Raw genomic sequence first — 112,762 nt, 5'->3', positions numbered from 1 at the left:
CCGCACGAGGTCGGGCTGACGACGACGGGCGCCGTCCGCCGTACCCCGGGTCTGCGCCGCGAGGAGGTGGCGGAGCTCGCCCATATGTCGGTCGACTACTACACGCGGCTGGAACAGGCCCGGGGACCGCGGCCATCGGCCCGGATCCTGGACGCGCTGGCCCAGGCGCTGCGCCTCACGCCGGCCGAGCGCAGCCATCTGTTCCGTCTGGCGGGATCGACCCCGCCGCCGGGCAGCAGCGCGGTGCGGCGGGTACGTCCGCACGTGGCCCGGATGGTGGAACGGCTGCCGGAGACCGCCGCCCTCGTCACTGACGCGGGGTACGGCGTCGTCGCCTGGAACCCCCTGGCCCAGGCACTGTTCGGCGGCGACCTCGCAGCCGGGACGACCAACCTGGCCCGGCGCCGCTTCCTGGGCCAGGGGCGGATGTACGAGAGTTCCAACGCCGAGGAGTTCGGGCACATCGTGGTGGCGCGGCTGCGCCGGGCCGCCGACCGTTACCCGCATGACCCGCAGCTGGCCGCCCTGCTGGCCGAACTGCACGCCGGCAGCGAGGAGTTCCGGCAGATCTGGCAGACGCGTCCGGTCCACGCTCCCGGGCACCGGACCAAGACCCTGGACCACCCGGAAGCCGGGAGGCTGCAGTTGAACTGCGACGTCCTGCTCGTACCCGAGGACGACCAGGAAGTCGTCCTGATCACGGCCGACCCCGGCTCACCTGCCGCGCGGGCCCTGCACAACCTGGCCAGGCAGGCGACCTGAATCGCGGGGCATGACGAGCAGCATGACGAGTCGGCCGGCACGCGCCCTTTCTCTCCGATGGCGGCAGGTGAGGTGCAGCTAGCTGTAGTGTGTGGCGGTTTCGCGTGGCGGACAATGATCCACATGCAGGAACGAATAAGACGCGTAGTACTCGGCAGCCGGTACCTGTTGGTCGGCCTGTTCACGGCGATGGTGTCGATGCTCGTACTACCGCTGCTGGTCGTGGGCGCGATCGTCTCCGGCCTGACGGCGTTGCCCGTGCTGATGAGGGCCCTGCGGCACTGGTCGGAGTGGCACCGGCGCCGGGCCGGCGCACTGCTCGGCATCGACATCCGCCCGCGCCCGTCCGAACTGCCCAAGGGGCTGGGCGCACAGTGGCGCCATCTGCTCGACGACACCGAGAATCGCCGTGACCTGCGCTGGGTCGTGCGGCATGTCGCCACCGGCCTCCCCGCCGGCCTGGCTGCGCTGGCCTGTGTCGCAACCGCCGTGTTCAGCGTGGCCGCGGCCTTGCTGTGGCAGCTGTTCCCGGAGGAGGAGCCGCTGCGTCTGCTCGGCGTGGTTCCGGTGGCCGGCTGGGGCACCGCCCTTGTTCTGGGCGTCGTCCAAGGCATCGGCGCCGGCGCGTTGACCTGGTGGGCCATGCCTCGCCTCGCCCGGCTGCACGCGCGCACCACCGTCACCGCGCTGGAGCCCTCGGCAGAGGAGCGGCTCACCGAGCGCGTCGGTGAGCTGGCCGAGAGCCGCGCCGGAGTCCTCGATGCCCACGGTGCCGAACTGCGTCGTATCGAACGCGATCTGCACGACGGCACCCAGGCTCGCCTCGTCGCCATCGCGATGCGTCTCGGCCTGGCCCGAGAAGAGCTTCCCGACGACTCCGGTGCCCTTGCCAAGCTCCTCCAGGAGGCCCATGAGGGCGCCGAGGAGGCAATGACGGAGCTGCGCGACGTGATCCGCACGATGTATCCGCCGATCCTCGCCGACCGGGGCCTGCAGGGCGCGGTGTCCGCCGTCGCGGCCGGCGCGGGCATCCCCTCCGAGGTGGAACTCGGCGAACTGGGCAGACTACCCGCGGCCGTCGAGGCCGCCGCCTACTTCATCGTGGCCGAGACCCTCACCAACGCGGCCAAGCACAGTGGCGCGACCCGGGTCACCGTACGGCTGACACGGCAGGACGCCGCCCTCTTGGTCGAGGTCGCCGACGACGGACTCGGCGGTGTGGACGAGACCCTGGGCTCCGGCGTCATCGGGATCCGCCGCCGCGCAGCCGCACTCGACGGAACCGTGCTCGTCAGCAGCCCGCCCGGTGGGCCCACCACGGTCACAGTGGAGCTGCCGTGCGCGTCGTGATCGCCGAGGACAACGTGCTCCTTGCGGCGGGGCTGGAACTGATCCTCGGCGCCAAGGGGATCGAGGTCGCCGCAGTGGTGACGGACGGGCCGGGCCTGCTGGCGGCGGTCGCGGAGCACGCCCCGGACGCAGTGATCGCGGACATCAGGCTGCCGCCCTCGTTCCGCGATGAGGGCATCAGGGCCGCGCTCCAACTCCGCCAAGAGCGCCCCGGCCTGCCCGTGTTGGTCCTGTCCCAGTACATCGAGAAGGCATACGCACGCGAGCTTTTGACCAATGGGTCCGGAAGCATCGGATATCTGCTCAAGGACCGGGTGAGCAGGGTCGGTGAGTTCGTGGACGCGCTGCGGCGGGTGGCCGCAGGCGGTACGGCGATGGACCCCGAGGTGATCACGCAGTTGCTGGCGGGGCCGGGCGGGCATGCCGTCGACGCACTGACCCCGCGGGAGCGCGAGGTGCTCACCTTGATGGCCGAGGGGCTCAGCAATGCGGAGCTGGGCAAACGCCTGTTCATCACCGACAACGCGGTGCAGAAGCACATCGGCAACATCTTCGCGAAGCTGGAACTGCCGGTCGCCGACGGCGGGCACCGCCGGGTCCTGGCGGTCCTCAGCTACCTGGACAGCGTTGCCGGCTGACCGCAGCGGGCCGACCCTCACGCGACGGCAGACTTACCAAGCCTTGATCCGCCAACCCACGCCACGCCTTGTGGATAGTTCTCGGAACACGAAGAAGTGCCTGGTGGCTTGCGGCGATGGAAGTTATCGAGGATTCCAGAACGCACGATCGGCCAGGCGCTTCTGAACGCGCCACGGTCTGCGCCCCTGCCTTCCGGCCGGTGATCGCCACCGCGCGGATGCGCCGCGGCAAGGCGGCCGACTCCCGGGGCGCCCCGAAGTTCGTCAGCGAGGCGCGGGCCACCGCGGTGGAAGCGGGCTGCACCGGCCTGCGCATCCTGCGCGCGGACTCGCAGTTCCACCATGCCGGTGTCATCGCCGCCTGCCACCGGGCCGACGCCCGCTCCCCCCTCACCACCGCAGTGACCAGATCTCCCGCCCCGAGCGTGGTCGCCGCCACGGAGACCGCGACGTCGAAGTGGTCAACCGCCGCCGCAACGGCCCACGTTCATGACTCGGCGCCGTCCCCCTCGGCGCCCCGTGTCAGGCCCAGAACGGGAAGACGGCCCGGGCGGTGCCCTTGGTGCCCCGGCCCCCGTCGCTCCAGTAGACGGCCACGTACCGCTTGCCCTTCGGCAGGGCCTTGTCGATCAGGGTCGAGCCGTACGCGTCGCAGTGGTCCTTGGCGCAGGCCCAGTCCCAGGTGACGCGCTTGCTGTGGCTGTCCAGGATCTCGATCCAGTCCCAACCGTCGTACGGGTCCCGCCCCGAGGGGGCCCTCCACGTCACGCTGATGCCCCTGATGTGGGACTGGTTCCGCCGGCCACCGAACTGCGCCGGTGCCACGTCGCTGATCAAGTAGTCGGCGTTGATGTCCGCTTCCGTCGCCTTGACGTCCCCGTGCTTGTCCGCCGGCGGTTGCCAGCGTCCATGTGCCGAGTCGACCGCCGCGGCCGTCTGGGCAGTGGCCGTCGCCGGCTCCACCGAACTGTGTGGCTCGGCTGAGGCTGTCCCCAGCAGCACCACGGACGCACTCGCGATGACTCCGGCCACGATGGCGGCCCGACGCTTGGGTGTGTTCACCCTGGCGGCTAAGGCGGACACCTTTCCCCTGCCTCGCGTGCGGAACATGCCTACCCCATCTCGTCGTTGCTCGACTGAGTTGCTCCGCACCGACGTTAGCGAGCAGCGATCAATGTCCCTTTGACGTTTGATCAACGGATCTCTTCCGGATGCGCTGCAGGGGACCGACGAGCCTGTTGCGCAGGATTTCGCTGTTGGTGGGTGTGGTGACCAGGCGCGAGACGGCGGGGAGGAGGCCACCGGCCCGAACGCCGACGAACGCATCCTGGATACATCCCGTCGTCCCAGGTCAGCAGCGGCACTCCGCGCGCATTTGATCACCCCTCGGCCAGCACCGCTCACGACAGCGCGAGGCTGACGTCGGACCGGGTACCGCAGGTGAAGGGCACGACGTCCCTGGACGACGATCGGGTCGTCGAGAAGTTGGCGGCCCCGCTCCAGCTTCGTGAAGTAGGAGATCCCCTCGCCGAACAGCACCGGAACGAGGCTGACACATACCTCGTCCACCAGACCGAGATCGAGTGCCTGCCGGCTGATCGTCGCGCTCGCGATAGTGACGTCCTGATCGCCGGCGATCTCTGGCCCGGGTGATCGCGGCTTCGACTCCCTCGACGAACGTCGTCGTGGGCCACTGTGTGGCGGCGTCCTCAGGCGCGCGATGAGTGACCACGACGACGGGGGCGCCTGCCGGGTGTTTGTCACCCCATCCATGGGCGATGTCTAACAGGCGTCGGCCGGCGACGAGTGCACCGCAGTTGCCGGTCAACTCTCGTAGCGCCTGCGCACTGGCGTCGTCGACCTGGAACGAGACGGTCTCGTTCGGGTTCGGCAGGGTCACCTCCCCCGCCTCGTACCAGTCGAACAGTTCCCCGACCTGGTCATGTGGATCCGCAACGAACCCATCCAGCGACATCGTCATGTGAGTGAACACTTTGCCCATCGCGGGCCCCCTTCTCCTTGCCGGCTGTCACCCCTGTCGACCTCCTGTGACCGTGAAACGCATCGTCGACCGGCGAGAGACCTGCGGCGGCGTCGGCTCACCAGGGAAGGCGGGCCGGTGACGCGGCCCCTGCCACCTCGCCGTACGCCTGCGCTCCGACGGCGTTCCCGGCGTCCGGCCCCTCATCGCCGGGAATGGTGCGGAGCTGTAGCGCGTGGTCGGCCGGACGTACCGACGGCATGCTCCCCGCCGCGCTCCGGCGCCGGGTGAGCGGTGAGTGGTCCGTCGTGCGGGCTCAGCCTGACCTGATCACCCGTACGGTGCCGCTCAGTTGTCCTGGACGCGGATCACGGGGGCGTGGGTGATGGGGAAGTTCACCGAGCGGGCGATGAAGCACAGCGCGTGGACGCCGCCGTGCAGCGAGCGGGCCTTCTCCACCATCGACGCGTCGGCGACCGTCACCTCGGGGCGCAGGACGACCTCGGTGATCTGGCCTCCGCCGCCGCTCTCGTCCATGGTCATGACGCCATGGGCGTGGTCCTCGTAGTCGACGACGGTGACCCCGCCGTCTGCGCACAGGTGGAGGTACCAGAGCATGTGGCACTGGGCAACGGATGCCACGAGCAACTCCTCGGGGTTCCACCGCGCGGGGTCGCCGCGGAACGCGGGATCCGAGGAGGCGGCGATCCCGGCCTTGCCGTCGGCCAACACCTCGTGATCCCGGCTGAAGGACCGGTAACTGTCCGTGCCCGGCCCGAGGTTGCCCGTCCACTCGACGGTGACGTCGTAGGTATGCGTTGTCGTCATGGGGCCAGAGCCTAGCCTCGCGCTGTCGTGAGGTGGGCTGTCGTGTTCGTGCGCTGCGGCTGTCCTGCCCGGCGACCACTTCTACGCGAGCTGAGCTCAGGCGCGCGGCGGCAGGACCTCGATCACGGTGGCCGTTCCGGAAACAGGTCGGGCTTCGTGCATGGTGATCACGTCGCCGCAGTTCAGGTGCCTCCACTGCTTGGGGCTCAGAGGAGCCAGCCGAACGTCGGCGGTCTCTCCCGGGCCGAGCTCCTGCGCGTACTCCACCCACAACCGGGCGATGTTCAGTGCTCGCTCCCCGCCAGCGGTGCGGTTGCCGATGTCCCACATCGGCCGGAGCCGTCCGTCTGCGGCAAAGCAGTCCGGCGTCGGCCTTCCTCCGCTCCCACCAGGCTCAGGGTGGCCCGGACGGTGCCATGTCGAACTTCCCAGCGCCGCCACTCGCACCAACGCCGGCTGCGGTCGAGCATCATCTGGCGAGCGGCCTCGGCGAGGAGTTCCCAGAACTCGACGGACACGGGGTGGACATCCCCGATCTCGATGAGAACGCCGAGCACCATCTCCCACTCCTGGCGCACGATGTTCCCGCGTACATCCCCGACCGTCTGTCCGTTCTCTGCCGCTGCGTCCTCCGGCAGCAGATCGAGGGCCTGCCGAAGGAGTGTGAACGCGTCATCCATGTGCTGCATTCTCCCCCGACTCCGGACGCCCGTTGAAGGGCGACCAGGCCGACCGGAGTTGGCGGCGCGGCACGCCCAATGGTCGCTGGCGCCGAGATTGTTGCCCACTACTTTGAGCAACTCCACTGCGATCCGATCCCGTCAGGCCGTCTGGGCCCGCGGGGCGCCTCGCGGGCCCTCCGCTGATCGTGAGTGCGGCACCACCTGGGAGCCGAACGACAGCGCTGCCGGCACCACGAAGCAGTCCACGGCAGGAACGTTGCTGATCCCGCAGGGGGCGCCGACCTGACGGTCGGCGGCCCCTGCGACATGCGAGATCGCGCGGTCTCACCCACCAAGCACGGGAGCCAACGCCTCGTGGAGATCCTCGGGCCGCCGGTAGTGCACTCCCGTCATCCCCAGCGCAACTGCGGCCTCGACGTTCTCCAACCTGTCGTCCACGAAGAGGCACCGCTCCATGGCCGCCCCCGCTCGCTTGGCCGCGATTTCATAGATCGCGCGGTCTGGTTTGGCCACCCCCACGCGCGCGCTGCTGACCACGTGGTCCGCGAAATCCGACAGTCCCAGCGATTCGAGATCGCTCTCCAGGCCCAAGGTTGCATTGGTCACCAGGACAAGCGGCACGTGTTCCTTGATCCGGCGAAGCATGGTTACGACTGCTTTGTCCGCCCAGAAGGGCGCTTCGGCGAATGCTGATCCCAGCTCGCGGGCCTGCGACTGCGAGACTTCATCCTTAAGCCCGCGCACGATGGAGTCCACCCACTCCGCCTTGCTGATCTGGCCGAGAAGCAGGGGCAGGTCCACCTCCGGCGCATAGGCCACATGCGCGGTTGTCCCCTCGGCCAGTCCAGCCAACCGCTCCAGCCTGGCTACATGGGTCGAGTCATAGAACCGGATCACGTTGTCGAGGTCGCACAGCACCGCGTCAAACGGCCTGCCCGATGTGCTGGGAACGATCATTGCCCCTGAATAGCAGAGCGATCGACAGGCGCCTGTTGTTCTGTGACGTTGCTCTTGCTCCCCAACTTCCCCATACCATCCGGAACCGGACCAAACGAGGAGGAGCGCCTCTGACCGTTTTCAGGAAGCCTCATCACCCCTGTTCACCCTCGCCTCAGAGCTGTCGGCCGCCGTCCTCGCCCGGATGCTCGGCGTCTACATCCAAGTCGCCGTTCAGTGGCAGAAGGCATCCGCCGGGGACTGGGCAGCCTATGCCGCCGCCGTCAGCCAACGCCCACGCGGAACTCCCGTCTGATCATGACTTTCCGCGCAGGCGCTCGCCAAGGCGGCCCGGCGAGACGTCGCCCCAGGACGCGCTGTCCTGACCCTGGCGAGGCGTGCTCTACCTTGACAGCCGCATATCGTTTATCGATAGCATCGAATAGCGATATGGAACTGCCCGAGCAAGGGGGATCCTCATGTCCGAAACATCGCCCTGGTGGGTGCGAGCCAACAGCCATGTGTTGGAGATGGCCCTGGGGTTGGGGTTGCTACTGGTGGGCCTGTTCAAGGTCGTGTTCCCGATCCTCGGGGTCTTCGGACCGCTCCCACCCATGACCGACACACGCACGGTCAGTGTCGCCGCATCCGCGCCCCACGCGACGGCCTCGGGGTCGGTGACGCTGCGTGGGTCCGGCCAGGCCGACCTCGTCTTCCATGCTCCGGGCCTTGGGGATCGGCTGCTGCTGATCCTGCCCGGCCTGACAGGCGCGATCCTGCTGGTCGTGATCTTCTACGTCCTCCTCCTCACGGCCCGCACCTTCCACGCGGGGGACTTCTTCGTCCCGCAGAACACGCGCCGCCTGCTCGTCATCGCCGGGGCCCTTCTCCTGATCGGTACGATCCCCCCGGCCCTGGATGTCCTGACGACGAATCTCCTGGTCGAGGGCACGCCGGTGGAACAGGCCGTCCGCACTCCCTATGCCATGAGCACCGCAGCAGTGTTCGGGTGCCTGCTGACCGCAGCCGCGGCTGCGGCGTTCCGCCAGGGGGCCCGACTACGCGAAGACACGGAGGGCCTGGTCTGATGCCCCCGGAGGATCCGCACGAGATCCACTGCCACCTGGACCAACTGCTGGCCGACCACGGCATGACCCTCGCCGAACTCGCCGGACGCGTCGGAGTCACCGTTGCGAACCTGTCCATTCTCAAGAACGACCGCGCCAAGGCGATCCGCTTCAGCACCCTCAGCGCGATCTGCCGCGAACTCCACTGCCAACCCGGAGACGTCCTCACATTCGGCACCAAGTGACGCGACTCGACCGCCGGTCCGGGCTGATTGGGTCCGCAGCGGCTGACGCATTCAGACGGTTCCAACACGCGACTCCACCATCACGCTTCCACCCCCGCGACGAGCTCCTCAGCTCCGGGCTGCTCGCGGTCGAGGAGGACATGCACGACCACACCAGTCTCCCCGTGCGCATCGAGGCCCTCAACGAGACGGCCGGCTCGGGCCTGAGCCTGCACGTCACCGCCGATGTGAACCGGTGTGGTGCGGACCTGCCCGGCGATCTGCTCGCCAAGCTGCTCGGGGCGGTGCACGCCCTGGTCACGGCGCCCGACGGGCCGGTCGGCGTCCGGTGAGGGAGGGGCTCCTGCCGGCGCGGCACCTGGGCCACCGTGCTGTCCGCCATCAGCGGCGGAATGCGAATCGGTCCACCGGCTCCGTCGGCTGAGGTCACGAAAGACCAAGGTGGGGGCTTGTCTCAAGTGGCGGTCCTGGCCGGCTTCTTGGAGCAGGTCAGGTCCGCTGCGATTCCGAGGGAAGCCAGGAGATGTATGCGCCTGCCGTTCGTATCGGATGGTGAGGTGGCGGTGGCCGAAGAGTCAGGAGATCGACTGTTGGAGCTTCAGCGGTGCCGGCCGAGGTGTTCAGTAGGCATCACAGGGTGCCGGTTGTCCGCTGTAGGACTGCCCCTCTGTGTAGGCGCCGCACGCCGTCACGGCAATCGGGCCCTTTGGGGACGGCTTCAACAGGACGAGGGCTTTGTCCGTAGGTGGCATGCCGGGGTCGTGGTACTCGACATGCCCGGTGGCCCCCTCGAAATTCACCTTTCCACTCCCGAGTGCGGCGCGTACTCCCTGTTTCCTGAGGTCATCGCTCGCTGCGGCCAGGTTGATGGCCTTCGAAAGGGCCTGGAGCGCGTCGTACGCCACTGCCGAATGCCCGTCCTGTGCCCACGGGTCGGCGCCCGACGACTTGGCTTTCATGAACGATGTGTAGTCTTTCGCGAATTTCCTGGTGGCCTCGGAGGCGCGGTGGTCGCTGGCCGGTAGGGCGTGTGCGGAGTAGTACAACCGCAGCCAGTCCTTGTTGTGGAAGGCGCCGGCAAGGGCCAGGTTGGTCAACTCGTTGCCTCCCATGACGGTGAGGCCGCTGCTGCGACTGCTGCACTCATTGCCTTCCGTGGCGTTGAGGAAAGCTGTCAGATCGCGAGCTCGCGTGGCCCAGTACACCACCGCGCGCGGATGGCGCTGGGCTTCCTGGCACACCCTGTCGGCAAGTGTGTTCGCCGAAGACAGTTCGCCGGATGCCACCGGATTGTTGGGGTCCTGGTCGAAGTTGAAGTCTTCTGTGTCGCTCTGGGGTTGTTTCGAGAACTCTCCGCTGAACTTGTCCGCCAGGTTCTTGCTGTACAGATCTGCGTCGTTCTTGACGATGATGGCGTAGTCGGATGCAGTGCATCCGCGTTCCGGGTCGCCGAGTGACACGATTGGCGACGTGCTGGCGAACCGGGCCTCAATGCGAGCCTCCACTGAATTCAGTGGTGCGAACGGCCAGTAGGTGTTGTCCGTGCCGGCTATCGACATCTCGTCCGCAGTCGCTGTCGTGCCCGCCACGGGAATGCCTGCTTGTTCCAGGGTCTTGAGTGCCTTGAGGGTCTCCCCTCGGCTCTGTGCCAGTCCGATCACGCCCACGATGGGGTGCCTGCTGTCATCGCCTTCCGGATTGTTTACCTTGTTGACCACCGCCTGTGCCGCCTGCTCGGCATCCTTGAACGCTGCGCCCGCTTCGAACTCCTCGACCCGCAGCGGCACAATCCTCCCGTTGCTCTGCGCCTCATTGTTCAGTCTGTGCTGCCATAAGGCGATGCCTCGCAGCTCGGGGACCGCCCCGTTGAACTGGGCGTCAGTCTCTCCTTTGGGCTGGCTCGACCCGATGTGCGCCACCGTGCGGACCTTCCACCCGCTCCTCTCGAAAGCTTCGGCGCGAGCGTTCTCGGCGTCGATCGCCTTCTTCGCCACCATCCATTCCTGGGGGCTGGCCGACACCGGGTCGACGGGGTCGGACCCCGCGACGGAAGCGTCACCGCCCAGGCAGGCGTGGGTCTTCCCCCAGCCGAAGAACTCCCTTGCGCCGAAGGCCAGCAGCGTGGTGCTCAGCAGGCCCATCACCGTCATGAGCGCGGTCTGCTGGCGCCATCCGAACCGGTACCGCTTCGGCCCTACCCGCCGAAGGGGAAGCCCCGCTTCGAAGGACTCCTCGGTAAGTCGCGTCAGCACCACGGGCTCAGCGCGCTGGTGCAGCAGGAGCCCCGCCTGGGTGAGGTTGCGCACCTGCGGGTCCCCCAGATCGGCGAGGAGTCCCGCCGAGGTATGGCCCATCGCGATGACCAGCGGCCCCGGTGCCGGCCCCGTATCCCGCGCCTGATGGAAGGCGCGCAGAAACCGCTCCGCCGCCCGGCTTCCTTCCGTGTCCGGAGCCGGCAGCGCCACCAGCAGGACCGGCCGGGCGGTGCGACGCCTCTGCTTGGGCAGCAGACGGCCGACGGCGGGCGTGTTCAGGTCGGCAAGCAAGGACCGTACGAGGAGTTCTTCCAGGACCTGCAGGGCTTCTCGGTGCTGTGCGTGATCCGCCGGCAGGTCGAGGCGGTTTCTTTGCACGCTGGCGACGTTCTCCAGCACCTCGAACAGCCCCTCATGGCTTGCGCGTTGGCGCAGCGCCGCACCCAACCAGCCACGCACCAGTTTGCGGCTCCGGTGCCGAGCCCACAGCCACCGCGGCAACGTTCGGAAGGCGGGCTGGAACAGCGTCTCAAGCAGCCAGCCCTGAATTCCCCCGAGGCCGGGCGGTGCCGACCTGCCGCCGACGGCCCACAGAGCGGCAGGTAGCCCCCCGCGTCCGACGCGCTGCTCATAGGCGTGGTTGCGCAGCGCCTTCGCTCCGCCCCGCTCCTGCGCCCCCTCAGGTGGATTGCAGATCCATTCGACAAAATCCCGCAGCAGTTCGAAGTCGGGAAAGCGATTCGGTGTCATGTTTCGGGGTACCCCGAAAGCCAGTCGGGTTCCCGCGACGGCCGTCAGCAGCGTCGGTCGCTCCTCCTGGGCGAACTCCAACTCCAAGGAGGCGTAGGGAACCAGCTTGCCGTCCTCATGGAGGGCGTCGGCCAGCGAGCTGGCAACCCGCCGAACCTTCGCCGCATACGACGCCACCTCGCTGTCGATCTGCAGAAGAACCAGCGGAGGAGTGCTTCGCAGGTACCCGCGCTCACCCGGAGCCACGGCAGTACGGAATTCACGGACGAAGACTTCGGCTCCCGGAGAGTCAGGAAACCAGTTTGACGCATCCGAAGACATAGCCATGAGCCCCCCACTCGGCAACGTAACGTGAACTCTTCGCGCCTGACGTCGAGTTGGTCAACACGCCTGCGAACTCATCCACCGATACTGCACAACTGGCCATGCCGGCATCGAGATCGGTCCGGCACTCGTTCGAAATGCGTCCAAAGTGCAGAAAACGCGGCACATGGCACGCTCGCGGGTGCAGATATATGTACCTGCTGCCTCATTCCTGCCCAGAGGAGGTCGGCTTACGCGAGAGTGCTGCGTACGGAACTACTCGTGGGGGCTCGCTGGCCGGGCGCAATCCGGTCGACCGGGGTAAGAGGGACAGCAAACTGCACGTCTCTCCCGACGCCGCCCTGTGCCAAGCTCCGCGCGGACAAGGCCCTACCACTCGGCCGAGCGCCCGAGGCGGCCGCGCGCCGCAACATCATCCCGCGCATCGCGCGGACAGGCATCGAACCCAGCGAATGCCTCGGCCGGCACGGCCGGAAGATCCAACGGTTCCTTGGACTCGCGGCGGGCCCCGACCTGCTCCAAGAAGTCGACCAAGATCGCCACATGGGACAAGCGCTTACTGCTCCAGTGCGACTTCGTGCTCTCTCTGCCTCCGCAATGATCGGCGGCACAACGGCATACGTCATTCCCCTCCGGAGCCCGTCTGGAGTGGTGATCAGTGACGGGGAAAACGAGTTGGAGGGACGATGACCAGGCTGATAGCTTGCAATTGACCGTGACGCCGCCCGAGGAGGTGAGACCCATGAACGCTGTATCGACGTGGGTGCTCCCCCTTTCCCGTCACGGCCGGCGATTGACATAGGTGTCGCCGGGAGCGCCTCGACAACAAGGCACTCTCGAAAGGCAACACCTATGCATTCTCTGCAGTTCACCGCCGAGTCGTCGTCGAACGGCATGGTCGAGCGCGACTTCACCGTGGGTGAGATCCCCGGAGTTCTCTGGTCGCCGGTCTCCGGCGCCGATCGCGCACCCCTGGTCCTGATGGGCCACGGCGGTGGCACCCACAAGAAGCATCCGGCGATGGCGGGCCGGGCCCAGCGCCTCGTGACCGGCTGCGGCTTCCATGTCGCCGTCATCGACGCACCCGGTCACGGCGACCGGCCGCGCACCGCGTACGACGAGCAGGAGATCGCCGAGCTGCGCAAGGCGCAGGCGGCGGGCGAGCCGGAAGGGCCGATCGTCGTCCGCTACAACGCCCGCCTGGCGGAGCTCGCCGTGCCCGAGTGGCAGGCGACCCTGGATGCCCTTCAGGGGCTTCCGGAGATCGGCGCCGATGGGCCGGTCGGCTACTTCGGCATCTCCATGGGTACCGCGATCGGGATGCCGCTGGTGGCGGTCGAGCCCAGGATCACGGCCGCGGTCTTCGGCATGATGTGGCCCGATGCGCTGGTCGAGAAGGCGAAGCAGATCACCATCCCGATCGAGTTCGACATGCAGTGGGACAACGAGCGCATCCCGCGCGAGGCCAGCCTCGCGCTGTTCGACGCCTTCGCCTCGAAGGAGAAGACGCTGCACGCCAACGCGGGCAAGCACTTCGACCTGCCCAGGTTCGAGGCCGACAGTGCGGTCCGGTTCTTCGCCAGGCATCTTGGCCAGGCGGCCACCTCAGCGGCCTGAAGGTGAGCGGCAGCGGCGTCCGGTCTCCCCGTCGGGCGCCGCTACCGCGGCCCGGGCCAGTGTCGTGGCGAAGAAGTGGGCGGATGGTTCGGGGAGTTGGGGTGGTTCAGGGGAGGATGGTGTGTTCGGTGTACTGGCCGCAGGAGCGGAATCCCAGGCGGCGGTAGACGGGCTCGCCGTCGGCGGACGCCTGCAAGACCGCGATGGGGTGGTTCCGGTCGCGGGCCGTGTGGAGTGCGGCCAGCGTGATGGCACCTCCGTAGCCACGTCGGCGGTGGGCGGCGAGGGTGGAGATGTTGTAGATCCCGGCAACTCCCGCGTGAGGGAACACTTCGGCCGAACAGACCGGACGTCCCTCCACGTAGCCGACCAAGTAGCGGGCCGGACAGTGCGCGGCCAGTGCCTGCGGGGCGGCCTGGGCGAAGAAGCGGCGGACGGTGTCTGCGGGCGGGGACCAGTTCGCAGCGAGAACCGCGGCGTAGTCGGCGAGCTGTTGGGGCGTGGCCACCGTCTGGATGTCCAGTCCTTGGGCGGCGGGCAGTGGCAGGGTGTCGTCCAGCTCGGCCCACATGGCCGTCTCGCGTTCGGACGCCGACAGGCCGGCTGCCGCCAGGCGGGTGGTGAGGTCCGATGGTGTCGAGGCGGGCCCCACCCACCAGGAGAAGGGGCGGCCGGTGCGGGCCAGCGTCCGAGCGGTCTCGGTGATACGTGCCGGTGCGGTGGCGGCGGTGAAGCGAGCCGCGGCGACGATGTTGAAAGTGTCGTCGTCCAGGCCGCTGTCGGCGACCAGGAGGTCACCGGTCTCTGTGACGGCTGCTCCGGTCATGCTCCGATGCAGGTGGCAGGCATGTTCCGCCAGGTTCCTTTCCATTCTGTCCGTCAGGTCGGCTGCACTGGGAAAATGGGCATTCATGGCGAACGATTCCAGCATGGCCGGGTGAAGGGCGCACGTGATTTTGGGGCGTCCGTCGGCGATGTTGTGCTGGCGACTTCACCTTCGATGCACGCCCTGGGTGCGGGGCAGCCGGCTCGCGTGTCGAGACGATGTGCTTGACGTCGGGGCGGCTTCGCGGAAGTGCGTGCTGATGTCAGGGAGTTGACATGCGTCCGGGCCACTTGCGGCCAGCGCGCACCGGCGTGTGTGTTCAACCGCCGGCGCGGAGGATGCTGCATGGACTCGGGCGGCTTTTCGGCTCGGCCCCGTCCTTCCGCCCCGGCCGGGCTCCCCGCCGTGATCATTGACCGCGACGGGGAGGTCGGCAGGGGCGGTGGAGCTCACTTTTCGTTGATCGTCAGATTGCCCTGGCCCACCTGGTAGTTGCGGCCGTTCCCGGAGGCCGTCGCCTGCATGGTGATCGTGCCGCTGCGGGGGGACGCGTCCCGCGGCAGCAGCGGGGTCAGCTCCTCGTCCAGTACGCGTTGCAGCTCCTGCCCCAGCGCGGGATCGTTCTGCACCAGCCTGCGCAGCTTTCGCTGCCAGTCGGCCGTGATCCCCTCCTCGGCCGTGGTGTCGCCCTCGGCCCGCGCAGCCAGCACCTCGTCCCGGACCTCTGTCAGCTCGGCTTCGATCGTCGGCACACGCTCCGGGTGCACGCGCCGCCACAGGGCCACCGCCGACGCACGCGCCTGCTGCCAGGCATCGGTCGCCATCGCGCTCACCAGAGCCGTCCCTGCTGCCAGAACCAACGGTTCCACCACAACCCCCATTCGCTGAAGCCTGGTTACTACCGTAACCAGGCGCGAGCTACTTCCCGTATCCCGCCCTGGAGAAGTCTCACCATAGGGCCGCACTTGCGGGCGTGGCGTTCAGTGTCCTGCCCGAGCTGCGTTCCGGCAGGTACCCGGACGACGGCGTCGGTGTCGTGGCCGTCACTCCGCCCGTCCGCGTTCGGCGCGGTCCGCGGCGAGCACCGCGTCCACGAGGCCGGGGTAGCGCTCGTCGAGGTCCTCCCGGCGCAGCGACAGGTAGCGCTCGCGGCCGCGCACCCTGGTGTGCGTCCAGCCGGCCTGGCGCAGGATCCGGCAGTGGTAGCTGCCGGTCGCCCGGGTGACGGGCAGGTCCATCTCGGCGGCGGTGAGCTCGCTGCCCTCGGCGAGGAGCGCGAGCATGTGCCGACGGAGCGGGTCGGCGGCGGCGTGCAGCACCGCGTTGAGCTCGATGTCCGCGGTGTCCGGTTGGTCGGAGTCGGCCGCGTCGAGGCGCGGGCGGGGCGTGGCCGTCACTTCGAAGGTCCTCTAACAATGTGATAGTTGTTTGACTGTCGCGTCGAGATTACGTCACCTCCGTGACCCTCACAATCAAGGGAGCGTCATGTCCGCTACCACGTCCCTCCGTGTCCTGTTCCGCCTCTGGGTGACCCGCGAGTTCTACGCCGCCCCGGCCGACGAGCAACAGCGCGTCCTCGAGGCGATCCCGCCCGCCTTCGACCGACTCGGCGAACGTTTCGGCCTCACCGTGCTCGGCACCCTCGACGAGGACGTCCTCCAGGTCGGCACCGGGGCACGCGAACCCGTCTCCTACGTCCTCGCGGACGCCCCCGACCTGGCCGCCGTGCAAGCGGTCTGCGGCATCGTGCGCCACGAACGCGTCGGCGAGGTCCCGCTCTGGAAATACCTGGAGATCGACGCCCGCATCGGACACGAACTGTTCTTCGCCACCTCCTGACCCGAGGACCGACATGACCCAGATCGACCTCTCCGGAAAGACCGCCCTGGTCACCGGCGCCGCAGGCGGACTCGGCGCGGCCATCGCGGCCGGCCTGCACGCCAACGGAGCCACCGTGGCCCTACTCGACCGGGACGCCCGCGCCAACACCGCGACCGCCGCAGCACTGGGCGACCGTGCGACACCCGTCCACGCCGACCTCGCCGACCTCGACCAGCTGCGCACCGCCTTCGCGGAAGCGACCGAACGACTCGACGGCGTCGACATCCTCGTCAACAACGCCGCCGTCGCACCCATGCGGACGCTGTGGGACATCGAACCCGAGGAATGGGACACGGTGTTCGCCATCAACGTGCGCGCCGCGTTCTTCCTCAGCCGGATGGCCGCCGAAGGCATGCGCGCACGAGGATGCGGACGCATCATCAACATCGCCTCGCTGGCCGGGCAGAAGGCGCGCCCGACCGGTGCGCACTACGGCGCCTCGAAAGCCGCGCTCACCGCCATGACCCGCGTATTCGCCGCGGAGTTGGCCGCCGACGGCGTCACCGCGAACGCCGTCGCACCCGGCATGATCGACACGCCGCTCGTGCACAGCATCGGCGAGGAGAAGGAGGCCGAACTGACCGCAGAGATCCCGGTCGGCCGCATCGCCGAACCGAACGAGATCGCCGACCTCGTCTCCTTCCTCGCCGCCGACACCGGCGCCTTCATCAACGGGGCCACCTACGACATCAACGGCGGCGTCCTCATGCGCTGACCCGCCCGCGGACCGGCCCGGGCGACGCGGGTCCGCAGGGACGGCACCGTTGGCTGTGCGGACCCACCACCTGCGGTTGCGGTATCAGCCGCGCTCCCACACGACCGTGTCGAACGTCGCGCCGCCTTCGGCCACGTCGTACCAGAACTTGGTGACCTTCAGACGGCCGAAGCGCTGGTCACTGGTCTTCAGGCAGAAGACCTTCCCGGTCTTGATGGGCAGATCCTGACTGCCTGCCGCGTCCACGGTGCCGGCGCAGTCCTTCGCCGACGGCAGCCCACCGCCCGTCCACTCGGAGATGACGGCACCGTTGTCGGTCACCAGCCTGCCGTCCATGTCATGCCAGAACGAGAGGTCCGCCGCCGCATCGTTCTTGTCGACCGCGGCGGGCGGGTTCGCGTCCAGGTCCTTCTTCTTGTCCACGTCCGAGTTGTCGAGCAGCAGCGTGCCCTGCCAACGGACCGTGCCCGCCTTGGGCTTGGGCTTGGGGGCGGGCTTGGGCTGGGACGTGCTGCCGCTCGGTGAGGACACCGGGGAGACCGAGGTCGTGGCCGGCCCGGCGGTGGGACCACCACTGGTGCCGCCGTCGGTGCCGGCAGGACCGATGCGGGAAAGGAGCGCGGCAAGAAGCGCCACGCCTACGACCGCGCCGCCCCCGATGATCCATACGGTGTGCTGCTTGCCGCCCGCCCCCGGAACACCCGGCGGGCGTTCGGGCTTCGGCGGAACGCCGTAACAGTTGTTGTAGTTGATGGTCTGGTCCCGGCCCGACTGGTGGTTGGTACCGTGGTCGTGTGCCGTCGCGTCCATACGGATCCTCGGCTCACCGGGATCACCGGCCCCGGACGACCGGCCGTTTCCTGCTTGATCGTTGGCCATCCTGTTCAACGCTCCCCGTGCCCCGTCGCCTCTGCCACACAGAGGCTACCGGTGAGCGACAGCGCACCGGATGCGACGGAGGGAAGCGGTCGTACCTGCCGGCACCGCCCTCCTCGAAGTCCCGGCCTCCTGCCCGCCACCGCGACCGAGGTGACAGCATGGTGGCGGGTGCCGGTCGGAGGTCAGGGAGGCAGTAGGTGGCGGGGCGGGGTCCTTCACGGCAGGAGCTGATCAGGCGCCGGCGTCGCAGCGGGTTCGTCGGAAGGCGCAGTGAACAGGCTGCCTTCCAACAGGCGTTGCAGCAGGTGCCCGAGGAGGCGACGCAGTTCCTCTTCCACATCCACGGTCCCGGCGGGGTGGGGAAGTCCACGCTGGCCCGGCAGTTGGAGAGCGCTGCCCGTGAGGCCGGCGCGCTCACCGCCTACGTCGACGAGTCGGTGGCCGACCCGATCGAGGCGATGGAGTCCGTCAGCGCCCAACTCGCCGCGCAGGGGGCGTCGTCGAAGGACCTCGACAAGGCGCTGGCGACCTACCGGCAGCGGCGTCACGAGGCCGACTCCAGCCTGGCCGAGGCCGAGACGGCGGCAGGCTCCCCGGACTCCGCCACGCCGTCCCCGCCGTCGGCGTCGAGCATGGTCGTGACGCAACTCGGCCTGGCAGGACTGGGACTGATCCCGGGCGTGGGCGCGTTCACCGGCGCGGTCAGCGCCGGCCACGTGGCGGCCGGCGCGGACCGCCTCAAGGCGATGCTCAGCGCCCATCTCCGCAACCACGAGGACGTCCGGCTCGTTCTCTCCCCGCTCCAGGTCCTCACCCCGATCTTCCTGAGCCAACTGTCGGACGCGGCACGGAACCGGCCGTGGGTGGTGCTGCTCTTCGACACCTACGAGCGCACCGGCCCGCTGCTGGACACCTGGCTACGAGACGTCCTGGTCAGCGACCGCTACGGCGAGTTGCCCGCGAACGTGCTGGTGCTGCTGGCCGGCCAGTCACGGCTGGACGTGCGGTGCTGGGGTGACTGGCTCGACCTCGTCACCGACCTCCCCCTGGAGGTCTTCACCGACGACGAGGCCCGCCACCTGCTCGCCACCAAGGGCGTCACCGACGAACGCGTCGTCGAGGTGATCCTGAAACTGTCCGAGGGCCTGCCCGTGCTGGTCTCGATGCTCGCCGAGGCCCGCCCGACCGACCCCGCCGACGTCGGCGACCCCAGCGGTACCGCCGTGGAACGCTTCCTGAAGTGGGAGAACGACCCGGCCCGCCGCGCCGCGGCCCTGGCCTGCGCCCTCCCCCTGGAACTGGACCAGGACATCTGCCAGGCCGCCCTCGACGACGAAGGCGACGAGGACGCGGCGCGGGAGATGTTCACCTGGCTGCGCTCCCTGCCCTTCGTACGCGACCACGCCGGCCGCTGCCTCTACCACGACGTGGTACGCAACGCGATGCTGCGCCTGCAACGCCACCAGTCACCCGACCACTGGCGCGAGCAACACACCCGCCTCGCCGGCGCCTTCGGCCGGCAGCGCCGGGAGATCGAGGACCGCGCCGGCTCCACGGAGGCGGACTGGAACGACGAACGCTGGCGCGCCGCCCGCCTCAACGAGACCTACCACCGCCTGTGCGCCGACCCCCGCACCGCTCTCCCCGACGCGCTCGGCGAACTCGTCAGCGCCTACCACCACGACCTCGCCACCCTCCGACGTTGGATCGACGCCCTCGCCCGGGCCGGTGAGGACACCGAAGCCACCGCCGTCACGGAAGCCCGCCGGCGGCTGCGCGCCGCCCTCGACCAACCGGACCCGGCCATCGCCGCGTTGACCTACCTGCTCTCCCACCACGCCCTCGGCCCCCAGAACCGCGCACTCGCCCACGCACTGCGCGGCCGACAGCACCGCAACGCCGAGCGCTACGAGCAGGCGCTGGCCGACTACGACCGCGCCATCGAACTGGGACTGGAAGGAGACCTCGCCCACTACGGGCGCGGGCTCGTCCACCGCAAAGCCCACCGGTACCAGGAGGCCCTGGCCGACTTCACTCGGGTCGTCGAGGCCGACCCCACGGACACGATGAACCTGGGCCAGCGCGCCCTGACGCACTATTTCCTCGGACAGTACGAGGAGGCGATCGGAGACTACGACCGGGCCCTTGCCCTCGACCCGGACGAGACCTGGCTCCTCACCAGCCGCGGTATGGCGCGCCATGCCATGGGCCGTTATGAGGCAGCGCTGGCCGACTTCGACCGGGCGCTCGCCCTCAGCCCGGACTATGACTGGGCCCTCACTCTCCGAGGTCGTACCCATCACGCCGAAGGCCGGTACGACGAGGCCCTCACCGACTTCGACCGGACCCTCGCCCTCAGCCCGGACTATGACTGGGCCCTCACTCTCCGAGGCCGTACCCACCAGGCGGAAGGCCGGTACGAGGCGGCGCTGGCCGACTTCGACCAGGCCCTCGTCATCGACCCGGACGACGCCTGGACGCTCGCTGACCGCGGCCGTACCCACTACGACCTCGGCCGGTACGAGGCGGCGCTGGCCGACTTCGACCGGGCCCTCGCCATCAAACCGGACTACCGCTGGGCACTCGTCTGCCGTGGGCTGGCCCACGAGGCCCGCGGCCACCACGTGGCGGCCCGAGCGGACTACGACGAGGCGCTCGACCAGGACCCCGGCTATGCCTGGGCCCTGAAGAACCGCGCCTGGACCCATCGCCTCCTCGGTGACTGCCAGGCGTCCGTCGCCGACTACACCCGCCTCCTTGAGATGGCTCCCGGCAATGCGTCGGCCCTCGCCCAACGGGCCTATGTCCACTGCCTGGAGAACCGGTATGCGGCAGCCCTGGACGACCTCGCCCGCGCAGTGGAGAGCGAACCGGACAACGACTTCGCGCTCACCCTTCGAGGACTCGTCCACCGCCTCACCGGCCGGTACGACGCGGCCCTGGCCGACCTCACCCGTGCCGTCGAACGCTCCCCCGAGGACGGGTGGGCCCACTACGAACGTGCTGTGGCACTGCACGCCCTGCGCGACCCGGCCCGCGACCAGACCCTTGCGCGCGCCATGGCGATCCTGGAGCGCGAGTCCGTGTCGACGGGGGATGCGTCGGACGTCGTGCCGGTGCTGGGCAACCTCTTCCTCGTCCACTTTCTGATGCCCCACTGGGACGAGGCGGACCGCCGCCTGACCGCATTCCTCGCTGCCCAGCCGCCCGCCGGCCAGCTCTCCGAACTCCTCGGCGTCATGAACTCGCTGGTGGACGTGTTCCCCGCCGCGGACGAGCACCTCACACCGTTCCGCCGCCGGCTGACCGATGCCCTCGCACGCCTTCCGGGAACGCCACCCCCGCCCGGACCGTAGAGCGCCCATGCGGCCGGCCGGACGCACTGCCGCCGACTGGGGTCCTCTCAACGAAGATGACGTGCAGGGCGCGTTGACCGAGACTGGGGACGGCCTCCGAGCCATCCGCAGTCCTGACCATGACGAGGGGACGGAAGAATCATGAGCCGCCTGACTGTGGCGATGCAGATCTCCATCGACGGCTACGTCGACAGCAGCCTGTCCGACGCCGACTGGCAATTGTGGAACTGGGGCCCCGACTGGCCGTGGAGCGCGGACCTCCGCGCGGCGTTCAACGGCCTGTTCGCGAGCGCCTCGGGCATCCTCCTGAGCCGGCCCATGGCGGACGAGGGGTACCTGGGGCACTGGGGCCGGATGGCGGAGCAGCACCCCGGCGACCCCGACTGGGAGTTCAGCCGGGCCATCGGCGCACTCCCCAAGTTCGTGGTGAGCAGGTCGGGCAGGCCCGAACTCGACTGGCCGCGGACCACGGTGCTCAACGGCGAGCTGATCGACACCGTGGAAGAAGCGAAGCAACAGGCCGACGGCGACCTGGTCTGCTTTGGCGGCGCCGGCCTGGTCTCCGCCCTGCTGCGAGAGGACCTGGTCGACGAGCTCCGGCTGTTCACCAACCCCGGTTTCGCGGGCGCGGGAACCAGCGTCTTCGGGGCCCGGCTCGCCACGCGGAACTACCGGGCCGCCCACGCGGCCGCCTACGCCTGTGGCGTCGTGGAGACCCGCTGGGTCAGATAGCCGCACCTGGGCGCATGGCGTTCACGCAGATCCGACCCCGCCCTGGCCGGAATGCGTCGCGTCACCCCTCATAAGTGCGGAACTCCCCGGTCCGGTTTGTTCGACCGGGCATGAGGCGTAATGCTGGTCCCCCTCCTAATGGCCAATCGGAGGGGGTGCGGCGGAGCTTGGGCTCCGCCGCACTCGCGGGCCGCTGTGTGCTGTTCTTCCTCAGCTGCGCCGCTTGCGTCGAGGTGGCACAGGGCGGCCCATCACCCCGCCGAAGCCGCCGAGACAAAGGGGCCTCGGCCGTAAACTGGCTGGGAGAACAGAGGAGTTCACGTGCGAGAGGAGCCTGGCCAGGTGTTCGTCGCCACCGTCGACGTCGTTGCGATCGGTGAAACCGGAGGCGAGCCCTACGCGCTGCGCAGCCTCCTCGCCGAGTACGGCGCTGACGTCCGGCTGTTGCCTGTCGGATCTCCCAGCCATCTCGCCGGCGTGGTGAACGGCACGCTGAGCCGAGCCGATCACCTCGCTCTGTGCTGCCATGGCGACGAGCGAGGCATCCTGCTCGACACGCTTGACCCTGAGATCGCACGACACCAGCCATTCAACGAGGTACTCACTCCGCAGAGGGTGTTCTGCGAGGGTTCGCCGAATTTCAACTTGAGTTGATCTTGTCAGGCTCCGTAGTCGTCTGCGCGGATGCTCGAAGTCCTCTGCACGCCGCTCAGGTATCGCACGCCCGCCGTCACCGGCAGTCAAGCACGGTGGCGACTTGGTTCATGATGCGCTGCCAGTGGATCCGCTGCTGTTCGCGCTCTTCGGCGCTGGTCAGGTGCTCTTGGTGAAAGCGGACCATTGTCCGGGCCCCGTTGGCGGTGGGGGCAAGGGCGACCTGGACTGTGGTGGCGTCGTGAGTGACGCGGATCTTCTCCCCTGAGCGGTAGCCGCGTACCTCGCCCGTCACTCCTGCGGTCGTCCGGTAGGGGGCGCCGCGTTCCGGGATGAGGGCCGCGCCGGGGCCGAGCCAGAGGGCGAGCCCTTCGGGGCTGCTGATGAAGTCCCAGACGACGGGCGCGGGGTGGGGCAGCGTGCGGGACACGCCGATCTGCCAGCCGGCGGCCTTGGTGAGTCCGGTGGGCATCGCGGTCATCCTTCCTCGGAGTTGCGGGCGCGCAGCGCCCTCATCTTGTGGCGGTTGCCGCAATGCTCCATGGAGCACCAACGGCGGCGGCCGGGGCGTGAGGTATCGACGTAGACGAGGTGGCAGTTCTCGGCGGCGCAGGTGCGGATGCGGTGCGCGAAGGGGCCGGTCAGCAGCTCTACGGCGTCCTGGGCGACGGTGGCCACCAGGTGTGTGCCACTGGGGTTCCCGGCCCACTGCCGCTTTCCGGTCGGCGTGATGGCGGGTGCCAGGGCCGGATGGGCGGCTGCCTCGTTGATGGCCTTGATGTCACCGGGTGGGTGCGGCTCGCCGCGCGTGTGGGCGAGGACCACCCGAAACAGCGCGTCGCGCAGCCTTCGCGCGTCCGTCACCTCGGCTGCGGAAATCTCCAGCGCGGGCACTGGTGTGAGCCGCGAGCGGTCCGCCCAGGCGGCCAGGTCGGCTGGCTCGTGCAGGACCTCGTACCGGCGGTAGGGGCCAGGGCCGCCGGTGGTCAGCAGTTCCAGGCACAGCGCGCCGGGGTCGAACCGGTAGGCGACGCCGCTACGGGAGTGCAGCGTCAGTCCCTTGGTTGCGGAAGAGTCCATGTAACCAATATAACTGGTTACATGGCATTGAGTTGGAAATTGGTCATCGACAGCACGAACGCGCCCGCCCTCGCGGACTTCTGGGCCGCGGCCCTGGAGTACGAAGTGGAAGACCCCAGCGCCCTCATCGAGGATCTGCTGACCGCTGGCCACATCGGCGAGGAGGCGGTCACCGAGCATCGCGGCCGCAAGGCCTTCCGTGGCTACGCCGCGATCCGCCACCCCGAGGACCCCTTCGATCGGATCAGCGGCGTCGGCCACGGCCGGCGGCTGCTCTTCCAGGACGTGCCCGAGGGCAAGTCCGGAAAGAATCGCCTGCACATCGACGTCCGCAGTGAGTCGGGCGGCCTCGACAAGCTGGCAGCCCGACTGGAAGGTCTGGGGGCCACCCGCGTCCGCGAGGTCGATAAGGGACCTGCCGGCCACTGGTGGATCATGCAGGACCCGGAAGGCAACGAGTTCTGCGTGGCGTAGGCCAGGTCGCAGCCACTCCCTTTTGAGAATCGGCCGCACTGGTGCCCGAAGCCGCCTGCACTACGGCCCAAGTTGACAGTAATGCAGGCCACTTCGGCCTATCCGGCGAATTCGCACTTCTCTGCACGCGGCGGCCGATTCCCGCTCGACGACGTCTCGTAGTGGGGCAGCGGTGACGGCGGTCGCGTCGCCCGCCGGCCCGAGGCGCACGGCGTCCAGCAGCGCGACCCAGGAGGTCCGGCCGGCCTTCCAGGGCAGCGGCGAAGGAGTACGGCCAGCCTGGCGCGAACTGATCCGTCTTGCGGTCGCCGCACCCGTAGACGTGACAGAACAGCCGGCCGTCGCTGGTCGGGGCATCCGGGCGGAGCCAGTTGCTGACATCCACGGCCGGCACGATCCGCCCGTCGGCCGCCCTCGGCAGCGGCAGGCCGGCCAGCGCGCGGCGCAACCGCGTCGGCTCCAGCCAGCCCCGGTCCAACGCGGCATACAGGGCCCCGTACCCTCGTCGGTGCTCGACCGCCAGGCAGAGCTCGACCAGGGTCTTCACCGGCCCGTCCGCGCACAAGATCCCGTCGGTGAGCTCGAAGAGCGCATCGGCACGGCTGTACAGACAGCCGTAGAACTCGACCCGAAAGCGGGGCAACGCGCGCAATGCCTCGCCTGCGGGCGCGATGTTGGGGAGACCCCGCGACTGCGCCTGTGGTGACGAGGCATCGGGTGCGGATTCCTCAGCGTCGGCTGTGGACTGCACAACAGCGCCGGCTCCGGCCAGAGTCGCGGCCGGAACGAGGGCACAGCCGGCCTGCCGGATGTAGCGGGGTATGTGAGAACGGCAGTGACGCACAGAAATCTCTCGTAGATGTCGATGAAGTCGGTTCGTCAGACGACCTGACGGTGACGGCACGCATGTCCGATTCGGACGTAGGTGAGGAGTGGAAAGGACTGCACGCCCTTCCCCTCCCTCTTGGTTTCTGACGCCCACCGGGAGCTGTCTCGCCCCAAGCGCCGCTGGCGGCGACGCTCAAGGTGGCAGGTTCCGTAGATCAACAAGCCCGTGATCACCGCGCCAGCCGTCTTGAAAGGCAGCTCCTCGGCGAGCGGTTCGCCGGCGATCAGCACGAAGAAGGCGAACATGATCAACGCACCGATGGCACTCACGACGAGCGGATGCCTCGCGGCGAAAGCCTGACTGCGCGTAGGGGGATGGTCATTTCCACCCCACGCCCCGGTCGAGTACTTCCTTCGTCTTCTGCAATCCGGAGCGCGCCTTGGCGCTGTGTGCGTCGTGGTTCATGGCCGTCAGCCCCAGCAGGGGAGCTGACGGGTAGCCATGCCCTGGCTGTCGGTCGTCTTGGTCAGACAGCCAATCACGGTGGAGGAACACCAGAACCGGTCGCGGCCTCAGACCCGCCGGGGATCTGAGGCCGCTGTCCTGTCGGGGTCGGACGATCCGGTCAGGAGGTGGGGCCGAGGTCCTTCCAGGGTTCGTGGTCGGCGTCAGGGCCGGTTCCGGGGGCGTTGTTCTGGGTCCACCACTTCGCGCGCCAGTAGTGGCCGTTGTACTTGACGGTGACGTCTTCGTGCGACTGGGTGGCCGGGTCGTATGCCTTGGCGGCGTCCCAGTCGGGGGCGTTGCAGCCGGTGTCGGTGACCTCGCCGGCATCTTCCGTGCCGCGCCGGTTGTCCGAGGCGAGGCCGTAGGTGCCGCCGGAGGTGGTCAAGGTGGCGTTGGCCGGGCCGGTGATCGGCAGGTAGTACTTGATCGGGATGTCGATGCTCTTCCCTGCGGGGATCACCTGACAGTATTCGATCTTGGTGGTGACGCGGTGGAAGTCGCCCTTCAGTCCGGTTCCGGCATTGGGGCCGGTGTGTCCGGGAGTGAGTCTCCACAGGCCGTCGGGGGTGTCGCTGCCCTGCCAGTTGCCGTCTTTGACCAGCGGTGAGGTCGAGGTTGGGATGTCGAATGAGAGTTCCGCACCGCCGCCGATCGGTTTGCCCGTGTTGTTGGTGAGGCGGACCTTGGGCTCCAACGGGTACAGCTTGGCCGACCCGGCCGGGTAGTCGACCAGGTCGACCTCAAGGTTCGCGGTCCGGGCGGGGAGTTGGGCGGTGCTTCCGGCGGCACGGGAGTTGCCGTAGTCACCGGCGTGGCCGAGTTTTTCGTCCAGGCGGCTGGTCATGGTGTAGCCGATCCCGCACGGGTTCTCGGCGGTGGGGGTGGCAGGGCAGGCATAGTCGCCGGCCAGTTCCCAGATCATGACGCCGCCGGCGCCGCTGCGGGTGACGTAGTCGGCGACCGCATCGACGGCCTGGGTGTCGGTGGTCGACAGGAAGGTCTTCTTCTGTTCGTTCCACAGCCACGACGTCTTGGTGGTGTCGTCCCAGTGCCGGGCGTAGCTGCCGGTCAGCCTGTCGGATGCGTTGTGCTCGGGGTCCAGCCCCACCTGGGAGCCGTAGTTCGGCTCGATGCCGGCCTCCAGGTTCTTGGCGTGCCACATCGGGTTGGTGCCGGCCGGCAACTCGCCGCCGGCGTTGGTGGTGTCGTGCCAGATGTTGTCGATTCCCCGGGCGCCCTCCCCGCACGGTCTGGTGCCGGGCGGCGCGCCGGGTCCGCTGCCGGTCCCGGCCGGGCACTGGGACTGGTCGGGCATCTTCGAGGTGCCCCACATGCCTTGGTTGCCACCGGACACATCGCTCCACCCACGGGTGTAGTAGGGGATGCCGATGTTGATCCGGCCCGCCTGCAGCGCGCCGCGGAAGTGCTTGAACGCCCAGTCGGTGTTGAAGTACCCGATGCCGCCGTACTCCTTGGTGGAGTACACCAAGGCATCGGCCAGCTCGGTGTCCTTGCCATCGTCGTACAGCGGGGCGTTGGGGCCGACATACCCGTTCCAGGTGCCGTGGAAGTCGTACGCCATCACGTCCACGTAGTCCTGGTACTTGGCCGGGTCGTGGTTCTCCATCCCGCGCACCAGATACCCCGAGGAGGACACCGCCGAGGACAGCAGGTAGTACGCGCCGTCGGCTGCGCCGGCCCGGTCCAGCTTCTCCCGCAACGTCTTCATCAGTGTGCCGTATCCGGCCATCAGCTCCCCGCGCACCGGGTTGGACACCGGCCAGTCCTCGGGGTTTCCGGTGTTCTCCAGCGACGTCGGGTACTCGAAGTCGATGTCGACGCCGTTGAAGTGGTTCTGCCGGATGAACGCCACCGCGGAGTCCGCGAACGTGTCGATCTTCGACTGGGCGTCGCTGCCGGTCACCAGCGTGTAGAGCCCGCGGGTCTGGGACCAACCACCCACCGAGATCAGCGTCTTGACGCGCGGGTGCTGGGCCTTCTGCTCGTTCAGCAGCCGGATGTTCTCCACGTCCTGGTCGCCGATCGCCAGTTTGTTGTCGGTGACGTGGGCGAACGCGTAGTTGAGATGCGTGATCTGGCCCCAGGGGACGTTCTGCGGCCGGTAGGCCGGGCTTCCGTCCTTGCCGGTCCGCCAACCGGCGAAGTATCCGATCACCCGCCGGTCGTGGGTCGTGCCCATCCACTCCCGGCCCTCACCGGTGTAGGCGAGGCAGTACGGCGTATCCACACCCGGCGTGCGCGGCATCCCGTCCGGACGGCACTTCTCGTTGTCGTTCGAGGCGCCCGGCGGCGGCCCGATCCTCGGCTCCCCGTCACGCGGCACGGGCGCGATCCCCACCCGTCCCTTCCGCCGCGGCGGGGGCTTCAGCGTGGCAATCCGCCTGGCAATGTCCAGGTAGGAGAGGAAGTAGCGAAACGTGTGCCCGTGCTGGGTGTTTTCAAAGGTGCGCCGCTGGGTGAACTCTGTTCCCTCGGCCCTGGGATCGTTCTGAGCAGCCTGCCGGACGCGGTCGGACAGGTCGGCCCAGTTGTGGATCAGGTACTCGACCCAGGTGTCCCCGGCACGCGCTGCGTCCAGGCGGAACGTCTGCTGCCCGCCCCGCATCACCTGGGCGATACGACCGGCGAAGATGCCGAACCTGGCGCCCTCGGCGATCGGCATGATCACACGCTCGAAGGACTCCCGAAGGTCGTCCAGGGTCCTGCCGTTGAATTCCGCGATATACCGCACCGCATTGCGCAGCGGTGTTGCACCCAGCTCGATGCCGTAGACGTCGCCGTATCTCTCGGCGAAAGACAGGGGCACCAGCCTCAGACCCGGATCGAGGGAATTCTGGACGTCCTGCGGGATATAGACTTCCCCGTTGGTCTGACCGTTGCGGGTATAGGCGTACAGCACGTTCCGAGCCCGTACGTAGATGCCCCGGACGTAGAGGTCGTTGGGATCGATGACCAGTTGCACCGCGTTCTGGTCCAGGCCCGCGAGAGCTCCGATGCCGGAGATCTGCCAGTTCGGCTGCTGCATCACCGGCCCGACGCCCGGAGTGTCCGCGACGGGCTGGGCTTGTCCGTTGCCGTTGCGGGTCATGGTGTTGCGCAGATTCCCGACGATCTCCAGATACCGGTCCGCCGTCTCATGCCCGTCATCCTGCTGGGTGCGGGGCTGCGTGGGTGTGGCTGCCTGCGCGATATCGGGTCCCGAGCTCACAGCCAGGCACACCAGCAGGGCGCCGATCACCGTCCACGCCGCGCCGCGCCACCTCGCCCCGCGCCGCCAGAGAGGCATGCGGGAGCGGTGTCTCACCCTTTCGAGGCTCATGTGCTCACGCCCAGAAGGTGTAGGTCGCGCGCAGTGTTCCGTTGCTCGAGGCCCCGCCGTCCGAGTAGTAGGCAGCCGTGTATTCCTTGCCGTGGGTCAGTTTTCCGGTCGCGACCACCGTGGCGCCGAACGCCTCCCCGCATTGCTCCTTGTAGTCGGAGCTGGGGCAGGTCCAGTCCCAGTAGACGCGCGTGCCCTTGGTGCCGTTCCCGTCGTAGATGCCGATCCAGTCGTTCTTGTGCTTGTCGTAGGCGGCGCGGTCACTGGGGATCTGCCAGATCACCGCGACCCCCATGTCCGTGAGCCGGAACGGCGGGGCCGGGACCGTCTTGTACCAGACCCGCGAGGTGGTGACGGCGGTGTTGACGATCGCGTAGTCGGTGTTGACCGTCCCGTCGTCTGCGGCGGCGAGTCTCGGCGACCGCTGCGAGGTCAGCCGCCGCGCGTCCGCCTGTCTGTCCTTACCGGCCGGACCCGGCGCGGTGTCAGCGACCGGCGTCACGCTCACCGCTGCCGGATGCGGACCTGATGCTGATGCTGCGTCAGCAGCGGCTGTCACTCCCACAGTTGCCAGGGCGGCGGCCAGGCCGGCCATCACCGCCGTGGCACGCGAACGGAGCCTCATCGGACGCATGGATGGTCTTCCTCTCGGCGAGTTGAAAACCGGTTCCTGCCGCGTGTCCACCACCCGGAGCGCGCCTGGGACAACGTCACATAAACACGCCAAGGACATGACAATGCCGTGGCCGAACCCGAGGCGCGACGTCCTGCCGCCGAGCCCCCACCAGTCCGCCAGAAAGCGATGAATTTCCTATAAACGTTGAATCAACGCGGCGTTGGGCGACATCGCGTGTATCTCGGTCATCCGCACGGCGTCGCACGCCGGCTGCGGCCCTCACACGAGAGGGCACACGCCGCCGACGCCCGTGAAGGGCATACCGCCGATATACGGGTGCGCGCGCTCCCGGCCGGGTTCTCCGGTCCGCCGCAGCAGTACGGCCCGCGGTGACGGCAGTGCCGGTGCTTCGTATGATCGCGGTGCGGGGAACCGGAAGCCGACCACCTTCGGAGGCGAACACCTATGTCGGAACAGCGAGTTGTCCTGGTGACGGGCGGAGGAACGGGGATCGGGGCCGCCACCGCCCGGCTGCTGCGCACCGCCGGGCACCAGGTCGTGATCTCCGGACGGCGGCCCGAGCCCCTGCGCCGGGTGGCCGAGGAGACCGGAGCGCTGGCCCATCCTTCCGACGCCGCCGACCCCGAGGCCGTGCGCGAGCTCGTCGAGACGACGGTGACGGCCTACGGGAGACTTGACGGGGTGGTGCTCAACGCCGGAATCGGGCGGGGCGGCGCGGTCGGCGACACCGCGGTCGAGGACTGGGAAGAGCTGATACGGACCAACCTCACCGGCCCGTTCCTGCTGCTGCGTGCCGCGTTGCCGCATCTGCTGGCGGCCCGCGGCGCGGTGGTCGCGGTCGCCTCGGTCGCCGCACTCCGCAACAGCGTCGGCAACGCCGCCTATGCGACCTCCAAGGCGGGTCTGCTCCACCTCTGCCGCTCCCTCGCCGTCGACTACGGGCCGCAAGGGTTGCGGGCCAACGCGGTGTGCCCGGGCTGGGTGCGTACGGAGATGGCCGACCAGCGGATGGCGCGGTTCGCGGCGGAAGCGGGCCTGGCGGGCGGGACCGAGGCGGCCTACGAGGAGGCGAACCGGCTGACTCCCGCCAGGCGGCCGGGCGATCCGGAGGAGGTCGCCGAGGCGATCGACTGGCTGCTGTCGCCCGCCGCGTCCTACGTCAACGGGGCCGTGCTCACCGTCGACGGCGGGGTGACCCAGGTCGGCGTCGGCGGCGCCGCCTTCGACTACCGGATCGAGGCGCGCACTCCGCGCCCGTAGCGGACGAGCAACTGTCAAGAGGTGTGGATCGGTTGAGGTGGCACCGGTGAACTGTCCGGTCGGCTGCCTGTCCGACGACGGTAGTAGTGGAGGGTGACGACGGCCAGCAGCGGCCCCCACGCCGCCAACGGCACGTAGCACGCGTTCATCAGCCACTCTCCCCACGGCGTGATGTCCATCTCGGCGTGCAGCGTCGTCCAGACGAAGAGCACGCCGTAGACCGTGCAGGCGAATGCACCCAGCGCCGCGGGAACGACCGCGGCGGGCACGGGGATGCGGCGGCCCCGCAGGTACGGGATCCACCGCGGCCAGACCTCGCCCCACGGTCGCACCAGCCCCAGCGTCAGGAAGGCCAACGCCTCCTGCACCACGCAGAGCAGCGGCAGAAGGAGATATCCCCATCCGGGGATGAGCATCGAGTCGTACTCGGACTCGGCGAGCCCGAGCGGTATGCCGACTGTGACGGCGAGCCGCCACAGTGTGGACGGTACGGACGCCCATAAGACTGCGGCCGCCACGCGCCTGGCCCACCCAGGGACTGGCGCGGCGGTCGCGAGGCGTGCGGGAGCGGGGTGTGACGTGTTGGTGGGCATGCGGGCGGCTCCTGTGCGAGCGGGCTGATGTCCGACATCCGGAGGTTGCCACGTGCCATCGGGCGGCCACATCCGCCTGCGGTGTGGGAAGGCGTCAGCCCTGAGGCGCATGCGGGTAAAGGGCAGTCAGACTTCAGGACCAGGAACTTGCGTGCGTCCTGGTTCGGTTGGGCCTGAAACCTCACCAACCGCGGCCGGACCCCCTCGGGCCCGGCCGCGGTCTCATCGCCGACCTCGGTCTAGGGGGTGCGCCGCCCCCGTACCCTCACGCCCTCACACAGCTCCCTGGAGCCACTGGAGCGCAGCAGACCCGAGGGGGGAGCGCCGGCCGGGCTGGGGGACCGCGCGGCCGCTGTAGTCGAACGGTGTGGCCGGTTCGGTGAGGGGGCCGAAGTCGGTCGCGGTGGTCGAGAGTGGCGCCAGCGGTGTGCGCCCGGGGCGGGGAAGGTCGAGTACGTCCTCCCGTGCTAGCAGCCCGAGTTCCTGCACCCAGTGACACACTCCGGCCAGCGTCACGCGGATTCGCCAGGAGCCGCCCTCTGTCGCACGTCGACGCAGGACCGTGGCGACGGCGGCGGCGCCGAGGTAGGCGGCGAGGTAGTCGTTGAGCAGGTACGTCGGCGGCAGCGACGGGCGGTCGGTCCACTCTTCCATGGCGAATCCGGTTGCGGAGCAGGCGAGTTGGTCGAACCCACCGCGTTCGCCCCAGGGGCCTTCGGCGCCCCAGGCATGGTATTCGAGGGTGATGAGTCCGGGGCGGCGCCGGACGAGTTCCTCGGTCGACGCGCCGTGTCGGGCGAGCCCCCGGTAGGCGTGCACGAAGACGTCCGCTTCCTGGAGCGCGTCGTGGAAGGCCGCACGGTCGTGAGCGTCGCGCAGGTCGCAGTAGGCGTTGCGCTTGCCGCCGCCGGTCATGGCGATCATCGGAATCGGGTCGGGGCGGTCGGGACGCGTCACGTGCAGCACGTCGGCGCCGAACTGGGCGAGCAGCCGCGTCGATACCGGACCCGCGATGACGTGGGTGAGATCGAGTACCCGGATGCCCGCGAGTGCCTCGTCGGCCTCACCGATCGGTTCCAGAGGCCGGACCGGGCCGTCACCGACGCGTTCGATCTCGACGACCGGGCGCTGCGCGACATACCGCCCCGCGGGGTGCGTCAGCCACTCGTCCCGGCTGCGCACCACACAGGCGACGCCGCCCCGGGCGCAGAGGGCCTCCTCCAGCGTGAAGGCGTCCCAGTCGGCCGCGGCCCGTGCGATGTCCACCTTGCCGAGTCCGCACCTCAGCACGGAGTGGACCGCGTCGCGCAGGTGCGGATAGGTGGTGATGATGAAGATCCAACGACCGTCGCGCGCCCGGTAGAAGTCGTTGTTGCCGAGCAGCGCCGGATCGTCGAGCAAGGCAGTGATCGGGCGCCCCGACAGCGTCGTGTGATACGTCGCCATGAGCTGGTCGATCGCTGCCCCGGCCTGTACCTCCACCTTCTGGTGCCGGTGACCGCGCAGTTCGCCGACCGCCGCCGTCTGCCGGCCGAAGACACCGATCGCGGCGGACATGGCATCGGCGAGGCGGTGCACCGAGGGCACCAGGGGATCGGCCCCGACGACGGTGACGTCCTCGGCTCCCCGAACCGGTTCGGGTTCGCCGAGGGTGCCCAGCAGTTGGGAGACGATCTCGGGCGTCGGCGGCGTCTGCTCGGCCGTGGTCAGCGTGTGCGAAGTCATGCCGGGATGGTCGTTCCCGGCACGGCACGAGCGCCCGGATTCACGGATATCCGTGAATCGATGCGGATGTCACGCCCGCTTCTCCTGAAGGTGCGCGAGGAGCCGGGCCGCCGCCCGGTCCAGGCGCAGCCGCTCCGAGCGGCCGCGGCGCCGGTGCATCAAAGCCAGGGCCCCCGTGACGACGGGGCCATCGGTGACGGGGATCGCAAGTGCGCTGACCTCGGGATCGGCCAGACCCTCGCTGCGGCTGATCCGCGACGACCGGATCGACGGAAGAGCGCAGCGGAACTCGGCGACCGCCTCGGGGTCATGGCCGGCCAACTCGTCGAGCAGCCCGCGGCGCTCCGCCTCGTCGGTGAAGGCCAGCAGCAGACGGCCCGCGGCGGTACGCAGCAGCGGGCGGGCCAGGTGCTGGTCGGCGAGCGGGACGAGGCGGGGAATGTGGTCCTCGCCGCCGCGCGCGAGGTACACGGCGTCGAGCCCGACCCGCACCGTGAGCAGCACCGGGGCACCCGCGACGTGGCTCAGTTCGTCGAGCTCGGCCTGGCTGATCTGCGGGACGACCCGGCCGGCGATGAGATTGAGGACGTGCGGGGCGGGCCCGAGCCGGAAGCGCCGGTGCTGTTCCAGCAAAAACCCCGTCGCGACAAGGCCGTTGACCAGATCCTGTACAGAACTCGCCGGCGCCCCGACCGTCCGCGCCAACTCGGCCACCGTCACCCCACCCGGCGCCCGCGCGGCCGTCTCCAAGACCCACGCGACCCGGTCCACCGTACGGTGATGCTGCCGACGGCCGTTCCCGCTCATCCCACCCCACCTCGCCCTGCTTGTGCGCCGCCGGCCGCTCGCGCTGCGCCGGTAGGCGCACGACCCCGGCAGCGTGTGCCGCACGTGCGGATGCCTCCGCCGTCTCGCCGGCGGGGCGCTCCGTCGCAGTTTTGCTCCGCTTCTGTCCTTGGACAGTGAAGTTAGTCGATGGTGGCTTCGGGCTGGATGCCGAGTTCGTGCGTGCTGTAGCCGCCGAACCGGTTGATGTGCTCGGTCAGGTACGGCGAGACGCGGGCCCGGTCCTCGGGGTCGATCTCCCAGCCCTCCTCCAGGAGTTGCCGATCTCCGCGATGTCCAGGGCATGGTGAAGAATGACCGCGTTCGTGAGCAGTGCGTTGAACTTCATCGCCTTCTCCTGCTCGGCCGGATCGCTGTCGGCAATGACCCCGCGGTTGCCGAACCCGACCCACTGGGAGAACCGGTTGAGCGACTCGACCTTGTTCGTCGCCGCCGTCACCCGCCGCCGCAGCGGCGCGTCCGAGGGGCGCCGATCACGAGCCGGCGACGGACCAGCACCCCTTCTGAGGGACCGATAGCAGTGGATCCTGGGTCGACGCGGTGCAACTCAAGCCGGGGATGCACCTGCGTAACAGCGCAGGGAAGTCGGTGCGGAGAGGCGCCACCAGCACATGGCTCACCTCCCACCATGAGGTTCGAAACCTCACCGTTGCCGACCTGCACACCTATTATGCGATCACTGGCGGCACGTAAGGAACGTTCTGCGGCGCCGATCGCCAGGCATTGACGGAGTGGGATAAGGCCACATTCAAGTCGACGGAAGGAAGCGCCATCTACCACCTCGACAAGCACGGTAAGGGGAGAACCTTCGCCGAGTAAACCGAGGAAGCGAAGGATCCGTGGGATAAAACCGATCGAGGAACCGCATTCCATGGAAGCTGGAAAACGGCAGTGTGGGATGGAAAATCTGTGGTGATTGGTGCAGCGGTGAAAGGATATCTACTAAAGATGGAAAGATTGCGACCTGGCATGATTGAAGATTCTGACTTCAGGCGAACATTCGAAGCATTTCGGGCTATGCCTTACCCCTCTCGCCCGCAATCAGAGGAATTTCAAGATTGGGGATCGAAGCTGCTGTCACTCGATTCTCACATCGCAGGATACGCAACTCGTGTCCGCGATGGCGATATGACCGCTTCGGATATTCCGAACCTCCAGGAACTCGCCTGCGAGGCAAAGGATCTCCAAAGATCGCTAGCTTCAGTCCCTGCCCCGACTAGTCGCGATTCTCGCCTCAGGGAGGAGTACCAGCTTTACGTAGAGACATTGGAGAGTATGATGCGAGAGCTCCTTCGGCTCGCCGCCGATTAATTACGCAGCGCACCAGTATTCGGGGCGTGTTTATGCTGCCGCATCAGTGTCATGCGGTCGATGGCTCGGAGTTGGCCTATTCAGTGGGTGGCTGCAGGAACCTGCGGCCTCCCACGATTTTATCCGGTGTTCTCGCTGCCCGTAGACGGAACTGTGCTACGTCGGATCTCTGAGTGCTGAGTGCTGAGTGCTGAGTGCAGGGGTGCAACGGCTCCCAATGCCCGCAGGGCATGGAGACCGCGAGGGTCAGGCGGAGACGGCTGGCGTCAACGGTGGCCGCAACGGTGCGGAGGCATGGGCTCGAACCGCTTCGCGAACGATGGAGTCCCTTTCGGTCTCGGAGTGGTCCACGCTGAACCAGCAGGTCACCTGAGGCAGTTGATGCCGCACTCGCCTCCGTGCCATGGGTGGTGTATTGGCGGGTTTGTTGCCGAGGTCATGAAGGGGTGAGCGGAAGCTCGTAGTCCATGGTGCGTGCGGTGATGCGCAGTCCGGCCAGCGGCAGTGCTTGGCGTACCGCGGCGTCGTCGAATTCCCAGATGGTCAGTTCGGTGACCTCGGGGTGGTCGCGCCGCAGGCGTGTGACGAGTTCCGCGATGAGCGCGGCGAGCGCGCGCGGCTCGGCGTTCTCGTGGCGGATCGACTCCCCGGCATTGATGTGGGCCGCGTGCCCGTCGATGACGGCCGAGACTTCTGCGTCCGCCGTCGCCAGTGTGAGGTGCGCGGGCAGTTGGTGGACTTGCACATCGGGCAGCCCAGCCGGGGGCTGCCATGTGGCCGGCTCGGTGCTCCAGTTACGGGCGTATTCGCCGTGTCCGTGCGCGTTCAGCGCGGTCGCCGCCAGGCCGTCGGGTCCGGTGTCCTGACCGACCCACCGCAGGGTGCGGTAGCCGGCGGCGCGGGCCTCGACCGCGGCCCGGCGGTACAGGCCCGTGACCATCTCGAACTCCTCGGCGGTCGGCGGGAGCAGGTCGTAGTAGCCGGTTTTGAGGCGGCGGACCTCGCGTGGCACGTACATTGCCTGCACTCGCGCAACCCGCTCGTGGTCCGGGTCCTCGTGTACCCATGCCCAACCCAGCAGCGCCCCGTCGCGGCGGGCCGCGACCGCGCCGATGGTACGGGGCCGGCCCTGGCCGCCGGTTGGCTCGGGCTCGTCGTCCGCCGTGTAGGGAGGCTCGCCGGCCGCCGCGTGCATTTCTCCGATCACGTGCTCGTCCGCGTCCGGCCGGCCGTCCCACTCAAAGAACAGTTCGGAATTCATGTCCGAAGGGTACGACTGCACGACCGACGGACCGCGAGAATCGTCGCAGCCGACTCGGCCGCCTTCGTCACAGCTCCGTGCCTGACTGGCGCATCCCCCGAAGCCGATCATGGTTTGCGATCCTTTTCCTATGGGTCGTGGCGACTTGATGGTCGCTCAGTGGACGTTTTTGGAACCGTTGTTGCCGGTCGGGAAGAAGCCGGGGAGGCCGCCGAAGTGGACGAAACGCCAGCTCATCGACGGGATACGGTGGCGCACGCGGGCCGGGGTGCCGTGGCGGGATGTGCCCGCGCGGTACGGCGGCTGGCAGGCCGTGCACGGGCTTGTTCCGTGGCAGCGGGACGGCACGTGGAAGCGGATCCTTGCGGACGTGCAGGCCGACGCGGACGCGAAGGGACTGATCGACTGGGATGTCCCGGTGGACTCCAGCCTCGCCCGGGCCCACCAGCACGCCGCAGGGGCCCGGAAAAGGGTGGCCTTCAGAAGGGGCCCCGGGTGGTGTCGAAACCGAGCCGGACCATCACGGGCTCGGACGCTCGCGCTCTTTGGGGTGAAACCGACCCGAACTCGGCTACCGCGTCACCCTCGACCCGATGGACGCCGCTGGATGAACGAGCATGGCCGAAGCCCGGCGGAGACGACTCCGACCGGGCCCACACCCCTGCCCAAGAGAGCACCCACCTGCAGTTATTTACGCGTCAGAGTGACGACGAAAACGACACCACGTTCACGACGCCCCCGGCGGCCTGACGGCCACCGGGGGCGTTTCACCTTGCTCCGTCGACAACCAGCACGTCACCTTCATACACATCCTCAGCGTCGCTCAACAACGCCCTGTACGAGGCGTTGCCCTGGGTAGTAGCGGAACTTCCTGGATGGTCTCGCGAGCGGCAGACGGGCGGTTCCTCCGACGTCTTCGAGCGTCCGGACGGTGTTGGCCTTCCCGAGTGGGTCTGGGCGCTCCGATTCGGGCGTTCGATTCGCTGGGCGATATGCATCCGAACCTGGCCACAGCTGTGTTCAGATGGGTGCGTGCGTTTGTTTTCCGCCTCGACGATGTGGCGTAGAGCGCTCTACTACGGCTGTTCTGAAATGTCGGGGGCGGGTGTGGCGGAATGCTTGATCTCCTCGCGGAGGATGTCGCCGTGGCCGGCGTGACGCGCGAAGTCCTCCATGATGAGCAGGTAGATAAACCGCAGGTTGACGTCGCCGAGGTCGGGGTGTGTTGTGGTGTAGTCGAGGTCGAAGTCGGCGGCGATCACGCGCGAGCGTTCGCTGGCGCGCTCGAATTCGGCGATCACGTCGGCCAGGGTTTCGTTGTCGTCGACGATGAAACTGGCGTCGCCCGCCGTCGTGCCGCCATCACATGCGCTCTTGGGCAGGCTCGCCAGGACGTGCTGGAACCAGATCCGTTCAGCGACTGCGGCGTGCTTAAGCAACCCGATCGGGGTGGTCGGCGACGCAACGAGGCGGCGGCGGGCCTCTGCTTCGGACAGACCGCGCACCGTGTTGATTAGCTCGGCCCGGTTTCGGTCGAGCATGCTCTCAAGTAAACGGCGTTCAGCGCCGGTGGTGATTCGTGGTACCGACCATGTCATTGTCGGCTCGACTCTGTTCGTGGGGATGGATCTGCCTGTGGTACTTCTGGTTTCGATTGTCGACGCCCCGTTTCAGCAGGGGCAGAAGACCGCGTTGCGCCGTGACAGGCGTGTGATCGACGTTCTGGCGTCCTCGTCAGCCGCCTGACGTTAGAGGGTGATTTTCTCGTGCTGGGCGGCCAGGCGTGCGATGGCTTGTGCGCAAAAGTCGCCGCCGTCAGCGGCCTTCTTCGGCTTTTTCACGGCCCGGCCGCCGCGATGGGCTCGACAAGGTCGCCCATGGTGCAGTCGAGGACGTCGAGCAGGGCCAGTGTCGCACCCATGGCCGACCTGTAGGAACGTCGTCGCGACCACTTTCGCGACGCAGGCTGCGGGCTGTGTTGCACTGAACTACGTCACCTGTGAGGTGGATCATACTCATTGGAGTGCCTCAACTACCGCTTCCGATCACGGTGGTTCGCGGAGCGGGCAGTCGGCTTGTCCCGGCGACGGACTCGCGAAGCCGGACGATCTCCTCGTGCTGGGCGAAGAGCCGGGCCAGGGCCTGGCCGCGGAAGTCGGTGAGCTCGTCGACCTCCTGCTCCGACCGGGCCAGCCGTTCCCGGAGCTCGGCGATCTCTTCCTTGAGGCGGGCGATCTGATCCTCGCGAGGTCGGGGATCTCGCCGGCGTCTTGCAGCGCCTGGAGCCGTCGTTCGAACTCGACGCGGAGGTGAGCGTAAGGGCGGGTGCCGTAGAACGCGGTGCAGTCGACGGCGGCTTCGCTGGCGAGAGTCTTGATGTCGCACTTTCCGCCGGGCGGCAACTCGCCGCGGACGAGCCGGTCCATGGCGGCTCGCACGCGGTCTCGTTCTCAAGTCCGCTGGGCTGCGGAGATTCTCATGCGGACTCCTCATCCGTGCTGCTAGCGGCATCGATCTCGGCGATGACGCGGAGAGCCCGGTCGTAGTCGGCCTGGAGCCGGGTGCGTTCGGTCTTGCGTGTGGTGCCGAGCTGACCGAGGCCCGGCGAGCCGGCTTGCTCTACGAGTTCCTGGGCCGCCGTCCCGGGGCAGGTCGTGTCCTGATGCGCGCGGGCGATAGCGCTGCGTGGCGTCGGCCAAGGCGCCGCGGCTGCACCCTGCGATCGGGAGCCAGGTGAGGGCTTCGCCGCTGCCGCCATGGAGGTCGGCGTATCCCGACCGCTACCGGGTCACCGGACGACATACCCGTCCCACAGTGGGCCGCCGGCCAGGTCCAATACCTCTGTCACGACCCTGGCGAAGACCTCCGTGTCCCCGGCGATCGCCTGTGCGGCGGTTTCGGACAACGCGCGGTGCACTCCTGGGTTGGCTGCCGCCAGCCGCCTCGACAACCATTTGCCTCCGCCAAGCCAGTGGCCGCCGACGAGGAGAACCAGCTCGGAGGCACGCTGCAACATGTGCGAAACCAAGTACACCCGCTCTGCAGAGTCCGTGCAGCCTCGCAGGTCATCAAGCAGGTCGGTCAGGAAAAACCGCTGGTACTCGCGCTCGCTGTCCGAGAGCGGTGGCGGGCCCGCGGCCAGACGTTCTCGCGCCTCGTTCTGGAGTGAAGTGCCCAGCCCATCCGCGTCGACCAGGAGCATGCCGTCGGCGCACATGGAGAGCAGCGGTGAACTCCGCTTCGCGGTCTCCTGGTCGGCGTAGGTGTGCCAGACGGCTTCTGTTTGTACGAACAGCTCCACTGGCCAGCCGCGGTACACCAGGCTCTCTCGACTGGGGGCGGGCGGCCCGTCCAAGAGGACCACGATGTCCAGATCGGATGTGGGCGTGCGGCGGTCGGTCAGCACGCTGCCGGCGAGGAAGGCCGCCCGGGCGGTAGGAAACCGGTCCTGCACCAGTGCGCGGGCGGTGAACACGGGGTCATCCATGATCGCAGCGTACGTGTCGACGTCGATTCCGCAGAGGGTGGGTGCACCGCACCACAGCGGGTGCTCTTGAGCCGCGGATGTTGACGCCTCGCCTGGGGCGTCGTGCGCAGTGAGGCGTATGCGAACGACCTGGGGCGATGCCCGGTGTCATGCCTCCGCAGCTGGGCATCGGAGGCGGTCGGCCGCCGTGGTCCGACAGGACTGGCTACCGCGAGCGCCATGCGGTCGAGTGCGATCAACCGCCTCAGAGGCCGCCGGGCAGGATGACGCACCCCACATGAGTTCCTCGTTCAACCTTTTTTCGCCATCCTCTACAGCCCGGGCCGACATCGGTCACCCCGCATCCGGGCCGAGCGAAAAGGGCGGCGCGAGCGCCGTGTCGAACCAGGTCGGAACCCCCGTGCGTCGAGACTCCACCGCGCCGGACATGTGGCCGACCGGGGCGCACGCGCGCCCCCCGTCATCCACTGCCGCCCGCGCTGACCAGCGGGGCGAGTGGTCGGCGCCTCCAGGCCGTGAATGTGACCCAAAGTTATTTAACGTTCAATCTGCTTGGGTGGCATGCTGGTCAGGGCCTCGACGATCACTCACGGCGTCCGGACCAACATCCCCACTACATAACGGAGATGACCTGATATGACGCACGCCCTGCCCCTCCGCCTCCACCACCACGCCTGGATCACCGACGACCAGGAAGCTAACCGACGCTTCTACGAGGAAGTGATCGGCCTGCCCCTGGTGGCCACGTGGACCGAGCGCGAGGTGATGTCCGGGGCCGAGCGCGCCTACAGTCACACCCTCTACGGCTTGGCCGACGGCAGCGCCCTCGCCTTCTTCCAGTTCGCCGACGCCAGGGACCAGGAGGAGTTCAGAACCAGCATCAACTCAACTCCCCTGCGCCACATCGCCTTCAAGGTCGAGGCCGAGACGCAGGAGGCCATACTCAAGCGCATCAACGCGGCCGACTGCGCGGAGGCGAACGCCCACGTGATGGACCACGGCTTCTGCGTCTCGCTGTACCTCACGGACCCCAACGGGCTGATATTGGAGTTCGCCGTCGACCACCCCGACGTGGACAAGATCGACGCCGAGCAGCGCGCCACCGCACACGCCGACCTCGCCCGCTGGCTCGCCGGAGACCACACCAGCAACAACCGCTGGCGCTGACCGCAACACCGGGCGTCGGCCGAACTGGCCTCCCGTGGGCCGACTTCGGCCCGGCGGCGGCGCGTAACTCTGGCAGGTGAGAGCGCATCATTTCGGTACGACTCCCACTCGGCGTTCGTCCCGCACTGCCGAACCGACATGTACGCCAAAGTGTATGGATCGCCAGCGATACTCAGGTGTCCTGCGGATACCAGCGCAGTTCCACGGTGTTGCCGTCCGGGTCCTGCACGTAGAGGGAGATGGCGGTGCCGCGGGCACCGTAGCGCTTGCCGGGACCGTCCAGCACGGTGAAGACGCCGGAATCGATGACCTGTTGCCAGTCGAGCGGATCGACCACCAAGCAGATGTGGTCGACGTTGGAGCCCTGCGGTCGCTCGTCGGACGCCTTGACGAGGTCGATGATGGTGCTGGGACTCACCCGCACGGATGGGAAGGGGGCTTTGCCGGTCTTCCACTCCTCCACTCGCACCGGTTCCAGCCCCAGTGGGCCGGTGTAGAAGTCGAGTGAGCGCTCGATGTCGGCGACGTTGAGGACGAGGTGGTCGAAAGCGATCACGCGCATAGGTGTCTCCGCTGGGTCGGGCGCCGAGCCGGCGCCGGTGGTGGTACGACGGTGCCGACGGTCCCGGACTGTGCGATCCGGGTCGGTGACTGGTTGCTGACTGCCGTGGTCCGTCGTTGTCTTCAGCATCGTCGAGCAGGCATCCATCGGTCCAACACATGCTTGTCATCGATATCCATCGCGTTTCATCATGGACCGATGGATCTGCAGCAGATGCGTTACGTCGTCGCGGTGGCGGAGACCGCGAGCTTCACCCGCGCCGCCGAGCGGTGCCACGTCGTCCAGTCCGCGCTCAGCCACCAAGTGGCCCGGTTGGAGAAGGAACTGGGTGCCCGGCTGTTCGAGCGGACCAGCCGCCGGGTGCGGCTGACCACCGCCGGGGAGGCGTTCTTGCCCGCTGCCCGCCGGGCCTTGGAAGCGGCCGAGCGGGCTCGTGCGGACGTAGCCGCGGTCACCGGCGAGATTCGGGGCAAGCTGACCGTGGGATCGATTCCCGCCGTGGGGGCCGTGGACCTCCCCGCGGTGCTACGGGACTTCCGTCGGCGTTACCCCCAGGTGCGGATCAGTCTGCGGGCCGGCTCCAGTGAGCAGCTCATTGAGCGGGTGCGCGAGGGTCAATTGGATGCGGCGTTGCTCGGCGTACAACCCGGATTCGCGCCGCACGGCGTCCACGACCGGGAACTCGCCCACGCGCAGCACGTCGCCGTTCTCGCCCCGGACCACCCACTGGCCACACGACACGAGGTGGACATCCGCCTCCTGGCCGAGGAGGTGTTCGTGGACTTCGCCGACGGCAGCGCCGCCCGCGCCCAGTCGGACCAGGCGTTCGCGGCCGCGGGCCTGCGGCGTGAGGTCGCCTTCGAGGTGTCCGGGGTCGAACTCATGGCCCCCATGGTCCGCCATGGGCTGGGCATCGCCCTGCTGCCCGCGACGTTCGTCGCCGAACTCCACGGCCTGCGGGCTGTGCCGGTCACCAACGGGCCTGTACGGGTGGAACGCCTCGTCTGGGGCCAGTTCCCCCCATCACCCGCCGCCTCCGCCTTCCTCGCACTGCTAGGCGTCGGCACACAGCCCTCGGCCGCATGACCGCCTGGGGCCGTTCGACACATCGCCGCTGAGCCCGTCGCACCGCCCGCCCGACGGCTGGCTGCCCCCTCATCTCTGAAACTGCCGCCGGCAGTCCTGCTTACACAGCTCCCGCTCGAACGGGCATGCGCCTGCTGACTATGAGCCGCGCCCCTTGCAGGGCCTTTCACGGTGACCACCGCGCTGTACGGACCAGCGGGGCCGTTCGGCCCTACGGCCCGAAAGCACGTCGGTAGGAGGCTAGAGACGGGAGTGAAGGAAGGCCGCCGTGAACGCGCCAGACCCTCAGGTCGAGCGACTGATCAACGAGTTCTTCAACGCGGGCCTCGCGCTGCGGGAGGAAGCCTGCGCGCGCTGGCGCACCCGACGGGAACTCGATGCGGTCACGGTGCTGTTGATCCGGTCCTGGTCCGCCAACCGTGCCCTTGCGGCCTTCGAACCGGCTTCCGCATCCCGGCGGTCACAGTTGGTAGCCGACCACGAGAGGCTGAATCGATGGCTCGCATCGGCGCGACCTGGGACCAGCCCCTCTCGCCCCGGCCCGCCGGGCGGGCCCTGAACAAGGCGGAGAGTTCGCTGAGCCAGGGCGTCGCCGGCGCGATGCCACCCCGCCACGCTTGAGCTGCTCGTCATCTCACCACCTATGCCGACGCCACCACGCAGGTGCGGGTACTTGCTGCGTCCGGTGTGGCACCAGCCAGACGGGCCGATGTTCATGGACGCGGTGTGGTGTTCCGCGTGAGCTGGTTCCGCTTCGACGGACACGTCGGTGTGGTGCTGGTTAGGGGTGAGCTCGGGATGCCAGCGCCGTCTCGGCTTCCTTGCTGTCCAAGAGTAGGCCGAACTCCTCGAACGCGATTGTTTGGACCTCTGCTACTGTCGGTGGCAGGCCACCCTTGCCCCGGTGGGCGTGGGCGAGTTCGGCTGCGGCGCGGGCCAGCACTCGCGAGCGCGAGCTCGGTGGTAGGTCGTCGGTGAAGGCAGCCAGCACCTGTCGCCACAGCCCGCTCACCGCTTCTGGTCCTGGTGGCTGTGTGGCAGGTCGTGAACCATCCATGGCCTCTTCCGGTGAGACCGGTATACCCCGTGCGGGCGTCTCTCCACGCACGTGCATCAAGCGCCGGGGCTCTTGAACGCTGCTGCGAACATAGAGGCCCTGCCGAAAGGGGCGGGGGTGTACCGACCTGTACTGTCCGCCTGGCCGCTGAACGGCCGGGCGACTCCGTGAAATGGCCTAACGGGAAAGGGGGTTGGCGACGCCTTTGATCCTGCGTAGGGCTGGATCGCAGAGCGGGGACGCTCGTTCGTGATCGCGGAAGTGAGCAAGCACTGCGTATGGGATGGGAATTGAGCGGACTTGATCGAGGTGGCGGATTCTTCATCTGCGACGGTGACAGTGCGGTGGCCCGTCGGCATGATGCCGGCCCATGAAGATCTCAGCCAGCCCTATCCGCATCGTCCACGACGCCCAGAACCGGCAGCTCCTGCCCGGTGCACTGGCCTACTTCGAGGGCGACGGTCCCTCGAAGGACACGGCCGTCAACCGCCTCGTTGAAGGGCTCGGCGTCACCTTCGACCTCTTCTGGAAGGTGTACGGGCGCAACTCCCTTGACGGCAAAGGGCTCCGGCTGGCTGCCACCGTCCACTACGGCAAAGACCTCCCGAACGCTTTCTGGGATACCGAGCACCAACGGGTGGTCGTGGGGGACGGCGACGGGACGTTCTACCGGAACGTCAGCAGGTCGATCGAGATCATCGGCCACCATCTCACCATGGGCGTCATCGAGCACACCGCCAGACTGGAGTTCACCGGCCAGGCCGGAGCCCTCGCACTCTCCCTCGCAGACGTCTTCGGCTCGCTCGTCAAGCAGCGCTCCCTCGGACAGAGGGCCGACCAGGCCGATTGGCTCATGGGCGCGGACGCGACCGGCCCCGCCTTCGGGCACGGCGCCCTGCGCTCCCTGAAGGCCCCCGGCACCGCCTACAACGGCGACAACGTCGGCACGGACTTACAGGTGGCCGCGATGAAGGACTACGTCCACACCCGCGAAGACAAGGCGGGAGTCCTCATCAACTCCGGCATCCCCGCACACACCTTCTACCTGGTAGCCACGGCGCTCGGCGGCCACGCCTGGGAACGCGCAGGCCAGATCTGGTACGACGCGCTCACCAGCGGCCAGCTTCAACAACAAGCACAATTCAGCGACTTCGCCCGCCTGACCGTCACCGCCGCCCGCGACCGCTACGGCCAAGGCGAGGAAGAACAGGCCGTCCTCGACGCCTGGGCCCAAGTACAGGTGCCCACAACCACCTGAGTTAAGACGAGGACTGGGGTGAGTGAACTAGCCAGGTGCTCAGGCGCGGGCGGTGGACGGCCACCTGAACCTGCTCGCGCCGAACTGCCCCACCTGGTGATCGTGCTGCTGGAGCTCTCCGCGGACGACAAGGCATCGCGAGGTGCGCGTGAGCGCTGAGCATGGCCACCCGCAAAACCGCCCCGGCCAAGGGCTGCAACAAGATGCGCACCTGGCCGTCCGGCGAGAGAAGAACAGCCGCCAACGCAGTGCCACTCCCGGCATCGCCTACGACACTGATATGCGCTACCCAGGGCTTCCGGGGCGGGTGTTGAGCCGGTCCTCCATCGTTAGGAGGTCTTCGGCGGTGTGGGTGACCCGGTCGGTGCCCCGGAGCAGGTACTTACACGGCCGCCCCTTCATGTCCTCGTGCGTGCCGCCGCCATGCCCGGGTGAGCAACGAAGCGCCGCTGCGGAAGAGTGAGGCGTGCTGGCCGTGGCAGGCGATTCCGGAGCCCTGTTGCCAGGTTCAGCGTCATCCGTGCGGTATCGGGAGCGTCGTGTGGGGCTTGGGTAAGGCATTTGCGGATCCGTCGTTTCGGCCATGACCGTCGGCGCCCTGACTGGACTGTGTGTGGCAGCGGGTGCGTCTCTATCGAGGTCCTTTGGCTCTTTCTGTGTACAGGCTTGGGAGTCTCTTCACCGAGGAGAAGTGGTTTGTCATCCCGGTGTCCTCTTCTGACTCAAGGAATGTCGTCGACCTGGTGTTTCCGGGTGGCGCCGCTGTGCGGGGTAGTCGACCGCGATCGTTGTTTCTCTGTGGCTTTCCTGTTGCTTTCCTGTGGCCGATAGTCGGCTCTTACTTGAGGCGCGCTATTTTCGGCCAGTACAGGGAAAAAGTTCGACTTGCTTGCTCTTGAATCCGCTGGTGCAGGGGCTTTTGGGGAACGCGAAACGCAAGTTTCGACGATGGGAATAGGCCGTTCGCTGCCAAGTGATGCTGACGATTCTTCCAAGTTTCGCCAAGTGTCGTTGACGTTCGGATGTGAGGATTTCTAGGGTCAAGGTGTCCCGTCAGAGGATGATTCGAGCAAGGGATGCTTCCGGTAAGGAAGGTGTTCCTCGCGGGATCTCGGTTTCCCCTATGACAAGGGAGATGGCGTGCCGTGGATTTAGCGATGTCCGTTGAGGGTCGGGAGAGGTTTCTTTCCGACCTTCACGTAGGCGTCCTGGGGGTGGACGACTCCCGTGGTGTGAGGTCTTCGTTGCTGGTGCCGGTGTGGTACGGCTACCAGCCGGGCGGTGAAGTGATCGTGCAGACCGCTCGGAAATCGGTGAAGGCTCAGCTGCTTCTGGAGGCGAAGCGGTTCAGTCTGTGTGTGCAGAAGGAGGTGCCTCCCTACCAGTACGTGAGCGTGGAGGGCCCCGTGGTGGCCGTTGAGGACCCGCTACCGCCGGACGCGCACGAGATGTTGGCCCGCCGCTACCTGGATTCGGAGACAGCCGCGGCGTACTTGGTGGCCAATAGTCACCAGCTCCGCGAGGACATTCTCTTCCGCATGCGCCCGCAACACTGGCGTACGGCCGACTTCGCCGCCTTCGCCGCGCAATTCAGCTAACCACTACCGGCCGATTCTCGGCCGGAGCGGGGTCGCCTCGGTGGGTCCCGCACACAGAGGGAGGGGACAGTTCGATGACGATCGGCGTTTTGAGTGAACCCGTGACGACATGGAATTCGGTCACCGTGCCGTATCCGCGGGAGGGTTCCCTGCATGAATTGTTCGACAGGCAAGCGGTGTCACGCCCACGCGCGCAGGCCGCGGTTCACCACGAACGCACTCTGAGCTACCGCGAACTCAAATGCGGCTCTGATGCGTTGGCGGCCAGGCTGTATGAGGCTGGGGTGCGGCACGGAGACACCGTCGGCGTCTTGGGGGGCCGCTCGCTGGAAGCGCTGGTCGCGTTCTTGGGGGTCCTCAAGGCAGGCGCCGCTTACGTCCCCCTGGACCATTCCACTCCATCCCGGCGCCTTCAGGCCATGGTCGACGACGCGGGAGTGCACACGGTCGTGACCCTGCCCGGCACCGTGTGCCGGCTCCGACGCGTACGCACCCGTCTCGACCTGGTCGCCGCCCAGCCCGCCTCGTGTTCCCGGCCGCCGCTGCCCAGCGTGAGTGGGACGGACTGTGCCTACGTCATGTTCACCTCCGGTTCGACCGGTCGACCCAAGCCTGTGGCCATCCCGCACCGCGGTGTGATCCGGCTTGCTGCCTCTGACCTCGTCACTCAGCGCCCCCGTCCTGGTGACCGGGTTCTGCACGCCTACGGCCTGTCCTCGGACGCCTCCACCATCGAGATCTGGGCCCCCTTGCTCAGCGGTGCCAGCCTTGTCCTGGTGGACAGGCAAGAGCTGCTCTCACCCGCCGTGCTCGAAGAGCGGCTCGTCTGTGAGCGTGTCACCATCGCCTACCTCACGACCGGCGTCTTCCACTACATTGCGCGCACCAGGCCAAAGACGCTGCGTACCTTGCGGTTCGCCTCTGCCGGGGGAGAGGCCATGGACCCGGACTTGGCCCGGGCCGTACTGCACGCCTGCCCGGACACGAGTGTGGTCAACTTCTACGGGCCCACGGAGAACAGCGTGGTGTCCACCGCACACCTGGTGCGCGATGTGCCTGTGGGGGCTACGGCCGTGCCGATCGGCCGGCCGCTTGAGCATTCCACCTGCTGCGTTCTGCGGGATGACGGCAGGCCCGCGCTGGTGGGGGAGGAGGGCGAGCTGTTCGTGGGTGGGGATGGTCTGGCTTTGGGGTATCTCGGCGACCCGGAGCTGACGTCCGCACGCTTCGTGGAGAGCCCGCTTGTGCCGGGGGATCACATGTATCGCACCGGCGACCGGGCCGTTTGGCGCGAGGACGGCGAACTGGAATACCGGGCTCGGGCGGACCGCCAGATCAAGCTGCGTGGACACCGCATCGAGCTGGACGAGATCGAGGCGCGCCTGAGGGCGGACGAGCGAGTCGGCGAGGCCGCCGTGGAGTTGGAGGGGGACCTCCTGGTCGGCTACGTCACCCCCGCCCGCGCCGGGCAGACCATCCCCCTCGACCACGTCCGCAAGGAGCTTGCCGCCTGGCTGCCGGCTTCGGCGGTCCCTGCGCACCTGATGCAACTCGCCGTCTTCCCGGTCACCTCCGCGGGCAAGGTCGACCGGCACCAGCTGCGTGAGATGACGGGGATGGCCGAGCCCCGGCCACAGTCCAAGGAGAGGGATCAGAGCACCGGTACCCGGCGCATTGTGGCCGACATCTGGCAGATGGTCCTGGGCGTGCGCCCCGATGCACAGGAGGATTTCTTCGCATTGGGCGGTGACTCACTGCTGGCCGCCGAGGCGGTCAACCGCACCCTGGCCGCGTTCGGCATCGACGCCCGGCACGGCAGCGCTCTGGTCCAAAGCCTGCTTCAGGACCCCACGTTGGGCGGCTTCGCCGCCGCCGTCGACGCCGCTGCCCAAGACCGCGCGACGTTTCCCGCCACGCCCGCGGTGGACTTCCGGGCCGAAGCGCGACTGGGCTTCATTCTCCCCCAGTGGCAAGGGGCCTCCCCCAACTGGCAGTTGCCGCGCAACGTCCTGCTGACCGGAGCTTCGGGGTTCGTCGGGGCGTTCCTCCTGGACCGGCTGCTGCGGACCACTCGCGCCCGTATCCATTGCCCGGTGCGCAGTCGCGACCGCGCCCACGCCTGGCGCCGAGTGTCGTCCAACCTGGACCGCTACGGCCTTGCCCGGCCTGCCGCGGACCGTCTGGTGTGCTTTCCCGCCGATCTCGCCGAACCCGGCTTCGGCCTGGGCGACGGCCACTTCGACGAACTCGCCGACACCCTTGATCTCGTGTTCCACTCCGCGGCGCAGGTCAACTTCCTCTACCCCTACACCGCTCTGCGGCGGGCCAACGTCGCTGCCACCAAAGAACTCATTCGGCTGGCCGGCGTGCGCGGCGTACCGGTGCACTTCCTGTCCACCATCGCCGTGGTGGCCGGCTTTGGGACCGCCGGGGTCCGTCACGTCGACGAGCACCTGCCTTTGGATCACGCAGACCGGCTGACCATGGGATACGCCGAGAGCAAGTGGGTAGCCGAACAGAGCCTGCACAACGCGGCCAACCAGGGCCTGCCCGTGGCGATATACCGCCCCTACGAGATCACCGGCGACCGACACACCGGAGCCTGCAACACCGAGACCGCGATCTGCTCACTGTTCAAAACCATCGCCGAGACCGGACTGGCACCCGACATCCCCCTGCCGATGGACTTCGTCCCCGTGGACTACCTCGCCGACGCGATCTGTCGGATAGCCCTCGGACACCGGGCGACGAACCGCACCTACCACCTCACCAACCCTCGCCCAGCACACCTACAGGACATGCTCGACCGGATGCGCGCGGCCGGACACTCCATCCGCCAACTCCCCTACAAAGAATGGGTCGACGAACTCCTCCGCCACGTCGCCCAGCACCCCACGAGCGCCACAGCCCCGTTCGTGTCCCTGTGCGTGGACCGCAGCAACAAGGCCGACATGTCCGTCAAGGAAATGTTCTTCGAGGGCACCTTCCCCACCCTGGGACGCGCCAACGTCGAACGCTTCACCGGCGACCTGAGCTGCCCGCCCGTCGACACGCGGCTGCTGGACCGCTACCTCGACTACTTCTACGCCACCGGCTACCTCAACCGACCCCGCCCGGTCTCCTCCGCCGCTCCTGTCCCCACCGCAACGCAAAGGCACTGAACGCATGGCCTCGCCGTCGCCGAGCGCTGGGGACAACGAGCCCGACGGGAAGCTCATAGCGTTCCCCTTCCCACCTTCGGGAAGTATGGGTCCGCCCGAGGAGTACGCGCGGCTGCGCCGGGAGTGCCCGTTGGTCAGGGTCCGGATGCCGATGGATGCCAGTGCCTGGTACGTCACCCGCCATGCCGACGTCCGCGCACTCCTGGCCGACCCCCGACTGACCCGGCCTACCATCAACGACTGGCCAACGCGCCCTGACGAGGACGCCGGCCGCGGCCCCGCCCTGACCACGATGGCGGAACTGGATGGACCACGGCACACCGCCCTGCGCCAAGCCCTGGCGCCGATGTTCAGCGCCAGAGCCGTGCGAAACCGCCTTCCGCGCCTGCGCGAACTCGCAGAGCAACTACTGGAGTCCTTCCACCAAGGCGGACGTCCCGGCGATCTCGTCGCCGGCTTCACCGCCCCCTTCCCCCTGCTGGTGATGTGCGACCTGGTGGGCATCCCCTACGAACCCCGGCATCGCTTCCTGCCGGTCCTGGAGGAGGCCCTCAGCGCAATGGTCAGCGCCCAGGAGGGGAAACGGGTCACGGAGTTGCTGCGCGCGTACGTGGCCGAGAAGATCGAGCACAAGAGTCGCCTACCCGCCGACGACGTCCTGTCGCTCCTGATCCAGCAGTGCGCGGCCGGCGCCCTGACCCACGAGGACGTCACCGCCTTCGGGCTCTCCGTGCTGACCGCCGGATTCGGCATCAGCGGCATCTTCCTGGCCAACTCGGTGCACACGCTGCTGAACTGGGGCGGTCAATACGAGCGGCTGCGCGACCACCGGAGCCTCTTGCCCAGTGCCGTTGAGGAGTTCCTGCGTTATATGCCGGTCATGAACGGCGTCGTTGTCCTCCAGGCCAACGAAGACCTCAGCCTGTACGGGCAGACCATCCGCAAGGGCGAGGCCGTCCTCCCCGTGATCGCCGCCGCCAACCGGGACGAGAGCGTCTTCACCGACGCCGAACGATTCGACGTGGGGCGCTCGGACAACCCCCACCTGGCGTTCGGCCGCGGCATCCACAACTGCGTCGGCTCCCACCTGGCCCGCGCCAAACTCACCGTAGCCCTCAAGGCACTCCTGGACTGCTTCCCCCACCTGCGCATCGCCGAGGGACACCAACCCACCTGGGACGACACCTCCCTCACCAAGTCTCCCCTCACCCTTCCGGTCACCTGGTGAACCCAGCCGTTGCCCACCCTCTCTGGGCCAACCGACGGCCCTGCACCCGGACGAGGAAGAAGCAGCCATGAACACCACACCGCCAACACGCCTCATCAACATGCCCCTGCCGACTCCGGGCAGCATGGGCCCGCCCCTGGAGTACGCGCGGTTGCGCCGGGAGTGCCCGTTGGCCAGGGTCCGGATGCCGATGGATGCCAGTGCCTGGTACGTCACCCGCCACGCCGACGTCCGCGCACTCCTGGCCGACCCCCGACTGACCCGGCCCACCATCAACGACTGGCCACCGCGCCCCCACCACGCGGCCAGCGACGGACCAGGACTGGTCACGATGATGGAACTCGACGGACCCCAACACACCGCCCTGCGCAGAGCCCTGGCAAAACCGTTCAGCAGGAGGGCCATCAAAGCCCGGATTCCCTCCCTCCGCCAGATCGCCAACCAACTCCTCGATGCCTTCACTGCCGAGAACAGTCCAGCGGACCTGGTCAGCGCATACCTCGAACCCTTCCCCCTGATGGTGATGTGCGAGCTGGTGGGCATCCCCTACCAGGACCGCGACCACTTCCTCCCCCTGGCCGACGCCGCCCTTGGCGCACTGATCACCCTTGACGAGGGACGAAGAGCAACCCAAAGCCTGCGAGAGTACATCTCCTGCCTGATCAGACGGAAACAGCGCACGCCCACCAACGACATCCTCACCACACTGATCCACGCACGTGACACCGGTGCCTTGAACGACGAAACCCTGATCAGCTTCGGCCTCTCCATGCTCGTCGCCGGATACCGCACCACCACCATGTTCCTGGCCAACACGGTGCTCACGCTGCTCCAGAAGCCCGGCCAATACGGACGCCTGCGCGACGACCGGAGCCTCTTGCCCAGTGCCGTTGAGGAGTTCCTGCGTTACATGCCGGTCATGAACGGCGTCGTCGTCCTCCAGGCCAACGAAGACCTCAGCCTGCACGGACAGACCATCCGCAAGGGCGAGGCCGTCCTCCCCGTGATCGCCGCCGCCAACCGCGACAACCACACCTTCGCCAACCCCGATCAACTCGACCTACGCAGAATCGACAACCCTCATCTGGCGTTCGGCCGCGGCACCCACAACTGCATCGGCTCCCACCTGGCCCGCGCCCAACTCACCGTAGCCCTCAAGGCACTCCTGGACCGCTTCCCCCACCTGCGCATCGCCGAGGGACACCAACCCACCTGGGACGACACCTCCCCCAGCAAATCACCACTGACACTCCCCGTCGTCTGGTGACGCCCCGGGCGAACACCAGACACAGCTCCAGAGCACCGCAAACGACCTACCAGAACACCCCCAGGAACTCCTCGACATAGACGTACCAGTTCGGCGATCGCACATCGAGGGGCGCTTGGGAAAGGAACGTTCGCGCCGCCCAACGAAGCAAAGCGGGTGAGTCGTTCATGCTGGTCTGCCCCAAATCGCCGCAGCGCCAGGGCCGATGGACCTCGTGGTGGAACGGCCGACCTTTCCTCCCTCTCACCCCGACGCCGGCCTTGCTCACCAACCAACGGCCGCCGTTCCCCTCTCATCGACTGACTTCGCCAGAGGTGGTCATGAACCTACTGCCCCGCTTTCGCTCAAGGCGTTCCAGGATTCCCGCCGGGCTGCGCATGCGGCCGGCGCTGTGAACGACATCGGCCACCTCACCCTCTGCACCGCCTCCGACCTCCCCCTCGACGACTACACCGACAGCCGCGCCACCGGATCGTTCATCCTCATCTCCCCCGCCGATGGTCAAACCCTCGCCGCGGGAATGGTCGGCACCCCACTGACGGGCCGGGAAAGCGACGTGGTGTCCCACCGATGAACCCCGAGAGAACAACCGCACCATCGCACCACACCGCACACCCGGCACCTGCCCGTCGAACGGGCCCAACATCCTGGCGTCGACCGTTGCCCGGCCTGGCACTCGCGGCGGCCACCGCTGCGCTCGCCACCGCCATCAGCACCCTCTCGCCGCTCCTGAGCGCCCCCATGGTCGGCATACTGCTCGGCATCGCCGGGGCCACCGTGCGGGCCCCAACCGAACGCTGGCGCCCCGGTCTGGCCCTGGCGGGTGGTCGCGGCCTGCGTGTGGCCGTCGTCTTCTTCGGCACGGGGCTGAGCCTGGGCAAGGTCGCCCGGCTCAGCTCCCGCGCCCTGCCCGTTCTGATCCTGATCCTGCTCACCGCCGCGGCGGCGACCTGGTTCTACGCCCGGCTGTTGAAGGTGGAGGGCAACGTCCGCACCCTCATCGGCGTCGGATCGGCGGTCTGCGGCACCTCCGCGATCAGCGCCGTCACCCCGCTGATCGCGGCCAGCCAGGCCGAGATCGCCTGCGCGGTCGGCTCGATCCTGCTCTTCAACACCGCAGCCGTCGTGCTGTTCCCGCTGCTCGGGCACCTGTTGGGGATGTCCCAGAACGCCTTCGGCCTGTGGAGCGGCACCGCCATCCACGACACCTCCTCCGTCGTCGCGGCAGCCTACGGCTACGGACACATCGCCGGGCAGACCGCACTGGTCACCAAGTTGACCCGGACCCTGGCCATCGTCCCGATCTGCCTGACGTTGGCGGTACACCGCAGCCCCGCCCCGGCCGACGGCACCACACAAGACACCAAACCCACGCGTCGCCGACCACCCCTCACCCGCCTGGTACCCCTCTTCCTCCTGGGGTTCCTCGCCGCCGTGACCATCAACTCCCTCGGCGCGATCCCGCACACCTGGCATCCGGCCCTGGCCGCAACCGCCAACTACCTGGCCGCACTTGCCCTCTCAGCCATCGGCCTGTCCTTGTGCCCCCGCGACATCCGTGCCGCCGGCGCCCGCCCCCTGCTCCTGACCGCACTGGTCTGGCTCACCATCGCCGCCCTCTCCCTACTCCTCTACCCCCTCACCCACCTCCTGTGACCGCAACGCCGCTCCGGGCTCCAACAACCATCGGGGCCCGGCCCCCCGCCACTCCCTGCGACCAGGACAAGGAAGACACCCGTGAGCGACGTCCGCAACGTGATCATCATCGGCTCCGGGCCCGCGGGCTACACCGCAGCGCTCTACACCGCCCGCGCATCCCTCAAGCCCCTGGTCTTCGAAGGCGCCGTCACCGCCGGCGGCGCCCTGATGAACACCACCGACGTGGAGAACTTCCCCGGCTTCCGCGACGGCATCATGGGCCCCGACCTTATGGACAACATGCGCGCCCAGGCCGAACGCTTCGGCGCCGAACTGGTCCCGGACGACATCGTCTCCGTCGACCTGACCGAAGAGATCAAGACCGTCACCGACACCGCCGGCACCGTCCACCGCGCCAAGGCCGTCATCGTCACCACCGGCTCCCAGCACCGCAAGCTTGGCCTGCCCCGCGAGGACGAACTCTCCGGCCGCGGCGTCTCCTGGTGCGCCACCTGCGACGGATTCTTCTTCAAGGACCAGGACATCGCCGTCATCGGCGGCGGCGACACCGCCATGGAAGAGGCCACCTTCCTCTCCCGTTTCGCCAAGACCGTCACCGTCGTCCACCGCCGCGACAGCCTCCGCGCCAGCAAGGCCATGCAGGAACGCGCCTTCGCCGACCCGAAGATCCGTTTCGTCTGGGACAGCGAGGTCACTGAGATCCACGGCGAGACCAAGCTCTCCGGCCTGACGCTGCGCAATGTCACCACCGGCCAGACCTCCGAACTCCCGGTCACCGGCCTGTTCATCGCTATCGGCCACGACCCGCGCACCGAACTGTTCAAGGGCCAACTCACCCTCGACGACGAGGGCTACCTCACCGTCGACGCACCCAGCACCCGCACCAATCTGACGGGCGTCTTCGCCGCCGGCGACGTCGTCGACCACACCTACCGCCAGGCCATCACCGCCGCCGGCACCGGCTGCTCCGCCGCCCTCGACGCCGAACGGTTCCTCGCGGCGCTCTCTGACGGCGAGGCCACGGCCGAGCCGGAGAAGACCGCTTCCGCCTGACCTGCGCACCCCGCTTTCCCACCACCCACCCAGTAAGGAGATTGCCATGGCCGGTGCCACGGTGACCGTGACGGACGCCAACTTCGAAGAGGTCGTCCTCAAGAGCGACAAGCCCGTCCTCGTGGACTTCTGGGCCACCTGGTGCGGCCCGTGCCGCCAGGTCGCTCCGTCCCTGGAGGCCATTGCCGCCGAGCACGACGAGATCGTCATCGCGAAGCTGAACACCGACGAGAACCCGGCGACCACCGCCAAGTACAGCGTCATGTCGATCCCGACCATGAACGTCTACAAGGCCGGCGAGGTCGTGAAGACGATCGTCGGTGCCAAGCCGAAGGCCGCCATCGAGCGCGACCTCACGCACTGGGCACCCGCTACGCGAGAGCAGCCACACCAGCCGGGTCGCGCGCCCGACTGATTCCACGAGGCGCACCTCGCCAACTCAAGCCGAGGTACGGCTAGTTGGAGGTGTGGCCGACGTCGCTGTAGACGACGCGGCCCCCTTCCCGGACCTGCTGCGGCAGCACGATCGACTGCGGCCGAAAGCACCCGGCCCCCGCAGCAGCAGGGGCCGGTAACGATCGAGCGACGGGATCGGTGGCCAGCCACTGGCCCGTTGCTACGGGACGGCGACGGGGAGGGGGAGGCGCCGGAGCTTCATCCTGTGCTGGTGTCAGCCGGGTTGTAGGGGCGAGGGCGGCGGACGGTGCGGTGTGTGTTGGCGTCGTTGTAGAGGTCTTGGGCGGCCTTGCCGTACAGGGGTGAGTAGGTGACGTTGTCGTCGTTGGCGTCGTTCCCGCCGCCGTTGTATCCGCCCACGTTCCCGATGACGTTTCCGGTTCTCGCGGAAGGGTTGTAGCCGCTGATCCACGGACCGCCGGAGACGCCCCCGTAGAAGCCTCCGCACTCCATCTGCATCTGGCGGAAGCCTGGCAGCCTGCGGGTGGGGACATCGCAACGCACGGCCTGGTGTGCCCTGTTGAGGGAGGCGGAGTAGGGGTAGCCGATCACTGTGACGCGGTTGTTGTAGCCCGGCGTCCGGGTGAACGTCAGTGCACCAGCGGCGGCTTCGGCTGTCTTGCGCTTGCTGTTCGTTGAGACCTGGACGAAGGCGAGGTCCAGGTCCGATACCGCCTGCTTGGAGTTGGTCCGGTAGCGCGGGTCTACGAAGAGGCGGGTCACCGGATAGATTCCATAGGGTTGGGCGGTGGAAGAGTATCCGAAACGGTAGTCGGGCACGAAGATCGCGTGCCTGGCGTGGGTGAGTCCGATGGCGCAGTGTCCGGCCGTCAGGATGAGGCTGTGACCGTTGCTGTGTACCACGCTGCCCGTGCAGTATGTGGCCTTTCCGTTCACCGGAGTACCGTCGTAGAAGAAGGTGCCCACCATGGGTATCCCCTCGAAGTGCTCGGCCGCGCTGGGAAGGACACTGGCACTGCTCAACAGGCCGGCATGGCTGAGCTGTTCGACGGTTGTCGACACGGTCGCATCCAGGTGAAGGATGCTTGCCAGGTCAACGGGAACGGCTTCGGCCATTCGCTGAGCGGTCCAGTACTTCTCCTCCTCCCGGTTGCGCGCCTTCCCAGGCAAGGGAAGGTTTCTCAACAGGCCGGATACCAGGGTGACGTCGTTGCGAAGCACTCGCGGAACGAGACCGGCCGAGTCCTGTCCCGCGGATGCCGGGGCTACCAGTCCCTGGCCGACGCTGAGTGCGTACGCGCAAAGCGCGAAACCCACCGTTCCGACCAGCCATTTCCTACGTACTGCCACTGAACCCCCTTCACAAAGGGCACATGCCAAAATCGGCTTCCCGTGACGCACCGTCAGGATGTGTGGTGCGTTCCCTGCGTGTGATGCGGTGGGGACGAAGAGTGCACGGGCCAGCGTCGTTGATCGACGTGTCATTCGACCGTCGGCGCCGATCGCCGGCGCTCGTTCCCGCAGCAGCGGGTCGTCCCCAGGCGACACCCCTCAGGGCGTCGCGTCGATGAAGCCCTGACAGGGCCCCTCACTGTCCGGTCAACCGGTTGGCGGGCCGAGCGCGGCAGCGCCTTCGGTATAGAGGTGCCAGCACACCTTGCGCACCCCAGGCTCTCGGGCTAGTTGGACGACCAGCCGTTCCAGCGCGGTGGTGGCGAGGCCGTCCGGGACGAGGGTGACCTGTGTGAGCACATTGACGTGGTTGTCCGGCCGCGTGATGTGGCGGCTGTCCACGCGTACCCCGCATCCCATGAACGCGCGGACGCACAGGGCATGCACCTCGACCTCCGCCTGCTGGTCGCACACGACCTGGAGTGCGCAATGCACCGTCACCGGACACGCGGGGACTTTGAGGTTCCGGAAGCGCGAACGAGGGAGAAGATTCACGGGACACCCCCTGAAGAGAACAGTCAATTGAACCTGGACATAGGTGAGTTGATGGTGATGGGGAGGATGGTTGACGGCGAGGCCGAGAGGGCCGGGCTGTCTTGGTGCGAGTGCGTCGGCCGTGGCCCGGCGAACGGGCGGGCCGGGACAGCACTGAAGAACGTTTCCCCTCTGCTTGTTGTCGGGTGTGACGCAGCACGGCGCAACCCTTGCCGGACAGTTGCTGAGGTCAGACCGTGGTCCCGGGTCGCCGTGCCGCGCGTGGGTCGGCTCTCGACGTCATGGGGGAGTGGCCTTTGTCGTGACAGACGCCTCGATGTCGGGGTCTCTCACGTGCTGGAGCGTAGCGCCATCATTGCGCAAGTACGCAGGCGTTGACGTCGCCTTGGCGCGTTGGCCAACGGTGACTGCGGCGGGCGACGCGAGCCGTTCCCGCACCGGAGGATCGCTACGTATCGGCGAACCTCCGAGCTCAGAGGCCGATCTCCGTCACCGTGCGGAGAGACGGACGATCGTGGGAATGGCTCGGCGGGGGAGGGCGACCTGGAGCACTATTTGCCGGGGCATTGCCCGTACGTCAAGCGGTTCACAGGCTGAGAATCCGACAGGTGTGCCAAGCATTTCTCTCTTGAGGGGCTGGGTGCGAGCGTCTCTTCGCCACGCAGGCCATGGGCGCAAGGATTCCTTCGCGTGCGACCGGACGCCCCGCACTCCGGTGCACGCTGACACTGGAAGCCGAAGCGGCTGAGGTGGTTGGCAACCGTTTTGGATACGTCATTTTCGATGGCCCGGGGACACCGCCGTGCGGCGGGTCCGCACGGCGGTGGTGGCCCATGGGTGTGGAGTCGTCTGCGGTCTGGTCTGCCTGGCGGCGTTTGGACTGTGGAGTGACGAGCCGGATGTTTTGCGCAACGGGGGCCTTCTCGCCCAGAGCGGCACAGGAGGTCAGCGTGGATGGGGCCCGCTTCTTGCCTGTGTGGGCCCGGGTCGCGCATCCGCTGGCGGCGGCTACCGCACTCTTGATTGCCTGGGGTCTCGCATCCAGGCGTGCCGTTGTACGGGATGGTGATGGGTCGGGCGCTGCCCATCGTCCTGTCGGTATTGTCGGCCCGTTGTTGCGTGCCCGTCGCCCGCTGGTGCATGGATGGGGCGGACCGCAACTCCGCTTTCCGTTTGTGTCGTTGGTTTCCGATGGTGTCGCGTGGATCGGAGCACGCTCGCGCCCGTCTCCCGCATGAGCCGGGTGGGGGGGAGTGTGGTGGTGCGTCAGCCGGTGGTGCTGTCGGTCCAGCCCAGGGGGTAGGCGTCCGGTCCGGTGGTGGGGGCGGCTGGTTCGTCCGCGGCGTGGGCGAAGGCGGTGAGGGCGTCGATGAGGGCCTGGCCGTGGGCGGGGTCCATGTGGCTGACGATGGTGGCGATTTCCGCGCGGCGGCGGGCGGTGACCTCGTCGACGATCCGGCGCCCGTCTTCGGTGAGTTGGATCAGGGATTCCCGTCGGTTGGCGGGGTTGGGGTGCCGTTTGGTCAGGCCGGCGGTGGTGAGCCGGTCGATCATGCGCATCGCCGTGGAGGGGTTGACGCCCAGGAGTTCGGCCACGGCGGAGAGGTTGGTGTCGTCGTGCACGGACAGTGTCACCAGTAGGCGGAACTGGGGCAGTGTGACCGTGTCTTCGGTGGCGGCCAGGGAGCGCGCGGAGACGCCGACCAGAACGCGCGAGGCGGTGAGTACCGCGCGGGTGACCGCGTCCACATCCGCCATCTCCGATGCCTTCCCCTCGCGTTTGATCACGTTCCTTTCTACCTCGCACGCACGCGCACTTGACAGTGTTTGCATAATGCAAAAAGAGCGAGGAGATGAAAAGTATGACCGGAAGAGACGCGGCCTCCCCAGATGATTCCGCCATCCGGACACCGGTCGACGAGGCTCGACCCACCTTCTCGGTAGCGCGACTGCGCGGGGCGCCGTGGGGCGTGTTGGTGCTCGCAGTTGTGGTGGGCGCCGGTGCCGGGCTTGGCTCGGTCGCCTTCCGCTGGCTCATCACGCGACGTTCACCCACCTCTTCTCCGGCCACGCCGACTACGCGAGTGCTGGCGGCAGCGCGAACCCTCACGTGCCCTGGCTCGGTCCGTTCTTCGTCGTCGTAGCCCCTGTCGTGGGCGGGTTGCTGTACGGGCCGTTGGTTGACCGGTTCGCCAAGGAGGCCCGTGGGCACGGTGTGCCTGAGGTGATGCTCGCGGTCGCGCAGCGCGGCGGGCGGATCAACCCCCAGGTCTGCGTCGTCAAGGCGCTCGCCTCCGCGCTGTGCATCGGTTCCGGCGGCTCCGTCGGACGGGAGGGGCCCATCGTTCAGATCGGCTCCGCCCTCGGCTCCACGCTGGGCCGCGTGGCGAAGGTTCCCACCCCTCTCTGTCAAAGTAGGTCGAGCTCGTCGCGGACGGCCACGTCGCCACAGTGGGGCGGTTGGTGATCCAACTGGCCCGCGAAGCAGCCCTGAACGCACCGAGTATCACTGCGGGTTGTCCGGCACGAAGCAATGCTGTTGCTGTGCGCCGTGCCGGAATCGCGGGCCGCCGGTCAGTGGGTGATCTGTACGACCGGTCGTAGTTTGTCCGTCAGTTGGGTCAGTAGCTGTTCGGCGGGTGGTAGCAGCCAGGGGGAGAGTGTGGCGGTGCCGACTGCGGCACCGACTCCCGTCCAGGCCACGGGGCCCAGCGGGGTGCAGCCGAAGAAGTGGCTGACCACCGGTGTTTGGACGATGCCGGCGAGGACGAGGGCGGAGCCGATGGTGGTCGCCAGGACCAGGGGGCTGGTCTGTCGACCTCTGATGGTTTGGGTGAGTTGGGCTCCGACCACTCCGCACAGGGCCATGGTGCTGGTGCGCCGTGCCGAGCCCGGGGTGAGGCGGCCGATCAGCCATGCCGTTGTGGCGCCGAGCCCGGTGACCACGCCGCGCTGGCGGATCTGGCGGGTCAGTGGAGCCCCAAGTGCCGTGACGCCGACGGGGGATACGCCGGGCTGGAACGTTTCCTCATCTGGCTCCGCGTCCTGTGGTGTGACGGCCACGGCCATGGCCGGGAACATGTCGGTGAGCAGGTTGACCAGGAGCAACTGGCGTGCGGAGAGTGGGGAGGTGCCGTCGATCAGGGTACCGAGGACGGTGAAGCCGACTTCTCCGAAGTTACCGCCGATCAGGATGCTGATGGCGTCGGCCACGCTGCGCCACAGGGCCCGGCCCTCGGCTACGGCGTCGACGAGGACGGAGAGTTCGTCTCCGGTGATGACCAGGTCGGCTGCGTTGCGGGCTGCCGCCGAGCCGCGGGCGGCGATGCCGATGCCGACGTCGGCGGCGCGGATGGCCGCGGCGTCGTTGGCGCCGTCGCCGACCATGGCCACGACGCGTCCTGCTTCCCGGAGTGCCTCGATGACCTGGAGCTTTTGTTCCGGGGCGACGCGGGCCACCACGCCGCAGTCCCGCAGCAGTTCGGCTCTGCCCGCCCGGTCCAGGGCGGAGAGTCGAGCGCCGGTGACGACGGTGACGTCCTGGGGCCAGCCCAGGGCCACCGCGATGGCGCGGGCGGTCTGCGGATGGTCACCGGTGAGGATCACCGGCCGGAGTCCGGCCCGGCGCAACCCGGCCACCAGGGGCGCGGATGCGGCCCGTGGAGTGTCGGCCAGCGCCACGAACCCCAGGAACTCCAGTTCCGCCAGGGGCTCTTCCAGCACGGTGGACATCTCGTCGGGAGCGAGCCGGCGTTGGGCGACCGCCAGCACGCGCAGTCCGCGTCCCGCCAGGGTCTGCGCGCTTTCTTCCGCGTCGGCAGGCACGTGGGCGCAGTGCGCAAGCGCGATCTCCGGTGCACCCTTGACCACCAGCAGGTGCGCGTCGTCATCCGCGGTGCGCCCGACGGCGGCGGCGTAGCCGCGGCTGGCTTCGAAGGGGCGGGCGTCGGTCTGGGTCCAGTCCGGGTCGTCCGGGACCGCGGTCAGCACGGCTTCGTCGGTGGCGTGTGCGTGCGCGCCGGACTCGTCGGGGTGGGGGCAGGTGCGGGCGGCGGCCCGCAGCACCACGGTGGCTTCGGGAGCGTCGGCGGCGTGGGTGGTGCCTTCGGCGGTGACGAGGTGTACGACGTGGAGGCGGTTCTCGGTGAGGGTGCCGGTCTTGTCGAAGCAGATGGTGTCGATGCGGCCCAGTGCTTCCAGGGTGCGGGGGGTGCGCACCAGGATTCCGCGTCGGCTGAGTCTGCGGGCGGCGGCCATTTGCGCGACTGTTGCCACGAGGGGGAGGCCCTCGGGGACCGCTGCCACGGCCACCGCCACGCCGCCGCCGACGGCTTCACGGACCGGTCGGCCGCGCAGCAGGGACAGTGCGGTGACGGCCACCCCGCCGGCGAGGGTGAGCGGGAGGACCTTCTTGGTGAGTTCCTGCAGTCGTGCCTGTACGCCTGCGGCGGCCGGGGCGCGGGCGGCCAGACAGGAGGCGCGGCCGGCCTGGGTCTGGTCGCCGGTGCCCACCACGACGGCCCGGCCGTGGCCGGCGACCACGGTGGTGCCTTCGTAGGTCATGCAGCTGCGGTCCGCCACGGCTGCCCGGGGTGTGGCGGCCACCTGCTTGCGGGTCGGCAACGACTCGCCCGTCAGGGCGGATTCGTCCACCTCCATGTCGACGGCTGCCAGCAGTCGGGCGTCGGCGGGCACGACGTCGCCGGTGACCAGCTCGATCACATCGCCCGGCCTGAGCTGGACGGCGTCGACGACCGCCGTCGCCCCGGTGCGGGCATCGACGATGCGCCGGGCCGTCTGTCGCTGCCCCACCGAGAGTTCCGCCAGGGCCCGTTCGGCACGCAACCGCTGTACCCCGCCCACCACGGCGTTCATTCCCAACGCCCCGGTGACCAGGAGCGCATCCACGCTGGAGCCGAGAACGGCCGAGGCCGCCGCGCCGACCGCGAGTACGGGGGTGAGCGGGTCATCAAGTTCCGCGCGCACGGCCGTGACCAAGGACATTGTCATGCGTGCCGGGGCGAAGAGTGGCAGTTGGGTTGCGGCGTCCGTGCGTGTGCGCAGCCTGGCCAGCACGGTGGGTGTGCTCCGGGGGGTGTTGGCGAGGCGGGAGAGCGCCTCGTCGGGTTGCAGGGCGTGCCAGGGCACGCGGGGTCCCGGGCGGGGCACTTGGCGGCTGATCACACCGTAGGCGGCTCTCCACCCCGAGTACAGGGCGGCGCCGGCAGCGGCGTTGACGGGGCTGAGCCGGACCCCGGCCGGGAGCAGCAGACGGCGGGCGGGCGAGCCTCCCGTGACCACCAAGAGACCGGACAACGCTGCCCCCGACTGGGCGAGTACCTTGGAGCGAGCGCTTACGGCCCGTGCGGCGGGCACGGCTGCCAGCAACCGCCACACCCCCTCAAGGCCGTTCATCGCAAGGACGTCGGCACCCCAGACCACGGCGCTGCGCTCGTCGGTGACGGACACGGCGAGGTCACCGGCCAGCAGCCCCTCAAGCACCTCATGGCTTTTGGTGTCCTCGTGGCCGATCCGCGTCAGGGTTGCCACCACGCTGCCGTCCTGCTGGAGCTCGCGCACGACCTCCGCCAGCGGCCGCTCGGGGGCGACGACGGTGTCCGCCAGCGCGGCGAAGTCGCCGAGCGAGGGGTCATCCACCATCACGACGTTCAGACCGGCCCGGCGGGCGGCGTCCAGCACTGCCTCGGCGAGCGGGTCGAGCTCCCACCCGACGAGCACCGTGCCGACGTCCTCCCCGCCCGCGGACGCGACCATCGAAGCGGCGTCCGGTGATTCGCGGTCGGACGTCAAACGCAGGCTCAGTGCCGCAGAGTTGACGTCGTCCGCTGCTGACTCGGCGCCGCGCAGTGCCGCGGTCGCGGCGTGCCAGAGCCGGTCGTGGTCCCACGAAGACGGGCCCGGGTCGACATCGAGGACCACCCGCCGCCGCCCGCGCAGCGCGCTGGGGTGGAGAACGACTGTGTCCACGAGCTCCAGTTGGCACAGCCGTTCAACGCTGCGGACCAGCACGTCGCCCTGGGCCAGGGCGCTGCCCAGAGCGGCCGTGAAGACCGCCGGGCCGTAGCGTGCCGCCTTGGGCGACCCGGCCAGGACCGCTTCCGCGGCACCGGCCAGGCTACGGGTGAACACCAGCGTCGCGGCCGCCCCCACCAGGCTGCCGGTGACCGCGGTGTCGGCGTACTCCTCGCCCGGATTCCGTCGCAGTCCTGGCCTGGGCAGCCCGGATCCGGACAGGCTCGCCCGGTCCGGAGTGCACAGGCTGTCGTGCGCGGCGTCGAACGCAGCAGCCCGGGCCAACGCCTCCACCAACTGGCCTGTTCGCACGGCACCGTCCAGCACGAGCGCGGTCGGCGACTGACCCAGGCCGTGTGAGGTGGCGTTGACCGCGGCCAAGACCAGGTCCGTGCCGGTCGCGCCGAGCCGGCGGCGCAGCAGCCCCCGCACCCGGGAGTCCTCCCGCAGCAACGTCACCGCCGCGGTGACCAGCCGCGGCGACTTCTGCAACCGCATCACCTGCGCCGTCAGCGCCGTGGCGATTCCCGCCGCGTCACAGGCCAGGATGACAGCCGCGGCCCGCACCTCACCGACGCCTCCCGGATGCACCAGGCAGAGCTCGTCGCTGCCACCGGAGTCCTCCAGCCCGTACCGGGTGGCCAACTCCTTCGCCCGGCGCTCCACCGCGCCGACCACACCCTCCTCCGTCACCCGCACCACCAACCGGGACAGACCGCTGTCCCAGTAGGCGAGAAGCACGTCAGGCTGCTCCAGCAAGGCGGCCGCTACCTTCTGCGCGGCCTCCTCCAGCGTCAGCGCGGCGGTGGCTTCGGGGCGCGGCTGCAACGGCAGTTGGAGCCGGCTGCCGGCGCGCCAGCGACCATCGCTGGGAACAAGCGCGCTACGGGCCACCCGCGCCACGCGCACAGCCGTCGCCGATGCCTCGGCCGCTCCGTCCGCCGCAGTGCGCACACCGGCCGACGCCAGCTCGGCCGTCCCGCGCCTCAGCACGTCGACCGGTTCAGCCAGACGAGCCACGGCCCGTCCCGGAAGGGCGAGTACGGGCCCAAGACCGGCCACGGGTAAGCCGGTTAACAAACGCAGAACCACTGTCCTACTCTCATGAGACGTCCACACCCGTCATGACCAGGTGCGGAGAAGGGACACTGCGCCCGGGACGGCCGGGCAACCGACGACTACTGTCCGGCCGTCAGCCGGCCGTCTGGCCCAAGGGCTCTTCGACGTCGATCGGCACCGCACCATCGCGCCGCCGCCCCTGGGATGACGGGCTCTTTGACGCGCCCTTCGCCCGCTTCGGGGAAGCGGCGGCAACCACAGACGAACCCTGCCGCTCACCGGTCGGCGCGGCGTGCGCCCCACCGTTCTTGGGACGCTGCTGCGTCAGCCACACCGCCGCGGCACCTGCCACCGCAACCGGCCACTCGACGAGCCCCGCCACACCCAGGAGGCCCGCACCGGCATACACCGCGGTCCGCCGTGCCCGAGGAGACACCGAACCGACCACGTCCAACGTCCCGTTCACGGCACCCCTCACCAGGCGGGCACCGGGCACGCGGTCCAACACCGCCCACACCGCTCCCAACGGGCCGGACCCTCCGGCCGGCAGCGACGAGGACGAAGGCGGTATATGGGCGCTCTCACTCATGACATCTCCTGTTCCAGGTAAGGACACGGTTTCCATTCAAACCGGCCCACTGGCGTTAACCTGCGCCGCTCCGAGTTTCCCCAAACGCGTCTTGACAGCACCCCTGCGCCTTCGTGATTCTCGATGCGTACAGCACCTCGTTGGGCGAGGCGTCTGCGCGGACACAGGCCACTGACCCCAAACGTCGAGAGACGCCCCGGGGCAGGACAGCTCACCCCGGATTAAGGGGTGCGCCCAAGTGGCTACCCGGCCAACCTCGGCCAGGATTACGCCGCGCAGTGCTGAAACCGCGACGAGAGAGGTGCCTTCCCGCGTCGCGGAGGCTCCTCGGCCCATACCAGGCACCCACGAGTGCCCAGGCCGCGAGGAGGTGAGGGGCTTGAGTCCCTGGCATAGTCCGGAACCCGCTTCCAGCCCAACTCACCCATCAGCACCCACCCGTCGCTGACACCGCCACCGACGCCCACCCCATTGCCACCCTGCCTGCAGGGTTCCCAGGCACGCCGTGCGGTGGTCCGTGCGCCCGTCCGCGACCGGGTACGTCCTGCTTGGAGACCGCCGTGCGCATCCAACTGACGTGGCCGAACGCTGCCAACGCCTGCCTCACCCTCACCTTCGCCCTACCCGACCTCAGCTCCGACTCGCTCCGCCCCACCCTGCAGCGGGTGTTGACCTACGCAGGGCCCCTCCTCGCCGGCGCGGCCGACGCCGCCGGCGCGGGCCTGCTCGCCCGCCTGATACTCCCGCTGGCCGTCCACATCGTGCAGCAGACACTCGAGAGCGATGCACGAATCTCAGAACACGGCCCCGACGAAACCCCGTTCCCCATGCAGGTCGGACACGTCCCAAAGCTCGCGTGAGCCCGTGCAACGAACGCGTTCACCGATACGCGACTACCGCCGTGGTGCTCCCCCGCGTCCCCAGCCGGTGAAGAAGCGTCGGAACCGGCGGTGGGGCGCCTCGTCGGCAGGGAAGTCGCCCTCGCTCTCGTCCGAGTGGCCGATCGCGGTCCAGCTCACCGCGGAGACCGCAGGCTCCAACGACAGCCGGCTGACGGCAGCTTCCAGAAGGGAGTCATCACGACGCTCCGTGGTGAGCTCCGCGGCGACCGTGACCTTCCCCGCCTGCGCGTCGCGGCTGAACACCGAGTGCAGCTGGAAGCCTGGCCCGGCGAGGGCCTGGACGATCAGGGCCCTGATGTGCGCCTCCTCCTGCTCTCTGCACACCGCCTCGAAGTAGTAGTCGGTGGTGATCTCCGCGCCGCCGCGCGGCTCCCGGTCCAAACGCCGGCCCAGCGGCCGCAGCAGCAGGTTGGCGCCCAACACGGTGACCGTCCCGAGGCCCGCCAGGACGTACAGACCCGTACCGGCCAGGGGACCCACCGCTGCCGAACACCACAGCGTGGCCGCGGTGTTGAGTCCGCGCACGCTCAACCCGTCCCGGATGATGACACCGGCTCCGAGGAAGCCGATACCGGAGACGATCTGGGACGCGACCCGAGAACCGTCGTAGCCGACGGTACTGGTGGCCTGGGTGAAGCCGTAGTTGGACAACAGGACGAAGAGCGCCGACCCGGCGGCCACCAGCGCATTCGTCCGCAGCCCGGCCATCCTGGCCCGCTACTGCCGCTCCAGGCCAATGACGGCACCGAAGCCGAGCCCGGCGATGACGTTGTCCACCAACGGCCACTCATCGATGACGGCCATGATCCGCTCCCCTCACCCTTGACACCTTTCCCGTACTAGCTCCTATATCGGCGACTCACCGCCAGATACTGAACCGTTGGACATACCTCGGGCTCGCCTCCACAGCCCGTTCGCCATGAACGGCGACATGGCTCGATGGAACGACGCAAAGGCCAGGGTCTTCCCACGATCCCAGCTCCACCTGATAGCCGGCCTATCGACGCGTATCTGGACGACGAGCGGTTCGTCGCCCCACAGCGCGTAGTACTCGCCGAAAGGCTGGGGCGGCCGTCTATCCCGGTCGAGACGCCGGTGCGGCTGCTATATCTCAAGCACCGCTATCAGCTCGGATGCGAGACGCTGTGCCGTGAGGTGACGGACTCCTTGAGCTGGAGGCGGTTCTGCCGGATCCCACTGACGTCCTAGGTCGCACCCGACCACCTTGATCAAGCTGATGCCGCAGCCGGATGCACACCGTCGAGCAGCTCAACGCCACGCTGCTGACAAGCTGCTGCGATGCCGCAAGCCGTGCATCGACATCATGGTGATCGAAGCCGATATCGACCACCCCACAGACGCTGATCTGCTGGAGCACGGGGTACGCAAGCTTGGCCGGCAAGTGCGGCGGATCAAGGCTGTGGGTGCGGCCAGGCGCACGTCCTTCCGAGATCTCAGCCAGTCCCCTTGAGTCGCGCATCGGTCACTGCTGCGGTGGTCATCCCGTGCCGTGCCGGAGGCACGTGGCGCGCCTGGTCGGTGTGCGGCCGTCGAACTGATGGCCTGTGGCCGGGTTTTGCTTACCCCGGCGAGCTGGCTGCTGAGATGATCTTCCCGTAGCGGGTCATGATGTGTCTGGGGTGGGGCAGATGCTGGAGAGGCTCAACGAGCAGGTGGAACGCGGGTATGTGTTGCTGCAGGCGGGGGTGGCCGAAGGCGCCCTCGGTGAGATTCCTGCCGCCTACCGTCGAGCGCAGGATCTCGTTTGCCTTGTGCCATGGAGAGGATGAAGTCGTCAAGGGCTATGGATGTGAAGGTCCCCACTTTGCGTGACCCCAGGCGTGGGATTATGTGGGTGCGCATGTCTGAGCGGACGCGCTTCTCGCTGTTCTGGGCCCACCCGCGGGATTGGCGACGAATCCAATCTTCGGCGTATTCCTCGAAGGTCAAACGTGATATGGCGTCTATGCTGCTGGGGCGGCTTTGGTTTTTTTGGCGAGGTAGATTTTGGGTAGCGCGTCCTTGGCGTCATCTTGCGTGACGTACCCGCCTTCCTCCGTCTGCCTGCCGGCAGCGCTCCGATAGCGGATCGTGTACTCGTGCTGGCAGCGAGTCGGTCTCGAACAGTCGCACGTCTTGAACAGCGACCCCATGCCACGGCCCAGTGAGATCGGCTTCATGTAGCCTCCTTGCTCTGATGCTGACTTCTTGCTGACTTGAAGGCAGGCATCATAGCCCTGACCTGCCATTTCACCGTATGACGATCACATGGACTACACCTGGTCGCCGGCGTTCGGGCGGGTCAGAAGCTGCGTCGGGTCTGGGAGCGGAAGCTGTGGCCGAGTTCCGGCCCGAGTCCGTAGTAGTGGCGGAAGTTGTAGATCAGCGGACTCCAGGCGCCGGGGTCGATGTGTTGGGAACCAGGGATGACGATCCTCGGATCGGCGTGGACCTTGAGCACGTGGGCTTCGACGATGAGGAAGGCTCCGGTCGCGTCGGTTCGGACCTGGGCTGCGCGGGATTCGAGCTGGAGGGGGCATTCGGCGACCCGGGGCGGTCGGACCAGCTCGGACGGTTCAGGCCGCAGGCCGGCAGCGGTGAACTTGTCCGGCTCGAAGCGGAAGGTCGCGCGTTTGGGCTGGGGTATCGGAGTGCGCCCGGTCAGCGGCGCGAGCCGTTCCACCGCCGGCCACTGAGCGGGCGCGGGGAGGTTGACCACCAGGTCGTGACGGCTGCGGAGGTTGTGTGCGGTCTGCGACTCGACGCCCATTCCGAGGACGATCACTTGCCCCAGCGCCCAGGCCGAGGACATCGGCGCGAGATTGACGGAGCCGTCCTCGTTCTCTGTCGAGAGCAGCACGACGGGTGTTCCGAAGTACAGGATGCTCGGCGTGATGGTCACGTGGTCGGTCGATGTGTCGTTGGGCCTGGTGCTGGGTGTCGCGGAGTTCATGGGCCTGACGGTAGGGCGGAGATCATTCGGCGTTCGCCGAAATGTCTTGGGTGGAGGGTGAACCGGGACGGACGCCGTTGCGCGCACCTCGCGGGCCGGGGTCATGGCCGCCGTGGCCGAACTGCCGGCGCAGGATCGCTATGTGCGTCTTGTCGGTCTCGGAACGGTCCGAACCGGATGGCGCATCGCTTCCTGTTTGCGTGGCGCTCGCGACAGGGCGGGGGAGTGGGCCGTCGTGCGAAGTGGCCTACGTGGCAGCGGTGTTGACCCTGGCGGGTTCGCTCAGGGCGCGGGCACGGCGGACGGCCGTGGTCCGTGGGACCTCCGTTGCCGGAGGAAGGCCAGTCGTCCGCCGTGCCTGCTCATTCATGGGGTCGGGTGGGTTGGTGACGGGGGCGGAGTCGATGACCGGACGCCCACGGTGCCGGTGCGGACGTCGATGCGTCGGTCGGCGTCTTTAGCTGTCACGGCGACGGGTTCTGAGGGGGCAGGTTCGGCAGCTCAGGGCCTTCGGGCAGGTCGAGTTGGCTTTCCTGGGGCAGGGCTTGCCGGTTCTGGTTGCGGGCTTGGTGAAGATGAGGACGTCCTCGTGCTGGACGGCGGAGAGGGGGATGCCCTGTCGGCGGGCGTCGCGGACGTTCTTCATCTGGAAGAACGAGGGGCGGGTGACCAGGCGGCTGTTGCGGATGCCGGCGAGGAGGGCGACGCAGCGTTCGGTGGGGACGAGGCCGGCTGTCCTGCCGGCGGTGAGGACGGCGGAGGGGAGGTCGATGAGTTCGCCGCGTTCGCGCCAGGGGCGGGTGGTGACGACGGCGGTGCCGCCGGGGCGGAGCATGGTGCGGCACTGGGCGAGGATCTCGGTGAAGGCCTCGATGAGGTGGGTGGTGGGGACGTGGGCGAGGTTGGCGCGGTCGTGGCTGTAGCGGAAGTTCTTTTTGATGACGCCGGATTCGCCGGATTCCCGGGTGGAGCGGACCTGTCCGTGGACGCTGGAGCCGTAGGGGGGTGAGGTGACCACGAGGTCGACCTTGCCGCGGATGGCGGGTGGAGCGAGTTCGGTGAGGTGGCGGGCGTCGCCGCAGTGGACGATGCCGGTTTCCGTACCGCCGCAGTCCTGCGCGGCGGTACGGGCGTTGAGGGAGGCGAGGGCGGCCCACTTCGGTTCGTATTCGATGCCGAGGGCGTTGCGGCCGAGGTGGAGGGCTTCGACAAGGGTGGTGCCGATGCCGCACATGGGGTCGAGGACCAGGTCGCCGGGTTGGGTGTGGGTGCGGATGGCGTGGGCGGCGACGGCGGGGAGCATCTTGGCCGGGTGGGCCGATGAGCCGGGGGCGTAGCGGTCTTTGCGTTGGGCGGGGGCGGAGGTGGGGGCGGTGTTCCACACCGAGGGGGAGGGTGTCACGAGGGGGCTCCTTGGCTCAGGCGGGGTGGATGGCGGTGAGGGCGACCAGGTCGCTGTGGGCGACGCCGGGGCTGGCGTCGGCGGGTGGCGTGGGGATGAGGCGGTCGTCGGCGGGGTGTGCGTGGGCGACGATGATGTGCTGGAGGTAGCGGAAGCCGGCGGTGCGGGCGCAGGCGATGAGCGAGCCGAGCGGGTCGGTGAGGATGCCCCCGTCCCGGCGTTGACGGGTGGCCAGCAGGAGCAGTCCGTCGGCGGGCAGGAGCCGGTGGGCGCGGTGGAAGAAGCCGGGCCAGCCGTCCTCCATCGCGCCGGGCATCTCGCTGATGTCGCCGTATGCGGGGCGGGTGGTGGGGTCGGGGAGGACGTCGGGGTGGAGCTCGGCCAGCAGCAGCGAGAGCGTGCTGGGGGTGCCGTCGGTGTAGGTGATGACGGGGGTGCGGGCGTCCATGCCCGGCTCGGTGTCCCGTACGGAGATCTTGAGCAGCGGCGCGGGCTGTTGACCGGCTCGGGTGGTGAACACGGTCCGGACCCGGTCGATGGCCCACTGGGGGAGGACGGTGCCGGAGGCGGGCGCGATCTGGGGCTCGTCGAGGGAGGGGAGCCAGATGGTGGTGGGCAGGGGGTGGGTGGCGTGAGGTCGGGTGGTGTGCGAGGCGTGGGGCGGGGTGGTGGACATCGGCAAGTGGCGCCGGAGAGTGGGATCGAGTCCGTCTGGTGCTGACATGAAGTAATAGAGATGCCGGCGGGCGGTTTTGACATCGCCATCGCGGATGTTCGAACCGTGGATGCGACTGCGGGCTGCCGGCACCGAACGGGACGTGGACTGCTCGCGTGGTCGCGTCTCTCCAGCTCATCGGTACCGCGGGCCAGTTGCGGACCACCAGCGGGTCATCGCCGAGCCACTGCTTTCACTGCTCCTTGAGGGGGAGCACGAGTGCCGCGGAAATTTTCTTTGTTCGACACTCGATCGGTGCAGTCGCGGCTTCGCTGTTGCGGACCCGGGGACGGGGCGCATCGTGCACAGGTCTCCCCGTACCTGACCGGGCACGTCGAACGGTTCGGCGAGTACAGCACCCGCGAACTCGGCATCCAGGCCGAGGCGTACGACGCCGCGCTCGACGTCGACTGCACCCAGCTGCGCGGTGAGGAATCGGCCGTCTCCGGCTTCGGCGCAGCGGCCTGGGCGCCGAAGGGCGCCGTCGCGGCCGGCCTGGACCGTCTGCTCCTGGTGGCCCGAGCCGGCCGCGACTTCGGGTAGCGCGGGCGTTCCAACGGATCCGCCGCCGGTTCGACCGGCCGGACCTCTTCAACCGCCGCAACCGAGGCAGTCACGCCAACTCGTCAGGTGCTACTTCCGTGATGGGGAGTTGCACCGGTACAGATCCGTCTCGCGCTGCGGCGTTCATCCGGCGGTGTCGGATGCCGGCGCCGGTTGGGGCTGGAGCTGGGTGAGGTTGTCCAGTATCAGTCCGAGGGTGAAGTCGAACCGCTCGTGTCCGGTGCCGGAGGTCAGCTCGGCGGCATGGCGTCGGGTCTGCGGAAACGTGTCGGCCGGCAGTGCGGTGAACCGGCGGATCAGCTCTTCGCGGCCCAAGACCCATTCCTGGTCCGGGTCTTTGCGCCGCTGCTGGACCAGCGACTGCTCCAGGGCGTAGGCGCTGACGTAGAGGGACAGGGCATCGAGTACCCAGACGGCGTTCTGCGGTGCGATTCCGCCGGCGAGCAGGATCGCCATGAGCCCTTCCTTGACCCGCAACGTGGAGAGGTTGGTCGGGACTGTGCCCAGGGCGGCGCGGGAGACTCCGGGGTATTTCAGGTACTGGTCGCGGATCTGCGCGTACACGTCGCGGATCTGCTTGCGCCATGTGGCCGGGTCCGGTTCGGGCAGCGCGACCTCGGAGCAGAGCCGGCCGACGAGCAGATCGTCGATGTCCTCTTTGCTGACGATGTGCGCGTACAGCGACGACGGCCCGGTGCCGAGTAGCGCGGCGACTCGACGGATGGTCAGTGCCTCGTAGCCCTCGGTGGCCACGACCTGCAGGGCGGCGTCGGTGATCCGGTCGACCGTGATGGGCTTCTTGCGTGGTGACGCCGCTGAGGGTTCCCCGGCGGGCTGGGCGTGACGAGCTGCTCGGCGTTGCCGGGGATCGGAGGGCATAACGATCACCATAGCTTGACACGATCTAAGTTCGTCAAGTAGAGCTTAGATCGTGCGTTACGAACTAAGTTCGTATCTTCATGGTTCGGGTATCCCCTGCTCAGGTCTTGAGGCGGGGTTCGGGAAGTCTGTTCAGGGGGTGTGTGATGCGAGTTGCCGTGGTCGGAGCTGGTCTGGGAGGTCTGTGCCTGGCACAGGGTCTGCGTGGTGCCGGGATCGAGGCCGACGTGTACGAGCGGGACCCGGCGATCACTGCGCGGTTCCAGGGCTATCGGCTCGTGCTGAGCCCGACGGGGTTCGAGGCGCTGCGCGGATGTCTGCCGCTGCGCTGGCACCCGCTGCTGGACGCGATCGTCGGTGACGCCTATGCCGAGCAGCTGATCCTGGACCCGCAGCTGAATCGGATCGGGGAGCTCGGCCCCGGCAGGACCGGGATCGTGATCGACCGGCACGTGCTGCGGCACCTGCTGCTGACCGGACTCGCCGTGCGCACCGGGGCCGCACTGACCGGCTACGACGTGCTGGACGACGGCAAGGTCGAAGCCCGGTTCGCGCACGGTGAACCGACCACCGCCGACCTGCTCGTCGGGGCGGACGGGGTCGGCTCCGCCGTCCGCGCGGTGCTCTCGCCGCAGACCACCGCGACCGACACCGGCAATCGGTTCGTCATCGGCCGTACGCCGCTGACCGAGCGCTTTGCCTCCCTGGCGCCGGCCTTCGGTTCGAAGATCGCCGGGGACGGGGTGAGCCTGATGCTCGGAGCGATGCGTTTCCGTACCCCGCCGAAGCAGGCGGCCGAGGAACTGGCTCCCGAGGTGACCCTCCCCGATGTCCGCGACTACGTGCGCTGGGCCATGCTCCTGCCACCGAACGGCTCGCTCGGCGCCCCGACCGCTCAGGAGGCCGTGCTGTCCAGGATGGAGGGCTGGCATCCGGACCTGCAGGCGCTCATCGAGCAGGCCGACCCGGACAACAGCACCCTGCTGTCCATCCGGGTGGTCGAGCCCCGCGAGCGCTGGGCGCCCGGTCCGGTCACGCTGCTCGGTGACGCCATCCATGCCGCCTCTCCGACCGGCGGCAACGGCGCGAACACCGCACTGCGCGATGCCGACCTGCTGCGTCGCTGCCTGATCGAGGCCGTCGAGCGCCGCCAAGACCCCCTCGGCGCGGTCGGCGACTACGAGCGGCAGATGTTCGCGTACGGGGGCGAGGCCGTGCGCCACAGCCTCGCCGCGCTACCCGCCTTCGTCCCCAACCCGGAACGACCCGAGCCGGCATAGGCTCGGAACCTCCCCGTCACGCCGCCAAGGCCGAACGGCACGTTTCCTGCGTGTTCCGGCTGGCCTCGCTACAGGTGGTCGCCGGCCCGGTTCTCCTGGCCGGCCGCCCTGTCGTCGAAAACGAACGCATGACGACAGGAGCAGCGGGCGTCCAAGGAACCCGGACTTTTCGGGGCCTGTTGGCGATGCGGGCGCGGATCCCATCAGATCCGCTGGCGTCCAACGACAGGGCACCGCACCGCCTGGAATGCGTCAAGACGCGGCAACAGCCCACAGTCGCACCGTCTGGTCGTCGCTGCCGCTGGCGAGGGTGTGCCCGTCGGGGGAGAACGCCACCGCTTCCACCGTCTTGGTGTGGCCGGTCAGGGGTGCGCTGAGTCGGCGGGGTTGGTCTCGATCGGTCAGGTCCCACAACCACAGCGTCTTGTCGCTACAGGCACTGGCCAGGATGTGCCCGTCGGGGGAGAACGCCAGCCCGTGCACGCTGAAGTGGGTGGTGAGCGGTTCGCCCAGCGGGCGAGGCCGCTCCCGGTCCGTGACATCCCACAACCGCATCGTCCGGTTCAAGCTCGCACTGACGAGGGTGCGCCCGTCGGGGGAGAACGCCAGCCCTGACACGATGTTGGTGTGGCCGGTCAGAGGTGCGCCCAGCGGGCGAGCCCGGTCCCGATCGGCCAGGTCCCACAACCGCAGCGTTCCGTCGAAGCTGCCACTGGCCAGGGTGCGCCCGTCCGGGGCGAACGCCACCTCGTACACTGCGCTGTCGTGGCCGGTCAGGGGTGCGCCCAGCGGTCGAGGGCGGTCCCGGTCGGTCAGGTCCCACAACCGCACCGCCTTGTCCCAGCCGGCACTGGCGAGGGTGCGCCTGTCGGGAGAGAACGCCACTCTGTGCACCGCGTTGGTGTGGCCGGTCAGGGGTGCGCCCAGCGGTCGAGGGCGGTCCCGGTCGGTCAGGTCCCACAACCGCACCGCCTTGTCCCAGAGGCCGCAACTGGCGAGGGTGCGCCCGTCCGGGGCGAACGCCACCCCGTTTACCGGGCAGTTGTGGTCGGTCAGGGGTGCGCCCAGTGGCCGAGGGCGGTCCCGATCACTCGCGTCCCACAACCGCACCGTGTGGTCGAGGCTGGCACTGGCGAGGGTGCGGCCGTCCGGCGAGAACGCCACCCCGTCCACGCTCTCGGTGTGGCCGGTCAGGGGTTGGCTCGGCGTCCCAGGCATGGCCCACACACGCGCCGTCGCGTCACTGCTGGCAGTGACGAGGGTGCGTCCGTCCGGGGAGAACGCCGCCTCCCACACCGAGGCGGTGTGGCCGGTCAGGGGTTCGCCGAGCGGGCGAGGTTCGTCCCGGTCGGTCACGTCCCACAACCGCACTGTCCGGTCGGCGCTGCTGGTGGCCAGGATGTAGCTGATGGGTGAGAAGGCCACTCCGTACACCGAGGCGGTGTGGCCGGTCAGGGGTGCGCCCAGCGGACGGGGCTCGCCCCCACGATGCACCTCCCACAGCCGCGCCGTATGGTCGCTGCTGCCGCTGGCCAGGACGTACCCGGTCGGGGAGAACGCCACCCCCCACACCGTGCCGGTATGGCCGTTCAGAGGTGCGTCGTCGAGTTGGCGAGGCCGGTCCCGGTCGGTCAGGTCCCACAACCGCACCGTCTGGTCGACGCCGCCACTGGCCAGGGTGCGCCCGTCCAGGTAGAACGCCACCCCGCACACCCTGCTGGTGTGGCCCCTCAGGGGTTCGCCCAGGGGGCAGGGCTCGTCCCGGTCCGTCAGGTCCCACAACCGCACTGTTCCGTCGTAGCAGCCACTGGCCAGGGTGCGCCCGTCCGGGGAGAACGCCACCTCGAACACCAAGTCGGTGTGGCCGGCCAGGGGTTCGCCCAGCGGGCGGGGCCGATCCCGATCGGCCACATCCCACAACCGCACCGTCGCGTCGGAGCCGCCGCTGGCCAGGGTGTGCCCGTCCCAGGAAAACGTCACGCCGTAGACGGGGCCGGTGTGGCCGGTCAGGGGTGCGCCCAGCGGGCGGGGATCGTCCCGATCTGTCAGGTCCCATAGACGCACCGTGCCGTCATCGCTGGCAGTGGCCACGGTGCGCCCGTCCCGGGAGAACGCCACCGCGTTCACTCCCTTGGTGTGGCCGCTCAGCGTGCTGACGTGGGAGGTTGTGTCGAGCTCAGTCATCTCTCGATTCCATTCCCTCAACAGAGGACGTATCGGCTCCCCGACGCGGCGACGTTGACGAGCGCCGCATCAGGCCTTTTTGCTGCGCGAGATGTACTTCTCCATCCGTCTGGTGCGCGCGGGTGGCGGTTGTGCCGGCAGCCTGGACCGGTTGACTGGTCGACTGGGCACGCGAGAAACAGTGCCTCGCCTTCGAGATCGCCAAACGCCCCGGCGGCACCACCGGGGGGCTTCCGCGCAGGCAGGTGGTGGAGGGAACGCCGAGCGGGCTGGTGCGCTCGCGCAGTCGGGTACGGGACTACGAGACCTTGCCCCAGACACCAGGCCACGGTGCCGCGGTCGATGACCATGAGCACAGGCGACCGCCTCGCCGGACGCCAACCAGGCGCCGTCAGCCGCTCGGCGCCCCGAGCGCGCTGCCCCCCCCGGCCACGGAGCGACCACCCCCGCTCCACCAGACGTTGACGAAGGCCCAGTCAGCCCTTGTCGTCCCAGGCTCAGTTGTCCAACAGCGTCTTGGTGAGCAGGTGGAGCCGTCGTGCTTCCCCGAGCGCGAACGCGGGACCGTGTGGGCTGAGCGGCACGTCCCGCACGAAGGCGCTGAGCGGTGTGAGGGGTGGGTCGTCCAGAACCTTGACGATCGGGACTATGGCCGCGCGGACCGGTTGGGCCGACCGTCGGATGACGTCGATCTGCGCCCTCACGTCCGGCGTGTACTGCCCCGAGAAACCGGTGTCGACCGCGCCCGGGTTGAGAAGTACGTACCGCACCCTCGTTTCCGGTCGGGCGTCGGTGAAGGCCACGCCGAGCAGATCATTGAGCCGCCCGCCCTGCATGAGCGCCCGTTGCCCGTCGTACCCCCGTGCCAGTTGCAGGTCTTCCCAGTGGATCTCTCCTTCGCCACCGGGCCCCGCGATGTTCAGGATGACCGGAGTGTGGGCGGATTGGAGCAGGTCGGCCAGCCCGTGACTCAGCAGGAATCGGCTGAGGTAGAAGTGCGCGAAGGTGTTCTCGAATCCTTCGGCTGTGACCAGTCGGGTGGTCCGGAAGTGCCGGGCGCACAGCACCAGGGCGTCGATTTTCGCAAAGGCCGACCGGATGCTGTCGATCACTGCCCTGGTCTGGGACAGCAGGCTCAGATCGGCGTGGATGAAGTGCGCCCGCGCGGCCGCGCCGCGTTGTCGCGCGGCATCGAGCCACGCCTTGCCCTTCTCGGCGCTGCGGCCGACGACCACCACCTCCTGCCCCCGGTCCAGGTAGGTGTGCGCGAGGGCCTTGCCGATGCCGTCCGTGCCGCCGGTGATGACATAGGTCTTCAACACGGTGCTCCTTTCTGCCTCTTGGCCTCACAGGAACCGGGCCGCGATCCTTTCGGGGGTGACGTGGACGGTGACCAGTTCCGGGAGGGTGGCGTACGACTCCGGGTGGTGCTCGGCGTAGGTCTTGCCGGTGTACTTGACGGCCAGTTCGTCCATGCGCGCGCGGCTGCCCGGGCCCTCGAAGCGGGCGGTGCCAGTGATCACCGCGTAACCGTAGGGCTCGTCCGGCGGGTTGACTGTCACGCTCAGCCGGGGGTCGCGCCGCAGATTGCGCACCTTGACCTTGTCGACACCGGTCACGAAGAAGAGATCATCGCCGTCCCTTCCCACCCAGACCACGGACTGGTGCGGGCTGCCATCAGGCCGAAGGGTCGCCACGGTGACGAAGACCTTGGAATCGAGGGCTTCTTTGAGCTTCTCGGACAGGTGGACCGGGCTCACGCAGGACTCCTGGAATGAGAGATGCCGCGACGGCAGACGCGCCGGACAAAGAAAGTTGTGCCACAACTATGTGACAGTTAAGCGCGAATCCGCAATAGTGTTGTGCCGTCTATTGGCCCATCAGACCCGCCCCTGCGTATGCTCCGGTTGCCATGAGAGCTGATGCGGCACGCAACCTGGACGCGGTCCTGCAGACCGGAGCACGTCTGCTGGCTCGTGACCCCGGCACGAGCATCGCGGCGATCGCGGCTGAGGCAGGCGTCGACCGGCGTACCGTCTACCGCCGCTTCACGACCCGCGAGGCCCTCATGGCCGCCGTATATGCCGCCAAGCTCGACGCCTGCGAGAAGGTCATCGCCGAGGCGCGGCTGACCGAGGCGCCCGTGATGGTGGCGCTGCACCGGTACGCGGAGGGCATCATCACCGTCAGCAGGCAGTGGCCGGTGGACGTTCAACAAGTGCGGGACGACGCGTCCACCGCCCGCCTCAGCCGGCTGATCAAGCAACTCGACGCCTTCCTGGACCGCGCAGTGCGCGAAGGCGCCATCCGCCCAGGACTTCCGGACCGCTGGGCCCGCTTCACGCTCATCCACCTCACCAACATCGCCTCACACGAGATGCCGGAGTTGTCGGCTGCCAAGGGAGCCGACATGGTGACCCAGTCCCTGATCGCCGGCCTCGGTCCCGCGTAATACGGCAGGGCCACCGGGCACCCGACCGCCGGACAACGGTCCGCGGTAGGGGTGGCACCAGCCGGTTGCCCCGAGGGCTCGTCATGGGCGAGCGCGATGCTGTCGAGGCCCTGCACGGCGCCCCAGGCCAAGCTGCGAAAGCGCCGGCCACAGCCTGTGGTTGAGGTCTGTGACCAGCGCGGTCGTCTCGGGGCAGCAGGTGGCAGGTCAGCGCACCAGCAGGTCGATCACGCCCGTCAGGTCCTCCTCTCCACTGCCTTCGGCCAGGCGGCGGCGCATCAACTCGAAGTAGGGGGTGAGCAGTTCCGGGCTGACGCCCTGTTGCTCGGCGGTGTCCAGGAAGGTGGGGGTGCCGGCCACCTGCATGGCGAGGTTGGAGACGACGCCCTTGGTGTAGTCGCCGCCGCGCAGTTGGTCGGCGGTCTGGTGGACCGACGGGGCCATCGCGACGAGCCAGTCCGCGAGCAGCGGGGCGAGCGAGGTGGGGTCGATGTTCTCCCTGCGGATCAGGGCGAAGGCGTGCGCGGCCCCGGCGAACATTCCGTACATGGCGCTGAGCAGGGCCACGTCGTGCAGGGCCGCGAAGCCCGCATCGGCGCCGACGTAGGTGGTGCCGACTGGGACGCCCAGGGTCTGCTGGTGCTGCTCGAACAGCTCCGTCGAGCCGCTGTAGAAGACGTAACCGCCGGCCTCCGGGATGCCGACCATCGGGGGGACGGCCATGATTCCGCCGTCCAGATAGCGGGCGCCGCGCTCGCGGGCCCACTCGGCGCGGGCGCGGGCCTGCGCGGGGGTGCTGGTGGTCAGGTTGACCAGGTCCTTGCCGGCCAGATCGGTGCCTGCCAGCACCTCCTCGACCGACGAGTCGTCCAACAGGCAGGTAATGATCAGGGTGTTCGCCGCGACCGCGTCGGCGGCGCTGTCCACGGCCCTCGCGCCCTCGGCGGCGAGTGCCGCGGCGCGGGCCGGGGTGCGGTTCCAGACGGTGAGCGGGTGGTCCGCGGCAAGCCAGGTACGGGCCAGTGCGGTACCCATCGCGCCGAGGCCCAGCAGGGTGACGGGGGTCTTCTCAACAAGGTGCTGTGTCATGCCGAAGATGCTGGTCAACGGCCCGATGGTGATCAAGTACGCACTTTGGAGTGGGTGGTTACCCTGAGGTGAGCAAGCACGTCAGCAGGGTTTACGAGGGTGGGGCATGACGACGCTGAACCGGCCGGGCACATCAGACGGACATGTCTGCGGGATCGACACCGCGATGGAGGTGATCGGCGGGAAGTGGAAGGTGCTGATCCTCTGGGCGCTCCATGAGCTCCCCTGTCGCCGCTTCGGCGAGCTGCGTCGACTGCTGCCGGGCATCACCGAGAAGGTGTTGGCCTCGCACCTGCGCGAGATGGAAGCGGACGGCGTCGTGCGCCGGGTGTCCTACGACGAGGTGCCGCCTCGCGTCGAGTACTCGCTGACCGAGGACGGTGCGCGCCTCAACGACGCCCTTCAACCGCTGGCCGCCTGGGGACGCGAGCGTTCGACCGCCCAAGGACCGGGGGAGCGGTAGTCGGTCAGGCCGTCCGCGAGTTCTGCCTCGTCGCCGTCGCGGAGGGCGTAGAGGGCTTGCTGCAGGGCGAAGGTGCCGCGGATCGCGGCGATGCGGATAAGAAGTCCGTGGTGTGGTCGGCCGCCCAGGGCGAGCACCCGCTCCAGGAGCTCACGGCCGTAGCCGGCACCGATGGCCGCGAGGTCCTCGGCCGGGTCGCTGAGTGCGACATCGTCCCAGTCGAGTACTCCGGAGAGGCGCGGCAGGCCGTGCGTCCACTCCCACCGGACGTTTTCGGCACCGAGGTCGCCGTGCACCACGGCTGGGGTGACGTGGGGAAGGCTGTCGAGTGCTGCCAGTTCCCGCTCGGTCCGTAGGCGCCCGCTGTCGGACATGAGCGGGAACAGCTCCGCGCGCACGTCCTCCGCGAACCGCCGCCATCGGTCTTCTGGTGCCTGAGGGAGAGCTGCTCGTACCCTCTCGTCGGTGCCGGCACGGACCAGGCCGGACAGCAGCGTGGCGTACTGCGCCGCCACGGTGTCGACCACGTGGGCATCGTTGAGCGTGTCGGTCTCCAGCGGTTACCCGGGAATGCGACTGAGTACCAGGAACGGCGCCTCGTCGGTGCCGTGGGCACCGCCCTGAAGCAGCGGCTCAGGTATGCGGAAGCCGAGGTCGAGGCCGGCGAGTGCGTGCAGGGCGGCCGCCCGCTCGGGCAACCGGGCGGCCGCTGCCCGGGTGCTCTTGCGAGAAGTGCGGTTCACCTGCGGCGATATGGTCGGTGGGGATCAGCGTGCCGTCGCGGATGTCGAAGCCCTCCGTCGGCGGGGTCCGCAGCACTGTCCGGAGATCCGGTGCGCGTTCGGCGAGGATCTCGACGGTCTCGGTGACGTACCGCCCGGCGGTCGCGGTCGAGACGTCGAAGCCGGCCGCGGCCCGGGCGAGCGTCTCGTTCTTGCGCAGCTGGACCAGCGCCAGCAGGGCCTGTCGGAAGCGTCCGAGCCGTCGCCAGCGGGACTTCCGTTCACACCTTCGGGCATGGATCAGCCGGGAAACATGCTCAACGACCTCGTGCGGGACATCGAGCATGGCTCGATACCGGACCACAAGGCTGCTGCTGTCGGGATGTTGGCGGCGAGTGAGATCACCAACGCAACGACCAGCCTCCTTGCCCTGTTACGCCCTCGTCCGCACCGTCATCACTCCTGCGGCACAGGATGAGAAACCTTCACTACGGGACTCAAGCAGCCTCGACTAACCAATTGCCTAATGCACTCAGAGGCCGCCTGCGCTATTTCCGCAGCCTCAGAGGTCGTGAGTAGGTGGGCCTTGAGTAGATTTGGAACTACTTCTTCTGTCAATTCATGAATCAGGGAAGCTGCGAGAGAAAGGTATTCATCGGGCATGATGTTACTCCCGGTAGCTGCGTCCTATTTGATGTGACCATCTCAGAAGGGTTGGCGATAATCGCGTACGATGCGTTATCGCCGAAGCGTTTCACAATGAGCGGTCATCGAGTTTATGCTGGCTAGTTCATCCCCTGTGAAACCAGCAGAGCATGCTGCGATGACGGCTTCGTCGAGCTGCCTGCGGCTCGAGACATCAACCACTACTGAACTAATCCATGGATGATTTGCCACCCACGATATCGCCATCTGTTCAATGGATTGCCCTCGCATGGCGGCCATAAGGGAAAGGCAGCTTAGCTGTGTCTGCACTTCCGTTGAACTCTCGATCGAGTCGCGGGTTAGTGTCGGCCTACTCGAGGTGCAAGTGCTCAAGATTCCGCCGTTTAGAGGATCAGTAGAAATCCAACCGATGCCTGCTTCAGACAGCATCTCGGCTAGATTCGTTTTCCCCCATTGCTGAAACAATGAAAAAGGTCCGCGGTAGGCGCACAATGGTACGCCCAACTCTCTCAGTAGTGCCTTGGCTTGCCCAATTTTGCTTGAGGGGTATGCGGAAATCCCAACGCGCAAACACCTGCCCCGATAGACCGCAGATGCGAGAGCTTGCATGGTCTCTTCTAGGGGGATGTCAGGGTCGTAGCGGTGAGCGTAGAAGATGTCGACATAATCCAACCCGGTGCGATGAAGCGACCGCTCCAGGCTTTCCGCTATAAATTTTTGAGACCCCCACCCATTTACCCTCTGCGCCGTGCCGTATCCAACTCGTGTTGATACGACCAAGCTCTCCCTGTAGGGGTGAAGGTCACGATTCAAAATGATCCCGAACATCTCCTCGGCTACGGGGCACAGCGCGCCACAGGTGGTTGACAAGTCAAAGCTTACGATGCCTTTATCGAAGGCGTGTAGCATGACTTCGCGATACCCTCCCAAAGGAGAATTCCGGTCGAAGAGAGAACTCAAACCGAGAGACAGTAGAGGGAGTTCGAGTCCTTGCCATCCAACATTTCTGTAACGCATCTCGGCGTAATTCCTTTCGCGGGCGAAAGGGGAGTCTGGCGTAATATGCCGACGGCTCCAGAAGCCTATCCGGCTTCTAATGCTCTGCATTCTTGACTTTAGGCTTTGAGGTAGTGAGCTCAGCGTGCTGCGTCGATTTAGGACAGTGATCGACAGCGCGAAGCGCGCTTACTCTATCGCGCCAGGGAGAGGCTATCTTGGTGGGTGGATTATGGGCCACTCTTCGGAAGCCTGATAAGTGGCCAAATTGCAGCAAGTCACACCTGTTCGTTCAACGCGGCCGCCGCCGCTTCGGTGGGCTTGCATCGAAGCTCGCGCGCTGCCCCTTCGTGCAGGAAAGCACGAAAAGAAACTTCTCGCAATATAGGCGCTGAATGTGCGATGAGCCGTTTATTGCGGGTTTGTAGCCCCGGTGCGAGCGCCATCCGTATATCAGGTGCCCCAGTCCCGGCACACGATCTCGACGCCGAAGTGCTCGATCAGCCGCCAGGTCAGCGTCTCTCCATCCCGGCCTGGTAGAACACCCGATGCGCTGCCGGGCCTCGCAGTCGACCAGGATGGTGCCGTAACGGTCGACTCTCAGAACACGAGGGACGGAGCAGGCCAGGCTGGGCAAGGCCATGACCAGCCGCAGTATGGACATCCGGTTCGTCACCACCCCGAGCATCCCCGCCCATACCAGAACGTCAGCCCCGCGACCTGCTCGGCGAACGTCACCCTGCAAGACGGCGTTGTCAGAGAGCAGCCGCCGGACCGGCAACTCGATGGGCCCAGCCCCTGGAGTTGTACTCCAGCTGTAGATCGTGTTCTTCATGTCTGGGTTGCGGACTGCTGCCGGTGGGCTGCATCGCTGAAGGGCCGCACGACGAGGGTGATGAACAGGTGCTGGATCTCGTTGCAGGTCAGCGGGATCAGGTCGTCCGGCCTGGGGCGGTGGGCGTGTTCGTTGGCGCGGACGACTGCGAGGAAGGCATGGGCCAGCATGGCGAGGGTGACCCGGTGGGTCCAGGAGGGGTAGCGGCGGACCTGGTGCTTGTCCAGCCCGTCCAGCCCCTTCAGGCTCTGGAAGGTCTCCTCATCGTGCGCGTCGCCGTCCCATAGCAGGACGACGCCAACGTCCTGCCCGCCATCACGGCCAAGTCCCCGACCCCCGTAATCGCGGTCACTCACTCCCAGCCCTGCTACGTCTTCGCCGCGATCGATGCCGGCTGCGCGGCGGTCCGCGTCAACCCCGGCAACATCAAACGCTTCGACGACCGCGTGGGCGAGATCGCACGAGCCGCCAACGACGCCACGCCCGAAGGGGCTCACCCCGCAGGCTTCGGTTGCGGGGTGAGCCCCTTCGTCCCGGGAGACTGACTGTAGGTTCTTGTGCATGCGTCAGCTGAGTCCGGAGAAAGCCTCCACCGCGCGTGTCTTACCGGTGACGATGATGATGTCGCCTTTTTCGACAACCGTTTCAGCGGTGGCGTAAGTGAAGTCCTCGCCCGATCGCTTGATGCCGACAACGGTCACACCGTACCGACTGCGCACCGCGGTCTGCCCGAGCGGGGCGCCTGTGACGACGTCGGGCGCGATGGCCTTGACGAGGGCGTAGTTGTTGTCGAACTCGATGAAGTCGAGCATCTGTCCCGTCACCAGATGGGCTACGCGTTCGCCCATCTCATGTTCGGGCAGAACGACATGATGGGCACCAATGCGCTCCAGGATCCGACCGTGCTGCTGGCTGACGGCTTTGGCCCAGATGTTGGGCACGCCCGCATCCAGCAGGTTGGAGGTGATGAGGATGCTGGCCTCGATGTCGGTGCCGATGCCGACGACCGCGATGGTGATCTCGTGCGCCCCGAGCTGCCGGAGTGCTTCCGGGTCAGTGCAATCGGCAATGACGGAATGGGTCAGCGCCTCACTGTGCCTTTGGACAAGGGCCGCGTCGGTGTCGATCCCGAGGACGTCCCAGCCACGGCGCGTCAGTTCGTGGGCCAGTGAGCTGCCGAAGCGGCCCAGGCCGATCACGGCGACCCGCTCGTCACTCAGTTCCCGGTGCTGTGTGGCGAGTCGCTCGCGGCGGCGACGGCGCAGGGAGTGCAGGTAATTACCCAATGATCGGTCGCTCCTGGGGTAGTTGGTAGCGGCGGGTCCGTTCACGCAGGGCGAGTGCCGAGGCCAGGGTGATCGGTCCGAGTCGGCCGACGAACATGAGCAGGATGAGGATCAGGCGACCGGCCGTTGGGAGGTCCGCCGTGATCCCGGGGGACAGTCCGACGGTTCCGAAGGCGGACACCGTCTCGAAGAGCACATCCTCGAACGACGCATCGACGATGGTGAGCAGCGAGATCGTGGCGGCGGTCACGAGTCCCACGCCGAGTAGTGCCACGGTCAGTGCCTGGCGCAGGACATGTGGTTCCAGGCGCCGTTTCATGACGGCGGAATCCGGTTCGCCGCGTACTTCGGCCAGGATCGCCGCGGCGAGTACCGCGAAGGTGGTGACCTTGATGCCGCCGGCAGTGCCCGCACTGCCGCCGCCGATGAACATCAGGATGCACGTCATCAGCAGCGTCGAGGCTTGCATCTCGCCGATGTCGAGGGTGTTGAATCCGGCGGTACGGCTCATCGCAGAGTGAAAGAAGCCGTTCAGCAGCTTCTCGTCCCAGTCAAAGTGTCCCAGCGTGTTTGGGTTGGTCCATTCCAGCAGACAGGTGAGCGCTGTGCCCGCCACCAGCAGAGCGGCTGTGGTGACCAGCGTCAGTTTGGTGTGCAGCGACCAGCCCCGGCGCCCGCTGGTGGGCCGTTGCAGGCGGTGGCGCAGGACCTCCAGCAGTACGGGGAACCCGATGCCTCCCAGGACGACCGCCACTGCGACGGGGAGCGTCACCCAGGGGTCCTGGGCGTATCGGGTGAGGCTGTCTGCGTGCAACCCGAAGCCGGCGTTGTTGAAGGCCGAAATCGCATGGAAGAAGCCCATGTACATGGCCTTGCCGAGTGGCTCACCGTACCCGTGGCGAAAACGCAGGGCGAGGCTGGTGCCGACGGCGAGTTCGACGGTGGCAGTGGTGATCGCGACCCCGAGCAGGACCCGGCGCACGTCTCCGATGCCCAGGCTCTTGGTCTCCGCCTGGGCGCTCAGCTGCATCCGAAGCCTCAGCTTCCCGGACACCAGCAGCGCGAGCAACGAGGCCAACGCCATGATGCCGAAGCCGCCGACCTGGATGAGCACAAGGATGACGCCTGCGCCGAAGCCACTCCAGTACGTACCGGTGTCGACCACCACCAGTCCAGTCACGCATACGGCTGAGGTTGAGGTGAACAACGAGGTGACGAGGCCAGAGGTGCCGTTCGCCCGGGATGAAACAGGCAGCGACAACAGCACGGTCCCGCCCAGGACCACCGCGGCGAAGGCTGTGACGACCGTGCGAGCCGGGTGGACGACCGTCAGCAAGTGCCACAACCGCGTCATACGTTTGGGCACCGCATCCGACCGCCTTTGCATCCGTCAGTTTTGTTCTGAACAAAGCCTATTGGCCGCACACTGGCATTTGTCGCAGATTTCAGCTTATCCCCAGGATGTCGCTCTCGACGTATACGGTCGGCAGGAGACCGGAGTCAGTACCAATGAGCTCGCTGAACACGCCCGCGGCGCGACGTTCCACGCCCCGGCCTTCAAAGCCCTCCGTCAGAACGACTGACAGTGAGGATTGGTGACGGCACCGCTCGGAGGTCTGACGCACCGACTGACTGGCGCTTCGGCGCTCCTTGGTTGGAATTGTCGACCTTCCGGGCGGTGTCGCCCGGCACGTGGCCGGTCGGGCGACTGTGACCTCATAGGAGCCCGGCCAAAGGTCCCATCACTGTCTTGTCCGTCCGCCCGACCGGCTCTCCTGTCGCAGTCGAAGCGGTGGAGGGGCGAGCAGGAGAAGGCGGCGAAATTCAACGCTTTGCTCACGAGCGCGGTCATTTTTCACAGCGCCCTGGACATCGCCGAGATCGTTCGCCGGCTGCTGGAGGAGGGCTGGACGATCGAGCCGGAGGACCTCGCGCACGTCTCGCCGTGCCTCGCCGAGCACATCAACCGCTTCGGCGAGTACTCCACGCACGAGCTCGGCATCCAGCCCGGACCGTATGAGATGAAGCCGGAGGTCGACGTCGCCCAGCTGTGCGACCAAGATCTCGCCGCAGGAGGCTTCCGCACAGCCGCTTGATCCCGCTATGGCGAGGTCCCGGGAGCCGATACGGGCGCGTTTACCGTTCGGCTTCTGGGGCCGGAGGCCGTGTCCAGCCCGGCAGCTCGTGCCGATGGCATGCCCGAGGAGCTGGCGGCCGGCCTGCCGCCGGAAGGTGTGCACAGTTGACGGGCAACACCTCCTCTTGTGTACTGAGATCTGTTTTGTATGCAAAACAGGGGTGTGGCGCGTGGAAGACCGCGCGGCCGGGCTCCCTTCTCTGTGCGTGAGGCGGTGTCTGCTGTGGTGAACGGGACGTGGGGCGGCGGTCCTGGCAGGGCCTTGGTGGTGACGCATGTCGATGCGGAGCCGGCGGGGGTGTACGGGCGGCTGCTGGCCAGTCGCGGCTGGCGCGTTGAAGAGGTTCGGGTGGTCTCGTACGCCGATCCGCGGCCGCCGGCTTCGCTTGAGGGAGTGGATGCGCTGGTGGTCATGGGCGGGCCGGGCACGGTCAGCGGGCTGCATCCCGGTAACAGCGGGGAGTGCCGTCTGATCGAGGAGGCCGTGCTGCGGGGGATTCCGTACTGGGGTGTGTGTCTGGGAGCCCAGCTTCTTGCGGCGGCCACGGGCGGAGCGTGTGTGCCGGGGGCAGGGGCCGAGGTCGGGCACGTGCCGGTGGAGCTGACGGATGCCGGGCGGCGCGATCCGGTGCTGGCGGCGTGGGCGGCGGCCGCGGGAGGCGAGGATGGCCGCCCGACGGTGATGGCCTGGCACAGCGACACCTTCCGGCTGCCCGCGCATGCGGAGCTCCTGGCGAGCTCGCAGCGCTACCCCCATGCCTTCCGCGTCGGGCCGAGTGCCTATGGCATCCAGTTCCACCTGGAGGTGACCCCCGTCCTGGCGCGGCAGTGGCTCACGGACGACTCCTACCGCCGGGCGGCTGAGCGCAGCCTGGGGCCCGGGGGCGTGGGCGCGTTCCTGGCCGAGCACGAGCGGCGGGCTGCGGCCCTGGAGCACCAGGCCGAGCTGCTGATGGGCGGATGGCTGGAGCAGATCGCGCGCACACGCGCGATCCGGCGGGCGGTTGACTGCGCCGGTGGTGCCCGCGGCTAGGGGGCCGACGGGGTTCTGGACGAGCTGACGTCCGGCTGCTCCTCCAGAGCCCCGTCACTCGGTTCGCCCGGCTGATCCTTCTCGTGGCGCCGGTCTGTCGTGGTGTCACGTCCGGTCTCGTTATGCGGTGCGCTGGAGGGGTGCCGGGGGGCGAGGTCGTGGATGTGGGTGATCAGAGCGGCCCGCAGTGTCAGGGCGTCGCGTGCTTCGAGCAGGTCGAGGAGTCGTTCGTGTTCCTCGGCCACGCCCAGCATGTGCCCGGTGTCGGTGGCCTGGTCGGCGCGTGCGAGGTGGACGAAGGCTCCGAGCTGGCCGAGCAGCATCGACAGCAGCGGCATCCGCGCCACGTCGGCCAGAGCGCGGTGGAACTCCTCGTCCAGGCGGAAGAACTCCTGCGCGTCCCCGGCGCGTGCGGCCCTGCGCTGGCGGATCACCGCCAGGCGCAATCCATCCAGGTCGGCCGGCTCCAGCCTGCGGCACGCCTCGACCGTGGCAGCTGACTCCAGGGCCTCGCGCAGCAGCACGACCTCACGCCGGTGCTCGGAGACGTCGATCACGAACAGCTGCCGTCGCGCCCCTTCCAGCAGGAGGCCGTCGCGCTGCAGCGAGCGCAGCGCTTCGCGGACCGGGGTCCGGGAGACGTCGAAGGACCGGGCGAGGGCCGCCTCGTCCAGCACCGCCCCGGCGCACAGACGCCCGGAAAGGATGTCCTCGCGCAAGGCCGCGTAGACCCGGTTCGCCTTCGTGGTCCGTGCCCTCGCGCCTTCCGCGGCCGTCCCGGCGCTGTCCATATCCGACCTCCTGATCACCCGCCAACGCTAGCAGCGACCCCGCCGCATGCATATCCCGGGACCTCTTGCATACAAAACTTCGTTATGTGTACTTTCGGGGTATGAATGAGCACGAGATACCCGCACGGCCGGCACGCCTCACGAGAGCAGCGGTGCCCGGCGCCGCAGGAGACGCCCTGTCCGCGAGGGCCGCTGATGAGTACGTCCGGCAGGCCGTCCGAGAGAAGGCCCGGGGCCGGGATGCGGTCGGGGGGCCGGGGGCCCTCGTCCTGGACACCACTCATTTCGACACGGTTCGCTTCCCGCCGCCGCCGTGGGCTCTGCCGCACTTCACCGCCGCGGCCGGGCGCGGAGAGCTGGCCTACACCCCCTACCGTGGTGAGGCCGGCGTGCGGTGTCAGGTGGCCCAGGCGGTCAGCGCCTTCATGGGCGTCCCCCTCGACCCCGACCGTGAGGTTGTCCTGACCCCTGGAACCCAGGCCGCGCTGTTCGCCGCGCTGTCCGCCACGGTCGAGGAGGGCGGCCGGGTCGCTGTCCCGGATCCGGACTATCTCTTCGACGAGCGCATCATCAACTACCTCGGCGCCCACGTGGACCGCATTCCTCTGCATCACACCCCGAGCGGGCCCGGGCTGGACCTCCAGGCGCTCGCAGCCGCCGCCCGCGGCGGTGCCAGGGTGCTGCTGCTCTCCCACCCGAACAACCCGACCGGGGCCGTCTACAGCCCACAGGCCATCACTCAGATCGCCAAGACCGTCCAGCAGCACGGCATGACCCTCATCGCCGACCAGCTCTACGCACGCCTCGTCTACGACGGCCCGCTGCCCCACTTCGCAGCCGAACCGGCCCTGACGGGACGCTGCATCACCCTCCTCGGACCCTCGAAGACCGAGTCACTGTCCGGCTACCGGCTGGGCGTCGTCACCGCACCACCCCACCTCGCCGACGCCATCGAAGACGTCCTGGCCCTCACGGCCCTGCGCGCACCCGCCTACTCCCAGCACGTCCTCACCCCCTGGCTGCGCGAGGACACCGCATGGGTCAACACCCGCGTGGAAGAACTGCGCGCGCTGCGCGAGATGACCACCGAACGCCTGCGCGAGGTGGACTACCTCACCGTCACCCCCCAGGCCGGCACCGCATACCTGTTCCCCGACATCGCCGCACTCGCCCTGCCCGACCACGAAGTCGCCGCCCGCCTGGTCCGCGACGCCCGTGTACTGGTCAGTCCCGGCTACCAGTTCGGCCCCGCGGGCCACGGCCACTTCCGCCTCTGCTACGCCCGCGACGAACAACAGTGGGCAAGGGCGCTGGACCGCATCATCGCCACCCTCCACGACCTCGGCAAGGAACAGGGACTGTGAACACCGGACAGCAGCACCGCATCGCCCTGCGCACCGCCGCCGCACCCACACCGGCCGGCACCTACAGCCAAGCCGTACGCGCAGGCGACCTGGTCTTCCTTTCCGGGCAGACACCCCGCCACCCCTCTGGCGAGCGGATGACGACCGAACCCTTCGCCCTCCAGGCCCGCCGCACCCTGGACAACCTCCAGGCACTCGCCCAGGCAGCAGGCGGCACCCTGCACGACGCCGTCAAGATCAACGTGTACCTGCGCGACCCCGCCCACAAATCCGAGTTCGACCAGATCTACCGCGCCTACGTCAGCGACCCGCCCCCCGCCCGCACCCTCACCCAGACCGACCTGCCCGGCATCCCCATCGAAATCGACGCCATCCTCCACCTGCCCCAGGGCACGCACGCTCCGCACCCTGACCAGGACACGTAGCCCATGGCCGTCGGCTGGCAGGCACGACCACTCCCATAAACGGTGGCGGGCAAGATCACAGCAACCGTCCATGTCCATGCCGACGGCCAGGTAGACCGGGCGGGAGACCACGGACCCGGAGCGGATCTTCAATAGCTGATCGGCCAGACCGCATCCTGGGGCCGTGTCTGCCAAGCGTCGAGCTTGTCGGCGACGGTGTCGGTGACCTTGCTGATCAGGTCCGGCGAAACCTCGACGCCGTATCTGCCGGCCAGTTGAGAGCGGATGCCCTCACGCTCATACCGCGCGTGTACAGCGACAGGATCTGCTCGTTGAACCCGGCCAGCCGCCGGGCGTGCTTGGGCACCAGCCTCGGCTCGACTGAGCCCGTCCGGTCACGTGGCACGGCCAGTGTGACCGCCCCGGCATCGGTGAGAACCGTCTTCGGCGAGGTGCCGGTGCGGCTGTTGCCCGCCCCCGGCCTGCGGGATCGGGCTTCTCGTAGCCGAGGTGTTCGGCCATCTCCGCGTCCGGGGCCCGTTCTCAAACGGCCCGGGTGGCCTCCGTGAGCAGCCCGCCCTCGCCCAACGGGGCTGCCCCCGATGCGTCGGCGCGGTCCATCAACCGCTCGACGGCCTCGTCCACCTGCGTGCCGTTCAGTTGCTACGACAGTGTCTTGGTGACCACGGATGCCGCTTCGGCAATCAGCTTGTTGTCGTAGTCGGCGTCTTTGGCGCCTCGGTTGGACATGATCGCCATGACGATGGGGGCGGCGTTGGGGGGCCACACGACGGCGATGTCGTTTCGGACAGCGTAGACACCCCCTCCGCCGGTCTTGTCCCCGACCTTCCAACCCTTGGGCACTCCGGCCCTGATGAGTTCGTCTCCGGTGGTGTTGGTCCGCAGCCACTGCGTGAGCTGTTCGCGTTCGTCCTTGCCGAGGGCGTCCCCGAGAACGAATGTCCGCAGGTCTGCTGCCCACGCGCGGGGCGTGGTGGTGTCTTGTGTGGCACCGGGAGACCATTCGTTCAGTTCCGGCTCGCGGCGTTCCACCTTGGTGGTGGTGTCACCTGCCTGTGCGAGAGCGGCGGCCAGGCCCTTCGGCCCGCCCAGTGCGTCGAATAGGAGGTTGGCCGCAGCGTTGTCGCTGTAGCGGACGGCTGCGTCACACAGATCGCGCAGGGTCATTCCGGTATCGACATGCTTCTCGGTGACCGGAGAGTGGTCGACCAGATCGCTCCGGGTGTACTTGATCACCTTGTCCATGCCGCTCGATGAGTACTTGCGTAGGACGGCAGCGGCGGCGAACGCCTTGAAGGTAGAGGCGTACGCGAATCGCTCATCTGCGTTGAAGGCCACCTCCCGCCCATCGCCCGTGTTGACCGCATAGACCCCAAGCCTCGCGCCGTACTTGCGCTCCAGCTCCTTGAAATCGCCGGCGGACTGCTTTGCAGCGGGATTCGCCTGCGTTGTTGCGGCAGCCGGGACCGGTGACGCCTGGGTGCTGCCATGGCCGCATGCGGCAAGCGGAAGGGCGACGAGCACAGCGAGCGCTCCGAGAACGGCACGCCGGGCAAGAGTGGACTGCATGTTCGGACCTCCAGGTAAGCCCGTCGAAGAGTGCAGAGAAGAGAGACCGCTCGGGTACCGGATCATGATCTTTCTCCGCGATCCATACGGTCCAATACGCATACAGCCAGTTCCATGCCAGTCCCGCATAGAATGATCGGTATGGACCTGGTGGGAGCATCTCGGGCGTTTGTCAGCGTGACGGAGCGCGGCAGCTTCACCACAGGAGCGGCCGCAGCCAGGATGTCCCAGCCGGTGGCGAGCCGGCGCATCGCCGCCATGGAGGAGCTTTTCGGCGAGCGCCTGTTTGAGCGGACATCGCGCCGGGCCACCCTCAGCTCCTTCGGCCGGGACATGCTCCCGGCGGCGAGGCGGCTCGTGCAGGCAGCCGACGCGCTGCTGCACGAGGCGGAGACGGCCAAGCGCAAGCCATGGCAGCTCGCCGTCCCGGGCAACTGCTCCACGGGCTCTCTCGCCCGCCTGATCGCCGACGCTCGGGACCAGGCGGTGATCCTTGATCTTCATACCGGTACGCCGGCGCAGCGCATGGAGCTTCTTCGCGCGCAGCAGGTACGCGCGGCCCTGATCACGGCGCCCGCGGACGAAGCCACGTGGTCCGTTCCTCTCGGCCTCGCAGGCACCGCGGCAGCCGGCGCCAGGCGCGTCTATCTGGCGACTCTGCGGGCCGGGCGGGCCTGCCCGGATCCTGTCCGCAAGGTCTGGATCCAGCCGGAGGACGACGTGCCGCACATCCGAGATCCGCTCACACGGCTGCACGACGCACTGGGCCTGCGGCCGGTGCAGCTCGCCATCGCCGCCGACCTGACGAATGCCATAGCCGAAGTGCTCCGCACGTCCGACCTGCTGCTGTGTTCCGCCGCGCAGGCCGACGAGCTCGGCCTCGACTGGAGGCCCATCGGTGAGATCACACTCAGCCGTGGATACAGCCTCGCAGCCGCCATGGACGTCAATGCGCAGCATGTCCAAGAACGCCTGGGCAGCGCGATCAGCCGCTGCCTCGGCCCGGCTACCCGGACCACCACCCCTCACGCAGTGGCGGCAGTATGAGTACCGAAGCGCTGCTGCACGACATCCGCCAACAGCTTCTCGACGGCGGCTTGCACGGCTGCCTGCTGGTCCGCGACCTCTCCACCGGAGCCGAGCTGGGTATCGAGCCCGACGCCCAACTGCCCTCCGCCTCCTTGGTCAAGATTCCGCTCGCCCTGGCAACGGCGGAGCGCATCCAACGCGGAGAGCTCGACGGAGCAACGGCGATCGACGTCCAGCCCGGACGCATCACCACGCCGGGCCCCACCGGTCTGACCCGGTTCCGCCACCCTGCCCGGATCGCCATCGACGACCTGCTCTACCTCAGCACCAGCGTGAGCGACGGGACCGCCGCCGACGCACTCTTCGACCTCACCCCGCCTGCCCAGGTGGCCCAGATCCTGCATGAACTGGGCCTGGACGGCATCACCATCCGGCACGGCATGCGCGAACTCACCCAGACCCCGGCAGAGCACTTCACTCCCGATCAGGCGCGCCTCGCCCACACCCTCGCCATTGAAGCGGGCACCAGCGGCCGCGGCCACCATGTGCACCAGCTCGACACCACCCGAGCCAACACCGGCAGCGCACGCGCCTGGACCGCCCTGCTCCAAGCGCTGTGGACGCCATCGGCAATCCATCCCGAGGCCGCTGCACGGGTGCGGGGCCTTATGGCCCACAACCTGCTCCGCCACCGGCTTGCCCCAGACTTCAGCTCAGACGCCAGCGACTGGTCTTCCAAGACCGGCACCCTCCTCAACCTCCGGCATGAGATTGGAGTCGTCGAGCACTCCAACGGGCATGCCTTCGCCATCGCCGTGCTCACGGAATCGCTTGTTCCGGCCAGCATTCAGCCAGGCGCCGACATTCTCATGGCACAAGCCGCCCGCAGACTGCACGACCACCTCCGGCAACTCTGAACCTGAGCTGCCTGATCGGCAAACTGATGGCCTGGCCAGGCATCGTCATCCGGTACGGCAGGACCCGGACAGCGACTTCGCCGGATTCCACCTGCGCGCCTCGATGATCTGGCTCAAGGACCTTGCCCGAACCACCCGTTGATCACGACTGATACGCGTCCTGGTCGGGAGTATCACGAAAGCGGCCCTGTCTCACTTTCGGTGGTGACGGAGCGTGCTGCTATCCGAGGAGGATGCGGTGCCGAAGCCGGGTGAAGCCTGCTCGTCCGTGCATCTGGCGTGCGATCCGCTTGGTCTTGGTGTTGACACCCTCGGTGGGGCCGTTGCTGTACGGAAGCGTGAGCCCGGCGATCACGGCGTCGAGGTCCCGGTCCAGTTCCCGAGTGAAGGCATGTAGATGGGGCAGGTCGGCTGCTCGGACTTGGGCGATCCAGCGCGTGAGCGCGTCGGCGTTGTCGGCGTGCGACTGTAAGAAGCGGGGCGAAGTCCCGGATGCCGGTGGCCAGTTGGGTCATCTCGGGGCATGCGGCGGTGAGCTTGGCCAGGAGCTCGTGTTGCTCGACCTTGAGGTTGTCGGGCCTGGAACAGCAGCATCCGAGCGAGCCTGCGCGGGGAGATATGGCTGCGGTCGGCGTCCGCACGACCCTGGTTGATGTACTTGTGCAGGAGGTTCAGGCAGCCCGTGAAGCCGAGGGCTTTGATCTCTTCGAAGAGGTGCTTGACGGGGACGCCGGGATCCTCGGCTCGGCGTTTGCGCAGGTGCTCGCGATAGGGATCAACAAGGCTGGCACGGTACTTGGGGACGCGGAGCATGCGCTCGGGCCGATCGGCGCGGGCGTAGCGTTTGACAGTGTTCAGGGCCAGTTGGAGACGGCGAGCGCATTCGAGCAGGCCGACACCCTGATCGAGCAGGCCGTGGACCTGGTGCCGGCGTTCCAGCGTGGTCTGGGCGCGGGGCCCCTCATAGAGGGGCGCGTCCAGCACCGTGGCCCAGCAGGCGCTGTGCGCCTTGACCTCGCTCAGAGCGGCTTCGCACAGGTTGTGCCACACATGACACCGGTCCGCGACCTACACCGCGTCAGGCAGGGCACGCCGGCTCGCCACAGCATAGGTTGCCGAGCCGTCACGGCACACGATCTCGATGCCCGGATGCTCGCTCAGCCACGCCTGCAGGGTGTCGGCCGTGCGACCGGGCAGCACGTCGATCCGCTCGTGAGTCTCGGCGTCGATGATCACGGTGGCATAGCGATGCCGCCGGCGCAGAGCAAAATCGTCGACGCCGATCACGCGGGGCACCCGCCCGGCGGGCAACGGGATCCGCAGCAGGGCACGCAGGGCCGTGTGACGCGACAGGCTCACCGCCAATATCCCAGCAACCGTGTCCCCGCCCGGCCCGCTAACTCCTTGACCACTGCCTTGACTTGCCTGGTCAGGCGGGTCGTACGTCGCCGGTACCGGTCCAGGACGCCGGGCACCTGTTCACGGAAGGTGTGGCGGCAGCCGCGCGTGGGACACACCAGGCGCCGCACCCGCACGCGGACCACTACCCGTCGTCCATCGACCGGCACGTCCACGACTGTCCGCCAGTGATAGCCGTGTACGCGTTCCGACGGGGCCCCGCACACCGGGCAGACCGCAGTGTCCCGCGGAGTCCGTGCCCGCACCACGATCCGCTCACCTTCGTCGACCACATCCTCGACGACCAGCGGGGACAGGCCCGAAAACACAGTCTGCACGAGCTCGTTGAGATCCTTCACGCCAATGTCGACGACCCCTCATGACGCTCCGTCACCACCGAAAGTGAGACAGGGCCGCTCTCGTGATACTCCCGGGTCCGGCAGGGCAGTGTCGGTGATCCGGCCGAGCGTGGCTACGTCCACGTCGGTCAGGCAGCTCAGGAACGTCCGCCGGGGCGAGGGCGGTACGGGTATCAGCGAGGGAACTACCAGGACCGCGCAGCCCGCTGCGTCCGCGGAGGCAGCACCGTCCGGTGAGTCCTCGACAGCTACGCAGCGCGCGGTGATGATGCCCAGGCGGGCGGCGGCAGCCTCGTACGGGTCGGGGTGGGGCTTCGTCCGTGCCGTGTCGTCGGCGGAGAGCGTGAAGGCGAACGGCACCTGTGCCAGCGCGCCCGCGACGACGGTGTCGACCACGCTTCGCGGGGAAGCGCTGACCAGGGCAAAGGGGATGCCGTGTGTGGTGAGGGCGGCCAGCAGCCGGGCCGCACCCGGGCGCAGTGGCGCGCCTGCGCGCACTCGGCGGAGGAATGCCTCTTCCAGGGTGGCGGCGAGATCCTCGGCAAGGGCGGCTCCGGTGACGTCGGCCAGGTGGGCCGCGGTGTCCTGGACCGCCCGGCCGACCACGTGCGGTGTGTCGGCGGGGCCGAGTGTGTGGCCCAGGGCGGTGCCTACTGCTTCTGTCACCTCCCACCACAGGCGCTCGGTGTCGACCAGGGTGCCGTCCATGTCGAACAGCACGGCTTCCGGCAGCGTCATCGCCGGGCTCATGCGGTCTGCTTCGCCACGGCGAGGACCGGGCGCCGGTGCAGCCCGACCCGGGCCGTGGTACCGGGGGTGAGGCCGGTCGCGTCGTGCGAGGGCAGGTCGGCTTTGACGGAGCCGATGCCGGGGAGGTCGAGGTGGAGGCGGGTGACGGAGCCGAGGAAGTCGACGGAGACGACGGTGGCGTTGCCGCCCTCGTCAAAGGTCGCGGTGACGTTTTCCGGTCGGACGAGGATGTCCACTTCCCGTCCGCAACCGGGCGGCTGGCCGTCGACGGGCACCGTCACGCCGAGCGCGTGGGCCTGGCCATGGTCGGCCAAAAGGCCCGGCAGCCGGTTCATGGTTCCGACGAACTCGGCCGCGAAGGCGGTCGCTGGGCGCTGGTAGAGCTCCGCTGGGGCGGCGATCTGTTCGAGTTTGCCGGCGTTGAGTACGGCGACCCGGTCGGCCATGGAGAGGGCTTCCTCCTGGTCGTGGGTGACGAAGACGGTGGTGATGCCGAGCGAGCGCTGAAGGCGCCGGATCTCTTCGCGCAGGCTGAGCCGTACCTTGGCGTCGAGCGCGGAGAGGGGTTCGTCGAGCAGTAGGACGCGCGGCCGCAGTGCGAGGGCGCGGGCGAGGGCGACCCGCTGCTGCTGTCCGCCCGACATCTGGTGCGGGTAGCGGTCGCCATGCTGTGGCAGGCCGACCAGGTCGAGGAGTTCGGCGGCGCGCTCGCGGCGTTCGGCGGTGGGGGCCCTGCGGATGGTGAGGCCGAAGGCGACGTTGTCGCGGGCGGTGAGGTGGGGGAAGAGGCTGTAGGACTGGAAAACCATGCCGGCGTCGCGGCGGTGGGCGGGCACCTGGGTGATGTCCCGGCCGTCGATGAGGACGTCACCGGCGTCGGGGTGCTCGAAGCCGGCGAGGACGCGCAGTGCGGTGGTTTTGCCACAGCCGGACGGGCCGAGGAGGGCGAGGAGTTCGCCGGGGTCGACGGTGAGGTCGAGACCGTCGAGGGCGACGGTGGGGCCGAAGGCGCGGCGCAGGCCACGGAATTCGACGCGGGCGCCGGCGGCGGAGCCGCCCGTGGGTCGGTCGGGGGCGGTTGCGGTCATGGTGAGGGCTTCTCCTTGGTGGAGCGGGTACCGGTGCGGGAGAGGACCAGCAGCAGCAGCCAGGTGATCAGGAGGCTGAGGAGGGAGACGGCCACGGACATCCGTGCCTGCGATCCGGAGACGCTCACGATCCACACGGCGAAGGGTTCGAAGCCGAGCAGCGCGGCGACGGTGTATTCGCCGAGCACCAGGGCGAGGGTGAGGAAGGTGGCGCTGGCGAGGGCGGCGCGCAGGTTGGGGAGGATGACGCGGACGACGATGCCGGGCCAGCGAGCACCGCAGTTCTGGGCGGCCTCTACAAGGACGGGCAGGTCGACGGCGCGCAGGCCCGTGTCCAGTGAGCGGTGGACGAAGGGCAGGGCGAGGACGGTGTACGTGAGGACGAGTACGAGGGGGAAGTCCTCGTACTGCACGGCCAGGAAGGTCTGGTACAGCGGGGTGGCGGCCAGGTACTCGGGTCCCCAGTTGAGGACGGTGGTCAGTCCGGCGGTCAGGGCGATGGGCGGCAGCACCAGGGGAAGCATGCACAGCGCTTCCACGACCGGGCGCAGCCGGGGGGCGCCGAGGCGTACGGCGATCAGCGCCGGGACGGCGAGCAGGAGCACCAGGGTGATGGTGGCGGCGGCCAGGCCCAGGGAGAGGAGGAGGCTGCGGGTGAAGCCGTCGGCGGTGAGGATCCCGGTGTACGCCTCGAAGGAGATGCCCTGTCCCGGCGCGTGCACGGTGAAGACGAAGGACGACGCCAGAGGCAGCAGGAAGTACAGCCCGGCCAGGACCAGCACCAGTTTGCGCCCGGTGCCGCGGCGGCGATCGCGCGGGCGGGTGACGGGCGGTGCCGGTGCCGGGGCGGCGAGTGGGGCCGCGGGGTGGTGGTCGGTCAGCGCAGCCATCGGGCACTCCGTCGTTTCAGGGGCAGGTAGAGCGCCATCACCACGGCGGCGATCACGATCATGTCGAGGCTGAGCGCGAGCGCGACGTTTTCCTGGCCTGCCAGTACGTTGCCTGCCAGCGCGTCCGCGATCTTCAAGGTCACCAGCGGCACGGAGCCGCCCACGAGGGCCGCTGCGGTGGCGTGTGCGGCGAAGGCGCTTCCGAAGAGCAGGACGAAGCCGCCGAGCGCGGAGGGCATGAGCACGGGCAGTCCGACGTGGCGCCAGAACTGCCAGGTGGTGGCGCCCGCGTTCTGCGCGGCCTCCCTCCACTGCGGCCGCAGCCCGTCCAGCGCCGGGGTGATCACCAGCACCATGAGGGGGCTGAGGAAGTAGAGGTAGACGGCGGTCAGGCCGGTGACCGAGTAGAGGTTCCAGCCGAGGCCGTCGAGGTGGAGCACTTGCGTGAGCACGCCGGAGATGCCGAGCGTGGCGATGAACGCGAACGCCAGCGGCACGCCGCCGAAATTGGCCAGGACGCCGGAGGCGGTCAGGACGGCGTTGCGCAGCCGTGGCATTCCTGAGGTGACGATGGCCTGGGCGACGACGCATCCGACGGCGGAGCCGAGTACCGCGGTGATCAGGGAGAGCTTGACGCTGCCGGCGAGGGAGGTCAGGTAGGTGCCCTGTAGGGAGCGTTGGAGGTGCTCGCTGGTGAGGGCCGTGGTGCCGGTGGCCGGGTCGGTGCCGGTCAGGGCCCCGTGGGCGAGGGCGATCAGCGGCAGCCCACAGCACAGACCGGCGAAGACCAGCAGCGGGAGTACCGCGAGCCAGTGGCGGGGGCGGTGCCGTCGGCGGTGGACGGCCGCGGCGGGTCCCGCGTGGGAAGGGGTGAGGGCGGTCATCGGGAGACGGCCTTGTCCCAGTTGTCGGCGAGGGTCTTCTGGGCCTTGCCGAGCGCGTCCTCGCCGGGGAACTTCGGCGCGTCCTTGACCTCGGGGAGTTTGGCGGCGGACTGCTTGTCGACCGTGCCGTCAGCGGTCATCCGGGGCAGCAGCACGGGTCGGGAGTAGCCCTTCAGCCACAGGTTCTGGCCTTCCTCGCTGTAGAGGAATTCCATCCACAGGCGGGCGGCGGCCGGATGGGGGGCCTGCTTGTTGATGGCCTGGGAGTAGTACTGGGCGTAGACGCCGTCCTTCGGCACGGTCACCTTCCAGTCCACCCCCTTGTCGCGGAACTGGTCGGCGTAGCCGGCGTTCAGGTAGTCCCAGTCGATACTGATCGGCGTCTCGCCCTTTTCGACGGTGGCCGGGGTGGACTCGACGGGGAGGAAGTTGCCGTTCTTCTTGAGCTTCCCGAAGAAGTCGATGCCAGGCTGGATGTCGTCGAACGACCCCCCGCCGGCCAGGGCCGCGGCGAAGACACCGCCGAAGGCAGAGCCGGACTTGGTCGGGTTTCCGTTCAGCGCGACCTTGCCCTTGTACTCGGGCTTGAGCAGGTCCGCGAAGGTCTGGGGGCAGTTCTTGATGCGCTTGGCGTCGCAGCCGATGGAGACGTAGCCGCCGTAGTCGTTGTACCAGTTGCCGTTCGGGTCCTTCTGCGCGTCCGGGATCTTGTCCCAGGCCGTGACCTTGTACGGCGCGAAGAGACCTTCCTGGCCGCCGCTGCGAGCGAAGGAGATGCCCAGGTCGAGGACGTCGGGGGCGCGTTCTTGGCCCTTGCGGGACTTGACCGCGGCGATTTCGTCGGCGCTGGCCGCGTCGGGATTCTCGCTGTTGACCTTGATCCCGTACTTCTCCTCGAACGTCTTGATGATCTCCCCGTAGTTGGCCCAGTCCGGGGGCAGCGCGATGACGTTGAGCTTCCCTTCCTGCTTGGCGGCCTGGACGAGGCCGTTCATGCCGCCGAAGTCGGCCACCGAGGCGGCCGAGCCCGCCTTCGTCGTGCCCTTGCCGTCGGCCACCTCGGTCGTGGCGGCGCCGCACGCGGCGGTCAGTGTCGCCAGTGCACCAGCGGCGACGAGCGCGACGGCGCCACGGCCTGCGGGTATGCGCATGTGTCTGTCTCCTAGGGGAGGACTTGTCGGGATTTGGTGGCTCAATCCCGCCAGACAGTCCTACGCAGGGGTGAACTGCTCACGTCCCCAAGATGGCCAATCCCAGGATTTCTTCAAATCTGTCAAAAGAATTACCCCCGATTCGGCCTGCGGAGATGAGGAAGCCGCCCGACTGTCACCAGCAATTCACCTTCCGTCGTGAGCGTGGAGTCGTGATCGACCCCCGCCTCGCACGAGCCCGCGCCGTGCCCCTCGCCATCGCCCACCGCGGCTCCTCCCACGACCTGCCCGAACACACCCTCCCTGCCTACGAGCAGGCCATCGCCGACGGCGCCGACGCGCTGGAGTGCGACGTCCGCCTCACCGCGGACGGACACCTCGTCTGCCTCCACGACCGGCGCGTCGACCGCACCTCCGACGGCAGCGGAACCGTCTCCCGGATGACCCTTGCCCAGCTCTCCGAACTCGACTTCGGCTCCTGGAAAGGCACCGGCCCCCAACGGCTGCTCCCCCTGGAACAGCTCCTCGACCTGGCCACCGCCGCCCCGCGCCCGGTGGGCCTGGCCATCGAGACCAAGCACCCCACCCGCCACAGCGGCCGCGTCGAGACCGAGCTCGTCCGCCTCCTCCACCGCTTCGGCCTCACCGCTCCCCGCTCAACGGCCACGCCGCGGATGCAGCTGATGAGCTTCTCCCGCACAGCGGTGCGCCGACTGCACCGGCTCGCCCCGACTCTGCCCACCGTCCACCTGGTGGAACACCCCGTACTGCTGCCGGGCCTACCGCTCCCCGCACCGGCCGGTGCCCGGATCATCGGCATCGACCTCCAGCTGATCCGCGCCCGGCCCGACCACATCGCACGGCTGCACACGGCCGGCTTCGCCGTCCATGTCTGGACGGTCGACGAACCACAGGACATCGAGCTCTGCCTGCGCCTGGGCGTCGACGCGATCATCACCAACCGGCCCGCCCTGGTACGCGCCAAACTCTGACAACCACGGCGCGCAGGTGGACATCGAGACCAGACGTGGCGAGCGATGTCTCGATCGAGCGCGGCCTGGTTGACCAGGCAGGGAATGCTGTCGGGGGCGCCGTTGCCCTACGGGGACACGATCCTGTCGGAGACGCCCAGCTGTTCATCACCGAGGTCACCGGTCGGCCCGTGGTCCACCGCCGTCTGTCCTACGAGCAGATGCGCGATCGCCTCACGACGCAGGTGCCGACGGAGTTCGCCGCAATGCTGGCCGGCATGGACCGTGCCATCGCCGAAGGCACGGAGGACCGCATCACCGACACCGTCCAGCGCCTCACCGGTCGGCCCCCGCGCACCTTCCGGGCCCTCCTTGAGAGGGAGATGTGATGCAGCAGCTGATGTTCCAGGACGACCAGCAGTTCTGGTTCGAGACCCTGCGTAATCTCGGCTTGGCCGTCTACGAGGGCTCGGACGTCGGTGAAGTCGTCGCAACCGCCTCCCAGGTCACCTCCGGCGACTACGACGGCTGGCACGACGCCTGGCTGTCCACCGCCAAGTGTCTGGAGGCCGAAGCTCGCGCAAGCCACCCCGTCAGCGCCTGCTGCGGGCTTCCACCTACTACCGGGCGGCAGAGTTCTTCCTGCACGCGGCGCCGTCGGCGGACAGGAACGCGGCTACCACGTCCTGACCTTCGACGGCCCCGGGCAGCCCGCGGCCATCCACCGGAAAGGGCTGGTATTTCGACCGGACTGGGAGAACGTGGTCGGCCCCGTCCTGGACTTCCTCACCCAGCACCCGGGCGTCGACCCCGCCCGCGTCGCGCTTCTTCCACCCCTTGTTCATGCCGCCCCAGAACCCGGTCTCCTGCCTCGCGGCCGCTCCGAGGGCCGGACACGCTCACGGCCCGGGGCGAGGCAGACCCGGAGTTCGAGGTGAACCGAAGCGGCCGTAAGGCTCGCGTAGGTCGGCCACCAAGCCCTCTACGGCGGCTTGTTCGCGTACGCGGCTCAGGTAGTCGGCGATGGCGTCTCTGTTCCGGGTCAGGCACGTGATCCGTCGGCTCAGTTGTTCGTGTTCGTGCTCCAGGGTGTCGATCATCTCGGGGGTCACGTCGGGGAAGTAGATGGTCCGCGGCTTGTCGAGGCAGGGGAGGATCTGCCGGATGATCTGGGTGGGCAGTCCGGCGTCGAGCAGTCCGCGGATCTGCAGTACGCGGTCCACGTGTCCTTCGTGGTATTCGCGGTAGCCGTTGGCGGAGCGTTCGGGGGTGATCAGCTGCTGCTCCTCGTAGTAGCGCAACAGGCGTCGGGTGGTGTCTGTACGGTCTGCCAGCTCTCCGATGCGCATGTGATCGAACCTACTGCGTCAGGTGTGTGCCTCCGTTTGACCTTCACATTGATGTGACTGTTTGAGACTCGGCACTGCTCGTCGGCAGCGGCACGAAGCCGCTGTCCACCTGTTCGTGAGGAGGACCGTTGTGGTCTCGATAGAGGTTTCCGATTTCTACAAGGAGTGGGCGACCCGCAGTGGTGACGTCATCGACGCGGCTGCGGGGGAGAGGGCCGGCTCCCTTGAGAACGCTCGGCTCGCCTACCGGAAGTTCTTCCAGGACAGCTTTCCCGCGCCGGACGGGGTGGCGTTCCAGGCGGTGGACGCCGGCGGCGTCCCCGCCGAGCGCGTGACCACGGCAGGTGCGATCGAGGGCCGGTATGTGGTCTACCTCCATGGGGGCGCGTACATCGTGGGCGACCCGCAGGGATACCGCGGACTGGTCGGCCACTTCGCCCGGCGCCTGCGTGCGCATGCACTGGTGCCGGACTACCGGCTGGCGCCCGACGCGCTCTTCCCGGCCGCAGTCGACGACGCGGTGACTGCCTACCGCTGGTTGCTGGGGCAGGGCGCGGAGCCGGAGAACGTGGTCCTCGCCGGTGACTCGGCCGGTGGCGCGCTGGCGGTCAGCACTCTGGTCGCGGCCCGCGATCAGGGCCTTCCGATGCCGGCGGCCTCGATCGCCATCTCGCCCTGGGCCAACCTGGAACACACCGGGGCCACGATGTTCTCTCTCGACGGTGTCGACCCGTCCGTCGGCCGGGAGGGGTTGCGTCGCGCCGCGGGAATCGTCCTGGGTCGGGCTCCGGCGAACAGTCCGCTGGCCTCCCCGGTTTTCGCCGACACCCGCGGTCTGCCACCGGTACTGATCCAGATCGGAGGGCACGAGGTGATGCTCAGCGACGCCCTCCGGCTCGCCGCCAAGCTGGCGGAGGACTCCGTGCCCACGCGCCTGGACGTCGCCCCGGAGATGGGGCATGTCTGGCATCTCCTCGTCGGTCATCTCCCCGCTGCGGACAAGGCGGTGGCCGACGCCGTCGCCTTTGCGCTGGAGCACCTGTCTGGGGAGTGAGGACGCCTGGCGGCGGGCCCGTGCCCGCCGCTCCACCGCGGCCGCCGGGCAACTTCCCGCGACGTATCCACCACGGCTCCTTGGTCCCATGGCCGTTGCGCGCTGTGGATTCTGGCGGGTCGTCAATGGCCCTGGCTCAGCGGCTGCGGTGCCTCGGTGGCCGTGGCGCTGCCGCGCCGCCGGCGGCGGGCCGACGGAACCAGGATCCGGTGGACGATGAAATATTCCGCGATGAGCACGTTGCCCAGGAGGGCCGCCCAGCCACTCGTGGTGTAGATGTCCCTGAACGAGAGTGACGGGATGGCCTTCGACAGCTCCGTGCCGACGAGCAGGTAGAGGCGCAGTGTCACGGCGGCAAAGGTGAGTGCGTAGTTGCGGATCATCCAGATCCGGTGCGACTGCACGTCACGGCGCCGGATCGTTCGATAGGCCTGAGCGGCCGTGTACAACCACGCCATCACGAGGATGTAGAACGCGACTTGCAGTGGGGGGCCGCTCGGCGTCACTGTCGCGGCGTAAAGGGCCGCGATCGAGGCGGCCACGACCGAGATCAGGTACACCCGGCCGGCTACCCGGTGCACCCGGGGATAACGGGTTCGCAGTCGCGGTACGAACTGCAGTGGCCCGATGACCAACGTCAGTCCGGCCGGCGCTGCATGGATCACCAGACTCGCGTAATACCCCACGATGCTCCGGTCGATCGGCGCGAACGAGGAGCCGGTCAGGTACGGCGGCACGAAGACAGCTGTGATGCCGATCGCCGACACCGCCATGAGGCCCCACAAGGACCACCACCAACGACGGCGAACGGTCCGTGACTTGACTGCATCGGACATGCGAGGAACTCCAATACTGGTACGGGGAAGGAGGATCAGGACATCGCCGGTCCGCTGTCGACGGCGGACTGGCGCCTGTGCCCGAGGTGGTCAGGTCCTCGGAGGTGGAACCGGAGTCGCCGACGGCGGGGTGCCGGGGGACACCGGAAAATGGCGTGGCAGCGTTGGGAATGCCTCTCGGCGTGTGCCAGGAAGAGTCGGCGGGTCGACGTGCGGCTGTCGTCGGGATCGTCGACGGCCATCGCGGCGGAACGGAGCCGGCGGGCCGAGTCGGTGGGCTGAATCGGCGAAGTCCGGCCAGGCGATGGCGAGCACGTCGACTGACTGGCCGAGGAGGCGTGGAGAGATCGTCAGGTGCCTCGTTGCCGGCCCTGGGGGCGGCGGCACGGTACATCGGGGGCGGCTCGTCGCGGCCGCGTGGTGGCTACGGCCGCTGCTCCTACGGGACGATGACGACTTTGCCTGCGACGGTGCGCGATTCGGCCAGTGCGAGTGCTGCGGCGGTGTCGGCCAGCGGGAATTCCGCGGCGACCTGTGGCGTGAGCACACCGTCGGCCAGTAGCGCCAGCACCTGAGTGAGGTCCTCGCGCAGTCGAGCCCGGAAGGCGTCCAGACGTTTCTTGCCTGCCCAGAAGTTGTAGAAGTGTGCAGCCTTGCCGTTGGGCAGGTAGTTCCACAACGCCAGCCACGCGAACAGCTTCAGCACGGGTAGCTGCGAGTTGCCGCTCTCGTCCTTCGTGGCGGCGGTGCCGTATGACACCAGCGTTCCGCCGTGTCGAAGGAGCCGCCACGACTGCTTCAGTCCGGCACCGCCGACGTGGTCGAACACCGCGTCCACGCCGCGCGGCGCGAGCTCCTGGATCCGCTGGTACATGTCCGGGTCGCGGTAGTCGACCGGGATCGCGCCCAGCTCACGCACTGTTTCGTGGTGTCGCGTCGACGCCGTGCCGATCACTGTGATCCCCGCGTGCCGGGCCAGCTGTACGAGCGTCGACCCGACTCCACCGTTGGCGCCGAGCACCACGATCGTCGCGCCTTCGGGCACCTTGGCGGTCCGGTGCAGCATCTGCCAGGCCGTGATCCCGTTGACCACAACGGTCTCTGCGGCGGCCGCAGTCACGCCATCCGGCACCGCCACCAGGTCCGCCGCGTCGAGCAGCAGAAAGCTGGCCCAGGCGCCGGTCTTGGTGACCGCGGCAAACCGGCGCCCGATCATCGTGGCGTCCACACCGGGGCCGACGGCGGTCACCGTGCCGACCACGTCGTACCCAGGCACGAAGGGGAAGGGCGGCTGGTCGTAGTACTTGCCACGACGCATCTGCTGCTCGGCGAAGGACACGCCGGTGGCGTCCATCCTCAACAGGACCTGGCCCGTGGCGGGTGGCGGGATGGTGCGGGTGCGGACCTGCAGGCCGCTTGGTTCGACATTGCCGGGCAGGACGACCTCGGTGGAACGGGTGGCAACGGTGCCGTTCATGACGTTCTCCGTATCGGATCACTTGTGGATGCAGCCGTAAAGTTACAGCCGTAATCTTAGATTTCACAAGGGCTGGAGCCCGTAAGGTTTCATGTGTAATCTCAAGCCATGAGCGACAAGCAGCCCGCGACACCCACCCGCACCCGCAACCCCCGCGGGGAAGGCTCCCGCCTGCGCGACGAGATCGTGGCCGCAGCGGTCGAACTGCTCGACGAGACCGGCAATGAAGCTGCCATCACGCTGCGATCCGTCGCCCGCCGTATCGGGATCGCCGCGCCCTCGATCTACCGCCACTTCCCCGACCAGCCGGCCATCATGCTGGCCGTGGTGGAGCAGGCGTTCGGTCAACTGGAGGCGCAACTGCGCGCTGCCGTGGGCGCGGCCGACGGCGGCCCCCGAGAGCGACTGTTCGCCCTCTGCCACGCCTATCTGCGGTTCGCCCAGGACCACCCTGAGCGATACCGCACCATGTTCGGCGGCCTCTGGATGCCTGCCCTGCGCAACACCACCGTGACGGTGGAAGACGTGGCGACCGTCGGCGAGGCACCCCTGCAACTGCTCACCGAGACACTGAGCGACTGCGTCGCCGTCGGCCAGGCCACCAGCACCGACCTCTACGCGGACAGCGTCGCACTATGGCTGGGCCTGCACGGACTGGCACATCAACGGGCAGTGACGGTCGCCTTCCCGTGGCCACCGGACATCGCCGACCGCATCATCACCACGCTGGCGCACCTCAACACCGAGTGAACTGCACTCCGCGAGAAGGGGATAGGCGCCGCAAGATTCTCCACCACAACGCTGCAGCACGGCCGCGCCACCTTGCGGCGCGTCGCCGTCTCGGCCCGGCTCACGTGATGGGTTGCCGGGAGACGGCCTGTACACAGTGCGCTCGGCGGGACCGCACAGCCGTTGCGGAATCGAGGTCGGGATGAAGGTGGAGGCCGCGGTGAAGTGCCCTGACATGTCGCGCGGTTCGCGTCTGACCGCGCACAGCGCTGTCTCGACATCTCTGGCTTTGCGCAGCGATCGCGCGCTGCGCGAGCTCGTGGACGCGGCCGTGCCGATCGGATCCGGCATCGGCGGGAAGTCGGCTCTGCTGGAGGTCGCCGGCACTCCGGTCTTCGTGAAGCGGGTGCCCCTCACCGATCTGGAGAGGCGACCTGAGCACGTCCGGTCCACGGCGAATCTGTTCGATCTGCCCGTCTTCTGCCAGTACGGTGTCGGCGCCATCGGCGGGCCGGGCTTCGGGGCCTGGAGGGAACTCGCCGTGCACACCATGACGACGAACTGGGTGCTCGCGGCGGAATACGAGGGCTTTCCCCTGATGTATCACTGGCGGGTGCTGCCGGACTCGACTCCCCTGCCCGAAGAACTCGCCGACATCGAACGGGCCGTCGCCTACTGGGGCGGCGGATCACAGGTGCGCCGCCGGATCCAGGCTCTCCGACAGTCCTCGGCGAGCGTCGCGCTGTTCCTGGAGTACATCCCGCAGAACCTGCACCAGTGGCTGGGCACCCAGATCGAAGCAGGAGCCCCAACCGCCAACCGAGCCTGCACCATGGTGGAAAGGGAACTGGCGGCCGGCACCTCCTTCATGAACAACCGCGGGCTCCTGCACTTCGACGCGCACTTCGAGAACATCCTGACCGACGGCCAACGCCTCTACTTCGCGGACTACGGCCTCGCCCTCTCCTCCGGGTTCGACCTGTCACGGGACGAGGCCGAATTCTTCGACCAACACCAGACCTACGACCGCTGTTACATCGCCACATATCTGGTGAACTGGCTGGTCGCTGCTCTGCACGGATACCAGAAGGAGGAGTGGGAGGGCCGCTACGCACTGGTGCGCGCCTACGCAGAGGGCAAGCGCCCCACGGGAATCCCAGAAGAGGCCGCGGCGATCATCGCCCGGCACGCGCCGATCGCCGCAGTGATCTCCGACTTCAACCGCAAGTTCCGGCGCCAGAGCAGGCAGACCCCGTACCCACTTGAGGAGATCCGCCAACTCGGCGGTACGTACAGCTCCTTCATTCGCTGACGGCCGAGTTGTCGTTCACCCCGGCCATGCGGTGGCCCCTCGCCGCTGCGCTCCCACCCCTCAGGCAGGAGGCGGAAATCATGCCTGGCGGTTGACGTGGATGGCGAAGACGCCGAGGGCTTCTTTCTCGGGCGGGTAGATGGCGCGGCAGGCGGCCAGCAGCCCATCGCGGGTCATGCCCGGTTCGCCGATGGCGGTGTTGTCCTCGGCGTCGAGCATCTCCTCGAAGGACTTGTACTCGTGCAGGGCGGTGATGCGGGTGGTCAGGGTGTCGTCGCCGGAGGTGAACCGCAGGGTGTCCCCGGCGGCCATCTTGCGGATCTTGCCATAGCCGACGCGGACTTCGATGGTCTTGGTGCCGGTGGCGATCAGGTCGAAGTAGGGCTTGCGGATGTTGAGTGCGTGCTCGGCTGGCGGCTTGGTGGTCATCGCGGTGTCCTTCATGCTCTGGTCGAGATGGGGCGCAGGGCTGGTCGGGCGGCAGCGTCGGCGGCGGCCAGCCGTTCGCGCAGCCCCTCGACGGCCGTCTGGCGGGGATAGCGGCGGTTCAGGAACGAGGTGAGGTCGCCGGCCCGGTGGCGGACGGAGTCGACGACGCGGGCGGAGTCCAGGGCCTGGTGGCCCAGCGCAACGGTGTCGTCGGGGGCGCCGCTTGCAGCCGCGCCGTTTGCGGCCGTCGCGGGGGTCGGACCCTCGCGGGACTGGCTGTTGAGCACGCTCGATCAGACGCCCGAACCGGGCCCGCGGGTGCGTCTTGAGGACGTCACCGCGGTGAAGAACATGTTCTCGACCTTTCAGCGCATGGACATCTTCCAGGGCGGAGGGTCGGGCCGGCTGGTGCTGGCCGACTACCTGAACCAACACGTCTACCCGTTGCTTCGTCGCGCCCACGACGACCACGTTCGGTACGCACTGTGCGAGGCCGCAGCGGAGCAGACCTACCTCCTGGGCTGGATGGCCTACGACAACGGCGAACAGAGCGTTGCGCAGCGGTACTTGATCCAGTCTCTACGCCTCGCCGAGGAGTCGCGGAACGCCGCCCTCGGTGCCCACGTCCTGGCGGGCATGGCTGATCAAGCGACGCTGCTCGGCAATCCGGCCGAGGGCCGACGGCTGGCACAGGCCGGCCGTCAAGGGTTGATGAAAACCACGTCACCGGCGTGCCTGGCCGACCTGTGGTGCCTCGAAGCGCGTGCGCTGGCGCTGCTGGGGGAGAAGGCGGCCGCTGCGCACGCTGTCGCTCAGTCCGAGAAGGCGTACGAGCGGGTCGAAGGTCTCGACGACGAACCGGATTGGGCGGAGTTCATCGATCCGGCGTACCTGCATGGGGAGCACGCGAACACCTTCCGCGACCTGGGCGACGCCGAGGCGGCCGAGGAGCACGCCCGCCGGTCCATCGAACACGCGGCTGTGCAAAAGCGGGCGCGGCGCGGCGCGATGTCGCATGCCGCGCTTGCCGTGTCTCATCTGCAACGGCGTGATCTTGAGGCGGCGCACGCTGCGGGTGTGCGGACGATCAAGCTGTCGGCACAGGTGAAGTCGTCCCGGGCCGTCGAGGCGGTGCAAGACCTTCAGCGGCGTATGCAGCCGTTCGGCCGGCACCGGCTTGTTGCGGATCTCAACGAACGCGCCCGCGAGCTGGTCGCCGCTGCGTAGGTGGCGAAGCGCACGAACGCCTCCTTACGGTCACGCACCGCCGTGAGGAGGCGTTTGTCTTGCGGGGCGGCGAGCCGCCCTCGGCCTCAGCGTACGCGCGACGTCCCCCGGGCTCTTGGCCGTTGGCACAAACCGGCAGGTCGATGCTTGGACGCGTGGACAACTCCCGGGCTCCGGGCGATTTTTAGAGTGGCGTTGTCCCGGGGCGAGAGGAAACGGCCGGGAGGAGACGAGGGCGGGCGCGCGCCGTGAGCGGCTCGCCCGTGGAGAACGGAGATATGGTGCGACGGAAGATAAGTGCGGTGGTGGCCTTGGCGTTCACAGCCTCTCTGGTGACCATTCCTGCTGCGTCGGCAGGGACACCGCGGTGCGACACCCAGCGCATCCAGGCGGCGGTGAAGGACCTGGCGAGCGTCGGCGCCTCGGGGATCAGCGTGACGGTGAAGAGCCCGCGTTGCGGGGTCTGGAGCGGCGGTGCCGGCCTCGCCGACATCAGGACGGGCCGCAAGGTCGTGGGCAATGAGCACAGTCGTATCGCCAGCAACACCAAGACCTGGACGGCCACGGTCGTGCTGCAGCTCGTCGGCGAAGGCAGGATCGGGCTCGACGACACCGTCGACCAGTACCTGCCCGGTCTGATCCGCACCGAGCACTACGACGGGCGCAAGATTACGGTCCGTCAGCTTCTGCAGCACACCAGCGGCCTGCCCGACTACATGGACGCGCCGTTCTGGTCCGACCTGGAGGCGCACCGCTGGGATCACATCGAGCCCCTATTGACGGTCGAGCAGACGCTGACGCTGCCCCCGCCCGACAGGACGCCGTCCGGCTTCGCCTATTCCAACACCAACTACAACCTGGCCGGCCTGATCGTCGCGAAGGTCACGGGCCGCAGCATCGGTGCCGAGATCGAGCAGCGGATCATCAAGCCGCTCGGACTGCGCGATACCTACTGGCCCGGCGACCGGACCACGCTTCCCGAGCCCGACCTGCGAGGCTACGTGGAGCAGGGCGGGAAGCTGGTGGACAAGACGGCATGGAACGTCTCCGCGTCCGACGCGTCGGGGGCGTTGGTCACCACCGGTGCCGACACGACCGCCTTCTGGACCGCGCTGTGGACCGGGAAGCTGCTGGCTCCGGCTCAGCTGGCCGAGATGAAGCGCACCGTTCCCGAAGAGGAGGGCGGGGGCTACGGCCTGGGCGTCGAGCGCTACGAGCACACCCCGGGCTTCGTCACCTGGGGACACAGCGGATACATGGAGACCGGCCACAAGGTCCGCAACGCCGTGACCGATGACGGCCAACGGGCCGTCACCCTGCTGATCGGTTCGGAGCAGTTCGACTCGGCGAAGGTGGACACCATCGTCGACGACCTCATCCGCGACCTCCGCTGAGGGAGACCTCCAGCCTGTTCTCAGCCTGTGGCGGAGCCTCGGTGACACCGGTAGGTTCTCCGCGGTGACCTTGAGGGAGACGCAGGGCCTGGTGTCGATGACCGACGCGGCGCGGTTGCGGTGGAGGGCGTTGGGGGACACGACGCGGCAGCCGCCCGTGGTCATGCTCCATGGCGGGCCGGGTCTGCCGGACTATCTGGGCGATGTCGCCGTCATGGTCGCGGACCTCGCGCCCGTGTACCGGTACGACCAGCGTGGCACGGGCCGATCCCCATGGCGGGGCCGCCATTCCCTCGCCCGGCATGTCGACGATCTCGCCGAGCTGCTCGACGCGTGGGGCGTGCCCAGAGCCGTGCTGATCGGGCACTCCTACGGCACCGACCTGGCGGGTCGGTTCTGCCTGGCGCACTCCGACCGCGTTGCGGCGTTGCTGCTGATGTGCGGGCCGTTCGTCGGTGACTGGCGTACCGGGTACCGAGCGGAGCGCGACCGGCGGATGTCCGTTGCGCGGCGGGAACGGCTCCGCGAGTTGGAGGAGTTGCCGCGCCGCACGGAGGAGCAGGAGGTCGAGTTGCTCACGCTGGCCTGGTTCACCGACCATGCCGATCCCGAACGCGGGTGGCACTGGGCCGCGCAGGGTGCCCGGCGGCGTCGCCCCGTCAACTGGGCCATGAACGGTGAACTGGGCAGGCAAGGACGGGCGGACCCGCTCGATGGGCATCTTGCCGAGCTGCGCGCGTGCCTGCCCGCGCGAGCAGAGCTCCTCGGTGGGGCCGACGATCCCCGCCCTGTGGCGACGCTGGAATCACTCGCGCTCCGGCTCGCTCTTCCGCTGACGCGGATCGAGGACGCCGGGCACGAGCCCTGGTTGGAGCAGCCCGACGCCGTACGTGCGCACCTTCGGCGGTTCGTGCAAGGCGCGGTGGGGGCGTAGGGATGGGGCTGGCCTGTGGGCCGGCCCCATCCCTGGCTGTCGGCACTGCGGCGGATCCGGTGCCGACATGGTGCCCGCACCGCGGCACGGTCACCAACTGGGCGAACCGGTGCGGGTTCAGCCCCGTGAAGGGGGCCATGCAGGTCGGCTCGACGACGCCGTGATCGCATCAGCCGCGCCGTGATCATGTCGCTCCTGCTGCCCCTTCGGCCGGGCGAAGGCGAGGGTGTCGGGGACCGCTTCGCGCAGGCTTGGCGTCCATCACGATGTGCTGGACGTGCTGCGCCCCGTACAGGAAGGCGAGCGAGTGCAGCTCCCGGGTGTACGGATCGAAGACGGAATGGGCGTTGGCGCTGTACCCCTCGGGAGTCGCTCCGAGGTCTCTGGGACGCGTCACACCAGGCACGGGTGGGTGTGATGCCATGCATGGGCGGCGAGGTGCGCTGGTTCGAGGTCGCCCCCAGCCTGGTGGGTCACACGCTCAACGCCTACGACGACGGCACGGACGTGGTGATCGACATCGTCCGGCACCCCGAGGGCTTCAACATCATGGACTTCGGCACCAGCCGCCCCACGCTGGACCGCTGGCGGGTCGACCTGGCCACCGGAAAGGTTCGAGAAGAACGGCTGGACGACCGCATCCAGGAGTTCCCCCGGGTCAACTCCCGTTGCGTCGCCCGCCCTCACCGGTACGGGTACTCGGCCGCGGTCGAGCTCTACGCGCCGCCCACCGGTCCCGGAGACCCGCGGCCGAACGAGGGGTTCAGCAGTGCGCTGCTCAAGCACGACCTGGTACGCGGTACGACCGAGGCGCATGAGTTCGGCCGGTTCGGGGCCGTGAGCGAGGGCGTGTTCGTTCCTGCGGAGTCGCCCGTCGCCGAGGACGACGGATATGTGATGGCGTATG

At 68.2% G+C, this 112,762-nt stretch carries 103 protein-coding genes, 10 pseudogenes and 1 riboswitch (2 of these 114 cut by a window edge); of the genes and pseudogenes, 52 read left to right on the top strand and 61 right to left on the bottom strand.

Going from position 1 to position 112,762, the window contains the following annotated elements; all coding sequences use genetic code 11:
• The 3 genes from ACIQE0_RS10835 to ACIQE0_RS10825 all read left to right on the top strand — a co-directional run.
• A protein-coding gene (locus ACIQE0_RS10835; protein ID WP_402330646.1) for a helix-turn-helix transcriptional regulator crosses the window boundary here: on the top strand, window positions 1-762 show its 3' portion. It extends 54 nt beyond the left edge of the window; the window shows 762 of its 816 coding nt (coding positions 55-816); the start codon falls outside the window, past its left edge; the stop codon is at window positions 760-762.
• 123 nt (window positions 763-885) lie between these two features.
• On the top strand, window positions 886-2,112 hold the full coding sequence (locus ACIQE0_RS10830; RefSeq protein ID WP_402330645.1) for a sensor histidine kinase: 1,227 nt from the start codon (window positions 886-888) through the stop codon (window positions 2,110-2,112).
• Window positions 2,100-2,750 (top strand): response regulator transcription factor, encoded by a 651-nt coding sequence (locus ACIQE0_RS10825; RefSeq protein WP_366330963.1) that lies wholly within the window; start codon window positions 2,100-2,102, stop codon window positions 2,748-2,750. The genes ACIQE0_RS10830 and ACIQE0_RS10825 overlap by 13 nt, the downstream gene beginning before the upstream one ends.
• Before the next feature lie 522 nt (window positions 2,751-3,272).
• On the opposite strand, the gene ACIQE0_RS10820 is transcribed toward ACIQE0_RS10825, so the two are convergent.
• On the bottom strand, window positions 3,273-3,812 hold the full coding sequence (locus ACIQE0_RS10820; RefSeq protein WP_402330643.1) for a hypothetical protein: 540 nt from the start codon (window positions 3,810-3,812) through the stop codon (window positions 3,273-3,275).
• 378 nt (window positions 3,813-4,190) lie between these two features.
• Here ACIQE0_RS10820 and ACIQE0_RS10815 point away from each other — a divergent pair, with 378 nt between their 5' ends.
• Window positions 4,191-4,403, top strand: a complete 213-nt coding sequence (locus ACIQE0_RS10815; protein ID WP_402330641.1) for a hypothetical protein — start codon at window positions 4,191-4,193, stop codon at window positions 4,401-4,403.
• 676 nt (window positions 4,404-5,079) lie between these two features.
• Here ACIQE0_RS10815 and ACIQE0_RS10810 read toward each other — a convergent pair.
• The 4 genes from ACIQE0_RS10810 to ACIQE0_RS10795 form a co-directional block, all read right to left on the bottom strand.
• The gene (locus ACIQE0_RS10810; protein WP_402330638.1) at window positions 5,080-5,559 is read right to left on the bottom strand and encodes an OsmC family protein; all 480 of its coding nucleotides are present in this window, start codon (window positions 5,557-5,559) and stop codon (window positions 5,080-5,082) included.
• Between the two features lie 96 nt (window positions 5,560-5,655).
• Window positions 5,656-5,826, bottom strand: a complete 171-nt coding sequence (locus ACIQE0_RS10805) for a hypothetical protein (protein WP_402330635.1) — start codon at window positions 5,824-5,826, stop codon at window positions 5,656-5,658.
• 17 nt (window positions 5,827-5,843) lie between these two features.
• Window positions 5,844-6,239 carry a hypothetical protein gene (locus ACIQE0_RS10800; protein ID WP_402330632.1) on the bottom strand — a complete coding sequence of 132 codons (396 nt, stop codon included), beginning with the start codon at window positions 6,237-6,239 and terminating at the stop codon, window positions 5,844-5,846.
• Between the two features lie 327 nt (window positions 6,240-6,566).
• Entirely contained in the window at window positions 6,567-7,199 is a 633-nt protein-coding gene (locus tag ACIQE0_RS10795) for an HAD family hydrolase (protein ID WP_402330630.1), read from the bottom strand.
• A gap of 458 nt (window positions 7,200-7,657) precedes the next feature.
• Here ACIQE0_RS10795 and ACIQE0_RS10790 point away from each other — a divergent pair, with 458 nt between their 5' ends.
• The 3 genes from ACIQE0_RS10790 (at window position 7,658) to ACIQE0_RS10780 (ending at window position 8,822) form a co-directional block, all read left to right on the top strand.
• On the top strand, window positions 7,658-8,266 hold the full coding sequence (locus ACIQE0_RS10790) for a DUF2975 domain-containing protein (protein WP_402330628.1): 609 nt from the start codon (window positions 7,658-7,660) through the stop codon (window positions 8,264-8,266).
• Window positions 8,266-8,490 carry a helix-turn-helix transcriptional regulator gene (locus tag ACIQE0_RS10785; RefSeq protein WP_366330969.1) on the top strand — a complete coding sequence of 75 codons (225 nt, stop codon included), beginning with the start codon at window positions 8,266-8,268 and terminating at the stop codon, window positions 8,488-8,490. The genes ACIQE0_RS10790 and ACIQE0_RS10785 overlap by 1 nt, the downstream gene beginning before the upstream one ends.
• Before the next feature lie 140 nt (window positions 8,491-8,630).
• Complete coding sequence (locus ACIQE0_RS10780) at window positions 8,631-8,822, top strand: hypothetical protein (RefSeq protein WP_402330625.1); 192 nt, start codon at window positions 8,631-8,633, stop codon at window positions 8,820-8,822.
• A 288-nt stretch (window positions 8,823-9,110) separates the two neighbouring features.
• Here ACIQE0_RS10780 and ACIQE0_RS10775 read toward each other — a convergent pair whose 3' ends face one another.
• Window positions 9,111-11,741 (bottom strand): ABC transporter substrate-binding protein, encoded by a 2,631-nt coding sequence (locus ACIQE0_RS10775; RefSeq protein ID WP_402330622.1) that lies wholly within the window; start codon window positions 11,739-11,741, stop codon window positions 9,111-9,113.
• Window positions 11,742-12,671: 930 nt separating this feature from the next.
• Here ACIQE0_RS10775 and ACIQE0_RS10770 point away from each other — a divergent pair.
• Window positions 12,672-13,436: an alpha/beta hydrolase gene (locus ACIQE0_RS10770; protein ID WP_402330619.1), complete on the top strand. Its 765-nt coding sequence runs from the start codon at window positions 12,672-12,674 to the stop codon at window positions 13,434-13,436.
• A 106-nt stretch (window positions 13,437-13,542) separates the two neighbouring features.
• On the opposite strand, the gene ACIQE0_RS10765 is transcribed toward ACIQE0_RS10770, so the two are convergent.
• The 3 genes from ACIQE0_RS10765 to ACIQE0_RS10755 all read right to left on the bottom strand — a co-directional run bounded on the left by ACIQE0_RS10765 (window position 13,543) and on the right by ACIQE0_RS10755 (window position 15,659).
• Window positions 13,543-14,307, bottom strand: a complete 765-nt coding sequence (locus ACIQE0_RS10765) for a GNAT family N-acetyltransferase (RefSeq protein WP_402330617.1) — start codon at window positions 14,305-14,307, stop codon at window positions 13,543-13,545.
• 404 nt (window positions 14,308-14,711) lie between these two features.
• Complete coding sequence (locus ACIQE0_RS10760) at window positions 14,712-15,143, bottom strand: hypothetical protein (protein WP_402330616.1); 432 nt, start codon at window positions 15,141-15,143, stop codon at window positions 14,712-14,714.
• Between the two features lie 162 nt (window positions 15,144-15,305).
• A complete protein-coding gene (locus tag ACIQE0_RS10755) occupies window positions 15,306-15,659 on the bottom strand; it encodes an ArsR/SmtB family transcription factor (protein WP_402330614.1) in 354 nt (117 codons plus the stop codon).
• 88 nt (window positions 15,660-15,747) lie between these two features.
• Between ACIQE0_RS10755 and ACIQE0_RS10750 the strand changes: the two genes are divergently transcribed.
• Window positions 15,748-16,101 carry a hypothetical protein gene (locus tag ACIQE0_RS10750; RefSeq protein WP_402330611.1) on the top strand — a complete coding sequence of 118 codons (354 nt, stop codon included), beginning with the start codon at window positions 15,748-15,750 and terminating at the stop codon, window positions 16,099-16,101.
• A gap of 13 nt (window positions 16,102-16,114) precedes the next feature.
• Window positions 16,115-16,858 carry an SDR family NAD(P)-dependent oxidoreductase gene (locus ACIQE0_RS10745; protein WP_402330608.1) on the top strand — a complete coding sequence of 248 codons (744 nt, stop codon included), beginning with the start codon at window positions 16,115-16,117 and terminating at the stop codon, window positions 16,856-16,858.
• 84 nt (window positions 16,859-16,942) lie between these two features.
• On the opposite strand, the gene ACIQE0_RS10740 is transcribed toward ACIQE0_RS10745, so the two are convergent.
• Complete coding sequence (locus ACIQE0_RS10740) at window positions 16,943-17,668, bottom strand: hypothetical protein (RefSeq protein ID WP_402330606.1); 726 nt, start codon at window positions 17,666-17,668, stop codon at window positions 16,943-16,945.
• 266 nt (window positions 17,669-17,934) lie between these two features.
• On the opposite strand from ACIQE0_RS10740, the gene ACIQE0_RS10735 reads away from it, so the two are divergent.
• From ACIQE0_RS10735 to ACIQE0_RS10725, 3 genes are all read left to right on the top strand, one after another.
• Window positions 17,935-21,093: a tetratricopeptide repeat protein gene (locus tag ACIQE0_RS10735; RefSeq protein ID WP_402330604.1), complete on the top strand. Its 3,159-nt coding sequence runs from the start codon at window positions 17,935-17,937 to the stop codon at window positions 21,091-21,093.
• Window positions 21,094-21,234: 141 nt separating this feature from the next.
• Window positions 21,235-21,825, top strand: a complete 591-nt coding sequence (locus ACIQE0_RS10730) for a dihydrofolate reductase family protein (RefSeq protein WP_402330601.1) — start codon at window positions 21,235-21,237, stop codon at window positions 21,823-21,825.
• A gap of 342 nt (window positions 21,826-22,167) precedes the next feature.
• Window positions 22,168-22,479: a hypothetical protein gene (locus tag ACIQE0_RS10725; RefSeq protein WP_402330599.1), complete on the top strand. Its 312-nt coding sequence runs from the start codon at window positions 22,168-22,170 to the stop codon at window positions 22,477-22,479.
• 76 nt (window positions 22,480-22,555) lie between these two features.
• Here ACIQE0_RS10725 and ACIQE0_RS10720 read toward each other — a convergent pair whose 3' ends face one another.
• Window positions 22,556-22,951 (bottom strand): SRPBCC domain-containing protein, encoded by a 396-nt coding sequence (locus ACIQE0_RS10720; protein WP_402330597.1) that lies wholly within the window; start codon window positions 22,949-22,951, stop codon window positions 22,556-22,558.
• A 5-nt stretch (window positions 22,952-22,956) separates the two neighbouring features.
• The gene (locus ACIQE0_RS10715; RefSeq protein ID WP_402330595.1) at window positions 22,957-23,559 is read right to left on the bottom strand and encodes a CGNR zinc finger domain-containing protein; all 603 of its coding nucleotides are present in this window, start codon (window positions 23,557-23,559) and stop codon (window positions 22,957-22,959) included.
• A gap of 21 nt (window positions 23,560-23,580) precedes the next feature.
• Between ACIQE0_RS10715 and ACIQE0_RS10710 the strand changes: the two genes are divergently transcribed.
• On the top strand, window positions 23,581-24,033 hold the full coding sequence (locus tag ACIQE0_RS10710; protein ID WP_402330592.1) for a VOC family protein: 453 nt from the start codon (window positions 23,581-23,583) through the stop codon (window positions 24,031-24,033).
• 141 nt (window positions 24,034-24,174) lie between these two features.
• Here the strand turns inward: ACIQE0_RS10710 and ACIQE0_RS10705 are convergent.
• From ACIQE0_RS10705 to ACIQE0_RS10690, 4 genes and pseudogenes are all read right to left on the bottom strand, one after another.
• Window positions 24,175-24,685 (bottom strand): annotated as a pseudogene (locus ACIQE0_RS10705) (transposase); the annotation flags it as partial.
• Window positions 24,686-24,912: 227 nt separating this feature from the next.
• Window positions 24,913-25,191, bottom strand: a complete 279-nt coding sequence (locus ACIQE0_RS10700) for a hypothetical protein (protein ID WP_402330590.1) — start codon at window positions 25,189-25,191, stop codon at window positions 24,913-24,915.
• Between the two features lie 296 nt (window positions 25,192-25,487).
• The gene (locus ACIQE0_RS10695) at window positions 25,488-28,676 is read right to left on the bottom strand and encodes a glycosyl hydrolase family 18 protein (protein WP_402330588.1); all 3,189 of its coding nucleotides are present in this window, start codon (window positions 28,674-28,676) and stop codon (window positions 25,488-25,490) included.
• A gap of 37 nt (window positions 28,677-28,713) precedes the next feature.
• Complete coding sequence (locus ACIQE0_RS10690; RefSeq protein WP_366330989.1) at window positions 28,714-29,217, bottom strand: hypothetical protein; 504 nt, start codon at window positions 29,215-29,217, stop codon at window positions 28,714-28,716.
• A gap of 573 nt (window positions 29,218-29,790) precedes the next feature.
• Here ACIQE0_RS10690 and ACIQE0_RS10685 point away from each other — a divergent pair.
• Window positions 29,791-30,606, top strand: coding sequence for an SDR family oxidoreductase (locus ACIQE0_RS10685; RefSeq protein WP_366330990.1), 816 nt, complete (start codon window positions 29,791-29,793; stop codon window positions 30,604-30,606).
• A 14-nt stretch (window positions 30,607-30,620) separates the two neighbouring features.
• On the opposite strand, the gene ACIQE0_RS10680 is transcribed toward ACIQE0_RS10685, so the two are convergent.
• The 5 genes from ACIQE0_RS10680 to ACIQE0_RS10660 all read right to left on the bottom strand — a co-directional run bounded on the left by ACIQE0_RS10680 (window position 30,621) and on the right by ACIQE0_RS10660 (window position 36,342).
• Window positions 30,621-31,124 (bottom strand): hypothetical protein, encoded by a 504-nt coding sequence (locus ACIQE0_RS10680; protein WP_402330584.1) that lies wholly within the window; start codon window positions 31,122-31,124, stop codon window positions 30,621-30,623.
• A 348-nt stretch (window positions 31,125-31,472) separates the two neighbouring features.
• Window positions 31,473-32,924, bottom strand: a complete 1,452-nt coding sequence (locus tag ACIQE0_RS10675; RefSeq protein WP_402330581.1) for a CoA transferase — start codon at window positions 32,922-32,924, stop codon at window positions 31,473-31,475.
• 69 nt (window positions 32,925-32,993) lie between these two features.
• Window positions 32,994-33,731, bottom strand: a complete 738-nt coding sequence (locus ACIQE0_RS10670; protein ID WP_402330578.1) for a helix-turn-helix domain-containing protein — start codon at window positions 33,729-33,731, stop codon at window positions 32,994-32,996.
• 235 nt (window positions 33,732-33,966) lie between these two features.
• On the bottom strand, window positions 33,967-34,209 hold the full coding sequence (locus ACIQE0_RS10665; protein ID WP_402330575.1) for a Tn3 family transposase: 243 nt from the start codon (window positions 34,207-34,209) through the stop codon (window positions 33,967-33,969).
• 1,308 nt (window positions 34,210-35,517) lie between these two features.
• Window positions 35,518-36,342 carry a hypothetical protein gene (locus ACIQE0_RS10660; protein WP_402330573.1) on the bottom strand — a complete coding sequence of 275 codons (825 nt, stop codon included), beginning with the start codon at window positions 36,340-36,342 and terminating at the stop codon, window positions 35,518-35,520.
• A 109-nt stretch (window positions 36,343-36,451) separates the two neighbouring features.
• Between ACIQE0_RS10660 and ACIQE0_RS10655 the strand changes: the two genes are divergently transcribed.
• Entirely contained in the window at window positions 36,452-37,201 is a 750-nt protein-coding gene (locus ACIQE0_RS10655; RefSeq protein ID WP_402330570.1) for a transposase, read from the top strand.
• Between the two features lie 217 nt (window positions 37,202-37,418).
• Here the strand turns inward: ACIQE0_RS10655 and ACIQE0_RS10650 are convergent, their stop codons facing one another.
• On the bottom strand, window positions 37,419-37,883 hold the full coding sequence (locus ACIQE0_RS10650; protein WP_402330567.1) for a DinB family protein: 465 nt from the start codon (window positions 37,881-37,883) through the stop codon (window positions 37,419-37,421).
• 574 nt (window positions 37,884-38,457) lie between these two features.
• On the opposite strand from ACIQE0_RS10650, the gene ACIQE0_RS10645 reads away from it, so the two are divergent.
• The gene (locus ACIQE0_RS10645) at window positions 38,458-38,655 is read left to right on the top strand and encodes a hypothetical protein (protein WP_402330565.1); all 198 of its coding nucleotides are present in this window, start codon (window positions 38,458-38,460) and stop codon (window positions 38,653-38,655) included.
• Between the two features lie 475 nt (window positions 38,656-39,130).
• Here the strand turns inward: ACIQE0_RS10645 and ACIQE0_RS10640 are convergent, their stop codons facing one another.
• The gene (locus ACIQE0_RS10640) at window positions 39,131-39,829 is read right to left on the bottom strand and encodes a nucleotidyltransferase domain-containing protein (RefSeq protein ID WP_402330563.1); all 699 of its coding nucleotides are present in this window, start codon (window positions 39,827-39,829) and stop codon (window positions 39,131-39,133) included.
• 636 nt (window positions 39,830-40,465) lie between these two features.
• On the opposite strand from ACIQE0_RS10640, the gene ACIQE0_RS10635 reads away from it, so the two are divergent.
• Window positions 40,466-40,996, top strand: coding sequence for a VOC family protein (locus ACIQE0_RS10635; protein ID WP_402330561.1), 531 nt, complete (start codon window positions 40,466-40,468; stop codon window positions 40,994-40,996).
• Between the two features lie 172 nt (window positions 40,997-41,168).
• Here ACIQE0_RS10635 and ACIQE0_RS10630 read toward each other — a convergent pair whose 3' ends face one another.
• Complete coding sequence (locus ACIQE0_RS10630; protein WP_402330558.1) at window positions 41,169-41,558, bottom strand: VOC family protein; 390 nt, start codon at window positions 41,556-41,558, stop codon at window positions 41,169-41,171.
• A 198-nt stretch (window positions 41,559-41,756) separates the two neighbouring features.
• Here ACIQE0_RS10630 and ACIQE0_RS10625 point away from each other — a divergent pair, with 198 nt between their 5' ends.
• The 11 genes from ACIQE0_RS10625 to trxA all read left to right on the top strand — a co-directional run bounded on the left by ACIQE0_RS10625 (window position 41,757) and on the right by trxA (window position 55,340).
• On the top strand, window positions 41,757-42,644 hold the full coding sequence (locus ACIQE0_RS10625; RefSeq protein WP_402330555.1) for a LysR family transcriptional regulator: 888 nt from the start codon (window positions 41,757-41,759) through the stop codon (window positions 42,642-42,644).
• Between the two features lie 495 nt (window positions 42,645-43,139).
• Entirely contained in the window at window positions 43,140-43,265 is a 126-nt protein-coding gene (locus tag ACIQE0_RS10620) for a hypothetical protein (RefSeq protein WP_402330553.1), read from the top strand.
• A gap of 806 nt (window positions 43,266-44,071) precedes the next feature.
• Window positions 44,072-44,959, top strand: a complete 888-nt coding sequence (locus ACIQE0_RS10615) for a M4 family metallopeptidase (protein ID WP_402330550.1) — start codon at window positions 44,072-44,074, stop codon at window positions 44,957-44,959.
• A 1,214-nt stretch (window positions 44,960-46,173) separates the two neighbouring features.
• The gene (locus ACIQE0_RS10610) at window positions 46,174-46,557 is read left to right on the top strand and encodes a pyridoxamine 5'-phosphate oxidase (protein ID WP_402330548.1); all 384 of its coding nucleotides are present in this window, start codon (window positions 46,174-46,176) and stop codon (window positions 46,555-46,557) included.
• Between the two features lie 74 nt (window positions 46,558-46,631).
• The gene (locus ACIQE0_RS10605) at window positions 46,632-49,718 is read left to right on the top strand and encodes an amino acid adenylation domain-containing protein (RefSeq protein WP_402330546.1); all 3,087 of its coding nucleotides are present in this window, start codon (window positions 46,632-46,634) and stop codon (window positions 49,716-49,718) included.
• Window positions 49,719-49,803: 85 nt separating this feature from the next.
• A complete protein-coding gene (locus tag ACIQE0_RS10600; RefSeq protein ID WP_402330543.1) occupies window positions 49,804-50,946 on the top strand; it encodes a cytochrome P450 in 1,143 nt (380 codons plus the stop codon).
• 67 nt (window positions 50,947-51,013) lie between these two features.
• Window positions 51,014-52,213: a cytochrome P450 gene (locus ACIQE0_RS10595; protein ID WP_402330541.1), complete on the top strand. Its 1,200-nt coding sequence runs from the start codon at window positions 51,014-51,016 to the stop codon at window positions 52,211-52,213.
• A 391-nt stretch (window positions 52,214-52,604) separates the two neighbouring features.
• The gene (locus ACIQE0_RS10590) at window positions 52,605-52,787 is read left to right on the top strand and encodes a hypothetical protein (protein ID WP_402330540.1); all 183 of its coding nucleotides are present in this window, start codon (window positions 52,605-52,607) and stop codon (window positions 52,785-52,787) included.
• Window positions 52,788-52,873: 86 nt separating this feature from the next.
• Window positions 52,874-53,869, top strand: a complete 996-nt coding sequence (locus tag ACIQE0_RS10585) for a YeiH family protein (RefSeq protein WP_402330537.1) — start codon at window positions 52,874-52,876, stop codon at window positions 53,867-53,869.
• Window positions 53,870-53,950: 81 nt separating this feature from the next.
• A complete protein-coding gene (trxB, locus tag ACIQE0_RS10580) occupies window positions 53,951-54,925 on the top strand; it encodes a thioredoxin-disulfide reductase (RefSeq protein WP_402330535.1) in 975 nt (324 codons plus the stop codon).
• A 46-nt stretch (window positions 54,926-54,971) separates the two neighbouring features.
• Complete coding sequence (trxA, locus tag ACIQE0_RS10575) at window positions 54,972-55,340, top strand: thioredoxin (RefSeq protein ID WP_402330533.1); 369 nt, start codon at window positions 54,972-54,974, stop codon at window positions 55,338-55,340.
• A gap of 239 nt (window positions 55,341-55,579) precedes the next feature.
• Here the strand turns inward: trxA and ACIQE0_RS10570 are convergent, their stop codons facing one another.
• From ACIQE0_RS10570 to ACIQE0_RS10560, 3 genes are all read right to left on the bottom strand, one after another.
• Window positions 55,580-56,563, bottom strand: a complete 984-nt coding sequence (locus ACIQE0_RS10570) for a trypsin-like serine peptidase (protein WP_402330531.1) — start codon at window positions 56,561-56,563, stop codon at window positions 55,580-55,582.
• 378 nt (window positions 56,564-56,941) lie between these two features.
• Entirely contained in the window at window positions 56,942-57,208 is a 267-nt protein-coding gene (locus ACIQE0_RS10565; RefSeq protein ID WP_402330528.1) for a hypothetical protein, read from the bottom strand.
• A 1,347-nt stretch (window positions 57,209-58,555) separates the two neighbouring features.
• Window positions 58,556-59,047, bottom strand: a complete 492-nt coding sequence (locus tag ACIQE0_RS10560; protein ID WP_402331051.1) for a MarR family winged helix-turn-helix transcriptional regulator — start codon at window positions 59,045-59,047, stop codon at window positions 58,556-58,558.
• A 215-nt stretch (window positions 59,048-59,262) separates the two neighbouring features.
• Here ACIQE0_RS10560 and ACIQE0_RS10555 point away from each other — a divergent pair.
• Window positions 59,263-59,684 (top strand): annotated as a pseudogene (locus tag ACIQE0_RS10555) (chloride channel protein); the annotation flags it as partial.
• A gap of 179 nt (window positions 59,685-59,863) precedes the next feature.
• Here the strand turns inward: ACIQE0_RS10555 and ACIQE0_RS10550 are convergent.
• Entirely contained in the window at window positions 59,864-64,414 is a 4,551-nt protein-coding gene (locus tag ACIQE0_RS10550) for an HAD-IC family P-type ATPase (RefSeq protein ID WP_402330525.1), read from the bottom strand.
• 685 nt (window positions 64,415-65,099) lie between these two features.
• Window positions 65,100-65,278: riboswitch (M-box (ykoK) riboswitch) on the top strand.
• Between the two features lie 252 nt (window positions 65,279-65,530).
• Here ACIQE0_RS10550 and ACIQE0_RS10545 point away from each other — a divergent pair.
• Complete coding sequence (locus tag ACIQE0_RS10545) at window positions 65,531-65,830, top strand: hypothetical protein (protein ID WP_402330523.1); 300 nt, start codon at window positions 65,531-65,533, stop codon at window positions 65,828-65,830.
• Between the two features lie 33 nt (window positions 65,831-65,863).
• Here the strand turns inward: ACIQE0_RS10545 and ACIQE0_RS10540 are convergent, their stop codons facing one another.
• Window positions 65,864-66,580, bottom strand: coding sequence for an MgtC/SapB family protein (locus ACIQE0_RS10540; protein WP_402330521.1), 717 nt, complete (start codon window positions 66,578-66,580; stop codon window positions 65,864-65,866).
• A gap of 288 nt (window positions 66,581-66,868) precedes the next feature.
• On the opposite strand from ACIQE0_RS10540, the pseudogene ACIQE0_RS10535 reads away from it, so the two are divergent.
• A pseudogene (locus ACIQE0_RS10535) lies at window positions 66,869-67,337 on the top strand (transposase); the annotation flags it as partial.
• A gap of 197 nt (window positions 67,338-67,534) precedes the next feature.
• On the opposite strand, the gene ACIQE0_RS10530 reads toward ACIQE0_RS10535, so the two are convergent.
• From ACIQE0_RS10530 to ACIQE0_RS10510, 5 genes are all read right to left on the bottom strand, one after another.
• Window positions 67,535-67,822: a phage integrase central domain-containing protein gene (locus tag ACIQE0_RS10530; protein WP_402330519.1), complete on the bottom strand. Its 288-nt coding sequence runs from the start codon at window positions 67,820-67,822 to the stop codon at window positions 67,535-67,537.
• Window positions 67,823-67,836: 14 nt separating this feature from the next.
• The gene (locus tag ACIQE0_RS10525; RefSeq protein WP_402330517.1) at window positions 67,837-68,052 is read right to left on the bottom strand and encodes a hypothetical protein; all 216 of its coding nucleotides are present in this window, start codon (window positions 68,050-68,052) and stop codon (window positions 67,837-67,839) included.
• 122 nt (window positions 68,053-68,174) lie between these two features.
• Window positions 68,175-68,825 carry a flavin reductase family protein gene (locus tag ACIQE0_RS10520; protein ID WP_402330514.1) on the bottom strand — a complete coding sequence of 217 codons (651 nt, stop codon included), beginning with the start codon at window positions 68,823-68,825 and terminating at the stop codon, window positions 68,175-68,177.
• Window positions 68,826-69,282: 457 nt separating this feature from the next.
• Window positions 69,283-70,227, bottom strand: coding sequence for a TRM11 family SAM-dependent methyltransferase (locus ACIQE0_RS10515; protein ID WP_402330512.1), 945 nt, complete (start codon window positions 70,225-70,227; stop codon window positions 69,283-69,285).
• Window positions 70,228-70,243: 16 nt separating this feature from the next.
• Entirely contained in the window at window positions 70,244-70,903 is a 660-nt protein-coding gene (locus ACIQE0_RS10510; RefSeq protein ID WP_366331026.1) for a hypothetical protein, read from the bottom strand.
• Between the two features lie 294 nt (window positions 70,904-71,197).
• Here ACIQE0_RS10510 and ACIQE0_RS10505 point away from each other — a divergent pair, with 294 nt between their 5' ends.
• Window positions 71,198-71,485, top strand: coding sequence for a hypothetical protein (locus ACIQE0_RS10505; protein ID WP_366331027.1), 288 nt, complete (start codon window positions 71,198-71,200; stop codon window positions 71,483-71,485).
• 144 nt (window positions 71,486-71,629) lie between these two features.
• Here ACIQE0_RS10505 and ACIQE0_RS10500 read toward each other — a convergent pair whose 3' ends face one another.
• Window positions 71,630-72,385 carry a TetR/AcrR family transcriptional regulator gene (locus tag ACIQE0_RS10500; RefSeq protein ID WP_402330508.1) on the bottom strand — a complete coding sequence of 252 codons (756 nt, stop codon included), beginning with the start codon at window positions 72,383-72,385 and terminating at the stop codon, window positions 71,630-71,632.
• A 146-nt stretch (window positions 72,386-72,531) separates the two neighbouring features.
• Between ACIQE0_RS10500 and ACIQE0_RS10495 the strand changes: the two genes are divergently transcribed.
• Window positions 72,532-73,665 (top strand): FAD-dependent oxidoreductase, encoded by a 1,134-nt coding sequence (locus tag ACIQE0_RS10495; RefSeq protein WP_402330506.1) that lies wholly within the window; start codon window positions 72,532-72,534, stop codon window positions 73,663-73,665.
• A 252-nt stretch (window positions 73,666-73,917) separates the two neighbouring features.
• Here ACIQE0_RS10495 and ACIQE0_RS10490 read toward each other — a convergent pair whose 3' ends face one another.
• The 3 genes from ACIQE0_RS10490 to ACIQE0_RS10480 form a co-directional block, all read right to left on the bottom strand.
• Window positions 73,918-75,849 carry a WD40 repeat domain-containing protein gene (locus ACIQE0_RS10490; protein WP_366331030.1) on the bottom strand — a complete coding sequence of 644 codons (1,932 nt, stop codon included), beginning with the start codon at window positions 75,847-75,849 and terminating at the stop codon, window positions 73,918-73,920.
• A gap of 497 nt (window positions 75,850-76,346) precedes the next feature.
• The gene (locus tag ACIQE0_RS10485; protein WP_402330504.1) at window positions 76,347-77,171 is read right to left on the bottom strand and encodes an SDR family NAD(P)-dependent oxidoreductase; all 825 of its coding nucleotides are present in this window, start codon (window positions 77,169-77,171) and stop codon (window positions 76,347-76,349) included.
• Window positions 77,172-77,195: 24 nt separating this feature from the next.
• On the bottom strand, window positions 77,196-77,609 hold the full coding sequence (locus ACIQE0_RS10480) for a PPOX class F420-dependent oxidoreductase (RefSeq protein ID WP_402330502.1): 414 nt from the start codon (window positions 77,607-77,609) through the stop codon (window positions 77,196-77,198).
• A 152-nt stretch (window positions 77,610-77,761) separates the two neighbouring features.
• On the opposite strand from ACIQE0_RS10480, the gene ACIQE0_RS10475 reads away from it, so the two are divergent.
• On the top strand, window positions 77,762-78,301 hold the full coding sequence (locus ACIQE0_RS10475; protein ID WP_402330499.1) for a TetR/AcrR family transcriptional regulator: 540 nt from the start codon (window positions 77,762-77,764) through the stop codon (window positions 78,299-78,301).
• A 207-nt stretch (window positions 78,302-78,508) separates the two neighbouring features.
• On the opposite strand, the gene ACIQE0_RS10470 is transcribed toward ACIQE0_RS10475, so the two are convergent.
• Window positions 78,509-79,390, bottom strand: coding sequence for an NAD(P)-dependent oxidoreductase (locus tag ACIQE0_RS10470; protein WP_402330497.1), 882 nt, complete (start codon window positions 79,388-79,390; stop codon window positions 78,509-78,511).
• 106 nt (window positions 79,391-79,496) lie between these two features.
• Here ACIQE0_RS10470 and ACIQE0_RS10465 point away from each other — a divergent pair, with 106 nt between their 5' ends.
• The gene (locus ACIQE0_RS10465) at window positions 79,497-79,853 is read left to right on the top strand and encodes a winged helix-turn-helix transcriptional regulator (RefSeq protein WP_402330494.1); all 357 of its coding nucleotides are present in this window, start codon (window positions 79,497-79,499) and stop codon (window positions 79,851-79,853) included.
• Here ACIQE0_RS10465 and ACIQE0_RS10460 read toward each other — a convergent pair.
• From ACIQE0_RS10460 to ACIQE0_RS10445, 4 genes and pseudogenes are all read right to left on the bottom strand, one after another.
• A pseudogene (locus tag ACIQE0_RS10460) lies at window positions 79,793-80,572 on the bottom strand (phosphotransferase family protein); the annotation flags it as partial. The gene ACIQE0_RS10465 and the pseudogene ACIQE0_RS10460 sit on opposite strands and share 61 nt — an antisense overlap.
• Window positions 80,487-80,921: a transposase family protein gene (locus tag ACIQE0_RS10455; RefSeq protein WP_402330492.1), complete on the bottom strand. Its 435-nt coding sequence runs from the start codon at window positions 80,919-80,921 to the stop codon at window positions 80,487-80,489. The pseudogene ACIQE0_RS10460 and the gene ACIQE0_RS10455, both read right to left, overlap by 86 nt.
• Before the next feature lie 392 nt (window positions 80,922-81,313).
• Window positions 81,314-82,150, bottom strand: coding sequence for an aldo/keto reductase (locus tag ACIQE0_RS10450; protein ID WP_402331049.1), 837 nt, complete (start codon window positions 82,148-82,150; stop codon window positions 81,314-81,316).
• A 918-nt stretch (window positions 82,151-83,068) separates the two neighbouring features.
• A pseudogene (locus ACIQE0_RS10445) lies at window positions 83,069-83,335 on the bottom strand (IS701 family transposase); the annotation flags it as partial.
• Here ACIQE0_RS10445 and ACIQE0_RS10440 point away from each other — a divergent pair.
• Window positions 83,327-83,551: pseudogene (locus ACIQE0_RS10440) on the top strand (flavodoxin-dependent (E)-4-hydroxy-3-methylbut-2-enyl-diphosphate synthase); the annotation flags it as partial. The pseudogenes ACIQE0_RS10445 and ACIQE0_RS10440 overlap by 9 nt on opposite strands.
• Window positions 83,552-83,638: 87 nt before the next feature.
• Here the strand turns inward: ACIQE0_RS10440 and ACIQE0_RS10435 are convergent.
• Window positions 83,639-84,358, bottom strand: coding sequence for a TrkA family potassium uptake protein (locus tag ACIQE0_RS10435; protein ID WP_366331037.1), 720 nt, complete (start codon window positions 84,356-84,358; stop codon window positions 83,639-83,641).
• The gene (locus ACIQE0_RS10430; RefSeq protein ID WP_402330489.1) at window positions 84,351-85,712 is read right to left on the bottom strand and encodes a TrkH family potassium uptake protein; all 1,362 of its coding nucleotides are present in this window, start codon (window positions 85,710-85,712) and stop codon (window positions 84,351-84,353) included. The genes ACIQE0_RS10435 and ACIQE0_RS10430 overlap by 8 nt, the downstream gene beginning before the upstream one ends.
• A gap of 241 nt (window positions 85,713-85,953) precedes the next feature.
• On the opposite strand from ACIQE0_RS10430, the gene ACIQE0_RS10425 reads away from it, so the two are divergent.
• The gene (locus ACIQE0_RS10425; protein ID WP_402330486.1) at window positions 85,954-86,454 is read left to right on the top strand and encodes a Tn3 family transposase; all 501 of its coding nucleotides are present in this window, start codon (window positions 85,954-85,956) and stop codon (window positions 86,452-86,454) included.
• 306 nt (window positions 86,455-86,760) lie between these two features.
• The gene (locus tag ACIQE0_RS10420) at window positions 86,761-87,528 is read left to right on the top strand and encodes a type 1 glutamine amidotransferase (RefSeq protein ID WP_402330484.1); all 768 of its coding nucleotides are present in this window, start codon (window positions 86,761-86,763) and stop codon (window positions 87,526-87,528) included.
• Here ACIQE0_RS10420 and ACIQE0_RS10415 read toward each other — a convergent pair.
• On the bottom strand, window positions 87,525-88,319 hold the full coding sequence (locus ACIQE0_RS10415; protein ID WP_402330482.1) for a GntR family transcriptional regulator: 795 nt from the start codon (window positions 88,317-88,319) through the stop codon (window positions 87,525-87,527). The genes ACIQE0_RS10420 and ACIQE0_RS10415 overlap by 4 nt on opposite strands.
• A 101-nt stretch (window positions 88,320-88,420) precedes the next feature.
• On the opposite strand from ACIQE0_RS10415, the gene ACIQE0_RS10410 reads away from it, so the two are divergent.
• Both ACIQE0_RS10410 and ACIQE0_RS10405 read left to right on the top strand, forming a co-directional pair.
• Window positions 88,421-89,683 (top strand): aminotransferase class I/II-fold pyridoxal phosphate-dependent enzyme, encoded by a 1,263-nt coding sequence (locus tag ACIQE0_RS10410; RefSeq protein ID WP_402330480.1) that lies wholly within the window; start codon window positions 88,421-88,423, stop codon window positions 89,681-89,683.
• Entirely contained in the window at window positions 89,680-90,108 is a 429-nt protein-coding gene (locus tag ACIQE0_RS10405; RefSeq protein WP_402330477.1) for a RidA family protein, read from the top strand. The genes ACIQE0_RS10410 and ACIQE0_RS10405 overlap by 4 nt, the downstream gene beginning before the upstream one ends.
• A 128-nt stretch (window positions 90,109-90,236) precedes the next feature.
• On the opposite strand, the gene ACIQE0_RS10400 is transcribed toward ACIQE0_RS10405, so the two are convergent.
• The 3 genes from ACIQE0_RS10400 to bla all read right to left on the bottom strand — a co-directional run bounded on the left by ACIQE0_RS10400 (window position 90,237) and on the right by bla (window position 91,677).
• Window positions 90,237-90,323, bottom strand: a complete 87-nt coding sequence (locus ACIQE0_RS10400; RefSeq protein ID WP_402331047.1) for a hypothetical protein — start codon at window positions 90,321-90,323, stop codon at window positions 90,237-90,239.
• A complete protein-coding gene (locus ACIQE0_RS10395; RefSeq protein WP_402330474.1) occupies window positions 90,323-90,634 on the bottom strand; it encodes a transposase in 312 nt (103 codons plus the stop codon). The genes ACIQE0_RS10400 and ACIQE0_RS10395 overlap by 1 nt, the downstream gene beginning before the upstream one ends.
• A gap of 116 nt (window positions 90,635-90,750) precedes the next feature.
• Window positions 90,751-91,677 carry a class A beta-lactamase gene (gene bla, locus ACIQE0_RS10390; protein ID WP_402330472.1) on the bottom strand — a complete coding sequence of 309 codons (927 nt, stop codon included), beginning with the start codon at window positions 91,675-91,677 and terminating at the stop codon, window positions 90,751-90,753.
• 141 nt (window positions 91,678-91,818) lie between these two features.
• Here bla and ACIQE0_RS10385 point away from each other — a divergent pair, with 141 nt between their 5' ends.
• Together ACIQE0_RS10385 and ACIQE0_RS10380 are read left to right on the top strand one after the other, a co-directional pair.
• Complete coding sequence (locus tag ACIQE0_RS10385; RefSeq protein ID WP_402330469.1) at window positions 91,819-92,724, top strand: LysR family transcriptional regulator; 906 nt, start codon at window positions 91,819-91,821, stop codon at window positions 92,722-92,724.
• Entirely contained in the window at window positions 92,721-93,623 is a 903-nt protein-coding gene (locus ACIQE0_RS10380; RefSeq protein WP_384097367.1) for a serine hydrolase, read from the top strand. Before ACIQE0_RS10385 ends, ACIQE0_RS10380 begins: the two co-directional genes overlap by 4 nt.
• A gap of 220 nt (window positions 93,624-93,843) precedes the next feature.
• On the opposite strand, the pseudogene ACIQE0_RS10375 reads toward ACIQE0_RS10380, so the two are convergent.
• The 6 genes and pseudogenes from ACIQE0_RS10375 to ACIQE0_RS10350 form a co-directional block, all read right to left on the bottom strand.
• Window positions 93,844-95,386: pseudogene (locus ACIQE0_RS10375) on the bottom strand (ISL3 family transposase).
• 12 nt (window positions 95,387-95,398) lie between these two features.
• Complete coding sequence (locus ACIQE0_RS10370; RefSeq protein ID WP_402330466.1) at window positions 95,399-96,130, bottom strand: HAD family hydrolase; 732 nt, start codon at window positions 96,128-96,130, stop codon at window positions 95,399-95,401.
• Complete coding sequence (locus tag ACIQE0_RS10365; protein WP_402330463.1) at window positions 96,127-97,218, bottom strand: ABC transporter ATP-binding protein; 1,092 nt, start codon at window positions 97,216-97,218, stop codon at window positions 96,127-96,129. The genes ACIQE0_RS10370 and ACIQE0_RS10365 overlap by 4 nt, the downstream gene beginning before the upstream one ends.
• Entirely contained in the window at window positions 97,215-98,108 is an 894-nt protein-coding gene (locus ACIQE0_RS10360) for an ABC transporter permease subunit (protein ID WP_366331050.1), read from the bottom strand. Before ACIQE0_RS10360 ends, ACIQE0_RS10365 begins: the two co-directional genes overlap by 4 nt.
• Window positions 98,096-98,992: an ABC transporter permease gene (locus ACIQE0_RS10355; protein ID WP_402330459.1), complete on the bottom strand. Its 897-nt coding sequence runs from the start codon at window positions 98,990-98,992 to the stop codon at window positions 98,096-98,098. Before ACIQE0_RS10355 ends, ACIQE0_RS10360 begins: the two co-directional genes overlap by 13 nt.
• Window positions 98,989-100,143 (bottom strand): ABC transporter substrate-binding protein, encoded by a 1,155-nt coding sequence (locus ACIQE0_RS10350; RefSeq protein ID WP_402330458.1) that lies wholly within the window; start codon window positions 100,141-100,143, stop codon window positions 98,989-98,991. Before ACIQE0_RS10350 ends, ACIQE0_RS10355 begins: the two co-directional genes overlap by 4 nt.
• A 212-nt stretch (window positions 100,144-100,355) precedes the next feature.
• Between ACIQE0_RS10350 and ACIQE0_RS10345 the strand changes: the two genes are divergently transcribed.
• Window positions 100,356-101,135: a glycerophosphodiester phosphodiesterase family protein gene (locus ACIQE0_RS10345; protein WP_402330455.1), complete on the top strand. Its 780-nt coding sequence runs from the start codon at window positions 100,356-100,358 to the stop codon at window positions 101,133-101,135.
• Between the two features lie 140 nt (window positions 101,136-101,275).
• Window positions 101,276-101,503, top strand: a pseudogene (locus ACIQE0_RS10340) (ergot alkaloid biosynthesis protein); the annotation flags it as partial.
• Window positions 101,504-101,734: 231 nt separating this feature from the next.
• Here the strand turns inward: ACIQE0_RS10340 and ACIQE0_RS10335 are convergent.
• Complete coding sequence (locus ACIQE0_RS10335; RefSeq protein ID WP_402330453.1) at window positions 101,735-101,959, bottom strand: hypothetical protein; 225 nt, start codon at window positions 101,957-101,959, stop codon at window positions 101,735-101,737.
• A gap of 54 nt (window positions 101,960-102,013) precedes the next feature.
• Window positions 102,014-102,463 (bottom strand): MerR family transcriptional regulator, encoded by a 450-nt coding sequence (locus tag ACIQE0_RS10330; RefSeq protein WP_402330450.1) that lies wholly within the window; start codon window positions 102,461-102,463, stop codon window positions 102,014-102,016.
• Between the two features lie 130 nt (window positions 102,464-102,593).
• On the opposite strand from ACIQE0_RS10330, the gene ACIQE0_RS10325 reads away from it, so the two are divergent.
• The gene (locus tag ACIQE0_RS10325) at window positions 102,594-103,517 is read left to right on the top strand and encodes an alpha/beta hydrolase (protein WP_402330448.1); all 924 of its coding nucleotides are present in this window, start codon (window positions 102,594-102,596) and stop codon (window positions 103,515-103,517) included.
• Window positions 103,518-103,639: 122 nt separating this feature from the next.
• Here the strand turns inward: ACIQE0_RS10325 and ACIQE0_RS10320 are convergent, their stop codons facing one another.
• Window positions 103,640-104,353 carry a DUF2306 domain-containing protein gene (locus tag ACIQE0_RS10320; RefSeq protein ID WP_402330446.1) on the bottom strand — a complete coding sequence of 238 codons (714 nt, stop codon included), beginning with the start codon at window positions 104,351-104,353 and terminating at the stop codon, window positions 103,640-103,642.
• 439 nt (window positions 104,354-104,792) lie between these two features.
• Window positions 104,793-105,830: a medium chain dehydrogenase/reductase family protein gene (locus ACIQE0_RS10315; RefSeq protein ID WP_402330444.1), complete on the bottom strand. Its 1,038-nt coding sequence runs from the start codon at window positions 105,828-105,830 to the stop codon at window positions 104,793-104,795.
• 108 nt (window positions 105,831-105,938) lie between these two features.
• Between ACIQE0_RS10315 and ACIQE0_RS10310 the strand changes: the two genes are divergently transcribed.
• Together ACIQE0_RS10310 and ACIQE0_RS10305 are read left to right on the top strand one after the other, a co-directional pair.
• Entirely contained in the window at window positions 105,939-106,580 is a 642-nt protein-coding gene (locus ACIQE0_RS10310; RefSeq protein WP_402330442.1) for a TetR/AcrR family transcriptional regulator, read from the top strand.
• A gap of 214 nt (window positions 106,581-106,794) precedes the next feature.
• Window positions 106,795-107,871 carry a protein kinase family protein gene (locus ACIQE0_RS10305; RefSeq protein ID WP_402331045.1) on the top strand — a complete coding sequence of 359 codons (1,077 nt, stop codon included), beginning with the start codon at window positions 106,795-106,797 and terminating at the stop codon, window positions 107,869-107,871.
• Window positions 107,872-107,949: 78 nt separating this feature from the next.
• On the opposite strand, the gene ACIQE0_RS10300 is transcribed toward ACIQE0_RS10305, so the two are convergent.
• Together ACIQE0_RS10300 and ACIQE0_RS10295 are read right to left on the bottom strand one after the other, a co-directional pair.
• Complete coding sequence (locus ACIQE0_RS10300; RefSeq protein ID WP_402330440.1) at window positions 107,950-108,300, bottom strand: ASCH domain-containing protein; 351 nt, start codon at window positions 108,298-108,300, stop codon at window positions 107,950-107,952.
• A gap of 11 nt (window positions 108,301-108,311) precedes the next feature.
• Window positions 108,312-108,587 (bottom strand): hypothetical protein, encoded by a 276-nt coding sequence (locus ACIQE0_RS10295; RefSeq protein ID WP_402331080.1) that lies wholly within the window; start codon window positions 108,585-108,587, stop codon window positions 108,312-108,314.
• On the opposite strand from ACIQE0_RS10295, the pseudogene ACIQE0_RS10290 reads away from it, so the two are divergent.
• The 4 genes and pseudogenes from ACIQE0_RS10290 to ACIQE0_RS10275 form a co-directional block, all read left to right on the top strand.
• Window positions 108,523-109,527, top strand: a pseudogene (locus ACIQE0_RS10290) (transcriptional regulator); the annotation flags it as partial. The gene ACIQE0_RS10295 and the pseudogene ACIQE0_RS10290 overlap by 65 nt on opposite strands.
• Before the next feature lie 248 nt (window positions 109,528-109,775).
• The gene (locus ACIQE0_RS10285) at window positions 109,776-110,921 is read left to right on the top strand and encodes a serine hydrolase domain-containing protein (RefSeq protein WP_402330438.1); all 1,146 of its coding nucleotides are present in this window, start codon (window positions 109,776-109,778) and stop codon (window positions 110,919-110,921) included.
• 64 nt (window positions 110,922-110,985) lie between these two features.
• A complete protein-coding gene (locus ACIQE0_RS10280) occupies window positions 110,986-111,855 on the top strand; it encodes an alpha/beta fold hydrolase (RefSeq protein WP_402330435.1) in 870 nt (289 codons plus the stop codon).
• Between the two features lie 186 nt (window positions 111,856-112,041).
• Window positions 112,042-112,762 (top strand): annotated as a pseudogene (locus ACIQE0_RS10275) (carotenoid oxygenase family protein) (its annotated part continues 38 nt past the right edge of the window); the annotation flags it as partial.

This window comes from Streptomyces sp. NPDC093097, assembly GCF_044754325.1.
Taxonomy (GTDB): Bacteria; Actinomycetota; Actinomycetes; order Streptomycetales; family Streptomycetaceae; genus Streptomyces.
Note: the sequence above shows the minus strand (reverse complement) of the source record. Positions and strands in the feature narration are given on the sequence as shown.

Coding starts and splice junctions, on each gene's coding strand:
- ACIQE0_RS10830 (WP_402330645.1), top strand. CDS start 886: ATGCAGGAACGAATAAGACGCGTAGTACTCGGCAGCCGGTACCTGTTG.
- ACIQE0_RS10810 (WP_402330638.1), bottom strand. CDS start 5,559: ATGACGACAACGCATACCTACGACGTCACCGTCGAGTGGACGGGCAAC.
- ACIQE0_RS10800 (WP_402330632.1), bottom strand. CDS start 6,239: ATGGATGACGCGTTCACACTCCTTCGGCAGGCCCTCGATCTGCTGCCG.
- ACIQE0_RS10795 (WP_402330630.1), bottom strand. CDS start 7,199: ATGATCGTTCCCAGCACATCGGGCAGGCCGTTTGACGCGGTGCTGTGC.
- ACIQE0_RS10790 (WP_402330628.1), top strand. CDS start 7,658: ATGTCCGAAACATCGCCCTGGTGGGTGCGAGCCAACAGCCATGTGTTG.
- ACIQE0_RS10785 (WP_366330969.1), top strand. CDS start 8,266: ATGCCCCCGGAGGATCCGCACGAGATCCACTGCCACCTGGACCAACTG.
- ACIQE0_RS10780 (WP_402330625.1), top strand. CDS start 8,631: ATGCACGACCACACCAGTCTCCCCGTGCGCATCGAGGCCCTCAACGAG.
- ACIQE0_RS10770 (WP_402330619.1), top strand. CDS start 12,672: ATGCATTCTCTGCAGTTCACCGCCGAGTCGTCGTCGAACGGCATGGTC.
- ACIQE0_RS10765 (WP_402330617.1), bottom strand. CDS start 14,307: ATGGAAAGGAACCTGGCGGAACATGCCTGCCACCTGCATCGGAGCATG.
- ACIQE0_RS10760 (WP_402330616.1), bottom strand. CDS start 15,143: ATGGGGGTTGTGGTGGAACCGTTGGTTCTGGCAGCAGGGACGGCTCTG.
- ACIQE0_RS10750 (WP_402330611.1), top strand. CDS start 15,748: ATGTCCGCTACCACGTCCCTCCGTGTCCTGTTCCGCCTCTGGGTGACC.
- ACIQE0_RS10745 (WP_402330608.1), top strand. CDS start 16,115: ATGACCCAGATCGACCTCTCCGGAAAGACCGCCCTGGTCACCGGCGCC.
- ACIQE0_RS10740 (WP_402330606.1), bottom strand. CDS start 17,668: ATGGACGCGACGGCACACGACCACGGTACCAACCACCAGTCGGGCCGG.
- ACIQE0_RS10730 (WP_402330601.1), top strand. CDS start 21,235: ATGAGCCGCCTGACTGTGGCGATGCAGATCTCCATCGACGGCTACGTC.
- ACIQE0_RS10720 (WP_402330597.1), bottom strand. CDS start 22,951: ATGCCCACCGGACTCACCAAGGCCGCCGGCTGGCAGATCGGCGTGTCC.
- ACIQE0_RS10715 (WP_402330595.1), bottom strand. CDS start 23,559: ATGGACTCTTCCGCAACCAAGGGACTGACGCTGCACTCCCGTAGCGGC.
- ACIQE0_RS10710 (WP_402330592.1), top strand. CDS start 23,581: ATGGCATTGAGTTGGAAATTGGTCATCGACAGCACGAACGCGCCCGCC.
- ACIQE0_RS10695 (WP_402330588.1), bottom strand. CDS start 28,676: ATGCCTCTCTGGCGGCGCGGGGCGAGGTGGCGCGGCGCGGCGTGGACG.
- ACIQE0_RS10685 (WP_366330990.1), top strand. CDS start 29,791: ATGTCGGAACAGCGAGTTGTCCTGGTGACGGGCGGAGGAACGGGGATC.
- ACIQE0_RS10675 (WP_402330581.1), bottom strand. CDS start 32,924: ATGACTTCGCACACGCTGACCACGGCCGAGCAGACGCCGCCGACGCCC.
- ACIQE0_RS10670 (WP_402330578.1), bottom strand. CDS start 33,731: ATGAGCGGGAACGGCCGTCGGCAGCATCACCGTACGGTGGACCGGGTC.
- ACIQE0_RS10660 (WP_402330573.1), bottom strand. CDS start 36,342: ATGAATTCCGAACTGTTCTTTGAGTGGGACGGCCGGCCGGACGCGGAC.
- ACIQE0_RS10655 (WP_402330570.1), top strand. CDS start 36,452: ATGGTTTGCGATCCTTTTCCTATGGGTCGTGGCGACTTGATGGTCGCT.
- ACIQE0_RS10650 (WP_402330567.1), bottom strand. CDS start 37,883: ATGCTCGACCGAAACCGGGCCGAGCTAATCAACACGGTGCGCGGTCTG.
- ACIQE0_RS10640 (WP_402330563.1), bottom strand. CDS start 39,829: ATGGATGACCCCGTGTTCACCGCCCGCGCACTGGTGCAGGACCGGTTT.
- ACIQE0_RS10635 (WP_402330561.1), top strand. CDS start 40,466: ATGACGCACGCCCTGCCCCTCCGCCTCCACCACCACGCCTGGATCACC.
- ACIQE0_RS10630 (WP_402330558.1), bottom strand. CDS start 41,558: ATGCGCGTGATCGCTTTCGACCACCTCGTCCTCAACGTCGCCGACATC.
- ACIQE0_RS10625 (WP_402330555.1), top strand. CDS start 41,757: ATGGATCTGCAGCAGATGCGTTACGTCGTCGCGGTGGCGGAGACCGCG.
- ACIQE0_RS10620 (WP_402330553.1), top strand. CDS start 43,140: ATGGCTCGCATCGGCGCGACCTGGGACCAGCCCCTCTCGCCCCGGCCC.
- ACIQE0_RS10615 (WP_402330550.1), top strand. CDS start 44,072: ATGAAGATCTCAGCCAGCCCTATCCGCATCGTCCACGACGCCCAGAAC.
- ACIQE0_RS10605 (WP_402330546.1), top strand. CDS start 46,632: ATGACGATCGGCGTTTTGAGTGAACCCGTGACGACATGGAATTCGGTC.
- ACIQE0_RS10600 (WP_402330543.1), top strand. CDS start 49,804: ATGGGTCCGCCCGAGGAGTACGCGCGGCTGCGCCGGGAGTGCCCGTTG.
- ACIQE0_RS10595 (WP_402330541.1), top strand. CDS start 51,014: ATGAACACCACACCGCCAACACGCCTCATCAACATGCCCCTGCCGACT.
- trxA (WP_402330533.1), top strand. CDS start 54,972: ATGGCCGGTGCCACGGTGACCGTGACGGACGCCAACTTCGAAGAGGTC.
- ACIQE0_RS10560 (WP_402331051.1), bottom strand. CDS start 59,047: ATGGCGGATGTGGACGCGGTCACCCGCGCGGTACTCACCGCCTCGCGC.
- ACIQE0_RS10540 (WP_402330521.1), bottom strand. CDS start 66,580: ATGGCCGGGCTGCGGACGAATGCGCTGGTGGCCGCCGGGTCGGCGCTC.
- ACIQE0_RS10525 (WP_402330517.1), bottom strand. CDS start 68,052: ATGAAGCCGATCTCACTGGGCCGTGGCATGGGGTCGCTGTTCAAGACG.
- ACIQE0_RS10520 (WP_402330514.1), bottom strand. CDS start 68,825: ATGAACTCCGCGACACCCAGCACCAGGCCCAACGACACATCGACCGAC.
- ACIQE0_RS10510 (WP_366331026.1), bottom strand. CDS start 70,903: ATGTCCACCACCCCGCCCCACGCCTCGCACACCACCCGACCTCACGCC.
- ACIQE0_RS10500 (WP_402330508.1), bottom strand. CDS start 72,385: ATGCCCTCCGATCCCCGGCAACGCCGAGCAGCTCGTCACGCCCAGCCC.
- ACIQE0_RS10495 (WP_402330506.1), top strand. CDS start 72,532: ATGCGAGTTGCCGTGGTCGGAGCTGGTCTGGGAGGTCTGTGCCTGGCA.
- ACIQE0_RS10490 (WP_366331030.1), bottom strand. CDS start 75,849: ATGACTGAGCTCGACACAACCTCCCACGTCAGCACGCTGAGCGGCCAC.
- ACIQE0_RS10475 (WP_402330499.1), top strand. CDS start 77,762: ATGAGAGCTGATGCGGCACGCAACCTGGACGCGGTCCTGCAGACCGGA.
- ACIQE0_RS10470 (WP_402330497.1), bottom strand. CDS start 79,390: ATGACACAGCACCTTGTTGAGAAGACCCCCGTCACCCTGCTGGGCCTC.
- ACIQE0_RS10465 (WP_402330494.1), top strand. CDS start 79,497: ATGACGACGCTGAACCGGCCGGGCACATCAGACGGACATGTCTGCGGG.
- ACIQE0_RS10455 (WP_402330492.1), bottom strand. CDS start 80,921: ATGCTCGATGTCCCGCACGAGGTCGTTGAGCATGTTTCCCGGCTGATC.
- ACIQE0_RS10450 (WP_402331049.1), bottom strand. CDS start 82,150: ATGCTACACGCCTTCGATAAAGGCATCGTAAGCTTTGACTTGTCAACC.
- ACIQE0_RS10430 (WP_402330489.1), bottom strand. CDS start 85,712: ATGACGCGGTTGTGGCACTTGCTGACGGTCGTCCACCCGGCTCGCACG.
- ACIQE0_RS10415 (WP_402330482.1), bottom strand. CDS start 88,319: ATGGACAGCGCCGGGACGGCCGCGGAAGGCGCGAGGGCACGGACCACG.
- ACIQE0_RS10410 (WP_402330480.1), top strand. CDS start 88,421: ATGAATGAGCACGAGATACCCGCACGGCCGGCACGCCTCACGAGAGCA.
- bla (WP_402330472.1), bottom strand. CDS start 91,677: ATGCAGTCCACTCTTGCCCGGCGTGCCGTTCTCGGAGCGCTCGCTGTG.
- ACIQE0_RS10385 (WP_402330469.1), top strand. CDS start 91,819: ATGGACCTGGTGGGAGCATCTCGGGCGTTTGTCAGCGTGACGGAGCGC.
- ACIQE0_RS10380 (WP_384097367.1), top strand. CDS start 92,721: ATGAGTACCGAAGCGCTGCTGCACGACATCCGCCAACAGCTTCTCGAC.
- ACIQE0_RS10370 (WP_402330466.1), bottom strand. CDS start 96,130: ATGAGCCCGGCGATGACGCTGCCGGAAGCCGTGCTGTTCGACATGGAC.
- ACIQE0_RS10365 (WP_402330463.1), bottom strand. CDS start 97,218: ATGACCGCAACCGCCCCCGACCGACCCACGGGCGGCTCCGCCGCCGGC.
- ACIQE0_RS10360 (WP_366331050.1), bottom strand. CDS start 98,108: ATGGCTGCGCTGACCGACCACCACCCCGCGGCCCCACTCGCCGCCCCG.
- ACIQE0_RS10355 (WP_402330459.1), bottom strand. CDS start 98,992: ATGACCGCCCTCACCCCTTCCCACGCGGGACCCGCCGCGGCCGTCCAC.
- ACIQE0_RS10350 (WP_402330458.1), bottom strand. CDS start 100,143: ATGCGCATACCCGCAGGCCGTGGCGCCGTCGCGCTCGTCGCCGCTGGT.
- ACIQE0_RS10335 (WP_402330453.1), bottom strand. CDS start 101,959: ATGAACAAGGGGTGGAAGAAGCGCGACGCGGGCGGGGTCGACGCCCGG.
- ACIQE0_RS10330 (WP_402330450.1), bottom strand. CDS start 102,463: ATGCGCATCGGAGAGCTGGCAGACCGTACAGACACCACCCGACGCCTG.
- ACIQE0_RS10320 (WP_402330446.1), bottom strand. CDS start 104,353: ATGTCCGATGCAGTCAAGTCACGGACCGTTCGCCGTCGTTGGTGGTGG.
- ACIQE0_RS10315 (WP_402330444.1), bottom strand. CDS start 105,830: ATGAACGGCACCGTTGCCACCCGTTCCACCGAGGTCGTCCTGCCCGGC.
- ACIQE0_RS10310 (WP_402330442.1), top strand. CDS start 105,939: ATGAGCGACAAGCAGCCCGCGACACCCACCCGCACCCGCAACCCCCGC.
- ACIQE0_RS10305 (WP_402331045.1), top strand. CDS start 106,795: ATGTCGCGCGGTTCGCGTCTGACCGCGCACAGCGCTGTCTCGACATCT.
- ACIQE0_RS10300 (WP_402330440.1), bottom strand. CDS start 108,300: ATGACCACCAAGCCGCCAGCCGAGCACGCACTCAACATCCGCAAGCCC.